Annotated in this window: 74 protein-coding genes and 8 pseudogenes (2 of these 82 only partly in view); 46 read left to right on the top strand and 36 right to left on the bottom strand. The window is 60.4% G+C overall.

Going from position 1 to position 115,343, the window contains the following annotated elements:
- Positions 1-888 carry the 5' portion of a LysR family transcriptional regulator gene (locus ACA048_RS09620; RefSeq protein WP_497628899.1) on the bottom strand. It extends 45 nt beyond the left edge of the window, so 888 of the gene's 933 nt are visible here — the first part of the coding sequence; its start codon is at positions 886-888; its stop codon lies off the left edge, out of view.
- 162 nt (positions 889-1,050) lie between these two features.
- On the opposite strand from ACA048_RS09620, the gene ACA048_RS09625 reads away from it, so the two are divergent.
- From ACA048_RS09625 to qhpG, 7 genes are all read left to right on the top strand, one after another.
- Positions 1,051-2,361, top strand: coding sequence for an MFS transporter (locus ACA048_RS09625; protein ID WP_497628900.1), 1,311 nt, complete (start codon positions 1,051-1,053; stop codon positions 2,359-2,361).
- A gap of 23 nt (positions 2,362-2,384) precedes the next feature.
- Positions 2,385-3,614: a Zn-dependent hydrolase gene (locus ACA048_RS09630; RefSeq protein ID WP_497628901.1), complete on the top strand. Its 1,230-nt coding sequence runs from the start codon at positions 2,385-2,387 to the stop codon at positions 3,612-3,614.
- Positions 3,615-3,765: 151 nt separating this feature from the next.
- Complete coding sequence (locus tag ACA048_RS09635; protein ID WP_497628902.1) at positions 3,766-4,791, top strand: histone deacetylase family protein; 1,026 nt, start codon at positions 3,766-3,768, stop codon at positions 4,789-4,791.
- 249 nt (positions 4,792-5,040) lie between these two features.
- Positions 5,041-6,945: a sigma-54-dependent Fis family transcriptional regulator gene (locus ACA048_RS09640; RefSeq protein ID WP_497628903.1), complete on the top strand. Its 1,905-nt coding sequence runs from the start codon at positions 5,041-5,043 to the stop codon at positions 6,943-6,945.
- Positions 6,945-8,663, top strand: a complete 1,719-nt coding sequence (locus ACA048_RS09645; protein WP_497628904.1) for an ABC transporter ATP-binding protein — start codon at positions 6,945-6,947, stop codon at positions 8,661-8,663. Before ACA048_RS09640 ends, ACA048_RS09645 begins: the two co-directional genes overlap by 1 nt.
- On the top strand, positions 8,653-9,330 hold the full coding sequence (qhpE, locus tag ACA048_RS09650; protein ID WP_497628905.1) for a subtilisin-like serine protease QhpE: 678 nt from the start codon (positions 8,653-8,655) through the stop codon (positions 9,328-9,330). Before ACA048_RS09645 ends, qhpE begins: the two co-directional genes overlap by 11 nt.
- Positions 9,327-10,616 (top strand): flavin-dependent monooxygenase QhpG, encoded by a 1,290-nt coding sequence (gene qhpG, locus ACA048_RS09655; protein WP_497628906.1) that lies wholly within the window; start codon positions 9,327-9,329, stop codon positions 10,614-10,616. The genes qhpE and qhpG overlap by 4 nt, the downstream gene beginning before the upstream one ends.
- Before the next feature lie 117 nt (positions 10,617-10,733).
- Here the strand turns inward: qhpG and ACA048_RS09660 are convergent, their stop codons facing one another.
- A complete protein-coding gene (locus tag ACA048_RS09660; RefSeq protein WP_497628907.1) occupies positions 10,734-12,224 on the bottom strand; it encodes an aldehyde dehydrogenase family protein in 1,491 nt (496 codons plus the stop codon).
- Between the two features lie 274 nt (positions 12,225-12,498).
- Between ACA048_RS09660 and ACA048_RS09665 the strand changes: the two genes are divergently transcribed.
- Complete coding sequence (locus tag ACA048_RS09665; protein ID WP_497628908.1) at positions 12,499-12,753, top strand: DUF1652 domain-containing protein; 255 nt, start codon at positions 12,499-12,501, stop codon at positions 12,751-12,753.
- Between the two features lie 50 nt (positions 12,754-12,803).
- Here ACA048_RS09665 and ACA048_RS09670 read toward each other — a convergent pair whose 3' ends face one another.
- Complete coding sequence (locus tag ACA048_RS09670; protein ID WP_497628909.1) at positions 12,804-13,160, bottom strand: hypothetical protein; 357 nt, start codon at positions 13,158-13,160, stop codon at positions 12,804-12,806.
- Between the two features lie 343 nt (positions 13,161-13,503).
- Here ACA048_RS09670 and peaA point away from each other — a divergent pair, with 343 nt between their 5' ends.
- The 4 genes from peaA to peaD all read left to right on the top strand — a co-directional run bounded on the left by peaA (position 13,504) and on the right by peaD (position 18,091).
- On the top strand, positions 13,504-15,084 hold the full coding sequence (peaA, locus tag ACA048_RS09675; protein WP_497628910.1) for a quinohemoprotein amine dehydrogenase subunit alpha: 1,581 nt from the start codon (positions 13,504-13,506) through the stop codon (positions 15,082-15,084).
- Between the two features lie 95 nt (positions 15,085-15,179).
- Entirely contained in the window at positions 15,180-16,610 is a 1,431-nt protein-coding gene (gene peaB / locus ACA048_RS09680; protein ID WP_497628911.1) for a quinohemoprotein amine dehydrogenase maturation protein, read from the top strand.
- Between the two features lies 1 nt (position 16,611).
- Complete coding sequence (qhpC, locus tag ACA048_RS09685) at positions 16,612-16,935, top strand: quinohemoprotein amine dehydrogenase subunit gamma (protein WP_008145336.1); 324 nt, start codon at positions 16,612-16,614, stop codon at positions 16,933-16,935.
- 37 nt (positions 16,936-16,972) lie between these two features.
- Positions 16,973-18,091 (top strand): quinohemoprotein amine dehydrogenase subunit beta, encoded by a 1,119-nt coding sequence (peaD, locus tag ACA048_RS09690; RefSeq protein WP_497628912.1) that lies wholly within the window; start codon positions 16,973-16,975, stop codon positions 18,089-18,091.
- Positions 18,092-18,224: 133 nt separating this feature from the next.
- Here the strand turns inward: peaD and ACA048_RS09695 are convergent, their stop codons facing one another.
- Positions 18,225-18,626 carry a lysozyme inhibitor LprI family protein gene (locus ACA048_RS09695; RefSeq protein WP_497628913.1) on the bottom strand — a complete coding sequence of 134 codons (402 nt, stop codon included), beginning with the start codon at positions 18,624-18,626 and terminating at the stop codon, positions 18,225-18,227.
- Between the two features lie 233 nt (positions 18,627-18,859).
- Here ACA048_RS09695 and ACA048_RS09700 point away from each other — a divergent pair, with 233 nt between their 5' ends.
- The gene (locus ACA048_RS09700; protein WP_497628914.1) at positions 18,860-19,348 is read left to right on the top strand and encodes an SRPBCC family protein; all 489 of its coding nucleotides are present in this window, start codon (positions 18,860-18,862) and stop codon (positions 19,346-19,348) included.
- A 289-nt stretch (positions 19,349-19,637) separates the two neighbouring features.
- Here the strand turns inward: ACA048_RS09700 and inhA are convergent, their stop codons facing one another.
- Positions 19,638-20,315, bottom strand: coding sequence for an isonitrile hydratase (gene inhA, locus ACA048_RS09705; protein WP_497628915.1), 678 nt, complete (start codon positions 20,313-20,315; stop codon positions 19,638-19,640).
- A gap of 90 nt (positions 20,316-20,405) precedes the next feature.
- Here inhA and ACA048_RS09710 point away from each other — a divergent pair, with 90 nt between their 5' ends.
- Positions 20,406-21,389 (top strand): GlxA family transcriptional regulator, encoded by a 984-nt coding sequence (locus tag ACA048_RS09710; protein WP_497628916.1) that lies wholly within the window; start codon positions 20,406-20,408, stop codon positions 21,387-21,389.
- On the opposite strand, the pseudogene ACA048_RS09715 reads toward ACA048_RS09710, so the two are convergent.
- Positions 21,358-21,450: pseudogene (locus ACA048_RS09715) on the bottom strand (alpha/beta hydrolase); the annotation flags it as partial. The gene ACA048_RS09710 and the pseudogene ACA048_RS09715 overlap by 32 nt on opposite strands.
- 382 nt (positions 21,451-21,832) lie before the next feature.
- On the opposite strand from ACA048_RS09715, the gene ACA048_RS09720 reads away from it, so the two are divergent.
- The gene (locus tag ACA048_RS09720; protein ID WP_497628917.1) at positions 21,833-22,294 is read left to right on the top strand and encodes a cupin domain-containing protein; all 462 of its coding nucleotides are present in this window, start codon (positions 21,833-21,835) and stop codon (positions 22,292-22,294) included.
- 307 nt (positions 22,295-22,601) lie between these two features.
- On the opposite strand, the gene ACA048_RS09725 is transcribed toward ACA048_RS09720, so the two are convergent.
- The 5 genes and pseudogenes from ACA048_RS09725 to idi all read right to left on the bottom strand — a co-directional run bounded on the left by ACA048_RS09725 (position 22,602) and on the right by idi (position 26,980).
- Complete coding sequence (locus tag ACA048_RS09725) at positions 22,602-22,991, bottom strand: hypothetical protein (RefSeq protein ID WP_497628918.1); 390 nt, start codon at positions 22,989-22,991, stop codon at positions 22,602-22,604.
- A 335-nt stretch (positions 22,992-23,326) separates the two neighbouring features.
- Positions 23,327-25,153: a glycoside hydrolase family 15 protein gene (locus tag ACA048_RS09730; protein WP_497628919.1), complete on the bottom strand. Its 1,827-nt coding sequence runs from the start codon at positions 25,151-25,153 to the stop codon at positions 23,327-23,329.
- Positions 25,146-25,268, bottom strand: a pseudogene (locus ACA048_RS09735) (sugar dehydrogenase); the annotation flags it as partial. The gene ACA048_RS09730 and the pseudogene ACA048_RS09735, both read right to left, overlap by 8 nt.
- 196 nt (positions 25,269-25,464) lie before the next feature.
- A complete protein-coding gene (locus tag ACA048_RS09740; protein WP_497628920.1) occupies positions 25,465-26,403 on the bottom strand; it encodes a polyprenyl synthetase family protein in 939 nt (312 codons plus the stop codon).
- On the bottom strand, positions 26,396-26,980 hold the full coding sequence (gene idi / locus ACA048_RS09745; RefSeq protein ID WP_497628921.1) for an isopentenyl-diphosphate Delta-isomerase: 585 nt from the start codon (positions 26,978-26,980) through the stop codon (positions 26,396-26,398). The genes ACA048_RS09740 and idi overlap by 8 nt, the downstream gene beginning before the upstream one ends.
- Positions 26,981-27,293: 313 nt before the next feature.
- On the opposite strand from idi, the gene ACA048_RS09750 reads away from it, so the two are divergent.
- The 7 genes and pseudogenes from ACA048_RS09750 (at position 27,294) to ACA048_RS09780 (ending at position 53,357) form a co-directional block, all read left to right on the top strand.
- A complete protein-coding gene (locus tag ACA048_RS09750; protein WP_497628922.1) occupies positions 27,294-28,466 on the top strand; it encodes an MFS transporter in 1,173 nt (390 codons plus the stop codon).
- An 86-nt stretch (positions 28,467-28,552) separates the two neighbouring features.
- Positions 28,553-29,287 carry a thioesterase II family protein gene (locus ACA048_RS09755; RefSeq protein ID WP_497628923.1) on the top strand — a complete coding sequence of 245 codons (735 nt, stop codon included), beginning with the start codon at positions 28,553-28,555 and terminating at the stop codon, positions 29,285-29,287.
- A 426-nt stretch (positions 29,288-29,713) separates the two neighbouring features.
- Positions 29,714-38,566 (top strand): annotated as a pseudogene (locus tag ACA048_RS09760) (amino acid adenylation domain-containing protein); the annotation flags it as partial.
- Between the two features lie 186 nt (positions 38,567-38,752).
- Positions 38,753-40,114: pseudogene (locus ACA048_RS09765) on the top strand (amino acid adenylation domain-containing protein); the annotation flags it as partial.
- A gap of 180 nt (positions 40,115-40,294) precedes the next feature.
- Positions 40,295-40,507 (top strand): annotated as a pseudogene (locus ACA048_RS09770) (phosphopantetheine-binding protein); the annotation flags it as partial.
- Entirely contained in the window at positions 40,507-52,272 is an 11,766-nt protein-coding gene (locus ACA048_RS09775; protein ID WP_497628924.1) for a non-ribosomal peptide synthase/polyketide synthase, read from the top strand. The pseudogene ACA048_RS09770 and the gene ACA048_RS09775, both read left to right, overlap by 1 nt.
- Before the next feature lie 128 nt (positions 52,273-52,400).
- Positions 52,401-53,357, top strand: a complete 957-nt coding sequence (locus ACA048_RS09780) for an alpha/beta hydrolase (RefSeq protein WP_497628925.1) — start codon at positions 52,401-52,403, stop codon at positions 53,355-53,357.
- Positions 53,358-53,606: 249 nt separating this feature from the next.
- On the opposite strand, the gene ACA048_RS09785 is transcribed toward ACA048_RS09780, so the two are convergent.
- From ACA048_RS09785 to pvdM, 5 genes are all read right to left on the bottom strand, one after another.
- The gene (locus tag ACA048_RS09785) at positions 53,607-56,084 is read right to left on the bottom strand and encodes a TonB-dependent siderophore receptor (RefSeq protein ID WP_497628926.1); all 2,478 of its coding nucleotides are present in this window, start codon (positions 56,082-56,084) and stop codon (positions 53,607-53,609) included.
- A 220-nt stretch (positions 56,085-56,304) separates the two neighbouring features.
- Positions 56,305-57,954 (bottom strand): cyclic peptide export ABC transporter, encoded by a 1,650-nt coding sequence (locus tag ACA048_RS09790; RefSeq protein ID WP_497628927.1) that lies wholly within the window; start codon positions 57,952-57,954, stop codon positions 56,305-56,307.
- Positions 57,955-58,143: 189 nt separating this feature from the next.
- Positions 58,144-59,010, bottom strand: coding sequence for a dihydropyoverdine dehydrogenase (gene pvdO / locus ACA048_RS09795; RefSeq protein ID WP_497628928.1), 867 nt, complete (start codon positions 59,008-59,010; stop codon positions 58,144-58,146).
- A 148-nt stretch (positions 59,011-59,158) separates the two neighbouring features.
- Positions 59,159-60,439 (bottom strand): pyoverdine-tailoring periplasmic protein PvdN, encoded by a 1,281-nt coding sequence (gene pvdN, locus ACA048_RS09800; RefSeq protein ID WP_497628929.1) that lies wholly within the window; start codon positions 60,437-60,439, stop codon positions 59,159-59,161.
- A 28-nt stretch (positions 60,440-60,467) separates the two neighbouring features.
- Positions 60,468-61,817, bottom strand: a complete 1,350-nt coding sequence (gene pvdM, locus ACA048_RS09805; protein ID WP_497628930.1) for a pyoverdine-tailoring dipeptidase-like protein PvdM — start codon at positions 61,815-61,817, stop codon at positions 60,468-60,470.
- Positions 61,818-62,057: 240 nt separating this feature from the next.
- Here pvdM and pvdP point away from each other — a divergent pair, with 240 nt between their 5' ends.
- Positions 62,058-63,686 carry a pyoverdine maturation tyrosinase PvdP gene (pvdP, locus tag ACA048_RS09810; RefSeq protein ID WP_497628931.1) on the top strand — a complete coding sequence of 543 codons (1,629 nt, stop codon included), beginning with the start codon at positions 62,058-62,060 and terminating at the stop codon, positions 63,684-63,686.
- A gap of 146 nt (positions 63,687-63,832) precedes the next feature.
- On the opposite strand, the gene ACA048_RS09815 is transcribed toward pvdP, so the two are convergent.
- Genes ACA048_RS09815 through ACA048_RS09825 form a run of 3 tightly spaced genes read right to left on the bottom strand, consistent with a single transcriptional unit; the run spans position 63,833 to position 68,381 of the window.
- The gene (locus ACA048_RS09815) at positions 63,833-65,227 is read right to left on the bottom strand and encodes an efflux transporter outer membrane subunit (RefSeq protein WP_497628932.1); all 1,395 of its coding nucleotides are present in this window, start codon (positions 65,225-65,227) and stop codon (positions 63,833-63,835) included.
- A 7-nt stretch (positions 65,228-65,234) separates the two neighbouring features.
- A complete protein-coding gene (locus ACA048_RS09820) occupies positions 65,235-67,208 on the bottom strand; it encodes a MacB family efflux pump subunit (protein ID WP_497628933.1) in 1,974 nt (657 codons plus the stop codon).
- Entirely contained in the window at positions 67,209-68,381 is a 1,173-nt protein-coding gene (locus tag ACA048_RS09825; RefSeq protein ID WP_497628934.1) for an efflux RND transporter periplasmic adaptor subunit, read from the bottom strand. It lies immediately after the preceding gene.
- Positions 68,382-68,701: 320 nt separating this feature from the next.
- Between ACA048_RS09825 and ACA048_RS09830 the strand changes: the two genes are divergently transcribed.
- The 8 genes from ACA048_RS09830 to ACA048_RS09865 all read left to right on the top strand — a co-directional run bounded on the left by ACA048_RS09830 (position 68,702) and on the right by ACA048_RS09865 (position 80,212).
- On the top strand, positions 68,702-69,184 hold the full coding sequence (locus ACA048_RS09830) for a sigma-70 family RNA polymerase sigma factor (protein ID WP_497628935.1): 483 nt from the start codon (positions 68,702-68,704) through the stop codon (positions 69,182-69,184).
- A gap of 132 nt (positions 69,185-69,316) precedes the next feature.
- Entirely contained in the window at positions 69,317-70,654 is a 1,338-nt protein-coding gene (locus ACA048_RS09835; RefSeq protein ID WP_497628936.1) for a lysine N(6)-hydroxylase/L-ornithine N(5)-oxygenase family protein, read from the top strand.
- A gap of 422 nt (positions 70,655-71,076) precedes the next feature.
- Positions 71,077-73,779: a magnesium-translocating P-type ATPase gene (mgtA, locus tag ACA048_RS09840; RefSeq protein ID WP_497628937.1), complete on the top strand. Its 2,703-nt coding sequence runs from the start codon at positions 71,077-71,079 to the stop codon at positions 73,777-73,779.
- Positions 73,780-73,985: 206 nt separating this feature from the next.
- Positions 73,986-74,375, top strand: a complete 390-nt coding sequence (locus ACA048_RS09845; RefSeq protein WP_497628938.1) for a response regulator — start codon at positions 73,986-73,988, stop codon at positions 74,373-74,375.
- 95 nt (positions 74,376-74,470) lie between these two features.
- On the top strand, positions 74,471-75,676 hold the full coding sequence (locus ACA048_RS09850; protein ID WP_497628939.1) for an EAL domain-containing response regulator: 1,206 nt from the start codon (positions 74,471-74,473) through the stop codon (positions 75,674-75,676).
- A 110-nt stretch (positions 75,677-75,786) separates the two neighbouring features.
- Positions 75,787-76,164, top strand: a complete 378-nt coding sequence (locus ACA048_RS09855) for a chemotaxis protein CheY (RefSeq protein ID WP_497628940.1) — start codon at positions 75,787-75,789, stop codon at positions 76,162-76,164.
- A gap of 196 nt (positions 76,165-76,360) precedes the next feature.
- Positions 76,361-76,981: a response regulator gene (locus ACA048_RS09860; RefSeq protein ID WP_497628941.1), complete on the top strand. Its 621-nt coding sequence runs from the start codon at positions 76,361-76,363 to the stop codon at positions 76,979-76,981.
- A gap of 36 nt (positions 76,982-77,017) precedes the next feature.
- Positions 77,018-80,212: a transporter substrate-binding domain-containing protein gene (locus ACA048_RS09865; RefSeq protein ID WP_497629835.1), complete on the top strand. Its 3,195-nt coding sequence runs from the start codon at positions 77,018-77,020 to the stop codon at positions 80,210-80,212.
- A gap of 3 nt (positions 80,213-80,215) precedes the next feature.
- On the opposite strand, the gene dkgB is transcribed toward ACA048_RS09865, so the two are convergent.
- Both dkgB and ACA048_RS09875 read right to left on the bottom strand, forming a co-directional pair.
- A complete protein-coding gene (gene dkgB, locus ACA048_RS09870) occupies positions 80,216-81,019 on the bottom strand; it encodes a 2,5-didehydrogluconate reductase DkgB (RefSeq protein ID WP_497628942.1) in 804 nt (267 codons plus the stop codon).
- Positions 81,020-81,276: 257 nt separating this feature from the next.
- Complete coding sequence (locus ACA048_RS09875) at positions 81,277-81,816, bottom strand: PaaI family thioesterase (protein WP_497628943.1); 540 nt, start codon at positions 81,814-81,816, stop codon at positions 81,277-81,279.
- Between the two features lie 235 nt (positions 81,817-82,051).
- On the opposite strand from ACA048_RS09875, the gene ACA048_RS09880 reads away from it, so the two are divergent.
- The 3 genes from ACA048_RS09880 (at position 82,052) to ACA048_RS09890 (ending at position 85,168) form a co-directional block, all read left to right on the top strand.
- A complete protein-coding gene (locus ACA048_RS09880) occupies positions 82,052-82,918 on the top strand; it encodes a pirin family protein (protein ID WP_497628944.1) in 867 nt (288 codons plus the stop codon).
- Between the two features lie 104 nt (positions 82,919-83,022).
- Positions 83,023-84,471, top strand: coding sequence for a mechanosensitive ion channel domain-containing protein (locus ACA048_RS09885; RefSeq protein WP_497628945.1), 1,449 nt, complete (start codon positions 83,023-83,025; stop codon positions 84,469-84,471).
- 256 nt (positions 84,472-84,727) lie between these two features.
- Positions 84,728-85,168: a carboxymuconolactone decarboxylase family protein gene (locus ACA048_RS09890; protein WP_497628946.1), complete on the top strand. Its 441-nt coding sequence runs from the start codon at positions 84,728-84,730 to the stop codon at positions 85,166-85,168.
- Here ACA048_RS09890 and ACA048_RS09895 read toward each other — a convergent pair whose 3' ends face one another.
- The 3 genes from ACA048_RS09895 to ACA048_RS09905 all read right to left on the bottom strand — a co-directional run bounded on the left by ACA048_RS09895 (position 85,169) and on the right by ACA048_RS09905 (position 88,740).
- Positions 85,169-86,761, bottom strand: coding sequence for a DHA2 family efflux MFS transporter permease subunit (locus ACA048_RS09895; protein ID WP_497628947.1), 1,593 nt, complete (start codon positions 86,759-86,761; stop codon positions 85,169-85,171).
- Positions 86,758-87,879 (bottom strand): HlyD family secretion protein, encoded by a 1,122-nt coding sequence (locus ACA048_RS09900; RefSeq protein ID WP_497628948.1) that lies wholly within the window; start codon positions 87,877-87,879, stop codon positions 86,758-86,760. The genes ACA048_RS09895 and ACA048_RS09900 overlap by 4 nt, the downstream gene beginning before the upstream one ends.
- A 96-nt stretch (positions 87,880-87,975) precedes the next feature.
- On the bottom strand, positions 87,976-88,740 hold the full coding sequence (locus ACA048_RS09905; RefSeq protein WP_497628949.1) for an AraC family transcriptional regulator: 765 nt from the start codon (positions 88,738-88,740) through the stop codon (positions 87,976-87,978).
- A gap of 100 nt (positions 88,741-88,840) precedes the next feature.
- Here ACA048_RS09905 and ACA048_RS09910 point away from each other — a divergent pair, with 100 nt between their 5' ends.
- Positions 88,841-89,983 carry an MFS transporter gene (locus ACA048_RS09910; RefSeq protein WP_497628950.1) on the top strand — a complete coding sequence of 381 codons (1,143 nt, stop codon included), beginning with the start codon at positions 88,841-88,843 and terminating at the stop codon, positions 89,981-89,983.
- An 80-nt stretch (positions 89,984-90,063) separates the two neighbouring features.
- On the opposite strand, the gene ACA048_RS09915 is transcribed toward ACA048_RS09910, so the two are convergent.
- Both ACA048_RS09915 and ACA048_RS09920 read right to left on the bottom strand, forming a co-directional pair.
- Entirely contained in the window at positions 90,064-91,245 is a 1,182-nt protein-coding gene (locus ACA048_RS09915; RefSeq protein ID WP_497628951.1) for an acetyl-CoA C-acyltransferase family protein, read from the bottom strand.
- Positions 91,245-92,024, bottom strand: a complete 780-nt coding sequence (locus tag ACA048_RS09920) for an enoyl-CoA hydratase (protein ID WP_497628952.1) — start codon at positions 92,022-92,024, stop codon at positions 91,245-91,247. The genes ACA048_RS09915 and ACA048_RS09920 overlap by 1 nt, the downstream gene beginning before the upstream one ends.
- Before the next feature lie 229 nt (positions 92,025-92,253).
- Here ACA048_RS09920 and ACA048_RS09925 point away from each other — a divergent pair, with 229 nt between their 5' ends.
- The 3 genes from ACA048_RS09925 to ACA048_RS09935 are packed head-to-tail and all read left to right on the top strand — an operon-like array spanning position 92,254 to position 95,693.
- Positions 92,254-93,360: a polyamine ABC transporter substrate-binding protein gene (locus ACA048_RS09925; RefSeq protein WP_497628953.1), complete on the top strand. Its 1,107-nt coding sequence runs from the start codon at positions 92,254-92,256 to the stop codon at positions 93,358-93,360.
- Positions 93,361-93,390: 30 nt separating this feature from the next.
- Entirely contained in the window at positions 93,391-94,809 is a 1,419-nt protein-coding gene (locus ACA048_RS09930) for an aminotransferase (protein ID WP_497628954.1), read from the top strand.
- Positions 94,806-95,693, top strand: a complete 888-nt coding sequence (locus ACA048_RS09935; protein WP_497628955.1) for a helix-turn-helix transcriptional regulator — start codon at positions 94,806-94,808, stop codon at positions 95,691-95,693. Before ACA048_RS09930 ends, ACA048_RS09935 begins: the two co-directional genes overlap by 4 nt.
- 128 nt (positions 95,694-95,821) lie before the next feature.
- On the opposite strand, the pseudogene ACA048_RS09940 reads toward ACA048_RS09935, so the two are convergent.
- Positions 95,822-97,592: pseudogene (locus ACA048_RS09940) on the bottom strand (copper amine oxidase).
- Positions 97,593-97,826: 234 nt separating this feature from the next.
- Between ACA048_RS09940 and ACA048_RS09945 the strand changes: the two are divergent.
- Positions 97,827-98,840: a GlxA family transcriptional regulator gene (locus ACA048_RS09945; RefSeq protein WP_497628956.1), complete on the top strand. Its 1,014-nt coding sequence runs from the start codon at positions 97,827-97,829 to the stop codon at positions 98,838-98,840.
- Between the two features lie 45 nt (positions 98,841-98,885).
- Here ACA048_RS09945 and ACA048_RS09950 read toward each other — a convergent pair whose 3' ends face one another.
- The 3 genes and pseudogenes from ACA048_RS09950 to ACA048_RS09960 form a co-directional block, all read right to left on the bottom strand.
- Positions 98,886-100,556: an MFS transporter gene (locus ACA048_RS09950; protein ID WP_497628957.1), complete on the bottom strand. Its 1,671-nt coding sequence runs from the start codon at positions 100,554-100,556 to the stop codon at positions 98,886-98,888.
- Positions 100,557-100,840: 284 nt separating this feature from the next.
- Entirely contained in the window at positions 100,841-101,422 is a 582-nt protein-coding gene (locus tag ACA048_RS09955) for a hypothetical protein (protein WP_497628958.1), read from the bottom strand.
- Between the two features lie 176 nt (positions 101,423-101,598).
- A pseudogene (locus ACA048_RS09960) lies at positions 101,599-102,078 on the bottom strand (cytochrome C).
- Between ACA048_RS09960 and ACA048_RS09965 the strand changes: the two are divergent.
- From ACA048_RS09965 to ACA048_RS09980, 4 genes and pseudogenes are all read left to right on the top strand, one after another.
- A pseudogene (locus tag ACA048_RS09965) lies at positions 102,041-102,335 on the top strand (aldehyde dehydrogenase family protein); the annotation flags it as partial. The pseudogenes ACA048_RS09960 and ACA048_RS09965 overlap by 38 nt on opposite strands.
- A gap of 137 nt (positions 102,336-102,472) precedes the next feature.
- Positions 102,473-102,973 (top strand): sigma-70 family RNA polymerase sigma factor, encoded by a 501-nt coding sequence (locus tag ACA048_RS09970; RefSeq protein ID WP_497628959.1) that lies wholly within the window; start codon positions 102,473-102,475, stop codon positions 102,971-102,973.
- A 40-nt stretch (positions 102,974-103,013) separates the two neighbouring features.
- The gene (locus ACA048_RS09975; protein WP_497628960.1) at positions 103,014-103,988 is read left to right on the top strand and encodes a FecR family protein; all 975 of its coding nucleotides are present in this window, start codon (positions 103,014-103,016) and stop codon (positions 103,986-103,988) included.
- A 154-nt stretch (positions 103,989-104,142) separates the two neighbouring features.
- Positions 104,143-106,509, top strand: a complete 2,367-nt coding sequence (locus tag ACA048_RS09980; RefSeq protein ID WP_497629836.1) for a TonB-dependent siderophore receptor — start codon at positions 104,143-104,145, stop codon at positions 106,507-106,509.
- Positions 106,510-106,625: 116 nt separating this feature from the next.
- On the opposite strand, the gene ACA048_RS09985 is transcribed toward ACA048_RS09980, so the two are convergent.
- Both ACA048_RS09985 and ACA048_RS09990 read right to left on the bottom strand, forming a co-directional pair.
- A complete protein-coding gene (locus ACA048_RS09985) occupies positions 106,626-107,777 on the bottom strand; it encodes an MFS transporter (RefSeq protein ID WP_497628961.1) in 1,152 nt (383 codons plus the stop codon).
- Between the two features lie 109 nt (positions 107,778-107,886).
- Positions 107,887-109,473: a glucan 1,4-alpha-maltotetraohydrolase domain-containing protein gene (locus tag ACA048_RS09990; protein ID WP_497628962.1), complete on the bottom strand. Its 1,587-nt coding sequence runs from the start codon at positions 109,471-109,473 to the stop codon at positions 107,887-107,889.
- A gap of 194 nt (positions 109,474-109,667) precedes the next feature.
- Between ACA048_RS09990 and ACA048_RS09995 the strand changes: the two genes are divergently transcribed.
- Positions 109,668-110,660: a diaminopimelate epimerase gene (locus ACA048_RS09995; protein WP_497628963.1), complete on the top strand. Its 993-nt coding sequence runs from the start codon at positions 109,668-109,670 to the stop codon at positions 110,658-110,660.
- Positions 110,661-110,718: 58 nt separating this feature from the next.
- Here the strand turns inward: ACA048_RS09995 and codA are convergent, their stop codons facing one another.
- From codA to ACA048_RS10015, 4 genes are all read right to left on the bottom strand, one after another.
- Entirely contained in the window at positions 110,719-111,963 is a 1,245-nt protein-coding gene (gene codA / locus ACA048_RS10000; protein ID WP_497628964.1) for a cytosine deaminase, read from the bottom strand.
- Between the two features lie 133 nt (positions 111,964-112,096).
- Positions 112,097-112,921 carry an alpha/beta fold hydrolase gene (locus tag ACA048_RS10005; protein ID WP_497628965.1) on the bottom strand — a complete coding sequence of 275 codons (825 nt, stop codon included), beginning with the start codon at positions 112,919-112,921 and terminating at the stop codon, positions 112,097-112,099.
- 198 nt (positions 112,922-113,119) lie between these two features.
- Complete coding sequence (gene queD, locus ACA048_RS10010) at positions 113,120-113,476, bottom strand: 6-carboxytetrahydropterin synthase QueD (protein ID WP_081744008.1); 357 nt, start codon at positions 113,474-113,476, stop codon at positions 113,120-113,122.
- 84 nt (positions 113,477-113,560) lie between these two features.
- Positions 113,561-114,640, bottom strand: coding sequence for a patatin-like phospholipase domain-containing protein (locus tag ACA048_RS10015; protein ID WP_497628966.1), 1,080 nt, complete (start codon positions 114,638-114,640; stop codon positions 113,561-113,563).
- Positions 114,641-114,880: 240 nt separating this feature from the next.
- On the opposite strand from ACA048_RS10015, the gene ACA048_RS10020 reads away from it, so the two are divergent.
- On the top strand, positions 114,881-115,189 hold the full coding sequence (locus tag ACA048_RS10020) for a PepSY domain-containing protein (protein ID WP_497628967.1): 309 nt from the start codon (positions 114,881-114,883) through the stop codon (positions 115,187-115,189).
- Positions 115,189-115,343, top strand: the 5' portion of a protein-coding gene (locus ACA048_RS10025; protein ID WP_497628968.1) for a PepSY domain-containing protein. 151 nt of this gene lie beyond the right edge of the window; the window shows 155 of its 306 coding nt (coding positions 1-155); the start codon lies at positions 115,189-115,191; the stop codon falls past the right edge of the window. The genes ACA048_RS10020 and ACA048_RS10025 overlap by 1 nt, the downstream gene beginning before the upstream one ends.

A 115,343-nucleotide genomic window follows, 5' to 3' on the forward strand; every position in this document is an offset into this window, starting at 1 on the left:
GGCCCGACTCATGCGCTGCTCGCGGTTCCACAGCAAATGAATGTCCACATCGGCAATCCCTTCGTGGGGCGGCAGGCGCCAGAGCAGTCCGGCGTCGACGTCCGCCACCACCACGTGCTCGGGCAAACAACCGATACCGAACCCGGCGATCACCAGTCGCCGGACTTCCTCCAGGCTCGCTGACGAGGCGACGATCCGTCCGCTGAAGCCTTTCTGATCACGAAAAATCGTCAGCGGCGAGAGCATGCCGCCAATCTGGTCGCTGGTGAAACTGACGAAATTCTCTCGCTGCAAATCCCCTTCGGCGACGTTCTGTTGGCCGAACATTGCATGATGCTTGCCGCAGAAAAACGCATAACGCTGACGCAGGAACAGCCGTTGTTCCAAGCGCGGTTGCGGGCGGCGATTGAGGCTCAGGCCGAGTGTCGCGGTTTTTTCCTGAAGGGCGCTGACGATGTCGGAACTGCGCATCACGTCGACTTCCAGATCCACGCGCGGATGCTGGCGGTGGAAGTCTGCGAGGAAGTCGTCGAAGCGCTCCGAAAAGATCCGGCTGATGATCAACAGCCGAACCTTGCCGATCACTTCGTCGGCCGGCTGCTCCAGCACGCTGCTGACTTGGGACATCTGCCCGTAGATTTCCCCGGCCAGTACGAAGATCTGTTCACCGACTTCGGTCAGAGCAAACCGTGGCCCGCGACGGGCGATCAGTTGTCGGCCCAGTTGCTCCTCCAGGCGCTTCAGCGCCTGGCTCACCGCCGGTTGCGTCAGGTGCAGGCGGGCGGCGGCACGACTGATGCTCAGCTCCTGGCCGATCACCCGAAAGGTACGCAGCAGGTTCCAGTCCAGGCGGTCATTGAGCAAGCGTTGCAAATCGCGTTCTGCCATGGCGGCTCTCGATTATAAGCTGGTGTAATAGTCCGCATAATAAATAGAAAATTGACTAATCATAGCCCCGGGACGATAAATCATCTCCAGACAGGCGCCGTCAGAGCGCCTTGATTTTGCTGTTTCACTCCTGCCAAAAAAATAACCAAAGGAGACCGACCCATGAAGCCCCAAGCTTCTCCTCAGCCGCGCCGTGCGGCCGCCGCAGCCTTCATCGGCACCATGATCGAGTGGTACGACTTTTACATCTACGCGACCGCGGCCGCGTTGGTATTCGGCGCGCTGTTTTTCCCCTCCGACGACAAACTGTTCAGCACCATGGCTGCGTTCGGCACCTTCGCCGTGGGCTTTTTTGCGCGGCCGTTGGGCGGGATTATTTTCGGCCATATCGGCGATCGCATTGGCCGCAAAAAGTCGCTGATCATCACATTGCTGATGATGGGCGTGGTCACGGTCTGCATCGGCTTGCTGCCGACCTACGCACAAATCGGTGCAGCGGCGCCGGTACTGCTGATTTTGCTGCGCATCGTCCAGGGCATCGCCGTCGGTGGCGAGTGGGGCGGGGCGGTGTTGATGGCCGGCGAGCATGCACCGAAAGGTCGACGCAATTTCTTCGCATCCTTTGCCCAACTCGGCAGCCCGGCCGGTTTGATTCTGTCTCTGCTGGCATTCAGCGCAGTCACCCGTTTGCCGGAAGAAGACCTGATGAGCTGGGGCTGGCGTCTGCCGTTCCTCGCCAGCTCGCTGTTGTTGCTGGTGGGCCTGGCGATTCGCTTGGGCGTGAATGAATCGCCGGAGTTCCTCGCCAGCCGCGAACTGGCCCGCAAAAGCACACGTAAAGAGCAGGCTCCGGTCATGGAAGTCCTGCGCACCGCATGGCGCCCGCTGCTGCTGTGCATCGGCGCCAATACCCTCGGGATCGCCGGGGTGTATTTCACCAATACCTTCATGATTGCCTACACCACCCAGCAACTTGAACTGCCGCGCTCGCTGATTCTTGAGTGCCTGTTCGTGGTGGCGATCATTCAGTTCTGCATTCAACCCTTGGCGGCGTGGGTTGCCGAGAAAATGGGCGCAACGCGATTCCTGTGCCTGGTGTCGTTGTTGGCCATGGCGTCTCCATACCCGATGTTCGTGCTGGTCAGCTCGGCACAGGCGCCGCTGATCATCCTCGGTATCGCCCTGGCGGTGGTGTGCATGGCGTCGTTCTACGCGGTGATCGCCGGTTACGTCAGCGGCATGTTCGAGACCCGCGTGCGCTACACCGCGATTTCGCTGGCCTATCAGATTTGCGGTGCGCTGGCCGGTGGCTTGACGCCGCTGATCGGCACGTTGCTGGCGCACAAGTTCGCCGGTCAATGGTGGCCGATGGCGGTGTTCTACAGCCTGATTGCCGCGACTTCATTGATCTGTGTCCTGTCCCTTGCCCGGCGTCATGCCAGCGCTGAACGCGTCGAAATGGCCAACGCTTAATCGAAGTTTCCAGGAGTGATTTTATGTTGAAGATTAATGGCGAACGCCTCTGGGCGAGCCTGATGGCCATGGCCGAAATCGGCGCCACCGCCCGGGGCGGCAGTTGCCGCCTGGCCCTGAGCGAGGAAGACAAGGCCGGTCGCGAACTGTTTTCCCACTGGTGCCGCGAAGCCGGCATGACCCTGAGCGTGGATGCCATCGGCAACCTGTTTGCCCGCCGTGCCGGCACCGACCCCGAAGCCGCGCCAGTGATGATGGGCAGCCACCTCGACACTCAGCCTGAAGGCGGGCGTTTCGACGGCGTTTACGGCGTACTTGCCGGTCTGGAAGTGGTGCGCTGCCTGAATGACCTCGGCATCCAGACCCGCAAGCCGCTGGAAGTGGCGGTGTGGACCAACGAAGAGGGCGCTCGCTTCACCCCGGCGATGTTCGGCTCGGCGGTGTTTACCGGGATCATGGAGTTGGATGCCGCGTTGGCAGTGCGTGACATTGACGGCATCAGCGTTGCCGAGGCGCTGCAGCGCACCGGTTACGCCGGCGAGCGTCCACTGGGCGGAGCGGTGGACGCGTACTTTGAAGCGCACATCGAACAAGGTCCGATCCTTGAGGACAACGCCAAAACCATCGGCGTGGTCAGCGGTGGCCAGGCGATTCGCTGGCTGGACGTGCGAGTCGAAGGCATGGCGGCCCACGCCGGCACCACGCCGATGCCGCTGCGCAAGGACGCCCTGTACGGCGTGGCGCGAATGATTCAGGCGATCGAAGGCCTGGCCAGCGATTTCGCCCCCGAAGGTCTGACCACCGTCGGCGAGTTGAGCATCAACAAATCCTCACGCAACACGATTCCGGGGCTGGTGAATTTTACCGTGGACCTGCGTCATCACCGCGACGAAGCCATCGATGCGATGGAGCAGCAGGTGCGTGCGCGACTTCAGGCCATTGCCGATGATCGCGGTTTGAATCTGACGATCACCCCGCATTGGATCAGCCCGGCGACGCCGTTCAACGTCGAATGCGTGGCGGCGGTGCAGCAGGCGGTGGACGCGCTCGGCTACGCTCAGCAATCGATTGTCAGCGGTGCCGGTCACGACGCAATTCACCTGGCGCGGTTCTGTCCGACGGCGATGGTGTTTATCCCGTGCGTCGGCGGCTTGAGCCATAACGAAGCGGAAGATGTGCTGCCCGAAGACGTGCGTCAGGGCACCGATGTGCTGCTCAACGCCGTGCTGTCCCGCGCAGTAAGCGCTGAGTAAACACGACCGATGTAGGAGCAAGCTTGCTCGCGAATGCGGTGTGTCATTCAACAATAATGTCGACTGACACGCCCTCTTCGCGAGCAAGCTTGCTCCTACAGTTGAACGCACCCGGATTCAAGATCTACGTTAACTGACAGGTATCAACCCCATGCGCAGTTTTTTCCACCCCGAACAATTGCTTCACCATCCACGCAGCTACTATTCCCGTGGGCAAATGCGTACGCCGCAGGAAGTGCCGGAGCGCGCTCAGCGACTGGTGCAGGCGTCGCACTCGCTGGGCTTTAAAGTCGAGCAACCGGTCGATGCCGGGCTCGATCCGCTGCTGGCAGTCCACGGCGCGCCGTACCTGGCGTTCTTGCAGGAGGCCCATCAGCGCTGGAAGGAAATCCCCGAGGATTGGGGCGATGAGGTGATGTCGAACATCTTCGTGCGCGAGCCCAACGCCCTGCGCGGGGTTCTCGCCCAGGCCGCACGCTATCTGGCCGATGGTAGTTGCCCGGTGGGGGAACAGACCTGGCGTTCGGCCTATTGGTCGGCGCAGAGCGCGATTGCGGGCGCCCAGGCGTTGCTCGATGGCGAGCCGGCCGCTTACGCCGTGTGTCGTCCACCGGGTCACCACGCTCGGGCCGAAGCGGCGGGTGGTTTCTGTTATGTGAACAATGCAGCGGTGGCGGCGCAGGTGTTACGCAGCGGGTTTGAGCGAGTCGCGGTGCTCGATACCGACATGCACCATGGGCAGGGGATTCAGGAGATTTTCTACGAGCGTGATGACGTGCTCTACGTCTCGGTGCATGGCGACCCGACCAATTTCTATCCGGGGGTTGCAGGCTTTGGTGATGAGCGCGGTGTCGGGGCAGGAGAAGGTTTCAACCTGAACTTGCCGATGGCCCATGGTGCGAGCGAGGCAGACTTCCTCGATCAACTGGATATCGCGTTGACCGCGGTGAAGGATTTCGGTGCCCAAGTGCTGGTGCTGTCCCTCGGGTTCGATATTTTCGAACTGGACCCACAGAGCAAAGTGGCGGTGACCCGTGAAGGGTTTGCGACGCTGGGGGCGCGGATTCGCAGCCTTGGCCTGCCGTGCCTGATTGTGCAGGAGGGTGGGTATCACCTGGAGAGCCTGGAGGATAATGCCCGGGCGTTTTTTGTGAGCCCCGAGGTGTGGCAACTCTGAGAGCACGGGTGTCTGGTAGATCGCTATCGCGGGCAAGCCATGCTCCTTACAAGGGCCGAGGTTGAATGCCAATCCAGGTTCGGCTCGATCCCTGTAGGAGCAAGGCTTGCCCGCGATGAACGATAACGCGGTGCAACGGATGAAACACAAGCGCCGTAAGGCACTTGCCATCGCCCTGACGTTAACGTAAACATTGCGGCAAGGCGCTGAGCTTAAAACAGCGCAAGGCGGACCGATTCGGAGCGCTTGATGACGCCAATAAAAACAACACCACCCAAACGTCACCACGAAGCCCGGCTGGCCCGGGAAAAACTCCATCTGGAGGGCGAAGTCCCCGATGGCATATTGCGTGCGGAAATCGATGCGTCGTGGCGGCGCAGCCTCAGTCATGGCGTGCATTTCAACGGCAAACACGAACTCGCACTGGAATCGAGCGCCAGCCTCGACGTGCTGCTGGCCAGCAACCGACTGCTGATCGACGCGGCATTGCCGGCGATTGATTACCTGGCCGAACGTCAGGGCAAGGAAGGGCTGATTATCCTCGCCAACTCCGACGCCACCATTCTCGCCGTCGAAGGACGCGCCGATCGCCTCAAAGGCAGCGGCCTGCAAGACATCACCTTGGGCGCCTGCTGGAGCGAAGCCGCTCGCGGCACCAACGCGCTGGGCACTGCACTGGTTGAAGCCCGGCCTACGATGATCGATTGCGGCGAGCATTACCTCGATCGCCTGACCGATTTCTCCTGCACCTCGGTGCCGATCCATTGTCCGCAAGGCGGCATGCTCGGCGTGCTCGACCTGACCCGCGAAGGCCCGCTTGGTCGCGCTCACGACAGCACCGCGTTGCTGGCCATGGCCGTCAGCCAGATTGAAAGCCGCGTCTTCAACGCCAGTTATCCCGACGAAATCGTCCTGGCCTTCCACAGCCGTCGTCAATACCTCGAATCCCCCTGGCAAGGTTTGCTGGCGGTGAGCCTTGGCGGTCAGATCCTCGCGGTCAGCGCCCAGGCCTGTCAGTTGCTCCACGCCGAACGCTCGGCGCTGGTCGGTCGGCGTTGTGAAGAGTTTCTCGGGGTCGATGGGCTCCAGCTTTTATCGCGGTTGCATCAGGGCGGCGTCGGCAGCCTGCAAACCGCCAAAGGCGAATTCTTCTACAAAACCTTGCGCGCGCCGCAACGCTCGATCGGCATCAGCAGCCCACCGCGCAGCACCGCCAAAACCGTCAAGCCCCAGCCGGACCTTGAGTCCCTGGCCGGGAGTAACGTGCGTTATGCCCGAGCCTTGCGCATGGCCCGGCAAGGCCTGGCCAATGAATTGCCGGTGTTGCTGCTCGGTGAAACCGGCACCGGTAAAGAAGTCATCGCCCGCGCTTTGCACATGGCTGGAACCCGTTGCGACAAACCCTTCATCGCGGTGAACTGCGCGGCGATTCCCGAAGGCCTGATCGAGTCGGAACTGTTCGGCTACCGAGAAGGTGCCTTCACCGGCTCCCGCCGTGGCGGCATGATCGGTCGCCTGCAACAGGCCCACGGTGGCACCTTGTTTCTCGATGAAATCGGCGACATGCCGTTGGCCCTGCAAGCGCGTTTACTGCGGGTACTGCAAGACCGCAAAGTCGCACCGCTGGGGGCAGGCGAAGAGCAAGACATCGACGTCGCGTTGATCTGCGCCACGCACCGCGACCTCAAGCGTCTGGTGGAAGAGAAACACTTCCGTGAAGACCTGTTCTACCGAGTCAACGGCATCAGCGTGATGCTTCCGGCCCTGCGCGAGCGCGAAGATTTCAGTGCGCTGGTCGGGCGATTGCTGGCCAGGCTTGATGCCCCGACTGTCGTTCTGCATGACGATTTGAGCCGCTTGCTCGGGGGGTATCACTGGCCCGGCAACATCCGCCAACTGGAAATGGTATTGCGCACCGCGCTGGCCATGCGCGAACCGGGGGAGACTGTCCTCACCCACGATCACTTGCCCGACAGCATGCTCGACGAATTGTCCGCGACCGAACGGCCTCAAGCCGGCAGCATCCGTGAAAATGAACTGGAGTTGATTCGTCAGTCGCTGGACACTCACCAGGGCAATGTTTCGGCCGCCGCCGAGGCGTTGGGCATCAGTCGCGCGACCTTGTATCGCAAGCTCAAACAGTTGCGTTCGTGATGCAGCGCCTGATCGTTCGGCTGATCGACAGCCAGAATCCAGAGGCCTTGCAAGCGGCATTGCGCTGGCTCTACAGCTTCGTGCGGCCACATCGTTTGGCCATCGTCGGGCTGCTCGGTTTATCGGTGTGCGCCTCACTGCTGGTGTTGGTGCAACCGTGGCTGACCAAGCTCCTGATCGACGATGGCCTGCTGGCGCGCAATTTTCCGATGCTGGTGTTGATTGCCGGGTTGATGATCGTTGCCGGGCTGCTCGGCACGGCGCTGTCGGGCATCAATCGCTACCTGCACACGCGATTGTCCGGGCGGATTCTGTTTGCCCTGCGCGATGATCTCTATCGCCATTTGCAGACGCTTTCACCGAGTTTTTACGGTCAGCGGCGGATCGGTGACTTGATGTCGCGCCTGGATGGCGACGTCGCGGAGATCCAGCGTTTCGCCGTGGACTCGCTGTTCTCGGCGGTGTCGAGCGTGATTGGCCTGGTCTGCGCGGTGGCGATGTTGCTGACCCTGTCGTGGAAGCTCTCGTTGTTGGCACTGGTGCTGATTCCCCTCGACGTGCTCTGGCTGCGCTGGATGCGGCGCAAGGTCGAGCGGGATGTGCGGCAATTGCGCGAGCGCTCGGCGGATATGTCCTCGTTCATGGTCGAGACGCTGCCGGTGATGAAGTTCATCCAGTCCGCCGGCCAGCAACAGCGTGAAGCACGACGGCTGGAGACGCTGGGCCACGGCTACATGAGCCAATTGCTGCGTCTGCAAGTCACTGAGTTTTTTACCCAGGCCGTACCGGGCACATTGACGTCGTTATCCCGTGCCTGTGCGTTTTTGATTGGCGGTTATTGGGTGGTGCAGGGCACTTGGCAACTCGGCGCGCTGATCGCATTCTCCACGTATTTGGGCATGGCCGTCGGACCGGTTCAGAGCCTGCTCGGGCTCTACGTCGCCATTCAACGGATGACTGTCAGCCTCGGGCGCGTGATGGAATTGCGCGGCGAAGAGCCGACCGTTTTGACGCCGGTCCAACCGCAGCCGATGCCTGCCTGCGGTGACCTGCGATTCGACGATGTGCACTTCAGCCATCCCGGCCGCCCGACGACCTTGCGCGGTATCGAAGCGCGCATTCCTTATGGCTTGAAAGTCGCCCTCAGCGGCGGCTCCGGGGTTGGCAAATCAACCCTCATCGATCTGCTGCAACGTCACCACGATCCACAATCGGGTCGGGTGTTGCTGGGTGAGGTCGACCTTCGGGAGCTGGACCTGTTCCAGTTGCGTCGGCGGATTGCCGTGGTCAGTCAGGACATCGTTTTGTTTCGCGGCAGCCTCGCCGACAACCTGGCCTACGCCGTGCCGGACGCCAGTCGCGAGGCGATTGCCGAAGTCGCGCGGCTGGCGCAACTCGACAGCTTGATTGAGTCGTTGCCCGAAGGCCTCGACAGTCCGTTGGGCGAGCGTGGTCAGCAACTGTCCGGTGGTCAGAAACAGCGCATCGCCATTGCCCGGGCGCTGTTGCAGGACCCGCTGATTCTGGTACTCGACGAAGCCACCTCGGCGGTGGATGAAGCCACCGAACGCGAAGTGATCGAAGCCATCGACCGACTGTTTGCCGCACGTACACGAATCTTGATCAGCCACCGCCCCTCAACCCTGGCCGATGCCGATCTGCGTTTTGAATTGCTCGACGGCGTGCTCACGTCAAAAACGGTGCTGCATGAAGCCTGAATTGCGAATCGGCGTCGTCGACAGCGGCCATTCGGCGGCGCAACGGGTGCAGGTCGTCGCTGGGCGGAGGTTTTCGTTGCTGGAGGACGGGTTGGCCGAAAGCGACTTGCGCGATGATCCGCTGGGCCACGGAATCGCAGTGATCGAGGCCATCGGGCGGCGGGCACCTTCAGCGGTGTTTTGCGTGGGGCAGGTGTTTGACCAGCGCGGCGTCACCAGCGCCTTGCAGATCGCCAGCGCCATCGACTGGCTGGTGGCACAGGACGTCCGGTTGATCAATTTGAGCCTCGGTTTACGGCAGGATCGCAGCCTGTTGCGCGAAGCCTGTGCAGCGGCAGTAGCGCGAGGGGTTCTACTCTGCGCATCGAGCCCGGCACAAGGCGAGGGCGTGTTTCCGGCGAATTATCCGCAGGTGCTGCGCGTCACCGGCGATGCGCGCTGCGCCGAACAGGAATGGTCGTGGCTCAACAGCGCGCAAGCGGATTTTGCCGCGTGTGTGCATGGGACCTATCCAGGGCAGTCCGGCGCCAGTCTGGGGTGTGCGGCGTTGAGCGGGCACATCGCCGCTTTTCTGGTCGCGCACCCAGGGGCGAGCAACGAACAGGTGGTCGAGTGGCTGCGCGAGCACGCGTGTTATCGCGGCCCTGAACGGCGCATCGGGCCATGATTGTGATTCTCGGCGCCGGGCCAGCGGGAGCTGCGGTGGCCCTGGGGTTGCGGCGGCTCGGTTATCCCGTGACGCTGGTCAGCGAGTGGCGCCGGTTTGCGGCGCTGGAAGGTGTTTCGGTGCGTGTGCTGGAGGCTTTGCGTGGCGCGGGTCTGCATCAGGCGCTGGCGGAGGCGGCGTTGCCTTCCCAGCGACAAGTGTCGTGGAACGGTCAGCAGCATGCGCAGAACATTGAATTTTTGTTGGACCGTCCAGGCTTCGACCGAGGCCTGCGCGAAGACCTGCGCCTGGCTGGCGTTGAGGTGATCGAAGGTCGAGTGCTGACTGTCCAGGCGGACGCGTCGGGGCATCGAATTGAGATCGAAGGGCGCGAAACGCTGGTCGCGGACTTTCTGGTGGAGGCCCGAGGGCGTCAGGCGCCGGCGCTCGGTAAAGGCCTGAGAGGACCGGAGACGGTCAGCCTGCTCAATCGCTGGCAGGCCATGCCGGGCAGCACCGCCAGCGCGGTTGAAAGCCTTGAGGATGGCTGGGCGTGGATGGCGCGACGGGCTGACGGCCAGTGTTATTGGCAGTGGACGGTGGACGTGACTAGCGCCGGGTTGCCCGGTAAGGCGCAATTGCTCGACTATTGTCGTCAACGGCGCCAGGGCTCGGCGTTGGCTCAGGCTTTTTTCGGTGCTACACCTGAAATCGACCTGCAACTGCATGCCCGCAGCAGCACCGCGATTCTGTGCCCGCAGGTGTGCGGTCATCACTGGATTCGGGTTGGGGATGCGGCGATGGCGGTGGATCCGCTGTCGGGTAACGGGATTTTCCAGTCACTGTCTTCGGCGCTACAGGCGCCTGCAGTGATCAACACGCTGTTGCGAAAACCCGAGCGAACGACCCTGGCCCAGCGCTTTCATCAGCAACGGGTTGAGCAGCTGTTTTTGCGGTTTGCGCGGATCGGTCGCGATTTTTACGCCGATGAACGGCGTTGGCTGGATCAGCCCTTCTGGCAGACGCGGCGGTGCTGGCCGGATGCTGAGGTCGCCCATGCCGAAGCGGATTTTGCAGCGCTGAGGATTGAGCGTGCACCGGTTTTGAAAGAGGGGTTTGTTGATGAGGCCGAAGTAGTGATCACGACCGATCAGCCGTTGGGGATCTGGCATGTGCAAGGGGTCGAGGTAGCGCCGTTGGTGCGGCGGTTGTGCAGCGAGCCTGCTGAGCAGGTGTTGGCCGGGTTGACGATGGAGCAAGGGCAGGTGGTTTGGGGGTGGTTGCTGGCCCAGGGTTTTAAACCTTGAGATTTGTAGGGGCCTCTCGGGCGCCATCGCGGGCAAGCCCGGCTCCCACAGGGGATTTGTGATCGACACAGAACCAATGTGGGAGCGGCGCGATGGCGCCCGAAAGGGCGCCGCAAATCACAGCTTGATCAATACTGACTTCAATTCGGTGTAATGCTCAATCGCCGCATACCCCATTTCCCGCCCGACCCCCGACATCTTGTACCCGCCAAACGGCAGCGCCGGGTCCAGGGCGCTGTGGCAATTGACCCACACCGAACCTGACTTGATCCGCGGAATCATCCGGTGCACCGCCGCCAGATCATTCGACCAGATGCTCGCGCCCAAACCGTAAGGGCTGTCATTGGCCATGCGCAACGCATCGGCTTCGTCATCGAACGGAATCGCCACCAGCACCGGGCCGAAAATCTCTTCCTGCACCAGCGAATGCTTCTGATCGACGTCGACGATCACCGTCGGTTTGACGAAAAACCCCGGTCCGAATTGCTCGCCACCGCAGGCGATGGTCGCGCCACTTTCCCGGCCTTTTTCGATGTACCCGAACACGCGCTCCTGCTGGCGTGCGGAGATCAATGGCCCCATCTCGACGCTAGGGTCCAGGCCGTTGCCTAGCTTCATGGCGTTGGCGATGCCCGCAATATCCGCCACCACATTGTCGAAATGTTTGCGTTGCACATACAGCCGCGAGCCTGCGCAGCAGACCTGACCCTGATTGAAGAAAATCGCGCTGGCGGCACCGGCTGCGGCGCCTTTCAAATCGGCGTCGGCCATGACGATGGTCGGTGATTTTCCACCCAGCTCCAGGGTTACGCGGGTCATGGAATCCATGGCGATCTTGCCGATTTGCTTGCCCACGGCGGTAGAGCCGGTGAAGGTCAGCTTGTCCACCAGCGGGTTGTGCGTCAGGGCAGAACCTGCGGTGATGCCAGTGCCGGTAACCACGTTGAACACGCCCTCGGGGTAGCCGGCTTCCAGTACCAGTTCGGCGAGTTTCAGCGCAGTCAGCGGGGTTTCATCCGCCGGTTTGAGCACCACGGTGCAACCGGTGGCGAGGGCCGGGCCGAGTTTCCAGCAGGCCAGCAGCAGCGGGAAGTTCCAGGCGACGATGGCGCCGACCACGCCCACTGCTTCGCGACGGATGAAACTGTGGAATTGATCGTTGGGCATCAACGGCAACGACACCTCAACGCTGGAGCCTTCGATCTTGGTCGCCCAACCGGCCATGTAACGCAGGAAGTCGATGGCCAGTTGCACGTCCATGACCTGGGCGACGGCCGCGCTTTTGCCGTTGTTCAGGCATTCCAGTTGCGCCAGCAGTTCGGCGTCGCGTTGCATCAGGTCGGCGAGTTTCCACAGCAGGTTCTGACGTTCACGCGGGCGGGTGCGGGTCCAGGCCGAGTCATCGAAGGCCTGACGCGCGGCCAGCACGGCACGGTCGACATCGTCGGGCGTAGCCCGTGGCACCACACACAATACTGCGCCGCTGGCCGGGTTGTGCAGGGGCATGGTCTGGCCGTCGGCGGCCTCTACCCAGTCGCCGCCGATCAGCATGCGCGGGGCACGCTGGATGAACGCGGAGGTGGCGGGAAGCAAATCAGGGAGTGACATGGCGAAGCCTCTTATTGTTCGTGAGAACAGAGCTTTCGCAATGGCTGTGCCAAGTCGCCTCAAGGTCTGGTGGGCCTTAAGTAAGTCGGGGTTCGCCGGGTGCAAAAGGAGGGCGGCGGGGAGTTTTTTTTCGCAAATTGCGACAGCCGCTGAGACGACGAGCAACCCGGTTGCGACATTGAACCCCTCTGAGTTGAGGGCTAGAATTTTTTGGCTCGGTGGGTGAAATGATGGAGCATTGCCCGGCCACACATCTCGCGCAAGGGAGGTTGTGATGAACCTTTCAACCCTGGAGATTCAAAGCATCATTGAGCAGAGTTTTCTGCCCTCGGTATGCACCTGCAGCATGGCCCCGGATCAGTCAATGACGATTCGGGTCTGCGATTGCATGACCGGCAAAGTGGACCTGGTGGCGAGCCACGTTCCTGTCTGGGAATTGGACACGGCCCATGCAATTGCGACGCTGGTGGCGCAGATGCAGCAAGAGATCAACGCACACAAACGCGTCCATCCAACGTTTTTAAGTTGAGCCCGCATCAGCCGCACCACCCGTGTGTGGTGCGGCCCTTGCTGAGGTAATCATGAGGGGATTATTCGGGAAATTTCCTCGAACGTGCTGCTATCGACGGCCGCCAGTAACGTCCTGTCATCCTTGAGCGTGGCCAGAAAGGTCACTTGCGTCTCTTTGCCGGCCAACATGAACCCGGCAATCGCGCCGATGGGGCCCAGCAGCATGGCGCCCGCCACGCCGAACCCGATGGCATCCTTGCAATTGGTGATCGACTCCTCGTTGGCGACTTCTACGCGCTTGAACGATGAGAGCGGGAGGGTGAGGCCTGGCCATGGGTGAAGCGACGTCCTGAGGGTAAAAACGCCGTCCCTGTACTCCCCATCACCCTGCAGAAAGTCCCCCGCCAAAACAGTGATGCTTGCCATTTTTTATCCCCTTGCTGGCAATCGGTGAACAACCATTTCGCGCTCGCATCCCCATGGCGTCAATCGTCGGGCGATGAGCTGTTTCGGCCGGGCATCTAAGCTTGTCTCAGACTGCAACAACTGTCGCGATATAAGACGCAGGCGATCTCGTCGAAAGCGGTTTTAGCGCTGTTATTTTCACGCAAGTGATTGATAAATAAGGATATAGGCAAGCTGGCACGCTCCGTGTATTGCTTATCGCAGACGTTTCTCTTGCCTCCGTCAGCGGTTCGCCGCCGGCGGCAGAAACCATAAAAACGATAAGCCACAACAATAAGAACGCACCGTGCGAGGTTCGACGTTGATGAAGAGAAAATTCCGATCAGGCCTGAGCGCCAGCCTGCTGGCCGTGGCCGCCTGTGTGGCGCTGCATTCGCCTTATAGCCTGGCAGCCCGCGACGCCCAGACCATCCTCAAGGAAACGTGTCAGGGTTGTCACACCCCCGAAGCCGATAACGCCCTTAGTCGCATCAGCCACCAGCGCAAGACCCCGGAAGGCTGGCTGATGAGCATCGCTCGGATGCAAACCATGCATGGTTTGCAGATCAGCGATGACGACCGTCGCACCCTGGTCAAGTACCTGGCGGACACCCAGGGCCTGGCGCCGAGCGAGACCGATGGCGTGCGGTATGCGCTGGAACGCCGGCTCAATACTGGCGAGAAGTTCGACGACCAGACCAGCCAGATGTGTGGCCGCTGCCACTCCGGTGCGCGGGTCGCTCTGCAACGGCGTCCGGCCCAGGAATGGGAGCGTTTGGTGAATTTCCACCTCGGCCAATGGCCGTCCCTCGAATACCAGGCACTGGCCCGGGACCGCGACTGGTTCGACATCGCTCGCAAAGAGATGGTGCCGCTGCTGGCCAAGCGTTATCCGCTGGACAACCCGGCCTGGAAAAAATGGCAAAGCGTCGCGCCGAAATCCGCCGCGCTGGTGGGCGACTGGAGCTTCAGCGGCCACTTGCCGGGCAAGGGCGAACTGGCCGGCGTGATGACCGTCAGCGCGGACGGCAGCGACACCTTCAAGGTCGCCGTCAAAGGTCAGTACGCTGACGGCACCCCGTTCAACGGCGATGGCAGTGCAATTCTGTACACCGGCTACGAATGGCGCGGCAACGTGACCATTGATGGCGTGACCATGCGTCAGGTGTTCGCCGTTCAAGGCAATGCGATGCAGGGCAGGATGTTCGAGGCCGAGCATGATGAGCGCGGACTGGACTTCGTTGCCGCCAAGCAGGGTTCCAACCGTCTGCTGGCGGTGCAGCCGGGTTATCTGAAGGCCGGTAGCGAAACGGAAGTCACCCTGGTCGGCAGCGGCCTCACTGGCAAACCGGACTTCGGCAAAGGTGTGGCAGTGGTCGAAATCGTCGAGCAAAGCCCTGAGCGGATCAAGGTCAAACTCAAGGCCGCCGCCAATGCCCAACCGGGCGTGCGTGCGGTCACCGTGGGCACGCTGAAAGGCCCGAGCCTGTCGGTCTACAGCACCATCGCCGAAGTCAAAGTGGTGCCGCAGTTTTCGGTAGCGCGGATCGGCGAGGGCGGTGGTTCGACGCCGAAAGTCCAGGGTCGTTTCGATGCTGAAGCCTGGGGCAAGGGCGCTGATGGCAAGCCGTACCGCATCGGCGTGTTCCCGGCGCAGTGGAAGGTCGAGGCCTTCGATGACCGCGCCAAGGAAGACGAAGACGTGAAGTTCGCCGGCACCATGCAGGCCGACAGCGGCGTATTCACGCCGGGCGATGCCGGGCCGAACCCGCAACGCAAAATGTCCACCAACAATGCCGGCAACCTCAAGGTGATCGCCGCCGTCGACGACGCAGGGAAATCCCTGACCGGCGAAGGCCACATGATCGTCACCGTGCAACGCTGGAACAATCCACCCATTCCATGATGTTGAAAACGTGAGCTGGCTGACGTTAACGGTTTCAGACACTTTTTCGGAATGACCGCAGGCCCCGTCAGACGGGGTTTGCACAGGAGGTTGCAATGGGCGCTATTTTGAATCTGGTCGAACGGAACCTGCACGAAGTGCACGTCGACGCCGACCGCATGCTGTTTCACATCCCTAGCAGTTCGCTGTTCGCCAGTGATGAGCTGACGGGCACGATCATCGATACCTTGCGCGGTCCTGGCTGTTCGTCGGACGACTTGATCCAGCGCCTGGCGGCGCGGTTCAACGGTGAAGAAATCACCGAGACCCTGCGCGAATTGATCTCGCTGGAACTGGTCAGCGACGGTTCGCCGCTAACCCCGGACATCGGCACCAAACGGGTCGAACGCACCGCGATCAATACCGTGGTGCTCAACGTCAACACCGGCTGCAATCTGAGCTGCACCTACTGCTACAAGGAAGACCTCGACAAGCCGTCGGCCGGCAAGAAAATGGACGTCGAAACGGCGGTCGCGTCGGTGGAAATGCTGCTGCGCGAATCCCCGGATGAAGAGCGTTTTACGGTGGTGTTTTTTGGTGGAGAGCCGCTGAGCAACCGCAAGCTGATCGAATACATGGTCGACTACTGTGAACAGCGGTTTGCCGAGGCCGGCAAGTTCGTCGAGTTCGTCATGACCACCAACGCCACGCTGCTCACTGAAGAAACCGTGGACTACCTCAACGCCCACCGCTTTGGGCTTTCGGTGAGTATTGACGGGCCGAAAACCGTGCACGACCGCAACCGCATCACCGTGGGCGGGCAGGGCACCTATGACGTGGTGCGGCGCAAGGCCGAGATGCTCCTGTCGCGCTACAACAGCCGTCCAGTCGGCGCGCGGGTGACGTTGACCACTGGCGTCACCGACGTCGAAACCATCTGGGATCATCTGTTCAACGAGCTGGGTTTTGCCGAAGTCGGATTTGCCCCGGTGACCTCCGGTGACATCAGCAGCTTCAACCTGAGCAGCGACGAACTGGTCGAAGTCTTCGCCAACATGAAGAAGCTCGGTCGGCGTTATCTGGAAGCAGCACTGGAACACCGCAACATCGGTTTTTCCAACCTGCACCAGTTGATTACCGACATTCACGAAGGCCACAAAAAGGCGCTGCCGTGCGGCGCGGGCCTGAAGATGCTGGCGGTGGATCACAAGGGCGAACTGAACCTGTGCCACCGCTTTACCGGTTCGAGTTTGCCGACCTTCGGCAACGTGCACAGCGGCGTCAAACAGGTGGAGTTGAACGACTTCCTGTCCCAGCGCCTCGACCGCAGCAACACCGGTTGCGAAGACTGCCAGATCCGCAACCTGTGCTCCGGCGGCTGCTACCACGAGAGCTACGCCCGGTACGGCGACCCGACCCACCCGACCTATCACTACTGCGAGCTGATGCGTGACTGGGTCGACTTCGGCATCGAGGTCTACACCCGGATCATGGCCCATAACCCTGCGTTTATCAGCAGCTACATCACTCCGCGCAAGGCTCACTGATATGAAACATCTCAAGGCAATCAATAATAAAGCGCTGAAACTGGACGAGGCCGCGGCCGAAAACCGTATCGAAGAAGTGGTGGCGATGAGCTCTGTTGCGGGCTGCGCCTCGACCACCGACCCGGGTTGGGAAATCGATGCGTTTGGTGGGGTGTCGTCGTTGTGCCAGCCGATGGAAGCCGACCTGTATGGCTGCTCTGATCCGTGCTGGTGGCCGGCCCAGGTGCCCGACATGATGAGCACCTACCCGGACTGGAACAAGGATGCCCAGGCGTCCAACGAAAACTGGCGCAACCTCGGAACTGTCTTTCCAAAAGACAAGTAGCCCGTAGAAAAAAGTGGAACAGAAAAAGGATTCCAGCATGCCTAGTATCAATGCCTGCGGCTTGGCCGCGTTCGCCGTCCTGAGCGCCTGTTCGCTCAACGTTCTGGCCGAAGAAAATACAGCACTGCAAGTCGGTCACGAGTACATGGTGACCACCAATTACCCGAACAACCTGCACGTGATCGACCTGGGCACCGACACGCTGTACAAGACCTGCAAGATGCCCGACGCCTTCGGTCCCGGCACCGTGCAACTGTCGCCGGATCGCAAGACCGCCTACGTGTTGAACAACCACTACGCCGATGTCTATGGCGTCGAGCTGGACAACTGCAAACAGGTGTTCCACGCCAGCATTACCCAGAAACCGGGGGAAAAAGCGAAGTCGATGTTCGCCTTCACCCTCAGCCACGACGGCAAGGAGCTGTTCACCATCGCCAACCCGACGCTGATGCTCAACGACCGCTACGAAGTGCAGCAACCGCGGCTTGATGTCTATGCCACCGACGCCGGCATGGACGCCAAACCGGTGCGCAGCTTCCCGGCGCCTCGGCAGTTGACCATCATGCAAAGTGGCGATGACGGCACGCTGTACGTGGCCGGGGCAGATGTCTACAAGGTCAATGTGAACACCGGCAAGTTTGACGTGCTGATCCCCAGCCGCCACTGGAAACGTCCGAACTACAGCGCGCCGGACGTGCTCTACGTGTGGAGCCAGCAGACCTATCGCCATGACTTCTCGCTGCTCTACACCGCGGCGAAATTCAAGGACAAGAAGCAGGACCCCGCCACCGCCGAGTACCTTTACGGGCTGTTCAGCATCGACCTGAAAACCGGCAAGACCGAAACCACCGACTTCGGCCCTCTGACGGAAATCTACTTCAGCGGCATGCGCTCGCCGAAGGATCCGAACCTGATGTTCGGGGTGCTGAACCGGTTGGCCAAGTACGACATCAAAGAAAAGAAAATGCTCCAGGCGGCGACGCTGGATCATTCCTATTACTGCATTTCCTTCAACAAGGACGGCAGCAAGATTTATCTGGCCGGGACGTTTAACGACGTCGCAATTTTTGATGCCGACAGCCTGAAGCAGATTGGCAGCGTCAAGTTGCCGGGTGGGGATATGGCGATAACGACGGCGCAGGTGTTTGTCCGGTAATCGCTTTTGCCTGATCTGACGCCATCGTGAGCAGGCTCGCTCCCACACTGGAACTGTGAACGCAGGACCAATGTGGGAGTGAGCCGGCTCCGGGCGGCGTTCCGACGATGAGGCCCTCAAGATCACAAAATCATCAAACCCCAGGCACCGGACAACCCACATCCCCCTCCTGGCACTTCAGATAATTCTTGAACGTCTGAACCCGCGCCTTGGTCAGGTCCGTGGTGCAATTGCTGTAGACCAACGGATACAAACTGCCCCCATCCACCCCCGACGCTGAAAACGTGCACTCGGCATCCCGGAATGCGACCCACGCCCGCTGCGCCCCCACCAACAATTTCTTGCGGTCGGGCTCGCCTTTCAGGCGCGTGGTGATTTGCAGATACAACGCATTCAATTCCTTATCGGCCGCCGCATGCTGTTGCGCCGCGCACTGGTTCATCGTGGCTTGGTCGCTGGCGTTTTCGCAGTCCGCGGCGACAGCCATTGAGGTAAACATCACAGGCGCCAGCGCCAGGAAAAAGCGTGAGTACATGGAGGAAACTCGCTGTGACGAGGGGAATTGGGGAGCAGTGTAGCCAATTGCCGACTGAGGATGACCTGCCTGTGGAGCGCTGCCAGCCAACTGTCTCGTCCGCAAACCCGAACTTATGCGCGCAAATGCGGCCGAATATTGCGGGCATGGTTGATCGTGACAAGCGATTGGTACATTTTTAGGGTTGGTCTTGTGGTTGTTACTGACCTACTGTTCAGTACAGGAGGTGTCTTATGAACCCAGCATCAGATCGCATCGAAAGGAAAATCCTGCTCAAGGCGAAGCGTTCGCACGTCTGGCGCGTGCTGGCCAATGCCGAAGCGTTCGGGCAGTGGTTTGGGGTAGCGCTTGAAGGTAAGCGTTTCGTCGCCGGCGAGTGGACCCAGGGGCAGATAACCTATCCGGGGTATGAGCACTTGCTGTGGAATGTTCTAGTGGAACGGGTCGAGCCGGAGCGACTGTTTTCGTTTCGCTGGCACCCTTACGCCATCCACCCGGAAGTCGACTACTCCCAGGAACCGACCACGCTGGTGAAATTCGAGCTCGAAGACATGGATAACGGCACGCTGCTCAAGGTGTCCGAATCCGGTTTCGATCACGTTCCGCAGGCGCGTCGCGAAAAAGCGTTTCGCATGGACAGCCGTGGTTGGGAAGAGCAGATGAATAACATTGAACAGTTTCTGGTTGAAAGCGCCAAAGCCCACGAGCGTGAGGGTGGTTGAGGCTACAGGTCGCTAAACTCGTGGCCTGCAGGCTGGACACCTGAGGCGTCTAAGGGTTTTCGGAAGGGCGGCTATAGCGAATGTCTTACACGCGGTGGTAGCTATGTCGTCTGTTGCAGATTGGATCCGACACGTAATCTAGCCCCATCAACTGAAGCACAGGAAGCGCTTCAGGATCACGGATGATCGACCATCAGCAAGGATTGGCTACCGACAGGGAGTCGACAATGGTCTTGGGAAAAACCCGCTTCGGCGGGTTTTTTTTGCCTGTCGAAAAGTCTGGCGGTGCTTAAAGTCTGGCCGCCGCCCGTTCGGTGATTTGCGTCCGTTGCTCAAGCGAGGCGGCTGCACGGCGATGCGCTTGGGCCAGAACACTTTGCGGGGCTGTTTCAGGGCTGCCCGACTGAAACGGCGGTGCCGGGGCATATTCCAGCTGCAACTGCACCAGTTGCGCCGTGTCTTTGTCGAACAGTTCAGCCGCCAGGGTCAGGGCAAAATCAATCCCTGCGGTAATCCCGCCACCGGTCAGCAGATTGCCATCGCGCACTACTCGGTCTTTCACCGGGATCGCGCCCAGCGGCTTGAGCAATTCGTGATAGGCCCAATGGGTCGTTGCCCGTTTGCCCTTGAGCAACCCCGCGGCGCCGAGCACCAGCGCACCGGTGCACACCGAGGTGACATACCGCGCGTTGGCGGCTTGAGCCTTGATAAAGGCTAGCGTTTGTTCATCCTCCATCAACGGCCCGACGCCACCGCCGCCGGGAACGCAGATCACGTCCAGCGCCGGGCAGTCGTCGAACGTCATGGTCGGTTTCAGCATTAGCCCGGTGCTCGCGGTGACGGGCACCAGGTCTTTCCAGATCAAGTGCACCTTCACGTCCGGCAGTGAGGCCAAAACATCGTAAGGGCCTGTCAGGTCGAGTTGCTGAACCTGAGGAAACAACAGAAAACCGATCTGCAACGTCATGGCTTATTTCTCCTGAAGTGGGTGGACGTCTTCACTGTAGGCTCGTAGGATTTGGCGTATCCGCCAATCACCCCACGAATTACGCCAATCATGCCGAAAACCATTCACGTACTCGCGTTTGCCAATGTGCAACTGCTCGACATCACCGGGCCCTTGCAAGTGTTCGCCTCGGCCAACGATATTGCCCGCCAGAAAGGGCTGTTGCCGCCTTATGCACCGTCGGTGATTGCCAGCGCTGGCGGGGCGGTGATGTCGTCGGCGGGCCTGGCGCTGTTGGCTGAAGCGTTGCCCGAGGACGGCAGTGACACGCTGGTCATTGCCGGTGGCTGGGGCGTTTATGCGGCCGCAGAAGATCAAGCGTTGGTAGCATGGGTGCGTGAACATGCAGCGGCTTGCCGGCGTGTCTCGTCGGTATGTACCGGGGCGTTTTTGCTGGCGGCCAGTGGCTGGCTCGATGGCCGGCGGGTGGTCACGCACTGGACGCGTTGCGAGCAGTTGGCGCAGAAGCATCCTCTGTTGCAGGTCGAGCCCAATCCAATCTTCATCAACGACGGCCCGGTCTGGACCTCGGCCGGGGTTACGGCTGGCATCGACCTCGCCTTGGCCATGGTCGAAGAGGACCTTGGCCGCAACATGGCCCTGGAAGTCGCCCAACAATTGGTGGTATTCCTCAAGCGTCCGGGCGGCCAGTCTCAGTTCAGCGTGACTTTGTCGTTGCAGAAAGAAGGCGACCGTTTCGACGAACTTCATGCCTGGATCAGTGAGAATCTGACCAAAGACCTCGGCATCCCCACCCTGGCCTTGCAGGCGGGCATGAGCGAGCGCAGCTTCGTGCGCCACTACCGCGCCGATACCGGGCAAACCCCGGCGCGGGCCATTGAGTTGATCCGCGTGGAAACGGCGCGACGCTTGCTTAGCGATACCGGCGTGCCGATTAAAAGGGTGGCGGTGCAATGCGGGTTTGGCAGTGAAGAGACGCTGCGGCGCAGTTTTCTTCGGGCTATGGGGGTAACGCCGCAGGCTTATCGCGAGCGGTTTTCTGTCAGTGTTGCAGTAGATCCAGTAGCGTTTTGAGGGTCATCTCGGGGGCTTCCCCGGGAATGTTATGACCGATGCCTGCCTGCACGCGCCGCTTCTAAGGGCCAATGAAATGCGCGATGCCATTATCAAGATGTATTGCACTACACCTGGGGCGTTTTTTGAAAGCTACGGTCTTTCAGTGTGTGTAAATATATGTTTCGTGAAAAAAGACTATTTACAGCATGAATGAATATTGTTTTCGCAAGTTTATCGGGACTTCCTTGACGAATACTTTTACTACCTTAGCCTTTGTCAGTCACGGTGACCTCGCAATTGGGAATGCTGATCGTCCGTCGAAACATCCGCACACTTATTCAGCTTGCCGGCTCCCGTTCGTCCGGTATTGTCAGACATTGAAAGAGTCAAAAAAATTACTGATATTGCTCACCACTAAACTGCCCCACAGCTGCCTTATTGTCCAACTAAGGAAACATTTGATGTCCAGCCATCCGCCTGTCAAAACACGCTTTGCAACTGTTCTCATGGCTTCGTTATCCTTGCTTGCTGGCGCCATGCATGCCCCGATGGCTGTGGCGGCGGAGCCTCAAGTCGAGGTAACGCAGTTACTGAAAACAACGCAGTCGTGGGACGGCGTTCAATATCGCAAGTATCCAGAAGGCCAGCCGGAAGTATCGGTCCTGCGCTATAAAATCCCGGCACATAGCTCGCTACCGTGGCACACCCATCCGGTAGTCAATGTCGCCTATGTTCTTTCCGGTCACCTGACGGTCATCCGCAAGGATAACGGAAAGACAATGGACATTGGTCCGGGAGACGTATTGCCTGAGATAGTCGGCGCCTTTCATCGCGGCGAGAGTGGTGATGAACCGGTTGAACTGATTGTGTTCTATGCAGGAACCCCGACCGTTGCATTAACGGTCAAGTCCGAGCCTGACTAATCGCAACTTGTACATGTTGTAACATGAAGTTATTTTTCGAAGCATTAATGCAGTCCGTGTTATTGGGGATCACCCACTTGTAACAAGTTTTTCGACTGGTGCCGTGAGCCGCACAGACGTGTATGAAATGGAGTCGACCGGACAGACCGTCGGCAATGAACTTACTTTCAGGCCCATAGGTTTCAGCTCTCGCCATGGCACGGTCTGCTCATCGGAATCGACCCGTGCCCATAAAAGCTGTTACCTATGTGCTTGAACTGCTTTGCTACTTGAATTCCTGATGTAAATCGACCATGAGTGCTTCTCCTTACGCTTCCACTTCCGCCAACTGATTAAAGTACTTCGACCGATCCGGCGTAAACGTCACCACCATGCCGGTTCGGGAACAGGCCAACGCCCGCTCTGCACCTAAATCAACATCCAGATCCTCCCCGCGCAAGCCTTGCCACTGCGCCAGGTATTTGAGCGATCCGTACTTTTCGAGTTTTTTCAGGCTGCGACTGACACCACCCTTCCAGCCCAGCACCGGCAGTTCCCCGGCAAGGCTGCGTTGGGCGAGTTCGGGAAAGCGGGTGGCGCGTTGGCGGCCGATTTCCCAGCATTTGATCAAGCCTTTGTCCGGGCCTTCCCATAATTGCTCGCGGTTCAGACCTGACCGGAAGGGGGAGTCGATGCTGCGGTGGATGCGCTGGTTCATTCTGGTTCCTTGAATTCGGGTTTTATTGGACAGCTCCGCTGTACCCGTTGAGGTTGGATGTTAGGGGGGGATGTAACGACTGGCAACAAGGTATTTCCGGGTGTAGGAATCTGCCGTGCTGGGGTGGTGCGAGGAGGGGTGTTTGGCTTTTGTAGGTTTCAGGGCAGTAGCGTCCGCCAAGTCTCGCCAGAGCGGGGCTGATATGTTTCGGCGGGGTGTTTAAGTGCTTCGCGGGCAAACCTCGATCCTATAAACGGCAGCGCAAAACGGGAAATTTCCGACAGGCTCTGTCGACGCGTGGTGTTGTGGCTGATGGCCTCTTCGCGGCCACGGTCTCACGGCTGCCAGACACTCTTCTCCCCACTCAATTTCCGATCCAGAAAACACGCCGCGCTGATCAACGCCAGATGCGTCAGCGCTTGCGGCGTGTTCCCAAGATGCCGCGCATGACTGTCCAGCTCTTCGGCATACAAGCCCAGCGGGTTGGCATACCTCAGCAACTGTTCAAACTCCAGATGAGCCTTTTCCACCTGACCGGCCCGGGCCAGGCATTCGACGTACCAGAACGAACACGCGGCGAAGGCGCCTTCGGTGCCGACGAGGCCGTCGATACGGGTGTCGTCGTTGCGATAGCGGTAAACCATGCCGTCGCGCACCAGGGTTTTTTCGATGGCTTGGAGGGTGGTGAGCCAGCGCGGGTCCTTGGCGCTGACGAAGCGCACCAGCGGCATCAGCAACATCGAGCCGTCGAGGGCGGTGCCGCCGATGTGCTGGACGAAATGGCCGCGTTCTTCGTTCCAGAAGTTGTCCCAAATGTCGGCGTAGATGGCCTGGCGCATCTGGTCCCAGCGGGCGAACGGGGCGGGGAGTGAACGTTTGGAGGCGAGGCGAATGGCGCGGTCCAGGGCGACCCAGCACATCAGCCGCGAATGCAGGAAGTGGTGCTGCTCGCCGCGCATTTCCCAGATGCCCACGTCTTTCTGCTGCCAGGTTTCGCACACTTGATCGACCACTTCCACGGTGTGTTTCCAGCCTTCATGGGAGATGGCGTCGCCATACTTGTTGACCAGGTAGATCGCATCCATCAGCTCACCGAAGATGTCGAGCTGGACCTGATCGTATGCACCGTTGCCGATGCGCACCGGTGTGGCGCCGCCATGGCCGGACAGATGGGACAGTTCGGTTTCCGGCAGTTCCTGGCGACCGTCGATGGCGTAGAGAATGTTGAGTTTCATCGACTTGCCATGGCAGTCGCTGACCCGACCGCGCAGCCAGCGCATATAGTCGTTGGCTTCCTGGACGAACCCAAGGCGCATGAATGCATAGACGGTAAACGAGGCATCGCGGATCCACGTGTAGCGATAATCCCAATTGCGTTCGCCGCCGGGTGTTTCCGGCAGGCCGAACGTGGCGGCGGCGAGAATGGCGCCGTGTTTGCGTGAGGTCAGCAGCTTCAGGGCAAGGGCCGAGCGGTTGACCATTTCCCGCCAGCGACCGCGATAGTTGGACTGCCCGATCCAGTCGCGCCAGAACTTTAAGGTGCGCTCCAGGCAAATGGCGGCGGCCCCCTCCTTGAAGCGCGGGTCGTCGAGGCCACCGAGCAGGAATTGTGCGCTCTGATCCTGTTTGAGGGTGAATTCGGCGATTGCAGCATTGCCATCAACCCGCAAAACCTGATCCGACGACAGGCGCATGGGCAAGTGATCGGCGGCTACGAACGTCACGTCTTTTTTATCCATCTGCGCGCGAGTCTTGGCGCGAGCGTAGTCATGACGCACGGCGCAGTGCATGTGAAACGTCGCTTCACCGCTGACCACACGAACCCTTCGCATCAATAGCGGCAGATCGTCTTCACTGTCGCCGATGGGCAATAGATCGGTGACCTCGACCACCGCGCGCTCACTGAGCCAGCGGGTTTGCAGCACGTTGGTGTCGGGCAGGTAAATCTGCTCACGGCGGGCGGCGGGCAAGTCCGGGGAGAGTTGGAAGATGCCAGCCTCGGGCGTATCCAGCAGCGAACAGAAAATTGAAGGGCTGTCGAATTCCGGCCAGCAGAAAAAATCCACGCTGCCCTTGTCATTGACCAGTGCCGCGCTACGCATGTCGCCGATGATGCCGTGGGCGTCGATGGCGCTTTGTCGTTCGGGATGAAGATCAGCCATTGCCGCGAAACTCCGGATAGAGGCTCATGCCGCCGTTGAACTGGGTGGTGCCGACGATGTAATGGGGAGCGTCGCAAGCGCGAAACACTACCGCGTTGGTAATGTCTTCGACGTCCTTGGTCGATGGAGATCGGCATGAACACTAGCGCCTTGAAGTGAGGGCCTGATCAAATGACTAGTGGGTGCAGGTGGGAGTTCAGAGCAGAGCATGAAAGATCTTGACCTTAAGCTGTTTGCCAGTCGCGTGTACCGCCTCAACTCGTGCTCTGTGGCTTCGAAGGTGTGAACGCGCATAGCGAGCAACAATCTGTTCAGCGAAGCCGTTTGATGATCAGATCGGCCAGTCCATGAAGACGGTCGGTTCTGCCTGCCAGGGTTTTCAGTGCGTCGTGAGCTTGCTCACCCAGTTGATGCGCAAGCGCTGTCGAACGCTTCAATCCGAGCATCGCGACGTAAGTCGGCTTATGACATGCGGCATCCTTGCCAGCGGTTTTCCCCAGGGTTGCTGTGTCCGAGGTTGCATCGAGAATGTCGTCGACAATTTGAAACGCCAGGCCGATGGCGGCTGAATAGCGATCCAGGCTGTCGAGATTAAGCGGCGTATTTTCCGCACACAACGCGCCCATGCGCACGCTGGCCTGGATCAGGGCTCCGGTCTTCATCTGGTGCATCTGTTCGAGCTGCGCCACGTCAATGTCGATGTCGATGCTGGAGATGTCGATCATTTGGCCGCCGGCGATGCCACTGGAGCTACACGCCGTGGCCGCCTCGCTGATCAATCGAGCGATTGTGTTCACCGGTATCGGTGCCAGGCTCAACGTCAAAAATGCTTGGGCCAGTAATGCGTCGCCCGCCAGAATCGCAGTGGCTTCGTCGTACTGCACATGTACCGTGGCAACGCCGCGCCTTAGCGAGTCGTTGTCCATGGCGGGGAGATCGTCGTGTATGAGTGAACTGACGTGAATTAACTCCAGTGCGGCGGCCACCACATCCAATGCAGCAAGGGATGCCGCAGCGGCTTCACCGGCGGCATGGCACAGCAGTGGACGCAAGCGTTTTCCATTACCCAGCACAGCGTACCTCATCGCTTGATGAAGGCGCGCCGGCTGCTTGTCGCTGGCAGGCAGCGCGTGTTCCAGTGCTGACTGGGTGCGCTGCACAATCTCCTGCTTCCAGGCTTCGAACGTAAACAAAACCGGGGACGGTTTTGTTTTCGACGTCGTTGAGTTCATCCGCGAGCGGTCATTCATGATCAAGTCTCGTTTTCGATATGCCCACTGCTTGCCGGCTGGTTAGCGCTTGTTCTTTCCAGGCGCTTAGCCCAGCAGGTCCACAGGTATCGAGCAACCGGCGGAACCAGATAGTGAAGGTCTCGGGTGCGGCGCCAATGCGTGCGGGAAGCTCGGGCAATGGTTGCCATTGCCAGTCATTGGCTTCTTCGGGGTTGGCGACGGGGTCGCAATCGCTGACGCCGACGTATATGTGGCCGTATTCGTACTCGATGAGCTGGTTCGAAACCGGTTCACGGTAGAGAAGGGTGAAGACTTTACGCAACTGACAGGTGATGCCCATTTCTTCGAACAAGCGGCGTTTCGCTGCGGCAGCGGTCCGTTCTCCCGGGCGGGGATGACCGCAGCAGGTATTGCTCCATAAACCTTGGGAATGATATTTGCCGAGAGCACGCTGTTGCAGCAGCAAGCGCCCGTCGCGATCAAAAATGAAGATTGAGAAGGCGCGGTGCAAGAGGCCCTGTTGATGGGCCTGTAATTTCTCAGCGGTGCCTTTTTTTCGACCGTGTCGGTCGACCAGAATCAGTAACTCGTCCATAGCCAGACTCCATTGTGTCTTCGCTACCGGACCTTTACTTATGACCAGACTACGTAGGGAAATTCAGACGTGTGCATGTATGAATTGAAATCTAGTCAAGGCATTTGCACCCTGCCAAATTTCTATTAGACCGATTTCATTGTCTCGTTAAAGTGTCAGAGGGTGTGCCGACCTAAGTGTTTTGTACAAGGTGATCGTAGGTTCTCACCCATTACCGTTGGGTGTAGTGACGTTCACATTCAACCAACAAATCCGGACTTTTCCCTGGGGCAGTCTTATGGCAACTTGCACGCCCTGGCTGAGACTCGACCCCATGGCAAACCCCTACCGCGACCTGTTCAAAGCCCCCGGCAGCCGAGCCTTCGTGCTGGCCGGCATGATCGCGCGCATGCCGATTTCCATGACCGGCATCGGCCTGATCACCATGCTCTCGCAATTGCAGGGGGGCTTTGGACTGGCCGGTGCAGTGGCAGCGACCTTTGCCTTGGCCACGGCATTTTGCGCGCCACAGGTCTCGCGGCTGGTGGACCGTTTTGGACAGCGCCGGATCTTGCCCGTGTCAGCACTGATCGGTGGCGGGGCGTTGTTGATGGTGTTGCTCTGCACCCGCTTGCAGGCGCCGAACTGGATGCTGTTTGTGTTCGCCGCGCTGGCCGGTTGCATGCCGAGTATGTCGGCGATGGTCCGGGCACGCTGGACCGAGGTCTATCGCGGCAAATCCGAACTGCAAACTGCCTACGCGCTGGAGTCGGTGCTGGACGAGGTGTGCTTTATCGTCGGGCCGCCGTTGTCGGTGGGCTTGTGCGTGGTGGCGTTCCCCGAGGCCGGGCCGCTCGCGGCGTTGTTGATGCTGGCGATCGGTGTGACAGCGTTCGTCCTGCAACGCGACACCGAGCCAGCGATTCATCCGCATGAAGAACATCATCAAGGCTCGATCATTCGTTCCAGCGAGATTCAGCTGCTGATGCTGTTGATGGTCGCCATGGGTACCATCGTTGGTGTAGTCGATGTGGTCAGTGTGGCGTTTGCCCAGCAGCAGGGCCAACCGGCGGCGGCGAGTATTGTGCTGTCGGTGTATGCGATTGGTTCATGCATGGCCGGGCTGGCGTTCGGGGCATTGCGTTCGAAATTGCCGTTACCGCGATTGTTCTTATACGGCGGGGTGGCGACGGCGGTGACGACGCTGCCGTTGCTGCTGGCGAACAATATTCTCGGGTTGTCGTTGGCGGTGTTCGTTGCCGGGCTGTTTTTTGCGCCGACCTTGATTGTCGCCATGGCCCTGGTGGAGCGCATCGTGCCACCGGCCAAGCTGACCGAAGGCCTGACCTGGCTGGTCACCGGGTTGAGCATCGGCGTGGCGATTGGCGCGGCCGGTTCGGGGTGGTTGGTGGATGGGTTCGGGGCTCGTAGCGGGTTTTGGCTGGCGATTGCGGCAGGCGTGGTCGTCTTCACTTCCGCCGTCCAAAGCTTCCGCCATTTGAAATAAAGAACCCCTGTAGGAGGGATGTGTACGACTAATTCTCCGCGGCGCTCATCCGTTCTCTTGGTAGACAACTTTTCGAGGTAAGCCCGGTGACCCAGCTGACATTGCTGTGCCTGCCCTATTCAGGCGCAAGTGCCATGGTTTACAGCCGCTGGCGGCGCAAACTGCCGGAGTGGCTCACGCTGCAACCGGTGGAACTGCCCGGCCGTGGCGCGCGGTTTGGCGAGCCGTTGCACACCGACATGCGGCGTTTGGCGCTGCAACTCGCGCAGGAGCAAATCGCCACGCTCAAGACGCCGTACGCGTTGTTCGGCCATAGCCTGGGCGCATTGCTCGCCTGTGAAATGGCCCATGCGCTGCGTTCGCTGGGTTGCCCGGAGCCGGTGGCACTGTTTGCCTCTGGCACTGCCGCGCCGACGATGCGCGCTGATTATGATCGCGGTTTCGCCCAGCCGAAAACCGATGCCGAATTGATCGAGCAATTGCGCACGCTCAACGGCACCAGCGAAGAGGTGTTGGCCAACGAAGAGCTGATGAGCCTGACGCTGCCGGTTTTGCGCGCGGACTTTATGCTGTGCGGGCGCTTCGAACCGCTCCAGCGTCCCTTGCTCAAATGCCCGGTGCATGTACTTGGCGGCAAAGCTGATCGCGCCACCACCGAGCAATTGATCGGCTGGAGCAAGGAAACCCGTGGCAGTTTTTCCTTGGACATGCTCAGTGGTGGTCACTTCTTCATCCATGAGTTCGAGGCCAAGGTGTTGCGGGTGATCAAGGATCAGCTGGACGTTCATCATCGGCGGCATGTCATGGCAGTCAGTGCCTGACGCCGTCCCCCCCCCTTGTAGGAGCCGAGCTTGCTCGCGATGGCGGACTAATATTCAACATCGATGTCGACAGATACACGGCTATCGCGAGCAAGCTCGGCTCCTGCAGGGTTCACTTTATATCCCGTAATCTCTCCGCGTTTTACCTCCTTTCTGATACTTATTCTCATTCATTAATTTTTCCGGTGTGCATTCGTTTTATAGGGACCGACGTGCCTTTGTGCTTCCCGCCACTGATCCGGATGCTTAGAAATGAATGCTGAAGACTCCTTGAAACTTGCTCGCCGGTTTATCGGGTTGCCCCTGGAAAAGCGTCAGATGTTCCTTGCGGCCTTGCACAAGGAAGGCGTTGATTTCGCCCGGTTTCCCATTCCGGTTGGCGTCGAGGTCGAGGATCGCCAGATGTTGTCGTACGCCCAGCAACGCATGTGGTTTCTCTGGCAACTGGACCCGCACAGCGGCGCGTACAACCTGCCGGGCGCGGTGCGCCTGACCGGGCATTTGAACCTGCTCGCACTGGAACAGGCTTTCACCAGCCTCGTTGAACGTCACGAAACCCTGCGCACGGTGTTCCAGCGCCAGGCCGACGACAGCTTGCTGCAAGTACCGGCCCGTGCGCCGCTGATGATAGATCCTGTAGATTTCAGTGCATTAGCGGCGCCAGAGCGCGAACTCGCCGTTGCGCAAGCAGCCGAGCAGCAATCCGTGCAGCCGTTCGATCTTGCAGTCGGCCCTTTGCTGCGCGTGACATTGCTCAAACTCGCCGATCAGGAACACGTGCTGCTGCTGACTCTGCACCACATCGTGTCTGACGGCTGGTCGATGAACGTGCTGATCGACGAGTTCATCCGCTGCTACGACGCGTTCGACGCGGGCGCACAACCGCAACTAACTCCATTGCCGATTCAATACAGTGACTACGCCTTGTGGCAGCGGCGCTGGCTGGAAGCGGGTGAGCAGGCGCGCCAACTCGACTACTGGCAAGCGCAACTGGGCAACGAGCACCCAGTGCTGGAACTGCCCACCGACCACCCGCGCCCGGCAATGCCGAGTTATCGCGGCACTCGCTACGAATTCGCCGTCGACGCACAACTGGCCGAGCAACTGCGTGCTACGGCGCAAAAGCACACCATCACCCTGTTCATGCTGCTCCTCGGTGCCTTCAACGCACTGCTGCATCGTTACACCGGGCAGACCGACATTTGCGTCGGTGTGCCGATTGCCAACCGCAATCGGGCAGAGATCGAAGGCCTGATCGGTTTCTTCGTCAACACCCAGGTACTGCGCACGCAACTCGACGGCCAGACCCGCGTCGACGACTTGCTGCGCGCCATCAAGGAAACCGCCCTCGGCGCCCAGGCCCACCAGGATTTACCGTTCGAGCGTCTGGTCGAGGCGCTGAAACTGGAACGCAGCCTCAGCCACACGCCACTGTTCCAGGTGATGTACAACCACCAGCCGCAGGTCGCGGACATTACCACGGTCAGCACTGCGTCCGGTCTGGCGCTGGGCGTGATCGAGTGGGAAGGGCGCACCACCCAGTTCGACCTGACCCTCGACACCTACGAAAAGGGCGGCAAGCTGCACGCTGCGCTGACGTACGCCAGCGACCTGTTCGACGCAGACACCATCGCACGCATGGCGCAGCACTGGACGCATCTGCTGCAAGGCATGGTCAGCGACCCGACGCAGCGAATCAGTGAGTTGCCGCTGCTGGAAAACGCGGAATACCAGCGCATCGTGCACGACTGGAATCGCGCCGACGCAAGGTTCCCGCAGGCCCTGTGCATTCATGAACTGATCAGTCAGCAAGTCGCAGCCAATCCGAAGGCATTGGCAGTGACCTTCGGCATCAAGCAGCTGACTTACGCCGAACTCGACATCCAGGCCAATCGCCTGGCGCACAAACTGATCGAACTGGGCGTCGGCCCGGAAGTTCGCGTCGGTGTGGCGATGCCGCGCTCGGAAATGTTGCTGGTGGCCTTGCTGGCGGTCCTTAAGGCCGGCGGCGCTTACGTACCGCTGGACCCGGATTACCCGACCGAGCGTGTTGCCTACATGCTCGAAGACAGCCGCGCCTTGGTGTTGCTGACCGAACAATCGGTCGCCGCGACACTGAATGTCACCGCCGATACGCAACTGTTGCTGCTGGACGACAAGTCGTGGGCCGAATGCCCGGCAAACGCCCCGCAAGCTCGCGTCACGCCGGACAACCTCGCTTACGTGATCTACACCTCCGGCTCCACCGGCAAACCCAAAGGCGTGGCCATTGCCCATCGCAACGTGCGGGCGCTGATCGACTGGTCGACATCGGTCTACAGCCGCGAAGACATCCAAGGCGTGCTGGCCTCGACCTCCGTGTGCTTCGACCTGTCGGTGTGGGAACTGTTTGTGACCCTGGCCAACGGCGGCTCCGTGATCATCGCCCGCAATGCCCTGGAATTGCCGCAGCTGCCAGCGCGGGATCAGGTGCGCTTGATCAACACTGTGCCGTCGGCGATCAATGCGTTGCAGCGCGACGGGCAGATCCCGCCGAGTGTGCGCATCATCAACCTCGCTGGCGAGCCGCTGAAGCAGCGTCTGGTGGAGGCGCTGTATCAGCAGCCGACGGTCGAACACGTCTACGACCTGTACGGCCCGTCGGAAGACACCACGTATTCGACCTGGACCCGTCGCGAGGCCGGCGGCTGCGCCAACATTGGTCGCCCGCTCAAACACACCGCCAGCTATTTGCTGGATGCCGAACTGCAACCGGTGCCGCAAGGCGTCTGTGCCGAGCTATACCTGGGCGGCGCGGGCATCACCCGTGGTTACCTGGCACGGCCGGGCATGACCGCTGAAAAGTATGTGCCCAACCCGTTCGCCAGCAACGGTGAACGCCTGTACCGCACCGGCGATCTGACCCGCTATCAGGCCGATGGCACGCTGCAATACGTCGGGCGCATCGACCATCAGGTCAAGGTCCGTGGCTTTCGCATCGAACTGGGTGAGATCGAAGCGCGACTGTTGCAGCAGGACGCCGTGCGCGAAGTGGCGGTGCTGGCGCAGGAGAGTGTCAACGGTCAACAACTGGTGGCTTACGTCGTGCCGAATGATCCAGCGTTGCTGGGCGATGCCGACGCGCAAACGACCCTGCGTGAAACCTTGAAAGCCGCACTGCGTCAGCATCTGCCGGACTACATGGTCCCGGCGTTTCTGTTGTTCCTCGGTCACCTGCCGCTGACCCCCAACGGTAAACTCGACCGCAAAGCCTTGCCGGCGGTTGATGGTTCGCAGCAACAACGCAAACACGTCGAACCGCGCAGCGCTTTGGAAAAATCCCTGGCCGCGATCTGGCAGGACGTGCTGGCCATCGATAACGTCGGCCTGGAAGATAACTTTTTCGAACTGGGCGGCGATTCTATCGTGTCCCTGCAAGTGGTCAGCCGCGCGCGTCAGGCCGGGATCGTGTTGAGCCCCAAAGACCTGTTCCAGCACCAGACCCTCCGCAGCCTCGCCCAAGCGGCCCGCAGTGGCGAACAGGTGCTGATCGATCAAGGCCCGGCGCAGGGCGAGGTGGCGCTGGCGCCGGTGCAACAGTGGTTCTTCGAACAGGCAATCCCCGAGCGCCAGCACTGGAACCAGTCCCTGCTGCTGGTGCCGCGCGAGGTGTTGAACGCCGAGGCGCTGGACCGCGCCATTGAACAATTGCTGTCTCACCACGACAGCTTGCGCCTGCGTTATGAACAGACCGTCGAAGGCTGGCAGCAAATCTACGCCGCACCCACCACGGAGTCGGTGTTGTGGCAGCGTCAGGCGCAGTCGCTCGAAGAACTCAAGGTCCTGTGCGATGAAGCCCAACGCAGTCTTGATCTGCACAATGGCCCGCTGATGCGCGCTCTGCTGGTGGTGATGGCCGACGGTACGCAACGCTTGCTGCTGGTGATTCATCACTTGGTGGTAGACGGCGTTTCCTGGCGCGTGGTGCTGGAAGATCTTCAACGGTTCTACAGCGGCGGCAACGTGTCGTTGATCAAAACCAGTAGCTATCAGCGCTGGGTAGCCCGTCTGCAAGCGCACGTTCCAGCCTTTGAAAACAGCCTCGGTTATTGGCTGGCCGAACTCAATAACGCACAGAATAATCTGCCCTGCGACCGCCCCAATGGCGCGCTGGAAAACCGTTTCGAACACAAAGTCGAGCTTAAACTCGACGCCGAACACACCCGCAAACTGCTGCAACACGCCCCGGCGGCGTATCGGACCCAGGTCAACGACCTGCTGCTGACCGCACTGACACGAGCGGTTTGCCGGTGGAGCGGGCAGGGCAGCGCGCTGATCCAGCTCGAAGGCCATGGCCGCGAAGACCTGTTCGACGACATCGACCTGACCCGCACCGTGGGCTGGTTCACCAGCCTGTTTCCGGTCAATCTGGTACCGTCGAGCGATCTCGGCGCATCGGTCAAAAGCATCAAGGAACAACTGCGCGGCGTGCCGGACAAGGGCCTTGGTTACGGCGCACTGCGTTACCTCGGTACACCGGAAATTCGCGCAAAACTCGCCGCGCTGTCTCAGCCGCGCATCACCTTCAACTATCTGGGGCAGTTTGACCGTCAGTTCGACGATGCCGCGATGTTCGTGCCCTCTACCGAAGGTAACGGTCTGGCCCAGGATCCTTCGGCGCCGTTGGGCAATTGGCTGACGGTTGAAGGTCAGGTCTACGGCGGCGAGTTGTCGTTGAGCTGGGGGTTCAGCCGCGAGATGTTCGACACCGCGACCATCCAGCGTCTGGCAGACGATTACGCGCTGGAACTCAAGGCGCTGATCGATCACTGCTGCACCGTTGAATTGCCCCAAGCCACGCCGTCGGACTTCCCGCTGGCGCGCGTCAGTCAGGTACAACTCGACGCATTGCCGATCGCGAACTTTGAAGACCTGTATCCGCTGTCGCCGATGCAACAGGGCATGCTGTTCCACACGCTCTACGAACCGGAAGTCGGCGCCTACATCAGCCAGTTGCGCCTGGACATTCAAGGCCTCGATCCGCAGCGCTTTGCGCAAGCCTGGCAGACCGCACTGGAACGCCACGACATCCTGCGCAGCAGCTTCCACTGGCAAGGCCTCGGCACCGCGCATCAGGCGATTGTCCTCGAAGTCGCGTTGCCGCTTGAAGTGCTGGACGCGAGCGACACCGACGCACTGGCCGATGCCGAACGTGCCCAAGGTTTCGAATTGGGCAGCGCGCCGCTGTTCCGCTTGAAGCTGGTCCGCACCGACGCCAACGATTGGCACCTGATCTACACCAGCCACCACATTTTGATGGACGGTTGGAGCAACGCGCAGTTGCTGGCCGAAGTGATCCAGCATTACGCCACCGGGCAATCGCTGCCGGCACCGACCGGGCAATACCGCGATTATTTGGGTTGGTTGCAGCAGCAATCGGCTGTCGCTGGCGAGCAGTTCTGGAAAGCCGCGTTGGCGCCGCTGGAGGTGCCGACATTGCTCGCCGAAGCCTTGCGCCCGCCAGTGGGCGCGGAGGGCATCGAAGAGTATCGAGTCGCCCTCGACAGCTGCGCAACTCAGCGTCTGGCCGATTTTGCCCGACAACAGAAAGTCACCCTCAACACCGTTCTGCAAGCGGCGTGGAGTCTGTTGCTGCATCGCTACACCGGCCAGGACTGCGTGGTCTTCGGGGCAACCGTCGCGGGTCGTTCGGCGCCGCTGCCGGGGATCGAAGAACAACTTGGGCTGTTCATCAACACGCTGCCGCTGGTGTGCGCGATGAATCCTGAGCAAACCGTCAGCCAATGGCTGAGCGAGCTGCAAGGGCTGAACCTGGCCATGCGCGAGTTCGAGCATGTGCCGCTTTACGACATTCAGGGCTGGGCGGGGCAGCAGGGTTCGGCGCTGTTCGACAGCCTGCTGGTGTTCGAAAACTTCCCGGTGGCCGAAGCGCTGAAACAGGGCGCCCCGGCCGGGCTGTCGTTCGGCAACCTGCACAACCATGAACGCACGCATTATCCGCTAACCTTGAGCATCGAACTGGGTGAAGGCTTGAACCTGGAGTTCAGCTACGACGCGGCGCGGTTCAGTGCGGCGCAGGTCGCTGAGTTGTCGGCCAACCTGCAGCATGTGCTGAAGCAGTTGATGGCGCTGCCGGACGCGGCATTGGGCGCGCTGGAACTGCTCGATATCGATGGCACAAAAGCGGTGCTCGCGATCAGCCAACCGGCCCCGGTTCAGTTATCCACAACCTTATTGGTCCACGAACAAATCGCCGCTCAGGCTGCCGTCACCCCGCAAGCGCTGGCGTTGCAGATCGACGGTCAGTCCCTCAGCTACGCGCAGTTGAACACCCAGGCCAACCGCTTGGCCCATCGACTGATGGAAAACGGTGCCGGCCCCGGCAAGCGTGTCGGGCTGGCGCTGCACCGTGGTCCGCAATTGATCGTCAGCCTGCTGGCGGTGCTGAAAACTGGCGCGGCGTACGTGCCGCTGGACCCGAACTACCCGGCAGAACGTCTGGCCTACATGATCGACGACAGCCGCCTCGACGTGCTGCAGTGCGAATCCGGTCTGCTGGAGGATGTGCAAGGCGTGCTTCGTCTCAGCCTCGACGACAACGCCGGTTATCCCGACAGCAATCCGACAAATCACGCGGTCGCCGAAGACCTGGCCTACGTCATCTACACCTCCGGCTCCACCGGCCAACCCAAAGGCGTGGCCATCGCCCATGCCGCGTTACGCGAGTTCTGCCAATCCGCCGCCGACTATTCAATGCTATCGACGGCAGACCGCGTGTTGCAGTTCGCGACCTTCAGTTTCGATGGCTTCGTCGAACAGTGCTTCCCGGCGTTGTGCGTCGGCGCGGCGCTGATCATGCGCGGTGAAGCGTTGTGGGATGCCGGGCGGCTGGCCGCTGAAATCGTCCAGCAAGGCGTCACCGTGGCGGACTTGCCGGCGGCATATTGGTATTTGCTGGCCCGCGAATGCGCGAGCGGCGGGGTGCGCAGTCTCGGTGATTTGCGTCAGGTTCACGTCGGCGGCGAAGCGATGTCGGTGGAAGGTTTGCGTTTGTGGCATCAGGCCGGTTTGAGCCACGTGCGACTGCTCAACACCTACGGCCCGACCGAAGCGACCGTGGTGTCCAGCGTGCATGAATGCCGTCTCGACGATGTCAGCGACGCGTTTGGCATCCCGATTGGCCGTGCCATCGCCGGTCGTGCGTTGTATGTGCTGGACGCATCTAGTCAGTTGCTGCCCAGCGGTGGCGTCGGCGAATTGTGTATAGGCGCACCAGCCTGCCTCGCGCAAAGCTACTTTGATCGCCCGGCGCTGACCGCCGAACGTTTCCTGCCGGACCCGTTTGCCCGTGAGCCGGGCGCGCGGCTGTACCGTAGCGGCGATCTGGCGCGTTACAACGCTGACGGCCGTCTGGAATACGTCGGTCGTATCGACCACCAAGTGAAAATCCGCGGTTTTCGCATTGAAATGGGCGAGATTGAAGCCTGCCTGCAAGCCTGTGAGGACGTGCGTGATGCTGCGGTCATCGCTCAGGACGGCACGCAACTGGTGGCGTATGTCGTGGCCAGCGATGCGGTGGTTTCTGAAACTCAATACCTGGAAGGACTCAAAGCTGTTCTGCGTCAGTCGCTGCCGGAATACATGGTGCCAAGCCACCTGATCCTGCTGGCCAGATTGCCGCTCAACAACAACGGCAAACTGGATCGCAGGGCTTTGCCGCGTGCTGAAGCCAGCGATGCTCAACGTGACTTCGTAGCTCCGGTCGAAGGGCTGGAAGCGAAACTGGCGCTGATCTGGGCAGAGGTGCTGCAAGTCGAGCGCGTGGGCCGCGACGACAACTTCTTCGAACGGGGCGGTCACTCGCTGCTGGTGCTTCAGGTGATCTCCCGCGTGCGTCAGCAGTTGCAGCTCGAACTGTCGGTAAGCAGCCTGTTCTCGGCCGTGAATCTGGCGGAATTTTCCGAGCGTGCAGCACTGGCGAACGCCAGTGGCCAACCGATCCTGCAACCTGCACCCGTAGATCAACCGCCGATGCTGTCATACGCCCAACAGCGCCAATGGATTCTCTGGCAACTCGACCCGCAAAGCCCGGCCTACAACATTCCCGCTGCGCTGCGTCTCAAGGGCTCCCTTAACCTTAATGCCCTGCACAAAGCCTTCGCTCAGTTGCAGGCCCGTCACCAAACCCTGCGCACCACCTTCGAACAGGATGGTCAGCAGGCCCATCCGGTGCTGCACGACACTCTGGCACTGCAATTGGAACACCGCACACTCGATCAATCGTCGGTCGACATTGCCGTGGCCGAAGAAATCGCCCGACCGTTCGATCTGCGCAACGGTCCGCTGTGGCGCGTGTTGCTGTTGCAAGTGAACACTGACGAGCACGTGCTGGTGCTGACCGTTCACCACATCGCCGCCGATGGTTGGTCAATGCAGGTCATGGTCGATGAGTTCAGCGCGTTGTATCAGGCGGCAGTCGAAGGTCGCGTTGCCGGTTTGGCTAGCCTGCCGGTGCACTACAGCGACTACGCCCATTGGCAGCGCGACTGGCTGGAGGCCGGCGAAGGCGCACGTCAACTGGCGTGGTGGAGCGAGCAATTGAAGGGCAACCAAACGCCGCTGGAGCTGCCAAGTGAACTGACCCGCCCGGCCCGCCGCAGCGAGCGCGGCGCCAGCCTGATGCTGAACGTTGATCGCGAACTGCTCGCCGGTTTGCGTCAACGTGCCCAAGAGCAACAGGTGACCTTGTTCATGCTGTTGCTGGCGAGCTTCCAGACCTTGCTGCATCGCCAGAGCGGGCAATCGAGCATCAGCGTCGGCGTACCGAGTGCGGGACGTTCGCGCCTGGAAACCGAAGGCCTGATCGGCTTCTTCATCAATACTCAGGTATTGCGTGCCGAGATCGACGGACAGCAGCCATTCAGTGTGTTGCTGCAACAGGTCAAGCAGGTCGCATTGGATGCACAGGCCAATCAGGACGTGCCGTTCGAGCAGCTGGTCGACGCCTTGCAACCCGACCGCAGCCTCAATCACAGCCCGTTGTTCCAGGTGCTCTACAACCATCAGCAACAAATGGGCGCGGGCGTCGAGCGCAGCGTGGCTGACTTGCAGGTTGAGCGTCTGCACTGGCAGCAGCAGACCACCCAGTTTGATTTGGTACTCGACACCCAAGAGCTGGGCGAAGCGCTCGATGCCAGTTTGACTTACGCCACGGATGTGTACGACGAAGCTTCCATGCAGCGCCTCGCCGAGCAGTGGCTGAACCTGCTGCGAGCGGTGGTCGATGATCCACAGCAACGCGTTGCCGAACAGCCCTTGCTTCACGCGCCGCAATCCGACGCGTTGATCCAGCACTGGACCCCGGCATTCGAGGTGCAACCACCGTCGCCAACCTTGCACCGGTTATTCGAGGCTCAAGCTGCGCAACGGCCGAACGCAATCGCGCTGGTCCACGAAGGCGAGCAACTGAGCTACGCCGCGCTCAACGCCCAGGCCAATCGACTGGCGCGCAAACTGCGAGAGCAGGGAGCCGGCCCGGAGGTGCGCGTCGGCATCGCCACTGAGCGGGCGATGCCGCTGGTGGTCGGGTTACTGGCGATTCTCAAGGCCGGCGGCGCTTATGTGCCGCTCGATCCGCAATACCCGGCTGAGCGGCTGAGCTACATGATCGAAGACAGCGGCATCACGTTGCTGCTGACTCAACAGCACTTGATCGACGGTTTACCGGCCCGCGATGGCGTACAGATGCTGAGCCTGGAATCGCTTCAACTGGACGCTTTCAGCGATGAGAACCTGCCGACGCTGGCCACTCCAGACAACCTCGCCTATGTGATTTACACCTCCGGCTCTACCGGTCGGCCAAAAGGCGCGTTGCTCAGTCATGCCAACGTCGGGCGTCTGCTGACGGCCACCGCCAGCGAGTTCAACTTCGGCCCTGACGATGTCTGGACGCTGTTCCATTCCTATGCGTTCGACTTCTCGGTGTGGGAGCTGTTTGGTTCGCTGTGCACCGGCGGACGTCTGGTGATCGTGCCGCATGACATCAGTCGCGAACCGCAAGCGTTTCACCGCTTGCTCTGCGATGAAGGCGTGACGGTGTTGAACCAGACCCCGAGCGCGTTCCGCCAGTTGTTGCCGGTGGCTTGCGCCAGCGAACGAAGCATGGCGCTGCGTCAGGTGATTTTCGGCGGTGAAGCCCTCGAAGTCGCCAGCCTGCATCCTTGGTTCGAACGCTTCGGCGACCGGCAACCCACGTTGGTCAACATGTACGGCATCACCGAAACCACGGTGCACGTGACCTATCGCGTGATTCGTCTGGCCGACCTCGACGCCAAGGTCCAGAGCCCGATTGGCCTGCCGATCCGCGACCTGCGCTGGTACTTGCTCGACAGCCAGCTACAGCCGGTGCCGGTGGGCGTGGCGGGTGAGCTGTACATCGCTGGCGCCGGCCTGGCGCGCGGTTATCACGGGCGTTTCGGCCTGACCGCCGAGCGCTTTGTTCCGAGCCCGTTCGACGCCTCGCAGCGTCTCTATCGCAGTGGCGACCTGGCGCGTCAGCGTGGCGACGGCAGCATCGATTACCTCGGGCGGATAGATCAGCAAGTGAAAATTCGCGGTTTCCGCATCGAACTCGGCGAAATCGAAGCTGCACTGCTGGCCCAACCGGGCGTGCGCCAAGCGGTGTTGAACGTGCACAACGGCGACGGCGGACCGCAGTTGTGCGCCTACGTCGTGGCCGAGCAAACCCCACACCACCCGATGGCCTGGCGCGACAACCTGCGTGCCGCGCTCAAGGTTGATCTACCGGATTACATGGTGCCGAGCCATTGGTTGCTGCTCGATGCCTTGCCATTGACCGGCAACGGCAAGCTCGACCGCAAGGCCTTGCCAGCGCCGGATGCCGAGGACTGGCAGCGTCCATTCGAAGCCCCCGAAGGCGATCTCGAACAGCAACTGTCGGCGATCTGGGCCGAGGTGCTGGGCGTGGCGCAGATCGGCCGGCGCGACAACTTCTTTGAATTGGGCGGGCATTCGTTGCTCGCCGCCCAGGCCAGTGCCCGCGTGGAACTGGAACTGGGCATCGAGCTGCCGCTGCGTGCACTGTTCGAATCCACCGACCTGCAGGCTTATGCCGCCATGGCCGGGCAACACGCTCCGGCTGACAACGATGCACGTCTTGATGCGCTTGAGTCGCTTCTCGACGAGATGGAGATCAACTGATGGAACACACCACCGCCCAGCGTATCGCCAGCCGTTTCGCCGGCCTGCCCGCCGACAAGCGCCGCGAGTTTCTGACACGCATGCAAGAGCAGGGCGTGAGCTTCGGCCAACTGCCGATTCCGCCGGCTGCCGAGACGCAATCGAGCTTCGAACTGTCGTATGCGCAGCAGCGCCAATGGGTCCTCTGGCAGCTTGATCCGCAAAGCTCTGCGTACAACATTCCGGCGGCGTTGCGCTTGCACGGGCCGTTGAATGTCGCGGCGTTGCAGCAGAGTTTTGACGTGTTACTGGAGCGGCATCAGAGTCTGCGCAGCCGGTTTGTCGAGGATGACGGTCAAGTCGTTCAGACGTTGGCCGAGTTCACCTCGCTGCCGATTGAGAAAATCGATATGCGCGGCGAACCACAGGAAAATCGCCTCGATCTAGCGATCAAAAGCGTCGAACAGGACATAGCCCGCCCGTTCGATTTGCAACATGGCCCACTGCTGCGGGTCAGCCTGTTGCAACTGGACGCCGAAGATCATGTGCTGTTGCTGACGCTGCACCACATCGTCACCGATGGCTGGTCGATGGGCGTGTTGGTGGAGGAATTCTCCCGCCTCTACGCCGCGCATTGCCAAGGGCAGAACGCAGTGCTGGAACTGCTGCCGATTCAGTATTCCGACTACGCCCTGTGGCAACGCCGCTGGATGGAAGCGGGGGAGCTGGAGCGTCAGCTCAATTGGTGGCGCAACACGCTGGGCAGCGAACAACCGCTGCTGGAATTGCCGACCGACCGTCCACGCCCGGCGCAACCGAGCCAGCGGGGTGCACGTTTGGATTTCGCCCTCGATGCAAACTTGGCCAGCGGGTTAATGAACCTGGCCAAACAGCGTGGCGTCACGCCGTTCATGCTGTTGCTGGCCAGCTTCCAGGCGTTGCTCTATCGCTATAGCGGCCAGTCCGACGTGCGCGTTGGTGTGCCGATTGCCAACCGTAACCGCGCGCAAACCCGTGGCCTGATCGGCTTCTTCGTCAACACCCAAGTGATGCGTGCCGAACTCGACGGACGCCTGCCATTCAGCCAATTGCTCGACCAGACCCGCACCGCGTCGCTGGACGCACAGGATTACCAGGACTTGCCGTTCGAACGGCTGGTGCAGGCGCTTCAAGGTGAGCGCAGCCTGAGCCACAGCCCGCTGTTCCAGGTGATGTTCAACCATCAGCAAGCCAAACCGGCAGCGGTCAGCGGCTTGCTCGCCGGGCTGCGTGTCGAAGCGCTGAACGCCACGGCGCCCACCACGCAATTCGACCTGCAACTGGACACGCAGGAAGAGGGCGACCGGTTGTTCGCCAGCCTGACCTATGCCACGGATCTGTTCGACGCCGAACGCATCGAGGATTTGGCCCGTCATTGGCGCAACCTGTTGGCCGGCGTGCTGGCGAACCCGCAATGCCCACTCGCCGAGTTGCCGCTGCTGGACGCCGACGAGCATCTGCGCATCCTCGATGACCTCAACGCCACCGCTCAGGATTATCCCGGTGAAGTCTGCGTGCAGCGGCATTTCGAAGAACGTGTGGCTGAAAACGGTGCGGCGACGGCGCTGGTGTTCCAGAACCAGTGCCTGAGTTACGCCGAGCTGAACCTGCGCGCCAACCGACTGGCCCATCATTTACGCGCTCAGGGTGTCGGCCCGGAAGTAATCGTCGGGATTGCCTGCGACCGTTCGTTTGAAATGGTCGTCGGCCTGCTGGCGATTCTCAAGGCCGGTGGCGCTTATGTGCCGCTGGACCCGGAATACCCGCTGGATCGCCTGAGCTACATGATCGAGGACAGTGGCATTTCGCTGTTGCTGACCCAGGAGCATCTGCTGACGCAATTGCCGACGCCCGACAACGTATGGACCTTGTGCCTGCAAACAGGCGCTGATTGGTTGAGCGACTTGCCGGCCACTGACTTGCCCAACCTCACCGTCGCAGAAAACCTCGCCTACGTGATTTACACCTCCGGCTCCACCGGCAAACCCAAAGGCGCAGGCAACCGCCACGTGGCGCTGCACAACCGTCTGGAGTGGATGCAGCAGGCCTACAACTTGCAGCCCACAGACCGCGTGCTGCAAAAGACGCCGTTCAGTTTCGACGTGTCGGTGTGGGAGTTTTTCTGGCCGCTGATGAAGGGCGCAACGCTGGTGATCGCCGCACCGGGCGAACATCGCGATCCACAACGCCTCGCTGCATTGATCGTCGAACAGGCAATCACCACGCTGCACTTTGTGCCGTCGATGCTCTCGGCGTTCATCGCTGCCGATGAGTCGTTGGCCTGTACCTCGCTGACACGCATCATTTGCAGCGGTGAAGCGCTACCGATGGAGCTGCAACGCAAGACCCTGCGCAGCCTGCCGCAAGCCCATCTCTACAACCTCTATGGCCCGACCGAAGCGGCCATCGACGTGACCCACTGGACCTGCGTGGAAGAAGGCCGTGACAGCGTGCCGATTGGTCGCCCGATTGCCAACCTGCGCACCTGTATCCTCGACAGCGAACTGCAACCGTTGCCGCAGGGTGCGGTGGGCGAGTTGTACCTCGGTGGTGTCGGTCTGGCGCGTGGGTATCACCGTCGCGGCGCGCTGACCGCCGAGCGTTTCGTGGTCGATCCGTTCGGCAGCGGCGAGCGCCTGTACCGCACCGGCGACCTGGCGCGTTATCGCGCTGACGGCGCCATCGACTACTGCGGGCGTATCGATCATCAAGTGAAAATTCGCGGTTTGCGCATCGAATTGGGCGAAATCGAAGCGCGCCTGCAAGAGCATGTCGATGTGCAGGAAGCCGTGGTGCTGGCCCTCGCCGGTCCGAGCGGCAAGCAATTGGTTGCGTACCTCGTGCCGCAGGATCGCGCACTGCTGGACGTCGACGCCGAGCAACAAGGCGCGTGGCGCGAAACCCTGAAAAGCCATCTGCTCGCCAGCCTGCCGGATTACATGGTCCCGGCGCAGACCGTGCTGATCGAGCAAATGCCGCTCAGCCCCAACGGCAAACTCGAGCGCAAACGTCTGCCGGCGCCAACCGCGCAAGTCGGCCAACGCACCTTCGAAGCGCCGCGTAGCGAACACGAACAGGTTCTGGCAAAGATCTGGCAAGAGGTGTTGGGCATCGAGCAGGTCGGGCGTCAGGACAACTTCTTCGAACTGGGCGGCGACTCGATCATCTCGATTCAAGTGGTCAGCCGCGCGCGCCGCGCCGGTCTGAGCCTGCAACCCCGTGATCTGTTCCAGCAGCAGACCTTGCAAGCGCTGGCCGCTGTGGTCAAAGAACAAGCCGCACCGCTGGCGCAACAAGGGCCGGTGGACGGGGGGCAGACACTTACGCCGATCCAACGCTGGTTCTTTGATGAGCCAATTGCGCAACGCGCGCACTGGAACCAGGCGGTGTTGCTGACGCCGCGCGAAACCCTCGAACTGCCGCGCCTGCAAGCCGCGCTGCAACGCCTGCTCAAGCAGCACGATGCGCTGCGGTTGCGCTTCAGTCAGGTCGACGGTCAATGGTCGGCGCGGTATGTCGGGGCCGACAGCGCTGATGTCATCGACATGCTCTGGACCGCCCGCGTGGCCAACGAGGCATCGCTGGAGTCGGTGTGCGACGAAGCGCAACGCAGCCTCAGTCTGCAAGACGGTCCGTTGCTGCGCGTGGCGTTGATCGCGCAGGCCGATGGCTCCCAGCGTTTGCTCTTGGTGATCCACCACTTGGCGGTGGACGGTGTGTCCTGGCGCGTGTTGCTGGAAGATTTGCAGGCGGCCTGCCTTGGGCAAGAACTGCCACCGAAGACCAGCGCTTTCCAGGCGTGGGCCGAAAAACTCGACGCCTATGCACACTCCGAAGCCGCAGCCAACGAACTGAGTTGGTGGCAGGCGCAGCTCAGCGCGGCGAGTGATTCGCTGCCAGCCGCCAATGCCCACGCCAGCCAGGCCGGGCATTTGCGCCAAGGCGTCAGCATCGGTCTGGATCGCGAACAAACCCGGAAGCTGCTGCAACAGGCGCCAGCGATTTACCGCACACAGGTCAACGATCTGCTGCTGACCGCACTGGCCCGCACCCTCAGCCGCTGGACCGGCGACAATTCGGCGTTGATTCAACTCGAAGGTCACGGCCGCGAAGAACTGTTTGACGACATCGACCTGACTCGCACCGTTGGCTGGTTCTCCAGCTTGTTCCCGGTGCGCCTGACGCCGACCGCCGACTTGGCGGGTTCGATCAAGGCGATCAAGCAGCAGCTGCGCGAGATCCCCGGTAAAGGCATGGGTTACGGCCTGTTGCGCTACATGGGCGATGTTTCGACCCAAGCGGCATTGGCTGCGCTGCCGCAAGCGCGGGTCACCTTCAACTACCTCGGCCAGTTCGACCAGAGCTTTGCCGAAGACGCGCTGTTCACCCCGGCTCGCGAATCCAGCGGTGCCGCGCAATCGGCGGATGCGCCGTTGCCAAACTGGCTGTCGGTGGACGGTCAGGTGTATGGCGGTGAGCTGAAACTCGACTGGACCTTCAGCCGCGAATGCTTCGATCAGGGTGAAATCGAAGCGCTGGCTGCAGATTTTCGTAATGAATTGCTGGCGCTGATCGCCCATTGCCTGAGCGATGGCGCGGGTGGCGTGACCCCGGCGGACTTCCCGTTGGCGCGGCTGACTCAGGCACAACTCGATGGCCTGCCGGTGCCGCCGGCGCAGATCGAGGACCTGTATCCGCTGTCGCCAATGCAGGCCGGTCTGTTGTTCCACAGCCTGTATGAATCGGAGTCCGGCGCCTATGTGAACCAGCTCAGCGTCGAAGCTCGTGGCCTCGATGCCGAACGACTGGGCCGTGCGTGGCAAGCGGTGCTCGACACCCATCCGATCCTGCGCAGCAGTTTCCACTTCCCCGACGGTTTTGAAGCGCCGGTGCAGTTGGTCCATCGTCATCTGCAATTGCCGATGACCTGCCTCGACTGGCGTGGCAGTGGCGATCAGGCCGAAGCGTTGATTCAATTGATTGACGAGGAACGCCTGCAACTGGACCCGACCCGGGCGCCGTTGATGCGCTTGACCCTGGTGCGACTCGACGACGAGCGTCAGCAACTGATCTACACCCATCATCACTTGCTGCTGGATGGTTGGAGCAACTCGCTGCTGCTGAGCGAAGTCTTGCAGCGTTATGCCGGGCAAGAAGTGCAGGCGCCCAACGGACGTTTTGCCGACTACATCGGCTGGCTGCAACGGCAGGATGCGCAGGCGGATGAACTGTTCTGGCGCGAGCAACTGGCGAGCCTCGACAATCCGACGCTGTTGGCGCAGAGCCTGGCCCATGGCAACAGTAAAAATCCGTCGACAGCCGCGTTCGCCGATCATCGCCAGACCTTCGATGTCGCCACCAGCCAACGCTTCAGCGAGTTCACCCGTCAGCAGAAAGTCACGCTCAACACCTTGGTGCAAGGCGCGTGGGCGCTGCTGTTGCAACGCTACAGCGGCCAGCGCAGCGTGGCGTTCGGCGCAACCGTGGCGGGGCGGCCGGTGGACTTGCCGGGGGCTGAAAGCCAGCTCGGGCTGTTCATCAACACCTTACCGGTGATCAGCACGCCGGATGCGGTTGAAAGTGTCGGCCAGTGGTTGAGCCGTTTGCAGGCGCACAACCTCGAATTGCGTGAACATGAATTCACCGCGTTGGGTGACATTCAGCGCTGGGCCGGGCGTGCCGGCGAGCCGTTGTTCGACAGTCTGCTGGTGTTCGAAAACTTCCCGGTGGCCGAAGCGTTGCAACAGGGCGCACCGGCCGGGTTGAGTTTCTCGATTGCGCAGAACCATGAACGCACCAACTTCCCGCTGACCCTGGCGGCCACCGCCGAAAGGCAGTTGAGCCTGAACTGGAGCTACCAGTGCAGCCACTTCAGCAGCGAAGCGATTGCGCGCATGAGCGAACATTTAGCCGCGCTGCTGACGGCGATGGTCGCCGCGCCTCAGGCAGCATTGAGTGAACTGGAGTTGCTGACCGCGCCCGAACGCGCGCAACAATTGATTGAGTGGAACCCCGCGTTCACCGCAACGGAAAACCCGCTGTGCGTGCATCAATTGATCGAGGCCCAGGCGGTTATTCGTCCGGACGCCACGGCGTTGATCTTCAACGACCTCGAATTGAGCTTCGACCAGCTCAACCGTCGCGCCAACCAATTGGCCCATCGTTTGCGTGCACTGGGCATTGGCCCGGAAGTGCGGGTCGGCCTGGCGATGCAGCGTTCGCCGGAAATGATCATCGGCCTGCTGGCGATCCTCAAGGCCGGTGGCGCTTACGTGCCACTGGACCCGGCGTACCCGGCCGAACGCTTGCGCTATCTGATGGACGACAGCGGCCTTTCGCTGTTGATCAGCCAATCGTGGCTGCGGGAAAAACTGCCGTTGCCCGAAGGCCTGCCGGTGCTGGAAATCGACCGGGAGCCGCTGGAGTCGATGGCTGAAACCAACCCGGTCAACCTGACCTGCGGCGAAAACCTCGCCTACCTGATTTACACCTCGGGCTCCACCGGGCGGCCGAAAGGTGTCAGCGTCGCTCACGGTCCACTGGCCATGCATTGCCTGGCGATTGGCGAGTTGTACGGCATGAACCCGGACGACCGCGAGCTGCAATTCGCCTCGATCAGTTTCGATGGCGCTCACGAGCGGTGGCTGACGCCGCTGGTGTTCGGTTCGGCGGTGATGCCGCGTGATGACGAGTTGTGGAGTGTTGAGCGCACGTGCGCCGAGATTGAAAAGCACGGCATCACTATCGCCTGCTTCACCCCAAGTTACCTGTTGCAGATGGCCGACTTCATGGGTGAAGCAGGGCGCGATCTGCCGATCCGTTCCTACACCCCGTGCGGTGAAGGCATGGCCAAACATGCGTTCGACGAAGTCCAGCAGGTGCTGCAACCCAAGCGCCTGATCAACGGCTACGGCCCAACCGAAACAGTGATCACGCCGCTGATCTGGCTGGCCTACCCGGATACCGAATTCGATTCGGCATTCATGCCGATTGGCCGGCCGGTGGGCAATCGCAGCGCCTATATTCTGGACGGCGGCTTGCAGCCGTTGCCGGTCGGTGTGGCGGGTGAGTTATACCTGGGCGGCGAGGGCGTCGCTCGCGGTTACCATCAACGTCCGGACCTGACCGCTGAGCGTTTCGTGCCGGATCCGTTCGTACCGGGCGCACGCTTGTATCGCAGCGGTGACCTCGCACGGTTCCGCGCCGATGGCGTTGTTGAATACCTGGGTCGGATCGACCAGCAAGTGAAGGTTCGCGGGTTCCGTATCGAGCTTGGCGAAGTCGAAGCCTGCCTGCTCGAACACGAGGGCGTGCGTGAAGCGTTCGTGATCGACCGCGAAGGCCCGGTCAGCCGCCAATTGGTCGGTTATGTGGTGCCGCGCGATCCGCTCGCCGATGAGCAGAATTTGCGTGAAGCGCTGACGGCTCACCTGCGCAGCCGTTTGCCAGCGCACATGCTGCCGGCGCATTTGATGTGTCTGGCGGCGTTGCCGCTGACGCCGAACGGCAAGCTTGATCGCCAAGGACTGCCGGTGCCTGAGGCCATTCGGCAGCACCACGATCACGCGGCCGCCGCGTCGCCGGCCGAAGCGTTACTGGTAGAAATCTGGCAGGAACTGCTGGGGCTGGAGTCGGTGGGCGTCACCGAGAACTTCTTCGAACTGGGCGGTGATTCGATCATCTCGCTGCAAGCGGTGAGCCGTGCCGGGCAGCGCGGATTGGTGTTCAGTCCCAAGCAACTGTTCGAACAACAGACGATTCGTGCCTTGGCCGCGGTGGCCAGCAGCCGTGAAGCGGCGTTGGTTGAAGTGCCGAAAGTCGATGCTTTCTCGCTGGTGCCGCACATCGATATTGCCGCCCGCGAGGGGCTGCAAGATCTGTATCCGCTGTCCCCCATGCAGCAAGGCATGTTGTTCCATTGCCTCGATTCACCGGAGCTGAACCCTTACGTCAACCAGTTGAGCGTGGCGGTGGACGGTTTGCAGGTGCCGCGTTTCCGCGCGGCCTGGCAGACCTTGGTCGAGCGTCACGAAGTGCTGCGCGCGGCGTTCCGCTGGCGCGATGGCTTGGCCGATCCGCTGCAAGCGGTGTTCGCCGACGTCGAGTTGCCCATCGAAGAGCTCGACTGGCGTGAGCGCAGCGATACCGGACAGGCGTTGAAGGAACTGGCCGCCGCAGAACAGGCCAAGGGTTTCGACCTGAGCTGCCCGCCGCTGATGCGTTTCATCCTGGTTCGCCTCGGCGATGACCGTTACCAGATGATCTGGATCTACCATCACCTGTTGCTGGACGGCTGGAGCGCCTCGCGGTTGTTGGGCGACATGCTGCGCCTGTATCACAACGACACTTTGCCGACCCTGGCCGGTCGCTACGCCGACTACATCGCCTGGTTGCAACGTCAGGACGGTGCGCAGGCCGAAGGGTTCTGGCGCGAGCGGCTCGCGTCGCTCGAAGCGCCGACCATTCTGGCCAAGGCCTCGGGTGCCGCTGGTGAAGGTCACGGCGTGATGTACAGCAACCTCGACGCCGAAGCGACGCGCAAACTGCACACCTTCGCCAAGCGTCAACGCGTGACCCTCAACACGCTGGTGCAAGCTGCCTGGCTGCTGTTGTTGCAACGCCACAGCGGCCAGCGCAGCGTCGCGTTCGGCGCCACGGTGGCGGGACGTCCGACCGGGCTGGCCGGGGCGCAGGACATGCTCGGTCTGTTTATCAATACCTTGCCGGTGATCCAGACCCTTGACCCGCAACAGCCGTTGGACGAGTGGTTGCGCGATTTGCAGGATTACAACCTGCTGGTCCGCGACTACGAGCACACGCCGTTGTCGGACATTCAGCGCTGGGCCGGGCAGGGTGGCCAGGGCTTGTTCGACAGCATCATCGTGTTCGAAAACCATCCGGTGGACCGTGCGTTGCGAGGGGGCGAGGAAGGTGAGCTGCGTTTCGCCGAAGTCGGCAGTGGCGGGGTGACCAACTTTCCGATGGACTTGATGGTCAGCGCCAACGAAGAAGGTCTGGAAGTCGAGTATCTGTTTCTGCGGGACCGTTTTAGTGAGGTGGAAGTAGAGCGGATTCGTGCGCAGCTCGAAGGTTTGTTGCGTGCATTGCCCGAAGACGCCACACGGCTGCTCGGCAATATTGGTTTGCCTGAATCACGTATCAGTCTGCCGCAAACGTCGGCTGACAGTGCCGATTTGCTGCACACGTTTAATCAGCATGTGCGCTCGCAGCCGCAGAAAATCGCCTTGATCTGTGATGATCGGCAAGTCAGTTACGCTGAACTTGAGGCACAGGCCAATGGGCTGGCGCTGCAATTGATCGGTCGCGGTATTGGACCGGAGAGTTTGGTGGCGGTGGCGTTGCCGCGCTCCGAACGCACGATTGTCGCGTTTCTCGCGGTGCTCAAGGCCGGTGCGGCTTACTTGCCTTTGGACTTGGCGTATCCGGTCGAGCGACTGGCCTATATGTTGAGCGATTCGGCCGCCAGCCTGTTGCTCTGCGAAAGTGATCTCGGCGAACGGTTGACCGTGGCCGACAATCTGCCGCGTGTGTTGCTCGATCAACTGAGCGATGCCGACAACGTTGAATGCCCGGTTTCCAACCCGTTGCCGGGGCATCTGGCGTACCTGATCTACACCTCCGGCTCCACCGGCCAACCGAAAGGCGTGGCGGTGGAGCGTGGACCGATTGCCCGGCATTGCCGAGGGATCATCGAACTTTATGAACTGGCCCCACGCAGCCGTGAGCTGCATTTCATGTCGTTCGCGTTCGACGGCGCACAGGAGCGCTGGCTGAGCGTGCTGTTGGCCGGCGGCAGTCTGGTGATTCGCGATGACAGTTTGTGGACCCCGGAACAGACCCTGGAAGTGCTGCATCGTCATGCCGTCACCGTCGCCTGCTTCCCGCCGGCGTACTTGCAACAGATGGCCGAAGTCGCCGAGCGTCTGGGCAATCCACCGGCGGTCGAGGTTTATTGCTTTGGCGGCGACGCGGTGCCGGACGCCAGTTTCGAGCAGGTCAAGCACGCCTTGCGTCCGCAGCGTCTGGTCAATGGCTATGGCCCGACCGAAACCGTGGTCACGCCGCTGCTGTGGCGTGCCGAGGTCAGCGAAAACTGTGATGCGGCTTATGCGCCGATTGGTCGAGGTGTCGCCGGGCGCGGTTTGTATGTGCTCGATGCCGACCTCAATCCGTTGCCGGTGGGTGTCAGCGGCGAGTTGTATCTGGGCGGTGAATGTTTGGCGCGCGGATACCACCAACGTCCGGGCATGAGCGCCGAGCGTTTCATCCCTGACCCGTTCGACGCCGGTGGCCGCATGTACCGCACCGGCGACCTGGTACGTCAGCGCGAGTGTGGGTTGATCGATTACCTGGGACGGCTGGATCAGCAAGTGAAGATCCGTGGTTTCCGTATCGAACTGGGCGAGATCGAAGCGCGCCTGCGTGAGTGCGCGGGTGTGCAGGATGCCGCTGTGGTGGTCCATGACACACCGACCGGCAAGCAATTGGTCGGTTATGTGGTAGCGGCCGGCGCAGTCGGGCTGGATCGTCGCTTGAAGTCTGAACTGCAAGCGCAACTGCCGGATTACATGGTGCCGGCGCGGATTATGGTGCTGGAGCGTTTTCCGCTGTCGGCCAACGGCAAGCTCGACCGTCGTGCATTGCCGGAGCCTGAATGGGCACTCGGCGGTTACCGGGCGCCGCGTAACGCACTGGAAACGGTGCTCACCGTGATCTGGCAAGAAGTGCTGGGCGTGCCGCAAGTGGGCATCGACGATAACTTCTTCGAACTGGGCGGCGACTCGTTGCAGGTGCTGAAAGTCATCTCGCGGGTACGCAGCCAGCCGCAACCGGGTTTTGAATTGAAGCTGCGGGATTTGATGCAGAAACCCTGCATTGCAGAACTCAGCGGTTATCAGGCGGCCGAGCCAGTCACAACGGCACCTGACCCGTTGCTGGCACTGAACGCGCGTATCCCCAATGTGCCGGCGCTGTTCTGCCTGCACGCCGGTTTCGGCACGGTGTTCGACTACGAACCGCTGGCGCGGCGTCTGGAAGGCCGGCGCACAGTATACGGCGTGCAGTGTCGCATGCTGCTTGATCCGCAGTGGCAGGACGAATCGTTGCTGGCCATGGCGCAAGCCTATGCGCAACGGATTCGCCATCAGCAGGCCAAGGGGCCGTATTACTTGCTGGGCTGGTCGTTGGGCGGAGCGTTGACGCAATTGGTCGCTCAGGAGCTGGAATCCCAGGGTGAAACGGTCGCGTTTGCCGGGCTGGTCGACAGTTACGTGGCGGGCACCGCAGAAACGGGGGACTGGCGCGAAGATTTGGGCGACTTCCTGAGGTTTGTGCTCGGGTTGCCGGCCGATGAGGCTCAGGCGTTGATTGCCCTGAAAGCGGCTGACTTGAACGAGCGCGAGGGTTCTTGCGCAGTGATCGAGGCGGCCATGTACGGCTCCAACGGGCATGCTGCGCTGGGCGCGGGTGAGCTTACACAGATCTTCGCCACCGGTTCACGCCTCAAGCAACTGGCACTGGCCCATCGACAATTACCGGCGATTCAGGCCATGGCGTATCGCTGGTGGGTGGCCGGGCGTGACGATGAACGCCGGGTGTTTGAGGCCCAGGTCGGCCGCCTCGGCGTAGATCGTTTGTTGGCGGGCGGGCACTACGAATTGCTGCGCGGTGACGAGTTGCTGGATGAGTTAGAAGACCTGCTGGAACGCCGCATGGCCATTGCGTGAACGCTTTTGTAGGAGCCAGGCTTGCCTGCGATGGCGATCTCACTGTCGCTATCGCGGGCAAGCCATGCTCCTACAGGTCTGGTTTTCCTTGTTCGATTATTGATCTCTTTGTGTGAAGGACTCATCCCATGGCCGTATTGCCAGAACTTGAAGCATTTCTCGAACTCGCCGAGTTCGGCCGGATGACCGGTAAAAGTCGCGCGATGCATGAACAGTCGCCGCAGCAGGCGCGGATCGATTTTGAAGCGTCCTCCGGGTTTCTCGATGTACCGCTGGGTAGCGTTTCCTGCGAGAACTTTACGATTACTGCGCGCGATGGTCATAGCCTGTCGGCGCGGCTGTATCGCGACGGGCAAGCGGTCGAGGGATTGCAGCCAGTGGTGTTGTATTTCCATGGCGGCGGTTATGTGGTCGGCAGCCTCGATTCCCATGATGCGCTGTGCCGGCGACTGGTGGCGCAGGGTGGTTTCGTGCTGTTGACGGTGGATTATCGTTTGGCGCCAGAGTGGCGGTTCCCGACACCGGTGCAGGATGCCTGCGATGCCGCCAACTGGCTGGCAAGTGAAGGCGTTGCGCGGGGGCTGGACGCGAATCGGGTGGCGCTGGTCGGTGACAGCGTGGGCGCGACCCTGGCCACGGTGTTGTCGATCATGGCGGTGCGTGAGCCCGAGGAACTGGCATTGAAACCCAAGGCGCAAGTGCTGCTGTACCCGGTGACGGATGCGACGACGAAACGCGCCTCGCATCGGGATTTCGCCGAGGGGTATTTGCTGGAAACGCCAACGCTGGACTGGTTCTACGCGCATTACGGGCGCGCCCCGCAGGACCTCGCGGACTGGCGCTGCTCGCCGTTGCTGGCAGCAGATCTGTCAGGTTTGGCACCGGCGTTGGTGTACCTGGCCGGGCATGATCCGTTGCATGACGAAGGGTTGGCGTATGCCGATCGGCTGCGTGCAGCGGGGAATGAGCTGACGTTGCTGGAACAACCGGGCATGACCCATGACTTTATGCGTATGGCGGGGTTGTTGGGGGAGGTTGCGGGGATTCACACGGAAGTGGTGGGGTGGGTGCGTTCTCGGGTTTAAGTTGAACTGAAAAAAACCGCCATTCCTGGATCAGGGTGGCGGTTTTTTTGTGCCAGGTATTGGGACTTTCTGGTGCGGCCACTATTGCCATCGCGAGCAGGCTCGCTCCTTCAGGGGTTTTGTGAACGCCGAAATCCAATGTGGGAGCGAGCCTGCTCGCGATAGCGGACTCACATTCAACACAAAAATCCCAGCCAAAAAAATGCCCGCATCTTACGACGCGGGCATTTTTCATTTCAGCTCAGAGAATCAGAAATCGTACTTCGCCATGATCTGCAGATTACGCGGCTCGCCATAGAAGGTGGTGCCGAAGTTGCCAAGGCCCGACATGTACTTCTTGTCGAAGACGTTGTTGGCATTGGCGGTGAAGCTCAGGTGCTCGTCGTACTGAAAGCGCGTCATCAGGTCCACGAGGGTGTAGCCGCCTTGCTTGAGCAGGGTGTTGCCACCTTCGCCGTTACCCACGTTCGGGCTGAAGCTCTGGCCGTAAAACGCGCTCTGCCAGCTGACGCCACCACCGATGGTGAACTGGTCCAGCGCGCCGGGCAGACGGTAGGTGGTGAACGTACGTACCACGTGTTCCGGTTTGCTGGAGGCCAGCGGGAAACCGTAAATACGTTGTTCATCCTTGTCGCGGGTCCGGGCGTAGGTGTAGCCGGCCGATACGTTCCAGTCCTTCGCCAGTTCGCCGGCCAGTTCCAGTTCCACACCCTTGGTGGTGGCGCCGGAGATGGCTTCATAAACGTCCCGGCCAGTGTTGACGTCGGTGGTGACGTACTGGGCAACGTTGTCCTGGTCAATCTGGAACAGGGCAAAGCTGGCGTTCAGTTTGCCTTCGAAATAAGCCGCCTTGATGCCGGTTTCGTAGCTGTCGCCTTCAACCGGGTCGAGGGTCTTACCAGTGATGTCCTGGTAAATTTGCGGCTGGTAGATCTTGGTGTAGCTGGCATAGACCGAGTAAATATCGTTCAGGTCATACACCACCCCGGCGTACGGCGTGACGACACCATGTTCCTTATAGCTGGCGTGGGTGTCGGTCAGGTTTGCACCCGGATAGTAGGTGTAGTCTTCGTTGTACTTGAAGGTGCTCAGGCGGCCGCCGAGGATGAGCGACAAGTCGTCGGTCGGACGCAGGCGCGTGGCCATGTAAATCCCGTTCTGGCTCTGGGTACGTTCGTATTTGCCGTTTTTCGGGAATTCCTGTTTTGGCAGGTTACCGTTCCAGTCAAAGATGCTGCCCGGCACCAGTTCGAAAGCGCTGGAGTCGTAGGTCGCACCCGTCTGACGCGAGTGGGCAGCCATGAAGCCGGCCACCAGTTCATGCTCGCGCCCGCCCAGGGAAAACGGCCCTGAGATGTTTACGTCCCCGGAGTTCTGTACGCGATGACCTTCCCAGCGACCCCAGTACAGGAAATTGCCCTCACCGGTAACAGGGTCAGCGGAGCCACCGCTGGCCGAGGCGAGTTGGGTATCGTGATCAGTGGTCTTCTGGTCGAAGCTGGCCTTGAATTTCCAGTCATTGGCCAGCGCTTGTTCCAGCGACGCGAAATAGGTGACGCTGTCGAAATCACGACGGCTCCAGTCGGCACCCGGGTTGAAACTGCGCGAGAAGTCGGTACGGCTGCCATCGGTGAAGTACGGTGCGTTACCGGTCCAGGAGCTGCCACGCGGGGTGACGCTGGACTTGTCGACGCCGAACGTCAGCAAGGTGTCGTCCGTCAGATCGGCTTGGAGGATGCCGTAGTAGATGTCTTTTTTCTGGCTGTAATGGTCCATGTACGAATCTTTGTCCTGGTAGGCGCCGACAAAGCGCCCCCGCACATTTCCAGAGTCGGTCAGTGAACCAGAGATGTCGCCTTCGGTGCGGTAGTTGTCCCAGGAGCCGGCAGTGGCGCTGACCGAGGCCTTGAAGTCCTTGGTCGGCTTCTTGCGGATCAGGTTGACCGTGGCGGACGGATCGCCTGCGCCCGTCATCAGGCCGGTAGCGCCCTTGACGACTTCGATGTGGTCGAGGCTGGCTGCGTCGTCGCCGTTGTTCGGGTTTTCACCGTAAACGCCGTCGTAGGGAATGTTGACGCCGTCGTACTGAAAGTTGGTGATGGCAAAACCACGGGCGGAAAACTCGGTGCGGTCACTGTCGTACTTCTGCGTTGTGACACCCGGCGTGTTGCGCAACGCGTCGGCAACGCTTTGTACACCACGGTCGTCCATCATTTGACGTGTGACCACGGTCACCGTTTGCGGCGTTTCGCGAATGGTCAGCGGCAGCCCGATGGCGGTGGTGGTGGCGCCGGTGGTGTAGGAACCGGTGTCTTCCGTGGTCAGGCCCAAGGCTTGCCCGGAAATGGTGGTCGCGCCCAGTTGCAGGCCCGAACCGCCGCCAGACACCAGGGTCACGGTGTTGCCATTGATCTGGAACGAAATGCCAGTGCCTTGCAACAGCGCCTTCAGGGCGTCGCTCGGTTCCAGTGAGCCGGATACCGCGCGCGACTTGATGCCCGCCACCTGATCCGGGCTGTAAAGGATTTGCAGGTTGGTCTGCATGCCCAGTTCGGTCAGCGCGTTGGAAAGCGGCTGGACGGCAACATTCACTTTCACAGGTGCAGCATTGGCCATCGAGCTCCCCAGCAAGGTGGCGGTCAGCATTACGCTGGTGAACAGGGTGCGATGCAAAGACGGGCGCTGTACGGCCAACGCGAGAGGTGTGCGGCGTGGTAGAAGTCGCATTACTTACCTGAGCTCCTGAAAAATGTTGTGCGGAGTTGTTGTTAATAAGAATGATTATTAAGACGGGGCGTGGAGGCAAAACCGGAAAGAAACCTGGGAAATAAATTTCAAAAGAGTGGAACAGGTGGGAACGGCCGTTCTTGTAGGAGCACGGATTGCCGGCGATGGCGTCCTCAGAATTGCCATCGCCGGCAAGCCGTGCTCCTACAGAGGTGTTTATTCAGGCAGGGGTCAGTTCGGTGACTACCCGGCCGCTTTCCATGCGCACCAGTTGATCGGCGACATCGAAATAGCGGTCATCATGGGAAATCACGATGATGGTCTTGCCCAGGCGTTTGAGGTCCGGCAGCAGCTCGGTGTAGAAAATCCGGCGGAAGGTCGGGTCTTGATCGGCGGCCCATTCATCGAACACCAGCACCGGACGCTCCTCCAGCCACGCGTTGACCAGCGCCAGGCGCTTGCGCTGGCCGGTGGACAGGGCGGTGGTGGTGAAACTGCCGTCCTTGACGCTGACCTTGTGCGCGATCTCCAGCCGTTGCAGGTATTTGTTCGCGTCTTCGGGGATGTGCGTGTCGCCCTGAACCACGTCATCGAACAGGTAGTAGTCGGCGAATATCGTGGTGAACAACTGGCGATAGTCATCTCGATTGTGTGCGTCGATGGTCTCGCCATTGACGCGGATTTCGCCCTGCTGCGGCGTGTACAAACCCAGCAGCAACTTGATCAGCGTGGTCTTGCCGCAACCGTTCTCGCCGACGATAAAGGTGATGTCGCCTTGCTTGATCGTCAGGTTCACCGGCCCGAGCTGGAACGGCGCCGCACCTACGGCGGGAGGGAAAGCGAAACGCACATCGGCCAGTTTCAGCTCGTGCACCGCTTGTTTGACCGGGCCCTGATCGCTCAGCAGCAGATGCGGTTCGGGGGTGGAAAACTGCTCGGACAACTCGGCAATGCGGCGGAATGCAATCTGCGCGCGGCTGACGATGGGCAGGGTGCTGATCAAGTGTTCCAGCGGGCCTTTCATGTACAGCAGCACCAGCACAAAGCCGCTCATCACGGTTTTATCGGCACTCGGCCAGAAGGTCTGCAGGGCCAGCGCCAGGCCGATCACCACGAAGAACAACATCGAGCCAAAGGTTTTGGCGATCACGAAGGTGTTGATCGAACGCACCTGAGTGTTGCAGATGAATTCGGCGGTGGCCTTGATGCCCGAGACAAACATGCGCTGGCGACGCGGGCGATGAATGCGCAGTTCCTTGGCACCTTCGGCAATCGCGTTGTAGTGTTTTTGCAGTTCGTCTTCGGCCTCGCGAGCGGCCATGAAACCCTGCACGCCTTTGCTCTGGGCGTAGGCCTGAATCGCCGTGCCAATCAGAATCGCCGCCACCATGATCATGAACATTGGCCACGACAGAATGGCCAGATAGCCCATGCAACCCAAGGTCACGGTTACGGAAATCGCCAGCGGGGCAAAGGCGAAGGCGAAGTCGCTGATGGTATCAACGTCGTGGGTCAACACCGGAATCAGCCGATGGCTGCGGTAGCGCTCGATCTGTTCGATGGGCGCCGACAGGACTTTTTCGCCCAGCTGTTTACGCAGCTGGGCAATGATGTGCTGGCCGACGTAGTTGGTGCCAATGTCCGAGCAGATCGAACTCAGCAGCGCCAGCAAGCACAAGCCGGCGAACAGCGCGACGACGCCTTGGGTCAGGCCGGTGTCCGAATGCAGGGCGTTGTTGATGGTTGCCAGCAAGACCGTGACGCTCAGGCCGCCGACCATGCCCAGGAAAATGGACGCGGCGACGATCAGCCGAAAGGGTTTCAACAGGGCGAACAATTCGCCGAGGGCGCCACGGGTTGGCTGGGGCATGGGAGACAGTTCCTTGGGTCGTAAGGCAGATACCCAGTAGAACGTCTGATCGAAGGCTTAATTTAGCCGGGTGCCGACTGGCGGCGACCACACACACAACCCTGTAGGAGCCGAGCTTGCTCGCGATGGCTACCTTCCAGTCGATAGAAGTGTTGACTGTTAGTCCGCTATCGCGAGCAAGCTCCGCTCCTACAGGTCACGCACAACGCGCAAACCTATCCAGTCGCCGCGCTCTTGCGGGTACTGGCTATTGCGGTTGCCGGAGCGCGAAAACACCGGGGCTTCACCCCAATCGTTACCGCGAATGCGCACGGCTTCACAGTTGGGTTCCAACCACGCGCTGCCATCGGTGGGGGCACCGATGTAGTTCGGGTGTTCGCAGTCTGCGACCCATTCGTAAACGTTGCCATGCATGTCGTACATACCGAACGCATTGGGCGGGTAGCTGCCCACCGGCGAGCTGTAGCTGTAACCGTCCGCCGGGCCATAGGTGTTGGCGTGCCTGGCAATGCTGTAAGCCTTGCCTTCATCGAACGGGAAGGGGAACGGGCCTTTTGTTCCACCGCGCGCGGCGTACTCGCGCTGGGCTTCGCTGACCATGTGGTAGGTCTGCCCGGTTTTTTTCGACAGCCACGCGACGTAATTTTTGACGTCATCGAAGTTCATGCACACCGCTGGCTGGCGCGGCGTCTGCGGATAACGCGGCTTGCTGGCGATGCATTCGCGGCCCGGCCGGGTATCGCCGTTGGCAATGATCACGCCGCTCTCGCGCACGTAGCTGTCCCACTCGCCGGCGGTGATCTGGAAGCGGCTCATGGCGAACGGCTTGGCGAAGGTCACGTCGTGCATCGGACCTTCGTCGGGCTCGCGGCCGACTTCATCGTCCGGTGTGCCCATGGCGAAAGTGCCGGCGGGCAGCACCACCATTTCCGGGCAGTCGCGGCAGTCTTTGAATACTTTGCCGGGTTGCGGCGCGGTGGCGGCCTGGGCGGCTCCGACCATGAGCGCGGTCAGGGCCAGGGCCTTGAGCGGTAGGGTCAATTGATCTCGGTTCATGAGTGATCTCGATATAAAAAACGGGTGTTACGCCTGGTCCAATGTAGGAGTGAGCCTGCTCGCGATAGCGGTGAGTCAGTCACCATCAATGTTGAATGTGCTTGCCTCATCGCGAGCAGGCTCACTCCTACAGGGGGGCGTCATGGCGTCATGCGGTCTTGTTCAGGAGGGTCATGAAACGGTCAATATGGTCTTCAGTGTTGAGCAAGCCAGGCGCAATACGAATCACCGGGCCGACATCGCGCTCCACCGCGTCGCAGACCACGCGGTTTTCCATCAATTGGGCAGCGACTTTTTCGCACTCGCGGTCCTTGATCCGGAAGAAGGTGAAGCCGGCGGACAGGTCCGGGCTCTTTGGCGTGACCAGTTCGATCTGCGGATGCTCCAGCAGGCGGCTTTTCGCATAGGTATTGAGCGCATGAATGCGTGCCTGCACCTCGGCCTTGCCCAGTTCCATGTGCAGCTTGAACGCCTCGTCCAGCGCCCAGCGATGTTCGAAACTGTGATAACCGCCGGGGGTCATGATGGTTGAGAAGGTGGTGGCTTCGGAGAACGTCGGAATCGTCGGCGTGACGTCCTTGAGTTCGGCGGATCGGGCGCAAATGATGCCGGTGCCGCGCGGGCCGAACATCCATTTGTGGGTGCCGGCGATGAAGAAATCGCAGTGCATGTCGGGAAAATCGAGGTCCTCGACGCCAAAACCGTGCACGCCATCGACCACATACAAAATTCGGTCTTTTGCCTCGCGATTGCAGTTCTGTTCTTCCACCAGTTTGCCGATCTCGCCAATCGGCAGTTTCACGCCGCTGCCGGATTGCACCCAGGTCATGCCCAGCACGCGGGTTTGCGGGCGGATGCCTTTGCTGATCGAACCGAGCACTTCATCAACGGAAATGTCGCGGCTGTTCTCGAACAGCTTGAGCTTGCGCACCTTGACCCCGTCCTTTTGCTGGCGGTAATCGAGGGCGTAGTTCGTGGCGTAGTGTTCATGCTCGGTGGTGAGGATTTCCTGATCCGGGCGCACATGAATGCCGCCGTAGATCAGCGACAGACCCTCGGTGGTGCTGCCGGTGAGGGCGATTTGTTCAGGTTTGGCCTTGAGGTAACGCCCGGCCCAGACACGTACTTCCTGCTCACGTTTTTCCGTTTCGCCCAAGTCCCAGTCCATCGCCCGACCGGGGTTGCGGTCGAGGTTGACGCGGTGCCGTTCGATGGCCTCGCGCACCGGTCGTGGGTGTGAAGTCACCAGAAAGTTGGCGAAGTGCAAATAGTCCGGATCCTGATCGAACAGTTGGCGCAGTTGCGCCCACTTGTCCTTGGGCAGCGGCTGCGCAGTGGCAGCCCGTGCCGGCAACATCACAGCGCTGCCTAGGGGCAGGCCGGCCGCGAGAATCCCGGCCTGCTTGAGGAATGAACGACGGTTGGTCATCAACAAGGTTCGCTTTTGCAAAGGGGATTCAGTTTTTCGCCACAGGCCGGGAGGACTTCTGCACCTGGTCCCAGACCCGCAGGAAATTGCCGCCCCACAGCTTGGCGATATCGGCCTCGCTGTAGCCGCGACTGATCAGCTCGGCCGTGACGTTGCGGGCTTCGCTGACATCCTTCCAGCCCTCGAGGCCGCCGCCGTCGTTGAAATCGGAGCTGATGCCGACGTGATCGATGCCGATTTTCTTCACGGCGTAATCAATCGCGTCGCCGTAGTCCTTGAGCGTGGCTTTCGGTTCTTCATCGACAATCGCGTAGAGCTGGCTGGCGTACTCGCCGAAGCGTTGCTCGGACCAGACGGTGATCACCGGGTCGCCGGGCATCAGCGCCATTTCCAGGCCTTGCAACGGTTGCAGGTCGAAGCGGGCGCGCAGGGCGTTGAGTTTGTCCTGGGTGGTTTGGCTCAAGGGGCGGATGTAGGTCGGGAAGCCGACAATTTGCACCACGCCGCCGCTGTTTTTGATCAGCTGCATTTCCTGGTCGCTGAGGTTTCGCGGGATGTCCACCAGCGCACGTGGCGCCGAGTGCGAGGCGACCATCGGCGTGCGGCTCAGTTGCGCGACTTGCTCCAGGGCCCTGGTCGACATCTGCGAGACATCAATGATCACGCCGAGGTCATTCAGGCGATGCACCGCCTGTTTGCCAATGTCCGACAAACCGCCGAGGGCATCGCGCGAATCATTGAAGAACGGCAGCGGCCGCGATGAGTCAGCCCAGGCGTTGTTGCCCACGTAGCTGAAGCCGAACATGCGCATGCCGCGAGCGGCCCATGTGTCCAGCGCGTTCAGGTCGTTGCCCAGCGGGTAGGCGTTGAGCATGCTCATGAACACTGCGAACTTGCCTTCGCCGTGTAAACGGCGGAAATCGTCCGGGGTGTAGGCGATGGCGACTTGATTGGGAAAGTCGCGGACCATGGCGCTGATGATTTTGTAGCGGGTTTCCTGTTCGAACCGGGCTTCGTCGACAAAGCCTTCGGTAGGGCGGTGCGGGGCGTTGGCGCCGTTCCAGATTTCCGGCCAGCCGAAGATGGTCAGGGCGGCGCCGGACAGGCGTCCGCGCCCGGTCTTGACCAGGTCGAACTGGCCGCTGCCGTCCTTGTCGGCTTCATTGCCGGCGGTGCCGAAGTCCAGCGGCACAGTGACGTGGCTGTCGAAGGAGAGGATGCGCGTTTGCAGCTCATCGGCCTGTTGCATCACCTTGACCGGGTAACCGGGGTTGTCCTTGAACCCGTAATCCCAGACCGCATAGCCGGCACCTGCGCTGATCGCCAGCGCGAGTGACAGGCCGAGGTAAAGCGCCTTTTTCGAACGTGGGTTTGTCATGTTCATCTCAGTCGGGTTCGTTGCCCCGGTGCGGGCGTGGGGGCTTTGCTATCTGGGAGGAACGAGTCATTGAGGTAGAAATTTAGTGGGGCTGATGGCCTCTTCGCGGGCAAGCCCGCTCCTACAGGGGAACGCGGTGCAATGTAGGCGCTGGCTTGCCAGCGAAGCGTTTAAATTTTCGGAGGGGACGAACGTTCTAGCTTGGATAAAGCCTGCTTCATGGCTGACACAGGTAGGGCAATGACGATTTCTCGACGAGGGTTCATGGCAGGCCTGGCGCTGACCGGCGTTGCGGTGCCTGCGGCTTTTTATGGGCATCGTGAACGGACGAAAGCGGATCCGACGATTACCCCCGGTGAAGCTTCTTTTGATGTGGCGGATGTCACCGGACAACGTTTGGCGGACACGCTGCGCGGCATCTGGCAGATTCGTTTTGAAGGACGTGACGCCGGGATTGAAGGTTTGCCTCGCGAAGGTCTGGAGGTGTTTCTTGACGTTGGCCACAAAGGGCGCGGCCTGATCGGGTTCCTCGACACGGCCGAGCGATTGCGTTCCAGCGAAACACCGCGCTACCGGGTGCTTGGCGACCTGGCCGATGCCAAGGCGGCGCAATTGAGCTGGCGGTTGGTCAGTGCCAATGCGGCGCAGGGCACCCCCGATTACGAATTCAGCATGGCGCTGGACGAAGTCTGGGCCGGCTTCGGCAATGCCGGCAGCGGCACGCTCAGTGGTCGGGTGTTGAACCTCGATCGCCCGCTGATGATGACCGCGCAGGACAATCGCTTCATCGCCGTCAAACGGGTTTTCCCCGAAGCCCGCGAGCGCACCGGGCTCAATGCACCGCTGCTGGCCTGGCTGATTTCCCCCGAGCACCGGCTGTTTCACCAGCTCTGGCATGCCTCACGGGACAAATGGCACACCTTGGCCGAAGACAAACGCAATGCCTTGCGCGGCCTCGGCTGGCAGCCTGGCCCGCGCGACAAGGAGCGCGATGCCCGTGGTGCGCGCAAGGATCGAAACGGCTCGGGCGTGGACTTTTTTTTCATGCATCGGCACATGCTTGGCACGGCGCGGTCGATGCAGGACTTGCCGTCATGGCCACACTTCCCGTTGCCGCAACCGGAACTGGCCCGTGATCGAATCGGCTTCGCCCAATACTGCGACAACCACGACGGCACCGCGCTGCCGCCGACCTGGCTGGCCGACGACGATGCCGAATACTCGCAATGGGTCAGCGACATCAAAACCACCGAGACGTATCACAGTAATTTTCAGGTCTGGGAATCGCGCTACCGCGACCCGCGTTATCTGTCGAAGCTGACCTTGGGCCAGTTCGGCTCAGAGGTTGAGTTGGGTTTGCACGACTGGTTGCACATGCGCTGGGCCTCGGTGCCACGCGATCCCTCCAACGGTCAGCCGGTGCCGTTTGCCCGGGATCCGGCGGACTTCTCCGCACGCTGGTTTGCGCCGGAAAACGACTTCCTCGGCGATCCGTTTTCGTCCCATGTGAACCCGGTATTCTGGTATTTCCATGGCTGGGTCGATGATCGACTGGAAGACTGGTTTCGCGCGCATGAACGCTTTCATCCGGGGGAGGTGAGTCGGCTGGAGGTTAACGGCGTGCCATGGTTTGCGCCGGGGCGTTGGGTGGAGGTCGCTGATCCGTGGTTGGGGCCGAGCACCCATGGTTGCAGCACAACGCCGGGGTTGCAGGCGGGCAAGTCGGTGGAGATGGACCCCGAAACCATGAAGCTGGCTCTGCGGATAACGTTTGGTGAGGATGAGAAGAAATTGGTGGACTTGTTCCGCAAGGTGCCGCAGCGGCCTTGGTATGCGCGGCATTTGAAGGCTAAGCCGATTACCAGTTAAACCGCGTTATCGTTCAATCGTCGGAACGCCGCCCGGGGCAAGCCCGGCTCCCATAGGGTTTTATGTCGTACCGAAATCATGCGGCACACCTAAAACCCTGTGGGAGCCGGGCTTGCCCGCGATGGCGGACTCATTGGCGACACAAATCACAAAACCTGCCACCCCCCACCCAACGCCTTGTACAGCGCAATACTCGCCTGCAACCGCGACAACCGCAGCTGCACATTCAGATCCTGCGCTGCATACAAGGTGCGTTGCGTCTCCAGCACCGTCAGCAAATCCTCGGCCCCGGCCTGGTAGCGGCTCTGAGCGATATCGAATGCGGTTTGAGCCTGCTTCAGCTCTTCACCTTGCCACTGTCGCTGTTCATCCAGCCCACGAATGCTGTTCAGCGCTTTTTCGACGTCGGCAAAACCGTTGATGATCGCACTGCGATACGTCTCCAGCAGCTCTTCCTGGCGGGCCGTGGCCTTGTCGCGCTCGGCGCCGAGGCGACCATTGTTGAAGATCGGTGTGACCAGGCCTGCGGTCAGGTTGTAAAACGGGTTGCGCAACATATCGGCGGCGCGGTCAGCCCCCGAGCCGATTTCAGCGCTCAAGGTCACGGTCGGCAGCATCGCGGCGCGGGCCACGGTGACATTCGCCTGTGCCGCCGCCAGTTGCGCTTCGGCACGGGCAATGTCCGGACGGCGTCTGATCAGTTCACTGGGCACGCCAGCGTCGATGGTCGGCCATGACAGTTGATCGAAATGTTCCAGGCTCAACGGCAATTGCTGCACCGGGCGGCCGAGCAGGGCCGCCAGGCTGATCGAAGCGTCCTGAGCCTGTTGCTGCACCAGCGGCAATTGCCGTTGTTGCGCCGCGACCAGGCTTTTTTGCTGCGCCAGTTCAAGCGCAGTCGCCGAGCCTGAATCAAACCGCGTCTGCACCCGTTTCAAAACACTCTGCGCGTTCGCCAGGTTCAGTTCGGCGATGCGGCTCTGTTCGCGCAGCGACAGGGTTTGTGCATAGCCGCTGGCAACGCTGCTGAGTAGCGTCAATTCCACCGTGGCTTGATCGAATTGGCTGGCCTGCAACGCAAACTGTGCGCTGTCGCGGGAGGCGCGCTGGCCGCCCCAGAAATCGATTTCGTAGCTGGCGCTGAGGTTGGCGTTGAAGTAATCCACGGCGCTGTTATCGCTGTCGGCATCGAGTTGGCTATAGCCATTGCCACGCAGCAGTTTTTGCCGGTTGGTATTCAACCCCGCTGTGACCTCCGGCAGCTGCGAACCACCGGCCACCACCGTTTCCGCCTGCGCCTGACGTACCCTGGCGATGGCGGCGGCCAGATCGAAACTGCCGACACGCGCCTGTTCGATCAGTTGTTCCAGCTGGGGACTACCGAACTGCGTCCACCATTGCTGGTTGCTGCGGGTGGTGCCTTGATTGTGCGGTGATTGCCAGTCGGCTGGCGGCTGGAGGCCGCCGTCCGGGCGCTGGGCGGGGCTGGCGCAAGCACCGAGCAACAGGCAGAGAGTCAACAGACTGAGTGACGGCTTCATGGAAAGATCATTCACTGGTAAGGGCCGTGACCGGGTCGAGTCGGGCAGCTTTGCGGGCCGGCATGAAGCCGAAGACAACACCGGTGACCAGCGCGCAGCCGAAGGCGCCGAGTACCGCTATCAAAGAAAACGCGACGGCAACTTCGCTGAGAATCAACACACCACCGACGATCAGTGCCAAGGCAATCCCGGCCAGGCCGCCGACCACCGAGAGCATCACCGCCTCGGTGAGAAACTGCCGCAGGATGTCGCGCTGCCGAGCCCCGGTGGCCATGCGAATACCGATCTCGCGGGTGCGTTCGCGCACGGTCATCAGCATGATGTTCATCACGCCGATACCGCCCACCAGCAACGAAATCGCGGCAATCGAGCCGAGCATGAGCGACAGGGTGTTTTGCGTGCGCGCTTCGGCCTGGATCATTGCGGCGTTGTTGGTCAGCTCGAAATCCTTCTTGCCGTTGTGCAGGCGCAGCATCAGTTGCTCTATGGCTTTTTCGGTCTCTTTGACCTTGCGCGCATCGGCGGCGGCGATGGCTACGTATTCGGGATTATGGGTACCGAACAACCGGACGCTGGCGGCGGAGTAGGGGATGGCAATGCGGTCGTCGCTGTCCGAGTCGCCGGAGCTGGCGCCTTTTTCCGCGAGGACGCCGACCACCTGAAACGGCACGTTTTCGATCAGGATGTATTGGCCAATCGGGTTGGCGACATCCTTGAGCAATTTGGTCCGCACCTTGTGGCCGATCACCGCGACCGCTGCGGCGTTTCGCTCATCGGCCTCGGTGAAGTAGCTGCCTTCGACCACCGGCCAGTTGAAAATCGCCGGGAAGTTGGTGTCGTTGCCACCGACGTAACTCAAGTGGTCGAGGTTGCCGAAGCGCACCCCGGCTTCCTGGCCGTTGACCGGCATGATCCGCATCACTTGCGGCAAACTGGCCACCGCCGCGACGTCATCGAGGGTGACGATGCCCGGTGCGGTACGCGGGTTCGGCGCCAAGCCGCTGAGGTAAATGATGTTCGAACCGAAGGCGCCCATCTGCGCCATGACCTGGCGCTTGCTGCCTTCGCCGACGGCGAGCATCACCACCACCGACGCCACGCCGATGATGATCCCGAGTAGCGTCAGCGCCGTGCGGAAGCGGTTGATCCACATCACCCGCCAGGCTGCCTGCACTGCGTCTATCAGTTCGCCTTTCCACGCACCGGTGGCCTCGGCGCCTTCGCTCAGGCGCTTGCGCAGGTCGACGGCTTGCAGCGCGCCGGGGTTGGCTGAAGCCTGGACGTCGGGATTGTCACGGGCGCTGTCGCTGATGATCAGGCCGTCGCGAATTTCGATGATGCGTTTCGCCCGGGCCGCGACTTCACGGTCGTGGGTGATCAGGATCACCACATGACCCTGGCTCGCCAGTTCATCGAGCAGCGTCATGACCTCGGCACCGCTGTGGCTGTCGAGGGCGCCCGTGGGTTCGTCGGCGAGAATGATGTGGCCGCCATTCATCAAGGCGCGGGCGATGGACACCCGTTGTTGCTGGCCACCGGAGAGTTGATGCGGACGGTTGCCGGTGCGCGAGGCCAGGCCCAGGCGGTCGAGCAGGGCGGCGGCGCGGGCATGGCGTTCAGCGGCCGGGGTGCCTGCATAGATGGCCGGCATCTCGACGTTTTCCTGAGCCGAGCCGGACGGAATCAGGTGATACCCCTGAAACACAAAACCAAAGGCTTCGCGGCGCAGCCAGGCCAGTTCATCACTGTCGAGCCCGGCGACGTTTTGCCCGGCGAAGCGGTATTCACCCGACGTCGGACGGTCGAGGCAGCCGAGGATGTTCATCAGCGTCGACTTGCCGGACCCGGAGGCGCCGACAATCGCCACGAACTCCCCGGCATGGATCGACAGGTCGATGCCGCGCAGCACATGTACTTCGGGTGAATCGCCGCCACCGTAGGCTTTACGGATGTCTTGCAGGTCGATCAGAGGCGTCTGCATTCAACCGCCGCTCCCTTCGGCCGGGCCGATCAGCAGGTGATCGCCTTCGCGCAAGCCTTCGAGGATCTGCACCCGCAGGCGATCACTGATTCCGGTGCGCACCTGGCGTTGCTCGATGTTGCCGTTTTCGGCCACGACGTGCGCGGTCTGGTTGCCCGGTTCAGCGCCACCTTGCAACGCCGCAATGGGCGCGGTGAGGACATCTTTGGCCTGGTCGGACACGAAAAACACCTGCGTCGTCATTTCTGCCATCAGCGCGTTGTCGGCGTTATCGACGTCGAGCAACACGGTGTACAGCACCACGCGCGCGCTGCCGCTTTTGCTCGAACTGGCGGGGCTGCCACCACCCTGACTGGTCTGGTCCAGCGGTTTGGGTGGTACGGGCAGGATCTGCCGCACGGTGCTGCTCCAACGACGATTGCCACCGCTTAAGGTGGTGAACCAGGCATTCATGCCGGGTTTGACGTGGCCGATGTCGGCTTCCGAGACTTCGGCCCAAACGGTCATGGGCGACAGTTTGGCGATACGCAAAATCAGTGGTGTCTGCTGCTGGGCATTGAGGGTCTGGCCTTCGCGGGCGTCGAGGGCGACCACGGTGCCAGACATCGGTGCGTAAATGCGGGTGTAGCCCAGTTCGGCCTGATCGCTGCGCAGGCTGGCTTCGGCCTGACGGATCTGTGCCTGGAACATGTCGATGCGGGCTTGGGTGGCACGTAATTCGGCCTGAGCGGTTTGCACGTCTTCTTCACGGGTGGCACCGCCGGCCTTGAGGTTTTGTTGGCGCTGGAATTTCTGCCGGGCGAGTTCGTGCAGAGCCCGTTGCTCCTGGAGCTGCGCCTTGAGGTTTTCGATCGAGAAACGCCCGGCGTCGAGTTTGGCCTGTTGTGTGGACGGGTCGATTTCCACCAGCAGCTGTCCTTCCTTGACTACGTCGCCGACCTCCACATGGATCTTGTGGATCTGACCGGAGGCCTGTGCGCCGACGTCGACATAACGCCGGGGTTGCAGCGTGCCCAACGCCGTGACGCTGCTTTCAATATCGCCACGGCTGACGGGCACGGTGGCGAATTTATCGCGGCCGGGCGGGATGACCTGCCAGGCGGCGATGGCGATAACGGGGATCAGGCTAAGTGCTACAAGCAGGGCGCGTCGGGTGTGTCGGGGACGTTTCATGCAGGGTTCCGGCCAATGGATATCGGCCCGTCGTTCAACCTGCGCGCAGACAACGGCGACAGCCGAACGCTGTCGGGGAGTCGACAGAGACGGGGAGCTGTCCTGTAAACGAGGAATGGGGTGGGGAATTTAGGTGTGGACACATAGGGTTACACCTGTAGATCAAGACTATTTATCGGGCAAGACAAAGCAATACTTTAAATCTACATGAGAATTACTATAAATTACGCATCTCGAACTGCCACTATCGTGCCACTGCCTATTTCGGCAGTCGACGAGGGGGCTCAAGGACAGAAACCGCATCCGTGCGGCCGGGAGTCATGTTGGAAAACTACTATCGCGAGCTGGTGTGTTTCCTGAACGCCAAGCTAGGCAACCGCCAGGTGGCCGAAGATGTGGTGCATGACGCGTATGTGCGGGTCCTGGAGCGTTCCAGCGACACGCCCATCGAACAGCCCCGGGCGTTTCTTTATCGCACTGCACTCAATCTGGTGATCGACGATCATCGACGCAATGCCTTGCGTCAGGTCGAGTCGCTGGAAGTGCTCGACACCGAAGAACGCTACTTCACGCCATCCCCGCACAACTGCCTCGATCACGGCCAGCGCCTGCAAATGCTCCAGCGTGCCTTGGCGGAATTGTCACCGCTGTGTCGCGACAGTTTTCTGCTGCGCAAGATCGAGGGGCTGTCCCACCCGGAGATCGCCGAACGCTTGGGCATTTCGCGGGCCCTGGTGGAAAAGCACATCGTCAATGCGATGAAGCATTGCCGGGTACGGATGCGCCAGTGGGACGCCCATTGATCCTTTCCCTTTAAATTTTATTTCACTGTCCTCGTTCCTACTCAACAGACGACCTGCTGACCCGCCCAAGGCCGGTCAGGTCACTTAGGCTTACTCCCCGCTGCACGGGGGTTCATCCAGAGGACACTGGAAATGACACAGGCAATTGCATCGCCCATCGTTCACGACCTGATCGGCGTCGGTTTCGGCCCTTCGAACCTGGCGCTGGCCATCGCTCTGCAAGAACGCGGGCCGAGCCAGGGCGAGCTGGATGTTCTGTTTCTCGACAAGCAGGCGGACTACCGCTGGCACGGCAACACCCTGGTGACCCAGAGCGAATTGCAGATCTCATTCCTCAAGGACCTGGTGACACTGCGCAATCCGACCAGCCCGTATTCCTTCGTCAACTACCTCAAGCATCACGGTCGTCTGGTGGATTTCATCAACCTCGGCACCTTCTATCCGTGCCGCATGGAGTACAACGACTACCTGCGCTGGGTCGCCGCGCAGTTTGAAACGCAGAGCCGTTATGGCGAAGAAGTACTGGCCATCGAGCCGGTGCTGCACAGCCAGCAAGTCGAAGCGTTGCGGGTGATTTCGCGCGATGCCCATGGTCAGCAACACGTGCGGACCACCCGTTCAGTGGTGGTCAGTGCCGGCGGTACGCCGCGTATTCCGCAGGCGTTCAAGTCGCTCAAGGATGACAGCCGCGTGTTCCACCACTCGCAGTATCTGGCGCAAATGGCCAGGCAACCGTGCGTGAACAATCAGCCGATGAGTATCGCCATCATCGGCGGCGGGCAGAGCGCAGCGGAAGCCTTCATCGACTTGAACGACAGCTTCCCGTCGGTCCAAGTCGACATGATCCTGCGCGGTTCGGCGCTGAAACCGGCGGACGACAGCCCGTTCGTCAACGAAGTGTTCTCGCCGGAGTTCACTGATCTGGTGTTCCAGCAGGCGAGCAGCGAGCGCGAACGCCTGGTCAACGAGTACCACAACACCAACTATTCGGTGGTGGACATCGACCTGATCGAACGCATCTACGGCATCTTCTATCGCCAGAAAGTCTCGGGAATCGCGCGCCATGCGTTCCGCACCCTGACCACCATCGAAAAAGCCACGACCACTGAAAACGGCATCGAACTGGCGGTGCGCAACAATGCCACCGGCGAAGTCACGGTTCGTCATTACGACGCCGTGGTACTGGCCACCGGTTACGAGCGGCAGATGCATCGCAAACTGCTGGCGTCGCTGGAGCAATACCTGGGTGATTTCGAGGTGGATCGCAATTACAAACTGATCACTGATGAGCGCTGCAAGGCCGGCATCTATATGCAGGGTTTCTGCCAGGCTAGCCACGGGTTGAGTGACACGCTGTTGTCGATCCTGCCGATTCGGGCGGATGAGATTGCGGGTTCTTTGTATGAGCATGGCAAGGCACGTGGGCATGGCCGTTCAGTGATGGATTTGTTGCTAGCCACCGCCAGCTGATTCTCACTCCGATCGTTCCCACGCGGAGCGTGGGAACGATCTGCGCAGCAATCCTGAACCCTTCCTGAAGAACCCCGCGATTCCCCCACCACACGCCGTTCCTTCGTTTACTCTGCATAAATCGGGGCGTAAGCTTCGCGCGTTTTCATCAATAGCGGAGACCCACAGTGGGTACTTGTTCGAGTGACAGTAGTCGGCCGGTTTCAGTAACCGGCACCTTCTCGGCAAGATAACGCGCAGCTTTTTTGTGCCGTTGTCTCGCCGTACAGCGAGCAGCGGCCTCCCGGTCGAGCCAGTCCTGGCCCGATTCCCGATGTCCTCTCATCGACACACTCTCGTGTGATGGCGGCTGCCTTGTCGTCACCGCAGCGACTCGACACGCCTGCTCGAAGGTTTCCCGGCTGACCCTGGGGGGCAACGCCATGAACCTGACCCTGCTCAAGGAATTCTTTGCCGGATTCTTGCGCACCCGCCACTTCGCCCGGCACTTCCGCCGCCTGGCGTTGCTGGAAACCTTCACCGACACCACGGTCAGCCGTGAAGTGCCGCCGACGCTCGCGCAAACCCTGGTGGGCGCCGCCAACAGCGACACCGGTCAATTGCTGGAAAAACTCGGCACTCACACCGATGGTCTGAGTGAAGAGGAAGCCGACACCCTGCGCGAGCGTTTCGGCCTCAACGAGGTCGAGCATGAACAGCCTCTGCCCTGGTGGACCCACCTGTGGCACTGCTACAAAAACCCGTTCAACCTGTTGCTGACGTTGCTCGCGGTCATCTCCTGGCTGACCGAGGACATGAAAGCCGCCATCGTGATTTTCTCCATGGTGGTGCTCTCGACATTGCTGCGGTTCTGGCAGGAAACCAAATCCAACCAGGCCGCCGATGCGCTGAAAGCGATGGTGAGCAACACCGCGACGGTCCTGCGCCGCGACGCACTGCGCATCGAGTTGCCGATCAAACAGTTGGTGCCGGGCGATCTGATCGTGCTCTCGGCCGGCGACATGATTCCCGCCGATTGCCGGGTGCTCAGCGCCAAGGATTTGTTCGTCAGTCAGGCGGCGATGACCGGCGAATCGATGCCGGTGGAAAAGTTTCCGCGTCAGCAAGACAACGACACCAGCAATCCGCTTGACCTCGACAACATCCTGTTCATGGGCACCAACGTGGTCTCCGGCACGGCGATGGCGGTGATTCTCACCACAGGCAACGACACTTATTTCGGTGCCCTGGCACAACGGGTCGGTGCCACTGATCGTGCGCCGACGTCGTTCCAGACTGGCGTCAACAAAGTCAGCTGGCTGCTGATCCGCTTCATGTTCGTGATGGCGCCACTGGTGCTGTTCATCAACGGTTTCACCAAGGGCGACTGGACCCAGGCGCTGCTGTTCGCGCTGTCGATTGCCGTGGGCCTGACCCCGGAAATGCTGCCGATGATCGTCACCTCGACCCTGGCCAAGGGTGCGGTGTTCCTGTCGCGTAAAAAAGTTATCGTCAAACGCCTGGATGCGATCCAGAACTTTGGCGCCATGGACGTGCTGTGCACCGACAAGACTGGCACGCTGACCCAGGACAAAATCTTCCTCGCCCGTAACGTCGACGTTTGGGGCAACGACTCCGACGACGTGCTGGAAATGGCCTACCTCAACAGCTACTACCAGACCGGCCTGAAAAACCTGCTGGACGTGGCGGTGCTGGAACACGTGGAAATCCACCGTGAACTCAAGGTCGGCACAGCGTTTCGCAAGATCGACGAAATCCCGTTCGACTTCACTCGCCGGCGGATGTCGGTGGTGGTCGCGGAGCGCGGTCATTCGCACCTGCTGATCTGCAAGGGCGCGGTGGAGGAAGTGCTGGCGGTCTGCACGCGGGTGCGTCATGGCGTTGTTGATGAAGCGTTGAGCGATGAACTGTTGGCACGGATTCGTCAGGTGACCGCATCGTTCAACGCCGAAGGACTTCGTGTCGTCGCCGTCGCCGCACGACCAATGATTGAGGGGCGCGACACTTACAGCCTGGCGGATGAACAGGCACTGACGCTGATCGGCTATGTGGCGTTGCTCGATCCACCCAAGGAAAGCACCGCGCCGGCCCTTAAAGCGTTGGCGGCTCACGGCGTGGCGGTGAAAGTGCTGACCGGTGACAACGAACGGGTGACGGCGAAAATCTGTCGCGAAGTCGGTCTGGAGCAGCAGGGCCTGCTGATGGGTAACGACATCGAGCGCATGAGCGACGCCCAATTGGCGGTAGCGGTGGAGACCACCAACGTCTTCGCCAAACTCACACCGTCGCACAAGGAACGCATCGTGCGCTTGCTCAAGGGCAACGGCCACGTGGTCGGGTTCATGGGCGACGGCATCAACGACGCGCCAGCGCTGCGCACCGCCGACATCGGTATTTCGGTGGACAGCGCCGTCGACATCGCCAAGGAAGCGGCCGACATAATCTTGCTCGAAAAAAGCCTGATGGTGCTGGAGGAGGGCGTGCTGGAGGGGCGCCGCACCTTCGCCAACATGCTCAAGTACATCAAGATGACCGCCAGTTCGAACTTCGGCAACGTGTTCTCGGTGCTGGTGGCCAGCGCGTTCATCCCGTTCCTGCCGATGCTGCCGATGCACCTGCTGGTGCAAAACCTGCTCTATGACATTTCGCAGATCGCCATCCCGTTCGATAACGTCGATGAAGAAATGCTCAAGCAACCGCAGCGCTGGCAACCGGCGGATGTCGGGCGCTTCATGCTGTTTTTCGGGCCGATCAGCTCGATCTTCGACATCACTACCTTTGCGCTGATGTGGTACGTGTTCAACGCCAACACCCCGGATCACCAGACCTTGTTCCAGTCCGGCTGGTTCGTGGTCGGGCTGCTGACCCAGACCCTGATCGTACACATGATCCGCACCCCGAAAATCCCGTTCCTGCAAAGCCGCGCGGCGATGCCGTTGATGGTCATGACCGGGATCATCATGGCCGTGGGCATTTTTCTGCCGATGGGGCCGCTGGCACACTACTTCAAGCTGCAGGCGCTGCCATCGTTGTACTTCGTGTTTCTGCCGGTGATTCTGCTGGCGTACATGGCACTGACGCAGGCGGTGAAGGGGTTCTACATCCGCCGTTTTGGCTGGCAGTAAATCGTCCGGTTGCAATTTCCTCTCTGTGGTGAGGGAACTTGCAACAAAAAACGCCGCGTCAGGTCATCCCGAAGCGGCGTTCTTGTAAGAACTTGAAATCAATTCGCTCACTTTCAGACGTTTCATGTGGGGGCTCAGGATGTTTTGATGAGCGTGACGTTTACTTGAGCCAACAGCTCTTACCTTAGTCGCGACCGTTGAATCCCATGTCCTATAAATGCTGGCGAATCCTTATCGCCGAAGAACAGTACATTCTTTGCAGAAACATCGAGAAGTCCCTTAACGAACTAGGCTATCGCGCCTTCACGCTGGCGACCTCGCTCCGGGAACTGTTGGCGTTGACTCACTGCTCCTCGGAGCCGCCCGAACACTTTGATCTGATGATCATCAACGGTGAGCTATTGGCGACATCGGGTATCGATCCGGTGAAGTTTTTTCAAAGCAACTCTCAGATTCGTCACGGCGTGATTCACGATTCGCGACGCGGTCAGCCGAAGGCAGAGACAATTTACGCCAACCATCGACGCCAACTGAGCCTGATCCGCACGCTGGATCGACAAACCCTTGGCAGGCTGCTGGAGCCGCTCGATGTTTAGGAAATTTCCGCCAAAATTTGCGACGTTTCCTAACGAGGCGGGCGCCCGATTGGAGGACACTCATCCCCCCTCCTGCCATCGCCGAGTCGATCACCATGCCCATCCTGCCGCTCCGCGTTTTAGTGCTTGAAGATCACGCCTTCCAGCGTTCAGTCGCGGTCAAGATGCTGCAAGCTCTGGGCTGTGGCGAGGTCTTTGAGGCCCGCGACGGAGCCCAGGCGCTGGTGGTGCTGCAAGCGGTCGGCTCGGTTGATGTTGCCCTGTGCGATTTGCAGATGGAGGGCATGGACGGACTGGAGTTTTTGCAGCGCGTAGGTGCGACAGGGCAGGTCAAGGCGATCATCATCAGCAGTTTGCTGTCCGCGGACCTGCGCCGGGCGGTGCATCAAATGGTTGCCCTGCTCGGGCTTGAGTTATTGGGTGACGTGGGCAAGCCGTTGCATATGAAGGGTTTGGCCGATCTGCTGAAAAAGCCCCTCGACCGGCTGGCCACCCCGCAGTGCCCAACGGCCACCGTCACCCTTGCCAGCGAAGAGGCGGTACGTGGTGCACTGGCCGAACAGCAATTGCGGGCCTGGTATCAACCCAAATTCAACTTGCACACCGCAGAAGTCTGTGGCGTCGAAGTGCTGTGTCGCTGGATGCACCCGACGCAGGGTGTGATCTCTCCCGCGCTATTCATCGCGGTGCTGGAGCGCTGCGGGTTACTCGACGAATTACTGTTTTCTCAGCTCGATCAGGCGTTAGACGTACGGCGCCGCGCTGCAGCACAAGGTTTTGCCCTGAATATGGCGTTCAACCTGCAAGCGGTGCAATTGGCCAGCGGCGAACTGACGTCCACCATCAAAGCCATTCTGGCTCGCCACAACACCTGTGGCTCGAGCCTGACGTTTGAATTGACCGAAAGCGGCCTGCTGGAGGCCCCGGCGACCAGCCTGAAAAGCCTCGTGCGCTTGCGGATGATGGGGTGCCGGTTGTCGATCGATGACTTTGGTACAGGGTTTTCCTCGCTGCAACGCTTGTGTCAGCTGCCGTTTAACGAGATCAAGCTCGATGGCGGGTTCGTCCGCACACTGGAACATGAGCCGCGATGTCGGGCGGTGATCAGCAGCACCTTGGCGCTGGGTAAATCTTTGGGCATGTCGGTGGTGATCGAGGGCATCGAAACCGACGCGCAACGCCAGCAATTGCTGGCTCTTGGGTGCACTCTGGGACAGGGCTACTGGTATGCGAGACCGATGAGTGGCGAGGATTTTTTGCGCTGGCTGCAACCGCGCGACGAATCACAGATCAGGTCTTGAGCCCTCGTTGAAATCAGAAAGGGATACCGAATTTTAGGAAAGGTCCTACATAAACCGGTATCGGGCTTCCGTAGTCTTGCGCCCCACCTTGATACCCAGCGGACCTCACTTTGACGAACAAAGCATTTCGAATCCTGATTGCAGACGAGCGACACTTTCACCGGATGAAGGTCGAGCGTCTTTTCAATCATTTGGGTTACTACCGGGTGGCACCGGTTCAAAACCTTGAGGAACTATTGACCCTGGTCGAGTACGGTTGCGAACCGTTTGACCTGGTGGTCATCAATGCCTCTCTAGCCGCTGGATCACTGGACCTGCGCGGGTTCTTCCTCGACAACCGCCAGGTTCGTCATACCTTGATTTTCAACGACCAGCCTGAGCAATCGGCGCCGATGCCTTTGCGCGTAAAACGGACGATTCATGTGAGTCCTGTGGCGCTTCCTGATCTGTTGTGCATCCAGCGCCTGATGTCCAGCGTCGATCCGTAAGCGACATCTCCTGACGGTGCGATCCCCTTAAATGATGGGTTGAAACAAGGCGACCGTTTGTCGGAACTGTGATTTTTGACAGGTAGATTTAACCAACCGGCCATGTAAGAGTTTTCGCGCCGCTGCTGCGCCTATTCCGGTCTTATCCGGCGCGCATTTCTGGCCTCATTGTCGATTTTTTGCACAGGGAGTTGCCATGACGTCAGTGCTGATTGTGGAAGATCATCCGGTGGTTCGCGCCGCAGTCAAACTGGTCCTTGAGCGGGAAGGTTTCAAACGGATTCATGAAGCCTCCTGCGTCGGTGAGGCGTCGGTGATACTCCGTGAACACAATGTTGATCTGGTGATTCTGGATCTTGTGATGCCCGGTGGTAATGGGCTGGATGTACTGGAGCGAATCAGAACCAGCAACTTGTCGTGCGTGGTATTGGTGTTCACGTCCCTTGACCCGCTGTTTTTTCAAGAGCGCTGCATGCGCTCCGGTGCTTTGGCGTATGTCGCCAAAACCAACGATCTGAGTCAATTACACAAGGCCATACACGCACTGATGGCCGGATACACCTATTTCGCGCAACTGCCCAGCCTATCAATGGACGCGTTGCAGCAAAGCGAAAAACAAATGATCGACAAACTCTCCAACCGCGAGCTGACCATCCTCCAGTACCTGGCCCGGGGTACCTCAAACAAGGCTATCGCCGAGGCAATGCACTTGAGCCACAAGACAGTCAGCACCTACAAGACTCGTTTGATCGAAAAACTCGGGGTGCAGTCGGCCGTGCATCTGCGCGATTTTGCCATCCGCAATCACTTGATCTGAGGGCACCTGAACGTGCGAATCCTGTGGTGCGCCTTGATGCTATGCCTGGTGCCGCCGATGCTGTCCGCCCAGGATGACGAGCCGAAGTCCTTGCAGCTGTTGGGGCGTTCGACAGTGGAGGGTTACGAGGTCCAATTGGATGAAAAGGACCGGCAGTGGCTGCGCAGCAAGCGTGTCCTGCGCCTCGGGGTGAGCGGGCCGGACTACCCACCCTTCGAAGTCACGCGCAATCACGATGAGCTGGAAGGCATCACCGCCGATTACGCCCAACTGATTGCGCAACTGTTGAACATCCCGATTGAAGTTCGGCGTTATGGCACGCGGGAGGCGGCCATGGAGGCCTTGAAGTACGACGCGCTTGATCTGCTCGGAACTTCGAACAACTTCGAAGCGGCCGACCCCGAGTTAATCCTGTCCAGCCCCTATGCTGAAGATCAGCCGATGCTGGCCACGCGACTGGACGAGCGCATGCCCGAGGAGCTGGCGGGTAAACGCATCGCCATGGTTGATGACTATCTGCCGACGCAGACGGTCCAGGCGTTTTATCCCGAGTCGGGCCTGCACCTTTATCCCTCCGCGCTCGATGCGCTTGGGGCGGTGGCGTATGGGCAAGATGACGTGTACCTCGGGGACCTCATCAGCGCCAATTACCTGATCAACAATAACTACCTCAATAACGTTCAGTTGATGGGACCGTCCGGTCTTGATGCCAACCCGTTCGGCTTTGCCCTGGACCGGGACAACGTGGCGCTGAAGGCCATTATCAATAAGGCGCTGGCGGCGATCCCGATGAGTGAGCGCGCGGCCATCGGCCAGCGCTGGAGCGCTGGCAGGGTGAACCGGCTGGGTCAGTCGCGTATCACTTTGAGTGCCAGCGAACAGCATTGGCTGGACCGTCATCCACAGGTTAATGTCGGGGTGGTCGAGAACTTTGCGCCTCTTTCGTTTTTCAATGCCGAGGGACAATTCAGCGGGTTGACCGCGCAATTGTTGACGCTGATCAGCCAGCGCAGCGGCCTGAACTTCAACGTGCTGCGGGGGCAGTCCATCGACCAACAGATTCAGCGACTCAAGGCGGGTGAAATCGACGTTATCCCCGCCATTTTCCCGACCACCGAAGGTGTCGCAGATCTTCACTTCACCAGCCCCTATGTGACCAATCCATACACGCTGGTCAGTGCACTCACGCCCGATAGCCCCAAGACGCTGGACGACCTGGTGGGTAAACGGCTGGCGATTTATCGCAGCCACCCGACGCGCGCGTTCATTCAGGCGCGGGTACCGAGCGTGCGGATGGTGAATGTTGAAAACCCGGCACAAGGTCTGGAGTTGGTTGTGAACGGACAGGCCGACGCGGCCGTCAGCTCATTGTTCATGACCCGTTACCTGATTGCCCGGTATTACCAGGGACGATTACGGATCAGCAGCACAGTCGGCGATGAACCGGCGCGCATCGCCATGGCAACGGAGCACGGCGCTCTGGAGTTGCAATCGATTTTGAACAAGGCGTTGCTGAGTATCTCGCCCGAAGAAATGGACGCTCTGGTCGCCCGATGGAGCAATGATGTGGTGGTGGATGACAGCTATTGGTTGCGTCATCGGCCAGCCATCCTGCAGGCGTTTGCCGCCGCCGCTGCGTTGCTCTTGCTGGCACTAGGCTGGATCGCCTGGCAGCGCCGACAGATCCGCCAACGTCAACAGTGGTTACAGCAATTGCAGGACGCCAAGGACGCTGCCGACGACGCCAATCGCGCGAAAACCACGTTTCTGGCGACCATGAGCCACGAAATCCGTACGCCGATGAATGCCCTGATCGGTATGCTCGAATTGGCCGAAATGCGCGCCAAAGAGGGCGTCGCCGATCGTTGCGCCTTAGAGGTAGCGTCCACTGCCGCGCAGCAGTTACTGGCATTGATCGGCGATATCCTGGACATTGCCCGCATCGAATCCGGCCATTTGTCCCTGACGCCCGAGCGTGTCAATTTGCATGCGCTGGTGGCATCGGTGTGCCGGGTGTTCGAAGGCCTGGCTCGGGAGAAAGACCTGGCATGGCGAGTTGACCTGGACGAGCGCAGTAATTGTGACGTGTTGATCGACCCAACGCGTTCCAAGCAGGTGCTGTCCAATCTTTTGAGCAATGCGATCAAGTTTACCCATGCCGGTGAGGTGAGCCTGACACTGCGGGTGGTGCCGGGGATTTCAGGTCATCTGGCGGTGAACGTACATATCGAAGACAGTGGTATTGGCATTAGCGCGGTTGATCAGCAACGCTTGTTCAGCCCGTTCGTCCAGGCGGGCAACAGCCAACAGTCAGGCCGCAAGGGTTCCGGTCTGGGGTTGGTGATCAGTCGCACCCTGTGCGAAATGATGGGGGGGCGGCTGGTGCTCGGCAGCGTCCTTGGGCGGGGCACTCAGGCCGACATCAGTCTGTCGCTGGTGGCGTTGAAAGCATTGCCCCCCTGTGATGCGGTGGACAGTGGATTAGCGCTATCCACCCGACCGCTGACGATTTTGGTGGTCGATGACTATCCGGCTAATCGCTTGTTGCTGAACCGTCAGCTTAGCTATCTGGGGCACCGTGTCATGGTGGCCGAAGATGGCGAGCAAGGGCTTGAACAGTGGCGCGCACATGAGATTGATGTGGTCATCAGCGACTGCAACATGCCCGGTCTCAGCGGTTATGAGTTAGCCGGTGCGATTCGTGATGAAGAGCGCGCTTTTGGACTGCCGCCCACACAGATACTGGGCTTTACGGCCAATGCGCAGCCTGAGGAAAAGATTCGATGCCTGGAAGCGGGCATGGACGACTGCTTGTTCAAACCTATCCTGCTGGCGGATTTGAGCGCTTGGCTGGCGTCGCGATTTGGCAGTGAGCCGCCGATGCCGGTCGACGCGAAAGCAAGCCTCGAGATGGACTTGACCGGTCTGGAGCTCTACGTCGGCGACGACCGGACGTTGATCAACCAGTTGCTGCGTGAGTTGGCCACCTCAAACCGCGAAGACCGCAATCATCTGTTGCAAGCCCACGCCGGCGATAATCGTTCGCGCCTGCAGGAACTGGCGCACCGCGTCAAGGGCAGTGCGCGCATGGTCCGCGCAGAACGTTTGATCGAATGTTGCGAGCATCTGGAACGAGCCTGCGCCGAGGGCCGCGCGGCGATGATCGACGAAGCCGTCGATCAGTTGCAGCACGCCATGACCCGACTGGATCAATGCCTCACTCGAGGCTGATGCTCAATCCCACTGCGGAGCAATGCCTTTAGGGCTGGTCAACCGCTGGCCGCGATCAAGGCTGGCGATCAACGCCATATCGGCTTCGCTCAAGCTCAGCGTGCAGGCATTCAGGTTGCTTTGCAGGTTGGCGCGTTTGGTGGAGGAGGGGATCACCGCGTAACCCGACTGCATGGCCCACGCCAGCGTGACTTGCGCCGGGGTAGCCTGAAGGCGCTCGGCGATCTGCTGGATGATTGGGTCTTTGAGCACCTCGCCATAGGCCAGGGTCATGTACGACGTGATCTGGATGCCCTGGGTCTGAGCGAATTCGACAACTTTGCGATTTTGCAGATACGGATGCAGTTCGATCTGGTTGGTGGCGATGTGTTCGGCACCGACGGTGGCGATCGCCTGTTTCATCAGGTCGACAGTGAAGTTGGAGACGCCGATCTGCCGGGACAGGCCCAGTTGTTTGGCTTCGAGCAGTGCGCCCATGAATTCTTCGACCGGCACCTGGTCTTCCGGGGAGGGCCAGTGGATCAGCGTCAGGTCCAGGTAGTCGGTTTGCAGTTTGCGCAGGCTCTCTTTGAGGCTGTCGATCAAGCGGTCCCTGGCGAAGTTGGCGACCCAGATTTTGCTGGTGATGAACAGTTCGTCGCGGGCGATTCCACTCGCGGCAATGGCGTGGCCGACCTCGGCTTCGTTTTCGTAGATCTGTGCGGTGTCGATCACCCGGTAGCCCAGTTCAAGGCCAGTGCTCACCGAATCGATGACCACCTGACCTTGCAGGCGAAACGTACCGAGACCGAACGGGGGAATAGACATCAATGACTCCAGGGTTGCAGTGGGAATGGCAGGAGTATCCCCGGCGCGATCCTTGGGAAAAACCGCTGGATGGGCAAAGCACTGTTTACCGCAAGTCATGAATCAATGCATTACTTGAACGTTGGGTGTCTGGTCTGGCGCCTTCGCGAGCAAGCCCGCTCCCACATTAGATCGAAGGTGTTCACATGTTTTGTGTTCAAAGGAGATCTAGTGTGGGAGCGGGCTTGCTCGCGAAGGACTCGACTCGGTCTAAGGCTTTAACCCCGAGCCTCAAGAATCATGCAAGTGGTCGACCCCGTCGCATACAGCCGCCCATCCACATCATAAACTCTCCCCTCGGCCAGCGCCGTCGAACGCCCCAAATGTACGATCTTGCCTTCGGCGCGCACCGGCCCGCTGGCACCCGTCAGCGCACGCACATAGCTGATGCGCAAATCCAGCGTCGTATACCCCTGGCCCTTCTTCAACTGCGTATGAATCGCACAACCCATGCACGAATCCAGCAATGTCGCCGCATACCCGCCATGCACGCTGCCCAGCGGGTTGTAATGCCGTGCGTCCGGAGTGCCCTGAAAGATAAACAGCCCCGCCGACCACTCGATGGGGATGAAATCCATCAGCGCGCCAATCGGCGGCGAGGGCAGGTCACCGTTGCCAATGCCTTCGAAGAACTCTGCAGGCGATAGCGCAATGACCTCGGACAGGGGCAGGCTGCCGGGACCGGCAAGGCGGGCGCGCAGGGCCTGTTCCTGGGCGATCCATTGAGCGAGCGTGGCTTCGCGGGTGGGGCTTTGCATGATCATGTCCTCGGACGGAACGGATATTATGGTTGTAATCCTGATCGATATTATGTCCGAAATAAAAACTCCGCCAGCCCCGCGTGTCGCGTCACTCAAGCGATGCCAGTGGGGTTGAACGCCACCGCCATCGTTCTCCAGGTAGAACGCTAAAACTGATTTTTGCCATCTAGTGCCTCGGTGGGTACGGTTTTAAGCTCAGTTCATGGCTACATTCACCTCATCAGGAGACACCATGAAGAACATCATCGGTATCTACACCAGTCCACGCACTCATTGGGTCGGCGACGGTTTTCCGGTTCGTACGCTGTTTTCCTACGACAACCTGGGCAAGCACATCAGCCCGTTCCTGCTGCTGGATCATGCCGCCCCTGCCGAGTTCACCCCGACTACCGAACGACGTGGCGTGGGTCAGCATCCGCACCGTGGTTTCGAAACCGTGACTATCGTTTACAAGGGCGAACTGGAACACCGCGATTCCACCGGCAGCGGCGGCACGATTGGCCCTGGCGATGTGCAGTGGATGACCGCTGCTTCGGGGATCCTGCATGAGGAGTTTCACTCCGAAGGTTTCGCCAAGTCCGGCGGCACCCTGGAAATGGTGCAGTTGTGGGTCAACCTGCCGGCCAAGGACAAAATGGCCGATGCCGGTTACCAGACGATTCTCGATGGTGACATCCCGAACATCGCGCTCAAGGACCAGGCCGGCAGCCTGCGCTTGATCGCCGGTGAGTTCGACGGACACACCGGGCCGGCACGCACCTTCACTCCGATTGACGTCTGGGACCTGCGTCTCAAGGGCGGAAAATTGCTGACTCTGGACTTGCACGAAGGTCGCAACACGGCGTTGGTGGTGTTGCGCGGCACGGTTCAGGTCAATGGCCTGGAGTCGGTGCGCGAAGGTCAGTTGGCCCTGTTCGATCGCACGGGCGATCAGTTGAGCCTTGAAGCCAGCCAGGACGCGGTGGTGCTGTTGCTCAGCGGCGAGCCGATCGACGAGCCGATTGTCGGTCACGGCCCGTTCGTGATGAACACCGAACAAGAGATTCACCAGGCGTTCGTCGACTTCCAGTCCGGTCGTTTTGGCCGGATGCACGGTTAACCCGATTGGGTGTAATACCTCATTAAATGTTTTGCATCAAACCCTCCTACACTGTGCCCAATGTGTGAGATCTTCGCGCCATTGGCCTTCGTTGGAGTTGTTCGATGCTGTCTTTTTTCACCGATCATCCGTTGGTCTGCGCCCTGGTCCTGATCGTGGTCGATCTTGGGCTGTGGCGTTTGATCAGCGCCAGTGCCAACGGCAGTAACTGGAAGCTGCTCGTCAGGCTGGTGATTTTCTCGTTGTTCAGCGTCCTGCTGTTCAACGAAGGCTTGAACCCGCTGGAGGTCGCCCCGTGGGCCGACAACGTACCGCTGCACCTGGCGGCCACCGGTTTGCAGATTGGCTGGTGGCTGTTTGGCGCGCGGACCCTGACGGTGCTGATCGGCGCGGTGATGATGCAGCGGGTGGGGCACACCGGGCGTTTGCTTCAGGATTTGCTCGGCGCGGTGATCTTCCTGATCGCGATCATCGCGGCGCTGGCGTACGTGCTCGATCTACCGGTCAAAGGCGTGTTGGCCACGTCCGGCGCCTTGGCGATCATCGTCGGCCTGGCCTTGCAAAGCACCCTCAGCGACGTGTTCTCCGGGATCGTTCTCAACACCACCAAACCCTATCAGCTGGATGACTGGATCTCCATCGACGGCACCGAAGGCCGGGTCACCGACATCGATTGGCGCGCTACGCGCATGCAAACCGCGCAAGGCAGCATGGCGGTAATCCCCAACTCCCTGGCGGCCAAGGCCAAGATCATCAACTTCAGCCGGCCGAGTGACATTTTTGGTGTGTCGATCAGCCTGCAACTGAGCCCGCACGCACGCCCGCAAACGGTGATCGACGCGCTGGAGCGGGCGATGCAGGGTTGTCGCCATTTGTTGCCAAAGCCGGCGCCATGCGTCGCCCTCAAGGGTTCCAGTGCCGCGGGCGTGGAATATGAAATCAGTGGTTTCGTGGTCTCGATGGATCAGAAACGCATGGTGCGCAATCTGCTGTTCGATCTGTCGTATAGGCATTTGCAGGCGGCGGGTGTCAGCCTGTTGTCGACCGTCGAGTCGAATGTGCCGGCCGGCTTGTCACGGCCAAGGGCCTTGCTGGAAAGCTCGGCGATTTTCTCGACCCTGCGTCAGGATGAGAAAGAGACCTTCAGCCAGCACATGACCCTGCAAAGCTTCCGTGCCGGGGACATGATCCTGCCGGCGGGGGAGGTCAGCGATCATTTGTTCATCATTGAATCCGGAGTGGTCACGGTGGAGTTGAGCCGTGCCGGGGCCAAGTTCGAATCGGGACGCATGGGGCCGGGCGAGGTGATCGGTGAGGGCGGGATCTTGCAGGATACCGCGATGCCGGCCGACTTCATCGCCAAGACCGCTTGCAGCTTGTACCGGATCGAGAAGGACTACCTCAAACCGTGTCTGGATGCGCGGCATGACATTGGCGAATCGATGAAGGCGCTGCTGGATTTCCGCTTGAACAAGGCGCAGACGTTGACGCAGGAAGTGCCGAAAGTGGTGGAGAGGAAGGGCTTTTTGCAGTGGTTGCGTAACAGGGCTTAGTGGACGGCGGTGGATGGCCGTTGCGCGGATCGCGAGCAGGCTCACTCCCACAGTTGATCGAGTTTCTTCAGAAAGAATACGGTCAACTGTAGGCGTGAGCCCTGCTCCGGGCGGCGTTCCGACGATGGTAATTTCTGTCCCGGCTAATTTCTCATTGGTCTCCAATGGCCTCCTCGACTTCTGGAATATTGGCTATTTGTCAGAAGGGCAGGCCGGATTAACGTGACTCCACCCTCACTTGCTATCGGAGTCCACCATGAAACCTCGTATCGATTTCTACACCGCTTCCCCCGATGCGCTCAAAGCCATGATCGCCCTGGAAACCGCTGTTTCGAAGTTGCCGCTGGAAAAGAACCTGATCGAACTGGTCAAGCTGCGCACTTCGCAAATCAACGGCTGCGCCTTCTGCCTCGACATGCACAGCGCCGATGCCCGCAAGGGTGGTGAAGACGAGCGCCGTCTGTCTACGCTGTCGGCCTGGCGTGAAACGCCGTTCTTCACCCCGCGTGAACGCGCGGCACTGGCCTGGACTGAATCCTTGACGCTGGTGAGCCAGACCCATGCGGCGGATGAGGACTACGAGCTGGCAACCTCCGAGTTCAGCCCGAAAGAAATGGTCGATCTGACCGTGGCCATTACCACCATCAACGCCTGGAATCGTCTGGCGATTGGTTTTCGCAAAATGCCTCAAGCCTGATCAGTGAGCATCCGCTGACGGCGCGGCTGGTGGTTGCACCTTGCGCATCAGGGGCACCATCGCCGTGGCGATGATGAAGCAGACCATGATCATCAAAAACGCGTCGCCATAGGTTTGTGTCTGGGCTTCGCGATAGGTCAACAGCCATAGCTGATGCAGGCTGGCGGTGACGCCAGTGTCACCGCCCTGGCCGAGGGCGGCGAAGTTGTTGCCGACCTGCGACAGCCACTGATTCAGTGCTTCATTGGTGCTGTTGAGGTGTTCCGCCAGCCGGGTGAAATGCAGGTTGGTGCGGTCGTTGAGGATGGTCGCGCAGGCGGCGATGCCGATGGCGCCCCCAAGGTTACGCATCAGATTGAACAACCCCGACGCATGTTTGAGCCGTGCCGGCGCCAGTCCGCCCAAGGTCAACGTCACCGCTGGCGGCACCGCCAGTTGCTGGGCTATCCCGCGCAATGCTTGCGGCAACATCAATTCTCTAGCCCCCCAGTCATGGGTGATCGGGCTGAAATCCCACATTGACAACGCGAACAGGCCCAGGCCGGCCATCATGATCCAGCGCAGATCGACGCGATTGGCCAGAAAGGCGTACAGCGGAATCGCCATGATCTGGAACACCCCGGTGGAAAAAACCGCCAGTCCAATGTCCAGCGCGCTGTAGCCCCGCACCCGGCCGAGAAACAGCGGCGTCAGGTAAATGGTGGCGAACAGGCCGATGCCGGTGACGAACGAGAAGAAACAGCCGAGGGCAAAGTTGCGGTCTTTCAGGGCGCGCAAATCGACGATCGGATTGGCGACGTGCAAGGTCCGGCCGATGAACGCCAGCCCGGCGAGGCCGCTGATCCAGGCGGTGGTGAGAATGGTGCTGTCGCTGAACCAGTTCCAGCGTGGGCCTTCTTCGAGGGTGTATTCCAGGCAGCCGAGAAACAGCGCCATAAACGCCATGCTCAGGTAGTCGGCGCCCTTGAGCAGCGACAGCTCCGGCTGGTCGATTTTCACCAGCATCGGCACGGCCACGGCGACGAAAATCCCCGGCACCAGGTTGATGTAGAACAGCCAGTGCCAGGACGAAATGTCGGTGATCCAGCCGCCGATTACCGGCCCCAGCGTCGGTGCAAGCGAAGCCACCGCGCCAATGGTTGCGGCGGCAATCACCCGTTGTTTACCGGTGAAGAAAAAGAACGCCGTGGTGAACACCAGCGGGATCATCGAGCCGCCGAGAAAGCCTTGCAGCGCGCGGAAGGCGATCATGCTCTGGATGTTCCAGGCCACGCCGCAGAGCAGGCTGGCGAGGGTGAAGCCGACCGCTGAAGCGCAGAACAACCAGCGAGTCGAAAACACCCGCGACAGCCAGCCCGACAGTGGAATCACGATGATCTCGGCGATCAGGTAACTGGTCTGTACCCACGCCGTTTCGTCGGTCCCGGCCGAGAGCCCGCCACCGATGTCACGCAACGAGGCCGAAACGATCTGAATATCCAGCAGCGCAATGAACATGCCGATACACATGCTGGCGAAGGCGAACACCTTGGTCGCCGTCGCCATGTCGGCGGGGTTGAACGGTTGCGCAGGGACGGCGAGGGCGCGGCTCATGGTGCGCTGGCCACGGCAGAGGATTCAGCGCTTTTGCGGGTGTCGACTTCAGCCGTCACCGACAGGCCTGGACGCAGGTGGCCGAGCACGCCGTCGGCCGGATCGAGGATGACGCGTACCGGCACCCGCTGGACGATCTTGGTGAAGTTGCCCGTGGCGTTTTCTGGTGGCAACACGCTGAACTGCGAGCCGCTGGCCGGCGCGAGGCTGCCCAGATGGCCATGGAATTCCTGCCCTGACAGCACGTCCGCATGGATGACCACGCGTTGCCCCGGAATCATCCGCGCCAGTTGATCTTCCTTGAAGTTGGCATCCACCCACAAACCACTGGACGGCACCACCGACAGCAACTGCGAACCCGCCTGCGCATACGCGCCAACCCGCGCCCGGCGATTACCGATCACGCCATCCACCGGCGCCTTCAGCTCGGTGTAACCCACATTCAATTGCGCCAGATCCCGTTCGGCTCGAGCCTGCATCAGCGCGGCACGGGCTTGCTGTTTCTGGGTGTCGATCACGTTCAACTGACGTTGCGCCGCCAATAGTTCGGCCTGGGCCCGCGAACTGTGCGCCTGAGCGGTCTTGAACGTGGCATCGGCCCGTTGTGCGCTTTCCACCGAGACGGCGTTGCTGTTCACCAGTTTCTTGTAGCGGGCATTGTCATCCCGCGAGCGGGCGGTTTCCGCGCCAGCGGCATCGATCCCGGCACGCGCCTGGCCAATCACCGCGTACTGCAATTGTTCAGTAGCGTCGAGATTGGCCAGCAAGGCTTCTTCGGCAGCGACCGCGCCTTCGGCCTTGGCGAGATTGGCGCGGTAGTCGCGGGAGTCGAGGCGAATCAACACATCGCCTGCCTTCACTTTCTGGTTATCGGTGACCAACACTTCTTCGATATACCCGGCGACTTTCGGGCCGATCACTGTGACGTCGCCGCCGATGTAGGCATCGTCGGTTTCTTCGATGAAACGACCGGCTGTCCACCAGTGAGTCGCGTACAGGCCGGCAAATACCAGAGCAGCGATAGCCGCTGTCAGCAGGATCAACCGTTTGAGCAGGGGAGACTTGGGTGTGCTCACCGGGACAGCAAGGTCGGATTCGAGGCTGGGCATGCTGGTCATGGGGTTTACCTGTAGGAAACTGGTGTTTATTACGCAGGTAATATGACGTATGTAATATTTGGTGGCAATTGATTTTTGCTGCCGGTCGTCAGGTGGTTATCTGAGCCAATGGCCGGGGGTAACACCGGTCATTTCTTTGAAGAACGCAATGAATGCGCTGTCGCTGGCGAAACCTGATTCGAAAGCGCTGTAGCTGATGCTGCGCCCGGTCGACAGCAGTTCGAAAGCGCGCATCAATCGCCACTGCTGGCGCCATTGCTGATAACTCATGCCTGTTTCGCGCTGGAAGATTCGCCCGATGGTTCGGCCGCTGGCGCCAATCTGTTTTTCCAGCACGTGAAGTTCCGGTGGCAGTTGCTCAGGCGCAGCCAGCAACGGCGCCAGTCGCTTGTCCCACGGCAGGGGCAAGAGCATCGGTTGTTTCACGGCGTCGCGAATTTCGCTCAGGCACAGCCCTAGCAGATGAACGAACTTGCCCTGCTGCCAATCGGTGTCGAAATCGGCGAGGGCGATGGGTTCCAGCACCGCCCGCAGCAAGGGGCTGACTTCAATCACACAGACCTGTGGCGGCAGCTCGGCGCACAACGCTTGCGTCAGATAAATGGAGCGGTAATCGACGCTCTGCTGCATGACGGCGCGGTGTTCTACGCCCGGCGGAATCCATGCGGCACGCGACGGTGGCAACAGGCACAACTGCTGCGCGAGGGTGATGCGCGTGCAGCCCTGACGGGTGAATAGCAACTGCCCGCGCTCGTGCCGATGTAACCCGGAATCATGATCGCCCAATGTTGAAGCGATGCCGATGACTGATGCGGGATAGGGGTCGGGATCGAATTGCGTATGGGCATCAAGCCAGGCCATGGATTGTCCGATTTCAACGATAAGTTGGCAGGGTCTGGATAATACGCCAGCTACGGTTCTTTAAGCTGCTCGCCAGTTTTTCCTGAAAAGAGCAGTGGTGATGAATTCAAAAAGCTTATTGGGATTGGCGATCGCGTTGCTGATGTTCCCGCAGATTGCCCAAACCCTCTACAGCCCGGCGTTGGCGGACATCGGTCAGGCCTTTGCGGTCGGCCCGCAGCGAGCGGCACAAATCCTGTCGGTGTATTTCCTGGCGTTCGCCGTTGGCGTGGTGGTGTGGGGCCGGATGTGTGACCGGATTGGTCGGCGCCCCTCGATGCTCGCCGGGCTGGCGTTGTACGCGATTGCATCGGTGCTGGCGCTGAATGCGCGAACGTTCGATCTGCTGTTGCTGGCCCAGGCACTGGCCGCGTTCGGTGCGGCAGTAGGCTCGGTGGTGACGCAAACCCTGTTGCGCGACCGCTTCAAGGGGACAGAACTTACGCAAGTGTTTTCCGTGATGGGTATCGCGTTGGCGGCCAGTCCGGCAATCGGGCTATTCACCGGGGCGAGTCTGGTGCAAGCGCTCGGCTACCAAGGTGTAGTGGGGTGCCTGCTGCTGTTGTCCTCGGGACTATGGTTGTGGTGCCTGCGAACCTTGCCGGAAACCCGCCCGCAGAATGTAACGACCCCCGCTCTGTTCGAGACGCTGTGGCGGATGCTGCAAGATCGCGATATCTGGCGTTCGACGCTGTTGGTGGCGGTGTTCAATATCGCCTTGTTCAGCTACTACAGCCTGGGCCCGTTTGTGTTTCAGCGACTGGGTTTGAGTGCGCAATGGTTTGGCTACAGCGGCGTGATCCTCGCCCTGGGGTCCGGCCTCGGCGCGTGGCTCAACAAACGGCTGCTGCATCGAGGTGTGAGTGCTCCGCAATTGGTGAAGATTGCAGGTGCATTGACATTGGTGGGTGCCAGTGGCGTATGGCTGCTAGAGGACAGTGCTCTGTTTGTGCTGGCGATGCTGGTGGTGGTGCTGGCGTTTGGCATGGCGATCCCGAATATCCTCGGTTCGGCGCTGGTAAATTACGGCGATCGACTGGGTACCGCCGGCGCTCTGTTCGGGTTGTTGTATTACCTCTTGATAGGCGGTGGTCTGATGCTGGCGGCGTGGGGCCAGGCGTTGGGCGAGACCTTGATGCTCTGCGGCGTGGCGGCATTGCTGCTGACGTTATTTCCCAGAAGCGCGACAGGCCGTGAGTATTGACCACCCAGGTGGCAGCACCGCGTAAAAACGGCATCAAGCGGCTGCGATGCCCGGCGTTGCACCGGGCATCGCGTTAACACTTAAGCGCGTTCGAAAATCGCTGCAATACCCTGACCACCACCGATGCACATGGTCACCAGCGCATAACGGCCGTTGGTGCGATGCAGTTCGTGGATGGCTTTGGTGGCGATGATCGCGCCCGTAGCGCCGACCGGGTGACCGAGGGAAATGCCCGAACCGTTCGGGTTGACCTTGGCCGGGTCGAGGTCCAGTTCCTGGCTGACGGCACAGGCCTGGGCGGCGAAGGCGATGTTGGCTTCGATCACGTCCATATCCGCGACGGTCAGGCCGGCACGCTTGAGCGCCAAACGCGTGGCAGGCACCGGGCCGAGCCCCATCAGCTCAGGCTCTACGCCTGCGTGGGCGTAGCTGACCAGACGGGCCATCGGGCGCAGTTTGTTGGCTTGCACGGCGGCACCGGTGGCCATGACCAGCGCAGCGGCGCCGTCGTTCAGGCCGGATGCGTTACCCGCGGTCACCGAACCGTCCTTCTTGAACGCCGGCTTCATCGCAGCCAGTTGTTCCAGGGACGTGGCGCGCGGATGCTCGTCGACGCTGAACAGCTTGGTGCCCTTGCGATCCTGGATTTCCACGGTAGCGATTTGTTCGCTGAAGTAGCCATTAGCGATGGCGAATGCCGCGCGCTTCTGGTCTTCCAGGGCCAGGGCGTCTTGCATTTCACGGGTAATGCCGTTGCGTGCGGCGACGTTCTCGGCGGTGATGCCCATGTGGATGCCATGGAACGGGTCATGCAAGATGCCCAGCATGTAGTCGATGGCCTGGACGTTGCCCATGCGCGCACCCCAACGGGCGGCCGGCAACAGGTACGGCCCACGGCTCATGGATTCGGCACCGGCACCGATGGCGACGTCGGCATCGCCCAGCATCAGGGTTTGCGCGGCACTGATGATCGCTTGCAGGCCGGAACCGCAGAGGCGGTTGACGTTGTAGGCGGGTGTCTCTTTCGGGATGCCGGCGTTCATCGCGGCGACCCGGGAGATGTACGCATCGCGGGTATCGGTAGGGATCACGCTGCCCATCACCAGATGGCCAACTTGTGCCGGGTCTACGCCGGAGCGTTGCAGGGCTGCCTTGACGGCCGTGGTCGCCAGGTCGGCCAGCGGAACGTCTTTAAGCGAACCACCAAAGGTGCCAATGGCGGTACGTGCGGCGCTGACAACAAAAATATCCGGGGTGTTCATTACGGCTTTCCTCTTGGTGAATGCTTTTCTGTACTGCGATTGAGTAGGGCGGACAACGCTGTTTGTGCTTCAGGTGTCTTGAGGCGCTCGATGAACAACAGGTTTTCCTGACGAATAGTGGCTTTTAACTCCGGCAACGATGCCTGTTTGAGCAACTGCCGGGTCTGGCGCACCGAATCCTGCGGCAACGCCAACAGTCGTCGGGCCAGGTGCTGTGAGGCGTCGAGGCATTGTTGCCCGTCGTCGAACAGTTCGTTGGCCAGTCCGCATGCGACCGCCGCGGCGCCGTCGAGGCTGTCCCCCCACAGCAGGAGGCGGGCGGCGCGGGCGTGACCGATCAGGCGCGGCAACAACAGGCTGGCGCCGAATTCAGGGCACAGGCCCAGGTTGACGAACGGCACGCGCAGCTTGGCGTTTCGCGTCACCAGCACCTGATCACAATGCAGCAGCAGCGTGGTGCCGATGCCGATGGCTGCTCCGCACACGGCGGCGATCAACGGTGTTTGCAGGTGGATGACGACGTTCATCAGGCGAAACGCAGGGCTGTCCAGATGAGTCGGCGGATGCTCGAGAAAATCTGCCAGATCATTGCCGCTGGTGAAACAAGTGGTGCCGCCCGTGAGCACGATCACGCCGATACCGTCGTCTTCGTCTGCGGCCAGCAGCCGATCAGCCAACTGCGTATACAGGCTGTTATTCAGTGCGTTGAGCTTGTCGGGGCGGTCAAGCGTGAGCGTCAAAACGCCTTCGTTTCGATCTTGTTTGATCAGCTCGCTCATGGAATGCCCCGCCTGTTTTGTCCGGCAGCCACTCTAAGCGCCCGGCTGGCTTGGGAGCTATGACAAAACGAGTCAACGAAACTGCTGCTTTTTGCCATGTTTTCGCTGCAGCGCTTGCCGCCAAACGGTTCACACACCCATTCGGGGTATGGTGCCATTGGCCCAATCGCTCAATAGTGGGGCCAACCGGTCATCCAGAACCGACTTCGCTTGATAAGGTGAATTTGCTATGCGCAAGGCCCTCCTGGTGATTTCCAGTCTGTTGCTTGTTCCGCTGACACTCAATGTACAAGCCGCCACCGACGTGAACGAAAGTAATACGCTCAGGTTGTATAACTGGGCGGATTATATCGGCGAAAAAACCCTTGCCGACTTTGAGAAATCCTCCGGGATCAAGGTGATTTACGACACCTTTGATGCTTATGAAACCGTTCAGGCGAAGTTGCTGACCGGGCACTCCGGTTACGACCTGGTGGTGTTGAATGCCTCCCTTGCGCCACCTTTGATCAAGGCCAAAGTGTTCCAGCCGCTGGACAAGAAGTTGCTGCCGGGCTGGACCAACCTTGATCCGAAAGTCTTGCAGGACTTGCAGGGCTTTGATGCCGGCACCGTGTATTCCGCGCCTTACACCTGGGGCAGCAACGGCATCACCTACAACGTCGACAAGATCAAGGAGCGCATGCCGGACGCGCCGATTGGTTCACTGGCGATGATTTTCGACCCGAAAATTGTCTCGCGTTTCGCCGATTGCGGCGTAACCCTGGTCGATGCGCCCACCGAAGTCATTCCACTGGCCTTGAAGTACCTGGGACGAGACCCGCGAAGCGCCGCGCCGGAAGACTTGAAAGCCGCGCAGGAGCTGCTGTTATCCGTCCGACCGTACATCAAGAAATTCGACTCGGTGAACTACCTGACCAGCCTGCCCAACGGCGATGTATGCATGGCCATGACCTGGTCCGGCGACTACGCCACCGCCATGGCCCGCGCCGAAGAAGCCAAATTGAAGATCAAACTGGCCTACTTCATTCCCAAGGAAGGTTCGCTGATCTGGTTCGACAACATGTACATCCCCGCCGACGCGCCGCACGTAGCCAATGCACACAAGTTCCTTGAGTACCTGATGCAGCCACAAGTGATGGCGGACGTGACCGATTACATCCATTACGCCAACAGCAACGCGGCGGCCACGCCGTTGCTCAATGCCGCTGTGCGCAGCAATCCGGCGATCTACCCCGATGAAGAAACCCGCCAGCGCCTGTTTCCGCAAAAGACTCAGGACGCCAAGGAAATGCGTGCCATCACCCGCGTCTGGAGCACGGTGAAGAGCGGGATCTGATCGTTTAACCCTTCGGTTTGAGGTTTTTGTATGGCTACTCCAACGTTGAAAGTACTGCCGGCGATTGATGACGCCCGTTTGATCAAGGCCGACAAGGCCCACTACATGCACGGCTATCACATGTTCGACGAGCACGCCGAGCAGGGGGCGCTGAACATTGTGGCCGGTGACGGCGCTTACATTTACGACGCGCAGGGCAACCGTTTTCTCGATGCGGTCGGCGGCATGTGGTGCACCAACATCGGCTTGGGCCGCGAGGAAATGGCGCTGGCGATTGCCGATCAGGTGCGTCAATTGGCGTATTCGAATCCGTTTTCCGACATGTCCAACAACGTCGCCATCCAGTTGTGCGAAAAGCTCGCCAGCCTGGCCCCCGGCGATCTCGATCACGTGTTCCTCACCACTGGCGGCTCCACCGCCGTGGACACCGCGTATCGGCTGATCCAGTACTACCAGAACTGCCGTGGCAAACCGGACAAGAAGCACGTCATCGCCCGGTTTAACGCCTATCACGGTTCAACGACGCTGACGATGTCGATCGGCAACAAGGCCGCCGACCGCGTGCCGGAATTTGATTACGCCAACGACAGGATTCACCACGTCTCCAACCCCAACCCGTATCGGGCACCGGACGGTATGGACGAGGCACAGTTTCTTGAGTTTCTGGTCCAGGAGTTCGAAGACAAGATCCTGGCCATCGGTGCGGACAAGGTCGCGGGGTTCTTTGCCGAGCCGATCATGGGCTCTGGCGGGGTGATTATTCCGCCCAAGGGTTACCTGAAACGCATGTGGGAAGTCTGCCAGCGCTACGACATTCTGTTTGTCGCCGATGAAGTCGTGACCTCGTTCGGGCGCCTGGGCAAGTTCTTCGCCTCCTACGACCTGTTCGAGGTGCAGCCCGACATCATCACCACAGCCAAAGGACTGACTTCCGCTTATTTGCCGTTGGGCGCGTGCATCTTTTCCGACCGTATCTGGAAAGTCATCGCCGAGCCCGGCAAGGGCCGCTGCTTTACCCACGGTTTCACTTACAGCGGCCACCCGGTGTGCTGCACGGCGGCGCTGAAAAACATCGAAATCATCGAGCGCGAACACCTGCTGGAGCATGTCGACGTGGTCGGCGCTTATCTGGAAGAGCGGCTGGCGACACTCAGCGATTTGCCTCTGGTGGGCGATGTGCGCTGCCAGAAGTTCATGGCCTGCGTGGAGTTCGTGGCCGACAAGCGCACCAAGGCGTTGTTCGCCGATGAGGTCAACATTGGCGAGATGATTCACTCCCGGGCTCAAGCCCGAGGCTTGCTGGTGCGGCCGATCATGCACCTCAATGTGATGTCGCCACCGCTGATTCTGACCTGCACTCAGGTCGATGAAATCGTCGAGATTCTTCGGGTGTGCATTCTGGAAGTGGCGGCCGAGCTTGAAAAAAGCGGCCAGTACTTCGGGCTATGAGTTCGGTCAATCGGCGGTTACCCGGCGTCGGTTCTCCCGCTAGACTGCGGGGCATGAGCAAACCCAACGACGATACGCTGATCGCATTGCCCTTCGGGGCCTTGCATAAATGGCATGGCGACATGCGCGAAGCATTCGCCCATGCCGACGCGCCTGATGCGCTGCAATACCTGGCGTCGGCGTTCGGGCATCTGGTGTCCATCGAGTCGGTGATGATCAGCCTCGAACATAAGGACCGTGCGCCGCAGTTGCTGTACCAGCGCGGCATCCCGGAGCAGTATCGGGACTCGATCATCGACCGCTATTTTTCCGGTGGCTACTTGCTTGACCCGTTTTGCCTGGCGGTGGAACAGGGGCTGGCCGAAGGGTTTTATCACCTGGAGGAAATCGCCCCGGACAACTTCTTCGACAGCGAGTACTACAAGACTTACTACTTGAAGGCCGGGTGTTCGGAGGACAGTTTTTACCTGATCGATACCGGCCATGACAGCCAGGTCTCGGTCAGTCTGTTTCAGGGGTTTGGCGGGGAAAGCCTGCGGGCGGAACAGTTGAACCTGTTACGGGCGGTGGAGCCCTTGGTTCGGGAGTTCATCAGCGAGTTTGGCCGTCGCGGCCTGGTACATAGCGCAGTCATTGAAAGTGACGATCTGAAGCAACGCGTGCAGTCCGCCTTCGAACACTTTGGCTGCGACGTGCTGACCGAGCGCGAGCGGGAAGTGGCGCACATGGTGCTCAGGGGGCATTCGGTGAAGTCCACGGCCAGCCAGATGAACATCTCGCCGGAGACGGTGCGCATGCACCGCAAGAACCTGTATTTGAAATTGGAAGTCGGGTCGCAGTCGGAACTGTTCGCGCTGTTTATCGAATGGCTGCGCCAGCACTGACCCAAATCTAAAACCCACCCAAAATCCCCTGTAGGAGCGAGCCTGCTCGCGATAGCATCACCTCGGTCTTCCAGTTGCACCGAGTTGTTTGCATCGCGAGCAGGCTCACTCCTACAGAGGTTGTGTGTTTATTTAGGGACGCTGAAGTTCAACGTCGGCGACTCACCAAAGAAGCTCCACGGCTTCAACAGCACATGCACCCATTCAGTCGGCATGATCGGCCATTCCTCGGCTCGTGCGATGTGCGTGGTGCCGGTGGTCAGCCAGACCACGTCGTCGGCGTTTTCGTTGGACTGGTTACCTGCGGTGAACTGCCCAAGCCCCGAGTCTTTGTCCGAACGGTTCGGGTATTTGCCTTCCGGGTACTTTTCCTCCGGGTTATAGCGCGTCACCCACAGTTGCTTGTCCATGAAGCTGAGGCGGTGATAGAGCCATTCATCCTTGCCGAAGTTCGCGCCCTTGGCCACCGGATGCGTGCCGCCGGCATACGGAATCAGCTGATAGGAAACCGGGTTGCCGACTTTGTTTTCCTTGCTGAAGTTGGTCATCAGGCGAACGGTCGAGGGGTCGAATTTCTGTGCTCCCTGCTGCTCGGTGCTGACCACGTTGTGCTCGGTCTGCATCGTGCTGGTGCGCGGGCCGCCACGGTCGTTTGGCAGCACCACCGGGTTCACTTCAACCAACGAGTTGGTTTCACCGTCCACGTCCATGTCCAGGCGGAAGTTGTAGATGTGCTGGTGCGTGGTGCCGACGGTGCTGATCCACCGCACCACGAGCTCAGCCGCTCGGTGCTGAGGTTGGGCTGGCCCATTTCCTGGTGTTTGTATTCCGGGCCGGCGTAGCGTTCGAACACCGCCATGGCACGAGGAATCGAAGTCGGCGCGCCGGTGTAGTCGGCAATCGTGGCGTCGAGCAGCACGGCGTTTTCCGGGGCGTCTTTGCCGCGGGCAATCGGCGAGGTCAAGGTGCCCATGCCGTAGTCGCCGGAATCCAGGTAGGCCTTGAAGTACCAGCCGACGTCGGGGTCGCCGTAAGGCACGATCATCCCGCACAGCGAGCCTTCGTACATGATTTTGCGTTTCTTGCCCTTGTCGTCATACGTGACGGAGGACAGGATCGGGCCGACCCCCGAATCGAGGCGAACGTGGAAGTCCCAGTTCTGCCAGTAAATGCTGTTGCCGGTGATGGTGTAGTTTTTCCCCTCCGGTTCAACGATTTCCAGCGGCTTGACCTGCACGGCCGTGCGCACCTTCCACCGGTTTCCATGACTTGAGCGTCTTGGTGTCGAGGTCGACCAGGGCTTCGATCTCGTGCTTGCCATCCAGCACAACGATGTTGGCCTGGCGCGGCTGGGTGACGTTCTGACCGGTCAAGGCGAAATTCCAGACCTGATCCTTGGGCGGCGCATTGACCGAGACTTCGGTAAATCGAAAACCGGGTTGGTAGTGTTCAGACTGTTTGACGACATCCACAGCCGCCTTGATTTCGTCCGCGCTCAGCGGGTTGAGCGGGTTAGGGCGGGTTTCGACGACAAAGGTTTTGTCCAGGCCGGACTGGAACACCTGATTGATGAAGTCCTTCGGCATGTAAGCGGTTTTGTGTTTGAACACCACCGGGACGGCCAGCTTCAGGGGCTTGCCATTGAGCATGGCGACTTTGCTGTCCGGTTTGACCTTGAGGTAAACCCCGTCCTTGGCAATGACGAACAGGTTGGCGTAACTGTCCCCTTTGACCGTGGCCCCGAATTTCTCAAGGGTCGACTGCAGAGGCACCATTTCGGCGGCCCCGCCATGGGCCTGCGCGGTGGATCCAGCCCGGCAAACCGAAAGTGCCCAGGGTGATGGCCAGCGCGAGTCGGGCGAGAGGTTTTCTTTTTAACGAGGCAATGGACGTGAACATTTCTGAGTTCCTTGGGAAACCGGTGACAGCACACCACACTTTGCTACAGCCAACGAATGGCTTCTTGTGAAATTCTGCCAGATTCCTGTTGCTGCGTGCCTAAATGGGTTTGTGCCCAAGGTTAATCCACAATAAACAACGTGGCGTCGGCCGGCTTTCAGCTCGCCTGATCTGTCGCATAATGAATCCGCTGGTTTTGACTTTTGTAGTTAACGTAATCGAGTGGGTTGGACATTGATCGAACGACGGCAATTCAGCGGTGGCATGAAGGGTAAAAACCTCCGCTACTTAAAGGAGTCTGCAGACAAGCCAGCGCCAATCACGCGCACAGGCTTTTTGCTGCTCGAACACTTCTCGCTGCCTGCGTTCACGCAAGCACTGGACACAATTGTCACCGCGAATCTGCTGCGTCCCGGCCTGTTCGCCTCCCGAACGTTTGGCTTGAACGACGGGGAGGTCGTCAGTGACCTGGGCCTGGTGATCCGGCCGGACGCACACTTCGATGCGACGGCGATTCAGCAATTGGACCTGTTGGTCGTGTGTGGCGGCTACCGCACAGAACTGAAGGCCGCCGATCAGTTCATCCACCTGTTGAAGGCGGCGGCAGAGCGGGGCGTCGTTCTGGGCGGGCTGTGGAATGGCGCCTGGTTCCTCGGCAGCGCTGGCTTGCTCGATGGCTATCGATGCGCCATTCACCCGGAGCATAGGCCCGCACTGGCGGAGATTTCCAAAGCGGCGCATGTCACGAGCGAGCCCTATGTGATTGACCGCGCCCGGCTCACCGCGTCCAGTCCTGCGGGGGCCTTCCACATGGCACTGGACTGGATCAAAGGGCTGCACGATAAAGCCCTCGTCGAGGGAATCGAGGACATTCTGGCGTTTGAAGAGTCTCGCTACCGGCGCATCAAACCGGCGGAAAATATCTGCGTGAGTGCGCCGTTGCGCGAGGTGGTCAAGCTGATGCACGCCAACCTCGAAGAACCGCTGGAGCTGGAGCAGCTGGCGGTTTACGCCGGCCGTTCACGTCGGCAGCTCGAACGCCTGTTCAAGGAACAACTGGGCACCACGCCGCAACGCTATTACCTGGAACTGCGGATCACCGAGGCGCGTCGACTCCTGCAGCACACCGAGCTGTCTCAAGTGGACGTGCTGGTGGCCTGCGGTTTTGTTTCGCCGAGCCATTTCAGCAAATGCTATAGCTCTTATTTCGGCTACCGGCCGTCCAAGGAAACCCGGCTCGTCAAATAAAACAGGCACGCCCTCTCCCACGGCAGGAGAGGGCGGCTGCCCGCCTCAGGTGATCTCGCGATCCTTGGTTTCCGGCAGGAAGAACGTGCCCAGGATCGCCGTCATTACCGCGATCACGATCGGGTACCACAGCCCGTAGTAAATATCCCCCGTGGCCGCGACCATGGCGAAGGCCACCGTCGGCAGAAACCCGCCGAACCAGCCATTGCCGATGTGATACGGCAGCGACATCGAGGTGTAGCGGATGCGCGCCGGAAACAGTTCGACCAGCCACGCGGCGATAGGCCCGTAGACCATGGTCACGTAGATCACGAGGATGGTCAGCAGTAGCAACACCATCGGGTAGTTGGTCTTCGCCGGGTCGGCCTTCTCGGGGTAGCCGGCCTCCTTGAGGGCGGTGCCGAGGGTGGCGATGAAGGCGTCGTTGCGGGTCTTGAACTCCGCGGCCGGCAGGGGGGTACCCTCGAAGCTCTGGACCACCTTGTCACCGATGCGAACCTGCGCGACGGTGCCCGGTTCCGCCTTTTCGTTTTTGTAGGGGATCGCTTTCTTCGCCAGCACGCTCTTGGCGAGGTCGCAGGAGCTGGTGAATCTGGCCTTGCCCACCGGGTCGAACTGGAACGAGCACTGGCCCGGATCTGCGATCACCGTGACCGGGTTCTGCTCCTGTGCCACGAACACGTCGGGGTTACCGTACTGGGTCAACGCATGGAAGATCGGGAAGTAGGTCAGCGCTGCGAGGATGCAGCCGACCATGATGATGCCCTTGCGGCCGATGCGGTCGGACAGGCTGCCGAATATGACGAAGAACGGCGTGCCGATCAGCAGCGAACCGGCAATCAACAAATTGGCGGTTTGCGGGTCGATCTTGAGCATTTGCAGGAGGAAAAACAGCGCATAAAACTGCCCGGTGTACCAGACCACGGCCTGACCGGCCGTACCGCCGAGCAAAGCCATGATCACGATTTTCAGGTTGTCCCACCGGGCGAAGGATTCGGTCAGGGGCGCTTTGGAAGCCTTGCCCTCGGCCTTCATCTTCTTGAATACCGGCGATTCGCTGAGTTGCAGGCGGATGTACACCGAGACGATCAGCAGCAGGATCGACAACAGGAACGGAATCCGCCAGCCCCAGGCCTCGAACGCTTCGGTGCCGAGCAAGGTGCGGCAGGCGAGGATCACCAGCAATGACAGAAACAGACCGAGGGTCGCGGTGGTCTGGATCCACGACGTGAAGTAACCCCGCCGGCCGGGTGGTGCATGTTCGGCCACGTACGTCGCCGCGCCGCCGTATTCACCACCCAGGGCCAGGCCTTGCAGCAGGCGCAGGCTGATCAGGATGACCGGCGCTGCCACGCCGATGGTGGCGTAGCCCGGTAGAAAACCGACGATGGCGGTGGAGATACCCATGATGACGATGGTGATGAGGAAGGTGTGCTTGCGCCCGATCATGTCACCCAACCGGCCAAACACGATGGCGCCGAAAGGCCGTACGGCGAAGCCTGCGGCGAAGGCAAGCAGGGCGAAGATGAACGCCGTGGTCTCGTTGACGCCCGCGAAGAAATGCTTGGCGATGATGGCGGCGAGGGAGCCGTAAAGGTAGAAGTCATACCATTCGAATACGGTGCCCAGGGACGAGGCGAAAATGACCTTGCGCTCTTCCTTGGTTATCCCGTGTCTGGGCGTGCTGCCCGTGGTTGTACTGTCGATTACGGCCATGAGTGTTCTCCGTATTGCTCTTGTTATAGGCCGGAGTACCTCGCATCAGTTGCCGCACCCAGGCCATGGGGCTGACGTCATCGGATTGCAAATTGCACGTAGTAGGGACGCAGCTGACGGCTTCGCAGGCATGCCGGGATAGTTGAAGCATAATCACCTTCGCGCAGATATCCACTCGCCATCACACTTCAATCTCAAGTCGATGAAACGCAGCGGGAGGCCGTCAAGCAAGTGCCCCGCAGAAAACCGAAAACGTTCGGATTTTGCGTGTTCAGTGGCGAGTCTTAAAAAACGCAGACGCTGGCATAAACCATCATCATCACAGCAGCGACACCAAACGCGCCCAACGCCTTTGCCATGGCATGGTGTTCAGGCACATGCTCGGTCATTGGTTGCCATGGAGGTATCGAAGACTCTGAACGTTTGCTTTCGTGTTGGCGGAAGACCTTGTAGGTGTATCGCAAGCCAATCAGCAGAAACAGCGCGACCAGACCGAGTACGGCCATGCAAGTAATGGCGGGTTTAGCCTCGGCCCGGGTTTCGTGTTCGCAGGCCGCGCTATTGAGTTCCAGAACGCTGATTTGTCCATAGCCCATCTGGGGCTGATGGGTAACAGTGCGGATCGCTGCCTGTTGTTGCAGGTCCAGCACTTGATACTTCCAGAGCGTTGTCGAGCCTTCCCGGCAGTAGGTGAATGTGACGGGGTCCGGGGCATCAACAATGCAACCGTCGTTGATGTTGAGTTTTTTCAGCGTTTGATCCGCTGACCTTGTGAAATCCAGGTCGAAGACCGGAATAATCCCGGTGGCTGAAGCTGACATCGAAAACAGCACGCTGCCCGCGACGATGATTATCGAAGCTTTCAAGGTTATTTTTCCTTGTTTTTCATCAGCGTATAGAAACGCACGCGGAGCGTGGCTCCCCCTGTTTTGATGAGTCTAGAAGACTGGAAGGCGCCTGAAGCCTCTCAGAAAAAATAGCGTAGATAATGGCGGAAATGACACTCGTTTACAGTCAGGTACCCTCGTGTCGCCTGGCCGAATCAGTCACTCATCCCGTCTTCAATCGCGATTCCTTGTGCGCGCATTGCCTTGATCAACGCTGCCCGAGTCCCCGGCAAATTGAGCATAGCCACGTGACGCAATTCAGCCACCTCTTCAGCGCTGTAAGGCTGGTAATCGGCAGGCATGCTTTTACCTGCCAGGCCGCCGTCGCGCATCAACCAGTTAAGCAGGTCAGCCAACTGCGCGTTGTTCAGCGCCGATTGCGACATGCCGGGTACACGCACCAGAAATTCGCGGCCGCCGGGGACCTTGAGGAAGTTGCCGACAAACCCTGTGAGCCGAGGCGTGTCATTGGCTGCCGAGCCCATGCCGTTGCCCAAATGGCAACCGGCGCATTGCAGCTGGTAGTTCACGCCAACGCTGTAACCGGCCTGGGCGATGGGTTTTTGCATTTATTCATTGCCCGGCGCATTCCGCTGCGCCGCTGCGGTCTGCGCCATGCCAATCGGTGCCGGCATGAACTGCAATGACGCGATCAACCCGCTGGTATCGCGCAAGCAACGAACTGGCTCGCCGCGAAGGCGCGCGTGTGGTGTCGGGCGGTGAGTTGGTGGAAGGCGAGGGCTTCTACGTGCAGCCGACCATTCTGGCCCACGTACTGCTCGACCCGGCGATGCCGTTTGGGGGCGTCAAGCAATAGGGCATGGGGCGCGAGTTTGGTCGTGCGGTGTTCGAGGCCTATACCGAGCTGAAATCGGTGTGCATCGCGCACTGATTCGATGAATTAAGACGGCCCCTGCAATGGGGGCCGTTGGCTTGACTGACAAATGGAGACACGGGCGACGTGGAATCCATTGCCTCCAGTTAATAGGAAGCATTACTATTCGCGCCCCATCTCCACAGCACACCGCAATGACCCCCAAGCTGCCCCGCAGACATGGCTTTTTCAAATATTACGAAGAGTTGGTTGGCACCTGGACCCGTCGCCTGAGAAATCGTCAGCAGGCTGAGGACCTGGCCCACGACACCTTCGTGCGGGTGCTTGAGTCCAATTCGGTGGTGGTGGAACAACCTCGGGCGTATTTGCACCAGACCGCGCGCAACATCGCGGTAGACGGTTATCGGCGTGAGGATCGGCGGGGCGCCATGGAGTCGCAGGCGATTGATCTCAGTGCGTCGTCGTCCGGCGACCCGGAGCAGTACATGCAGGCGATCCAGTTGGCTGATTCCATCGAACGGGCGCTCACCGAGTTGCCGGTCAATTGCCGCAAGGTGTTTGTGTGGCAAAAGATCGAAGGCCTGACCCAGGCTGAAATCGCCGAACGCCTGGGTCTGTCCAAGAACATGGTGGAAAAGTATATGATCCGCACCTTGCGGCATCTGCGTGACCGCGTCGACGGATCGCAACCATGAGCGGCCGCGCCTTCTCACCCCCAGCCAAGCAGGAACTTCCATGATGGATACTCGTGATTGTGCGTGCGGGCAAACAACGGTTCGCGACGATGCGGCGCGGTGGTTTGTGCGTTTGCAGGAACCGGCCGTGGACGTTGTGGAGTACCGGCGCTTCGAGGCCTGGCTGAACGAACATCCTCAACATCAAGACGAATTCGAAATGCTTCAGGGCTTGTGGATGGCGGCTGACCTGGTGCCGGCCGCGCGTCTGCAAGCCTTGTGTGAAATCGCGCCGACTCGCCGTGCACGTCAGCCGTGGGCGCGGTATGCGGTGGCGGCCAGTGTGGTGGCCGTGGCGCTGGGCGTGGGATGGTTCAGCGGGTTGCATCAACCGTCGCCTTTTACCGCTGAATATTCCACGGCGTTGGGTGAGCGTCGCCATGTGGTATTGCCGGACGGTTCGTTAATTGACATGAACAGCCGTAGCCGTATTCAGGTGCGCTTTGAAAAAGACCGGCGTGGCATCGAGCTGACTGAGGGCGAAGCGATGTTCAGCGTCGAGCACGACACCAGCCGACCGTTTGTGGTCGAAGCGGGCAACGGCCAGGTGACGGTCACCGGCACGCGCTTCGATGTGCGCCGCGATCCGTCGCAAACCCGGGTGGCGGTGGAGCAGGGCACGGTCAAGGTTCAGGGGCAGGGCGCCAGTGTCATCAACCTTACTGCCGGCCTCGGCACTCGCATCGATGCCCAAGGGGGGGTCGCGGCGGCTTATGCGGTCAACCCGGCCGAGCTGACCGCGTGGCGCAGCGGCAAACTGGTGTTCAACAACGCCAGCCTCAGCGAGGTGGCTGCTGAAGTGTCGCGTTATCGCGAGAAACCGCTCACCGTCGGCAACGACAAAGTCGGCAATCTGCGCCTGACCAGCGTGTTCAATTCCGACAACACTGACGCACTGCTCAAGGCCTTGCCGAGCATCCTGCCAGTGGCCGTGCGCACCCTCGATGACGGCAGTCAGGAAATAATTTCAAAATAAATTCAGGTTTTTTTCGAGTCCATCGTCTTCTTGTCCAACTGCAACTGGTTTGCATTAACAAACGCATGCGCTTGCGATCCACAGGACACTGTTCGACGTGAAATACACCTCTGCCAACCACAAACAATCCCATTGGTTGCCGCTGGCGCTCGCCATGACGGTCAGCGCCGTGCTGCCCCAGGCGTTCGCCGCCGGTGGCATCCATATTCCGGCGCAGCCGTTGGGCCAGGCACTCAGCCAGTTGGGCCAGCAGACTTCGTTGCAGGTTTTTTTCAATCCTGAACTGGTCGCCGGCAAACAAGCCCCGGCCGTCGACGGCGACATCTCGCCGGAACAGGCCTTGCGCCAATTGCTGCAAGGCAGCGGTCTGCAATACCAGATCGATCAAGGCTCGGTCACGTTGACGCCCACGCCGACGTCCGCTTCGAACGGGCCGCTGGAGCTGGACGTGACCGATATCAAAGTGGTCGGCGACTGGCTCGGCGATGCCGACGTGGCCTTGGTGCAGAACCATCCCGGCGCGCGTACGGTGGTTCGCCGCGAAGCGATGGTCGAGCAGGGCGCGATGAACGTTGGCGAGGTGCTCAAGCGCGTCCCCGGCGTGCAAGTGCAGGACGCCAACGGCACCGGTGGCAGCGATATTTCCCTGAACGTCGGGGTGCGCGGCCTGACCTCGCGCCTGTCGCCACGCTCTACCGTATTGATCGACGGCGTGCCCGCCGCGTTTGCGCCGTATGGTCAACCGCAGCTGTCGATGGCGCCGATTTCCTCGGGCAACCTCGACAGCATCGATGTGGTGCGTGGCGCCGGCTCCGTGCGTTACGGGCCACAAAACGTCGGTGGCGTAATCAACTTCGTGACGCGTGCGATCCCGCAAGAAGCCACCGGTGAAATTGGCACCACCCTGGAAACTTCGCAGTACGGTGGCTGGAAACACCTCGACACCGCCTTCCTCGGCGGTACCGCGGATAACGGCATCGGCATGGCACTGTTGTATTCCGGGGTGAACGGCAACGGTTACCGCGAAAGCAACAACGGCAACGACATCTCCGATGTGCTCCTCAAGACCCAGTGGGCTCCGACCGATGTCGACTATTTCAGCCTCAACTTTCACTACTACGACGCCAACGCCGACATGCCCGGTGGCCTGACGCAACAGCAATACGACGCCGACCCGTTCCAGTCCGTGCGCGACTACGACAACTTCAGCGGCCGCCGCAAGGACGTGTCATTCCGGTGGGCACGGCAGATCGACGACCGTACCCAGGCCGAAGTGCTGACGTACTACACCGACAGTTTTCGTGGCAGCAACATCGCCGCCCGCGACCAGAAAACCCTGAGTTCTTACCCGCGCACTTACTACACCTTTGGCATCGAACCACGTGTGTCCCATGTGTTTGAGGCGGGCCCGACCACTCAGGAAGTCAGTGTCGGTTATCGCTACCTCAAAGAAGCCATGCATGAAGAGACGAGCCGTGTCGCTCTGGTGAACAATCAGCCGGTGCTGACCCCTACCTCTGACGGCCACGTGTTCCAGGACCGTACCGGCGGTACCGAAGCCAACTCGGTGTACCTCGACAACAAAGTCGACGTCGGCAACTGGACCGTGACCCCGGGCATCCGCTTTGAACACATCAGCACAGACTGGCATGACCGCCCGGTGCTCGACACTGCCGGCAAGCGCGTGCCGGAGAAGAACCGCAGCATCGAAAGCAACGAACCGCTGCCGGCCCTGAGCGTGATGTATCACCTGTCCGAAGAGTGGAAGCTGTTCGCCAACTACGAAACCTCGTTCGGCAGTCTGCAATATTTCCAGCTCGGCCAGGGCGGTATAGGTGACAGCACCGCCAATGGCCTGGAGCCGGAAAAAGCCAAGACTTACGAGGTCGGCACGCGCTACAACGATGAAGTGTGGGGCGGGGAAGTGACGCTGTTCTACATCGACTTCGATGACGAATTGCAATACATCAGCAACGACGTGGGCTGGACCAACCTTGGCGCGACCAAGCACCAAGGGCTGGAAGCGTCGGTGCATTACGACCTGTCCGCGCTCAACCCGATGCTCGACGGCCTGACTGCCTACTCCGGTTTCACCTATACCCGTGCGACTTATGAAGGCGAGATACCAGGCTTCAAGGGCCGTGATTTGCCGTTTTATTCGCGTCAGGTGGCCACCGCCGGGCTGCGTTACGACATCAATCGCTGGACCTATAACCTCGATGCGTATGCCCAGTCCAAACAGCGTTCGCCGGGCACGGGTGTGAATGCTGATGGCAGCTTTAACGGCAATTACATTACCGAAGGATCAGCGGACGGCCAGTTTGGCGACATCCCGGGTTACATGACCTGGAATGTGCGCGGTGGGTATGACTTCGGTTCGCAGTTGTCGAACCTGAAGCTCGGCGCGGGGGTTAAAAACGTCTTCGACAAGCAGTACTTCACTCGCTCCAGCGACAACAACTCGGGGATGTATGTGGGGGCGCCGCGTACGTTCTTTGTGCAGGCCAGTGTGGGGTTCTGATAGACCGAGGTGACCCCATCGCCAGCAGGCTGGCTCCCACATTGATCTGCGTCGTACACAGAGTTTGTGTTCACTGACGATCCCCTGTGGGAGCCAGCCTGCTGGCGATAGCTTTATCAGCCTTTCAACACCTTGCCGCCTATGGCCACCGCCACCAGCAGCAACGCCATCAACCCAAACGCAAAACTCAAACTGCTGCCATGGGCGACAAACCCGATCACCGCCGGGCCGGCGAGGATGCCGGCGTAGCCCAGCGTGGTAATGGCCGGCACGGCAATGTGCTCGGGCATGACCGTCTGTTTGCCGACGGCGGTGTACAGCACCGGCACGATGTTCGAACAGCCCGCGCCCAGCAACGCATAACCCACCAGTGCCGCCTCCCAGGCCGGCGCGAACGTGGCCAGCGCCAAGCCCGCTGCGGCCGTCAGCCCACCGAACACAATCACCCGCGTAGCACCCAAACGCCGGACAATCCGGTCACCGGTCAAGCGCCCGGCCGTCATGGTCAGTGCAAAAGCCGCATAGCCCAGCCCCGCATACGCCGTGTCGATCCCGCGCTCTTGCGCCAGGAACACCGCGCTCCAGTCGAGCGCTGCGCCTTCGGCCAGGAACACGATGAAGCACATCCCGCCAATAAACAGCACGATGCCATGGGGCACAGCAAACACCGGCCCAGTGCTTTCGCTGCCGTAGGGCAACAGGTGCGGCGCAGCTTTCAGCAAGGCCAGCACCAGCACCGCAATCACCACCAACATCGCGCCCAGCGGTGACATTCCAAGGCCGAGCAGGCCGCTGACGCCCGCCGCACCGACGATCCCGCCCAGGCTGAACATCCCGTGAAAGCCGGACATCATGTTCTTGCCGCTGGCCCGTTCGACGATCACCGCTTGCAGGTTTACCGTCGAATCCACCGTGCCCAGCCCGGCGCCGAACATGAACAGCGTGGCGATCAACGCCGGCACGTTCGACACCGTCGCCAGCAACGGCAAGGCTGCGCAAATCAGCAACGTCCCGCCCGCCGTCACGCGCCGGCAACCAAAGCGCGCGGCCAGCATCCCGGCCAACGGCATCGCCAGAATCGACCCCACTCCGAGGCACAACAGCAATAAACCGAGCGTCCCTTCACCCAACCCGGCCCGCGCCTTGGCGTAAGGCACCAGCGGCGCCCAGCCAGCGATGCCGAGACCGGCAATGAAGAAGGCGACGCGGGTGGACATCTGCTCCAGTCGGCCGGGGATGACGGACGCAGAGGTATTGAGGGCAGTCATGAAAAATCCTTGGCGTTGCGGGTTGCTGACGATAGGCAGGGCAACATCCTTGCATATCAGACAGCGTCCCGCGACCTTGAGGGCTTCTCACGGTCATGAAGCTGAATGTCTAAAACGTCCCGCGCGTCTGGCTGACTGCGCCGCTGGTAAAGCTGATGTTGGGGCCCGGCTGCCAACGCACGGCGCCTGAAGCATCGTTGTTACGCACGATGCATTTCCACTGAATGTCTTGTTTCGCCGGCAAAGTGATTGCGCCGCGCCATTGGTGTTCCTGAGGCCCGTTGGTCAATGCCACCGCGTGGACAGGGTCCCAGGCGCCCAGTTCAAGTGACGATCCCACGGCATAAACGGTCTGGCCGGGATAGGTCGTGGCGTAGTCGCAAGCGAATTGGACGCTGACCGGCGGTTGTTCGAGAGTGGTGCGCCAGATGCGGATTTTACCGTTATCCCACGTCAATACCGGGTCAGTCAGATTCTGGGGCAACTTTTGCAGGTCCGAGTCCAGGGCAACCACCAGGCTATTACGGGCACCCGTCGTCGTCGCTACCAGACCGGAATACTGAGATTGAAAACGGATCGGCGAGTCAGCCCGGATGCCGGCCCCCTTGCGAAGCTTGATTAACTGGCGGATCAGCTCGCCGCGTTGCCAGTCGTACATGTCGGGCCAATACACGGCGGGTGTACCGGGGCTGCTGAGGATATAGGCGTAGGCCTGATTGCGCCGCTCCTCGGGCAACGCCCAGTGATGTTGGCCGCCATAGCGACCCGGCGAATAACCGGTGTCGTGGTTGTCGACGAAGGTGACGGCAATTTTGCGCCAGTTTGGATCGGGATTGCCGTTGAGCCCATGCCGCCATTCGGCGATTGAACCGTTCTGCATCTGCTCCTTCAGGGCGAAGTCGAAGATGGCGCAGTGGGACCGGTCGGACCAATCCTTGAGTGAGTCCTGCCAACCGGCCTTGCTGCGCCAGTCGCTGGCCGGGTATTCGCTGGGGCCTTTCCACAGTTCACCGACACAGAACCGCTGATCACCCAGCGCCGTCATCCAGCGCTCGACGGATTCCGCTGCATAGCCGCGAACAAAGTCGAACCGCAGGCCTTTGGCTCCGTACTGTTGGCGCAGATTGACGAGCTCGTTTTTGAAGGTCTCGGATACCGCAGGGTTGCCCGTGTTCAGGTCCGCGTTGCCGTCCATGAAGGCATCACCTTCATCGCACGTGGCGCAATCGTGGCGCCACTCGTTGCGGCCCCTGGGAAACAGGGACGCATTTACCCTGCTGTCATCCATGTGGTTGGGCACCACGTCATAGACCACTTGCACACCGGCAGTATTCAGCGCCGTGGCAGCGGTTTTGAGTTGTTCATCGCTGCCGTACTGGCTGTTCTTATCGAAGCTGCGCCAGAAATAACCTTCACCGCCCCCGGAGGTGCCTTTGATGGCATCCACCCAACTGGAATCATCTCGCCACGGCGGCGGCATCCAGATGGCGGTAAAACCGTCATGATCGATCTGCTCGGCCATGCGTGCCAGCAGCGCATACCATTTTTCGGGTTCATTGCGACTGGAGTTCCAGTGGAACCCCTGCAACAGGATTTCTTCCCCGGTGCCATTGCGAACCGGGGCTGTTGCGTCGGCCATTGCCGCACCGCTCAAGCCCAGGGCAATGAATAGCGAAAGCAGAAACGTCCTTTTCATGAGCCTGTCCCGAGTGCGAATGCAGAGCTTCACTCTGAGCCCGCTGCGAAGGCTTGTCTGCTGTCATAACTGACAGGTAGCTCCAAAAAATTCGCGCTAGAGAACTGGACGCTCATAACTGAACAGGCAGATGTGCTTTTTCTGACGGTGGCCTAAAGTACGGGCTCCTTTCCGGCTGACTTCAGGACCGATCCATGACGCCGTTCTACGATGCTCGAGGCAATATCTATGCAGTTGTGGCACCAGAGGCGGTGCGTGGCAGCGGTATCGATTTACCGCTGCTGGCCAGTCAGGCTGCGCATACCCGTGAAACGTGGGCGTTGGCGGCCATCGAGGCGTTTTGTGGTTGGGCTCCCGGCACTCAGCCGCCCGGCAGCAAGGACCATCGTAGCGACGGTTTGCTCGTCGGGCCGTTTCAATCGGCGCCGCCCTATGACCTGCTGATCGTCAATACCGACGGCACGTTAGCCGAACGCAGTGGCAATGGATTGACAATTTTTTCTCAGGCGCTGAGTGAGCACGGATGGATGCCGATGGAGGATGGGTGCCTGTTGCGGGTTCATCACGACAAGACGGACGCGGTTTCGCCGGGGGAGACGTCAGTCAAACCGGCCGAGGTCGATGGTGTGCAAGGATTCTGGCTGGATTTGGGGAAACCTTCGTTAGGGCCGCAAGCGGTGGGCGCGCAAGGGGTTGAAAGCGTGCTGTTGAATGGGCGAGAAGTCAGCCATGTGCGGCCATTGTCCGCGCTTGAACCGGCGTGGAACCGCAGCCAGTTTGTACGCATCGGCAATCCGCATTGCGTGACGCTGGTGACGAGCGCCGCTGCGTTGCCGAGCAATGAGCAAATGCGTGAATCACCGTTGGCTGAAGGGTTGATGCGGATTGCTTATGCCATGCCGACCGGGGCCGGTGAACCGTGTCCGGCAGGGGTGAATGTGCAGTGGGCGATGCTTGAATCTGTAGGCCAAGTCGTTGCGCGGGTGTTTGAGCGCGGGGAAGGGCCGACGGCGTCGTCGGGCACCAGCGCCAGTGCCGTGGCTTGCGCGGCGTGGCGGGTGGGTTGGGTCACGGCGGGTGAGGTGAAAGTGGTGATGCCGGGCGGCACGGCGCCGATTTTGCTGGAGGAAGTGGAGGGGGAATTGAGTCGGGTCAGGTTGTTTGGTACGGCTCGAATGATGGGTTGACTGTCAGACCGCCTTCGCGAGCAAGCTCGCGAAGGGGCCATCACATTCAACAAAGATGTCAGCTCAAACCACTGAACTCGACTACCGGCATCGTCCGCTTCATCAGCAACTGGCCCCCGCGAACTGAATACAGCGGCAAGCCCTGGCTGCGAATGACCTCGTAATCACTGTCCGCCGACAGCACCAGCAAGTTCGCAGGCCGTCCCGCTTCCAGGCCATAACGCTCGCCCAGGTTCATCGCCTTGGCGCTGTTGTCAGTCACCAGGTCGAGCGCGCTTTGCAGGTTGCGGTAACCGAGCATGTGGCAGATGTGCAAACCCGCTTCAAGCACCCGCAGGATGTTGCCGTTGCCCAGCGGATACCACGGGTCAACGATTGAGTCCTGACCGAAACACACGTTCATCCCCGCTTCGAGCAACTCGTTGACCCGGGTCACGCCACGGCGTTTCGGGAAAGTATCGAAGCGCCCTTGCAGGTGAATGCTTTCAGTGGGACAGGAGACAAAACTGATCCCCGAATGCCCAAGCAGGCGAAAGAGTTTGGCGCAGTAAGCGTTGTCGTAAGAGCCCATCGCCGTGGTGTGGCTGGCGGTGACCCGCGAACCCATGTCGCGGCTGCGCGCCTCTTCGGCCAGCACTTCGAGAAAGCGTGAATGCGGGTCGTCGGTTTCGTCGCAATGCACGTCTACCAGGCAGCTGGTGCGCTCGGCCAGGTCCATCAGGAACTTCACCGAACTGACACCCTGATCGCGGGTGTACTCGAAGTGCGGAATGCCGCCGACCACATCGGCGCCCATGCGGATCGCTTCTTCCATCAGCTCCCGGCCATTGCGGTAGGACTCGATGCCTTCCTGCGGGAACGCGACGATTTGCAGGTCGATCAGGTGACGGCTTTCCTCGCGCACCTCCAGCATCGCCTTGAGCGCGGTGAGCTGCGGGTCGGTGACGTCGACGTGGGTGCGCACATGCTGGATGCCGTGGGCGGCGAGGGTCTGGATGGTCTTCTTGGCGCGGGTCTTGGTGTCTTCCTCGGTGATCGTGACCTTGCGCTCGCCCCAGCACTCGATGCCTTCGAACAGCGTGCCGCTCATGTTCCAGCGCGGCTCGCCGGCGGTCAGGGTGGCGTCGAGGTGAATGTGCGGCTCGACAAAGGGCGGCACCACCAGGTTGCCGCCGGCGTCCAGATCGTCGGGGCCCAGGGTCGGGGCTTCGGTCTGCCGGGCGATGGTGCGGATCAGGCCGTTTTCCAGGTGCAACTCATGCAGGCCTTCTTGGTTGCGCAGGCGGGCGTTGATGATGTGCATCAGGCGAGTCCTTTGGTTTTTTAGCGGTGCGGTGCGCTTGGGTGATAACCCTACGTTAGCTCGGCAGTGGCAATCCTTGCCAGTGGCGAATGACGAAACACAGAATCCGGTAACCCCCTTTGTGGGAGTGGGTTCATGGGGTCAGGGGCAGGAACCGCAGCAACGCCGCGACGATGGCCTCCGGTGCATCTTCCTGAACCAGATGCCCGGCATTGGGAACCGGATGAAACTGCGACCCCGGTATCAGCTGATGCAGCGTCTGTGCGCGTTCGATGGGGATCCACTGATCGTCCTCGCCCCACAGAATCTGCACCGGGCACCGAATGGTCGGGTACAAACCTTCAGCCTCGCGGGTATAGCGCTCGTCCATCTGCGCAATCTGCCGGTAGAACGCCGCTTGCCCCGGCTCCCCCAGCCACGGCTGCACGTACGGTGCGAGTTCTTCATCGGGGATGTCGCGTTTGATCGCCCCGCGAATGTAGGCCGGCACGATGGCGCGCTGGATGTAATCCGGCACGCCACTGAACGCGGCTTCATGCTGGTGCACATGCTGCACGAACGGTGACCCCCAAGGCGTCAGCGCCACCGGGTCGATCAATGTCAGGCTGCGGTAATCCTTGCCGTTCAGCAGGTGAGTGCGCAGCGCGGTGGCGCCGCCGAAATCGTGGGCCACCACGTCGGGTCGCTCGATTGCCCAGTGATCGAGCAAATGCGCCAGCAACTCGTTCTGCACACCCAGCGAAACGTCGCCGTCGATTTTCTCCGATTGGCCATAGCCCAGCAGGTCGAAGTAATGCACCCGGTGTGTGGCAATGAAGTGCGGGGCGATTCGGTGCCACACATAAGAAGAGAAGGGCGTGCCATGCACGAACACCAGCGGCGGGCCGTCGCCGTGCACGGCGTAGTGAATGCGGTGCCCGTTGAAGCGGTATTGGCGGTCCAGCAGCCAGTCAGCCATTTGCGTGTCCTCTTGGCGGGGTGCGAGGCAAAAAGCATAGGCATAAAAAAGCCACCGCTGAGGGTGGCTTGATCATTCACTGACGAAACGCAGTCTTCATTGTAGGAGCTGGCTTGCCAGCGAAAGCGGTGTGTCAGTCGACATCATCGTTAGCTGACACGCCGCCTTCGCTGGCAAGCCAGCTCCTACAAGGGCCTGTTATTCGCCGTGATAGATGCAGCCGCTGGTGCACGTCTCGTGGATACGGATCGCGCTGAGTTCCGGCAGCAGGGGCTTCAGTTCATTCCAGATGAATTTGGCCAGCACTTCACTGGTCGGGTTTTCCAGGCCGGGAATGTCGTTCAGGTAGTTGTGGTCCAGACGCTCGTAGAGCGGCTTGAAGATCGCCTTGATTTCCGAGAAGTCGCGGATCCAGCCGGTGTGCGGATCGAGGTCGCCGCTCAAGTGGATCGCCACTTTGAACGAGTGACCGTGCAGGCGACCGCACTTGTGGCCTTCCGGTACGTGGGGCAGGCGGTGGGCGGATTCGAACGTAAACTCTTTGAAGATTTCCACAGTGATTTCAGCTCTGTCAGGTGGCGATCGCCGCGGCGATGTGGGCAGGCGGCGAGTTTAACAGAGCTGCGGGCGAAACACTGACTAAAGGGTCAGCAAGCCATCGCCGAGGCGACCATTGGCGGCCAGTTCGAGGAACTCGTCACCGAGGCGACGGCTTTCGTCCATGGCGGCGCGCCAGTACTTCTGCCGCGCCGGCGTGTCGCCCATGAAGCGTTTGAAATCGTTACGGTCCGGCAGTTTGCCGTAGGGCAGGCGCGCCAGATACTCCTTGGACGGCGCCAGCAGCAGAACATCCTGCAAGCGCGCGGTGCAGGCGCGGCGCCATGGCAGGGCCTTGTCGAACCAGCCAGGAATCACCCGGTCGGTGAAATGCGGATACAGCACGATGTCGTCGCCGCTGTAGGGCAGATCCAGGTGATAGTCGAGCAAACCGCCATCGCGGAACGTTCCCGCGCCCGCACCGGGCAAGTCGCGCACGCCTTCCATGACCATCGGGATCGAGCCCGAAGCCAGTAGCGCCTGGCGCAGGTTGCCGGTGTTCAGCGCGACGAAGCGCGAGGGGAAGTCGTTCAGCGCATTGACCGGCGGCGCCAGGCGCGGGTCGTGGATGATCAGCCGTTCGAAATGCCGCGACAGCCGCGCGCGCGCGCGCAGGTTGTCGGCGATCACTGACCCCAGCGCCAGCCCGAGGCGGCCGCGATGGTCGTGGGCCAACAGGCCGTGGCTTTTGACCACCATGATGTTCAGTCGGTAATTTGCGTTGCTCAAGATCGAGGCATCGCGGCCGTCCAGCAATTCATCGAGCATGCGCTGCGAGCTCTGGCTGATCTGCGCCATGGTCACGCCCTTGGCGAAGTTCTGCTCGGTGTACAAATGCCCGAGGCGCCGGATGCCTTCGGCGGCGTCCGGCAGGCAGGCACTGGCGAAGCGCCAGGACCCGACCGAGGCGCCAATCAGTGAACGCTCGCGCGGTGCGGCCGGCAGCCATTCGCCAAACAACGCCAGGTCCAGACCTTGAATCCCCAGCGCCTTCGGCCCGCCAGCGGCCCCGGGCAGCGTGCCGACGTCGGCGGCGCTCAAACCGTCTTTACGGATGCGCGCGAAGGCACGCGGGCCGGCCTTGAGGGTCAGGGAAGGGAACTTGATGTGGATAGCGGTCATACCGGTCTCAATTGTTGGCAAGCGCAAGATTATAAACATGCAACACGGTCATTGCAGGAGTGAGCCTGTGTGGCGAGGGGGCGTCCCGACAAGCCCCTCGCCACACAGGCTCACTCCCGCTGGGTTTTGTGCAGGTCTGCAATTTCGGGGTGTCGAGTTCCAATGATGGCAATTCAGTTTCAATTAAGTTCTGGTCGCTAAGGTGCCTCCCGTAAGCAACACAAAAAAACGGAGACACCCATGAACACCCTGACTGCCCTGTTCAGCGCCTCGATCATCGCCATGACCGTCAGCCTCGCCCACGCTCGCGACCTCGGTCCCGACGAAGCCCTGAGGCTGCGTGACGCTGGTACCATCGTGTCTTTCGAGAAGCTCAACGCCACGGCGCTGGTCAAACACCCCGGTACGACGGTGACCCAAACCGAACTGGAAGAAGAGTACGGCAAGTACATCTATCAGGTTGAGCTGCGCGACCCACAGGGCATCGAGTGGGACGTGGAATTAGACGCTGTCAGCAGCCAGGTTCTCAAGGATCATCAGGATACGTAATGAAGGTGCGTTCATTTTCATGCATGGCGCTGGTGCTTCTGGCGTTTTGCTCGGTGGTCCTGGCCCGCGACCTCAATCAGGACGAAGCCCTGCGCTTGCGCCAACAAGGGGTGATCCTTCCGCTGGAGCAATTGCTGCAACAGGCACTGGATCG

The sequence above is a fragment of the Pseudomonas sp. LBUM1659 genome (assembly GCF_059716045.1).

Excerpts from the sequence above, each read along its gene's own strand:
- ACA048_RS09905 (WP_497628949.1), bottom strand. The coding sequence starts at position 88,740 with ATGGCCTGGCTTGATGCCCATACGCAATTCGATCCCGACCCCTATCCC.
- ACA048_RS09695 (WP_497628913.1), bottom strand. The coding sequence starts at position 18,626 with ATGTACTCACGCTTTTTCCTGGCGCTGGCGCCTGTGATGTTTACCTCA.
- ACA048_RS09980 (WP_497629836.1), top strand. The coding sequence starts at position 104,143 with ATGACGGTCAGCGCCGTGCTGCCCCAGGCGTTCGCCGCCGGTGGCATC.
- ACA048_RS09640 (WP_497628903.1), top strand. The coding sequence starts at position 5,041 with ATGACGCCAATAAAAACAACACCACCCAAACGTCACCACGAAGCCCGG.
- qhpE (WP_497628905.1), top strand. The coding sequence starts at position 8,653 with ATGAAGCCTGAATTGCGAATCGGCGTCGTCGACAGCGGCCATTCGGCG.
- ACA048_RS09990 (WP_497628962.1), bottom strand. The coding sequence starts at position 109,473 with ATGAAAAGGACGTTTCTGCTTTCGCTATTCATTGCCCTGGGCTTGAGC.
- pvdO (WP_497628928.1), bottom strand. The coding sequence starts at position 59,010 with ATGAACCGAGATCAATTGACCCTACCGCTCAAGGCCCTGGCCCTGACC.
- ACA048_RS10005 (WP_497628965.1), bottom strand. The coding sequence starts at position 112,921 with ATGGCTGACTGGCTGCTGGACCGCCAATACCGCTTCAACGGGCACCGC.
- ACA048_RS09860 (WP_497628941.1), top strand. The coding sequence starts at position 76,361 with ATGACGTCAGTGCTGATTGTGGAAGATCATCCGGTGGTTCGCGCCGCA.
- ACA048_RS09725 (WP_497628918.1), bottom strand. The coding sequence starts at position 22,991 with ATGAACCAGCGCATCCACCGCAGCATCGACTCCCCCTTCCGGTCAGGT.
- ACA048_RS09665 (WP_497628908.1), top strand. The coding sequence starts at position 12,499 with ATGAACCTTTCAACCCTGGAGATTCAAAGCATCATTGAGCAGAGTTTT.
- ACA048_RS09880 (WP_497628944.1), top strand. The coding sequence starts at position 82,052 with ATGAAGAACATCATCGGTATCTACACCAGTCCACGCACTCATTGGGTC.
- peaB (WP_497628911.1), top strand. The coding sequence starts at position 15,180 with ATGGGCGCTATTTTGAATCTGGTCGAACGGAACCTGCACGAAGTGCAC.
- ACA048_RS09975 (WP_497628960.1), top strand. The coding sequence starts at position 103,014 with ATGATGGATACTCGTGATTGTGCGTGCGGGCAAACAACGGTTCGCGAC.
- ACA048_RS09845 (WP_497628938.1), top strand. The coding sequence starts at position 73,986 with ATGTCCTATAAATGCTGGCGAATCCTTATCGCCGAAGAACAGTACATT.
- ACA048_RS09785 (WP_497628926.1), bottom strand. The coding sequence starts at position 56,084 with ATGCGACTTCTACCACGCCGCACACCTCTCGCGTTGGCCGTACAGCGC.
- qhpG (WP_497628906.1), top strand. The coding sequence starts at position 9,327 with ATGATTGTGATTCTCGGCGCCGGGCCAGCGGGAGCTGCGGTGGCCCTG.
- inhA (WP_497628915.1), bottom strand. The coding sequence starts at position 20,315 with ATGACGTTGCAGATCGGTTTTCTGTTGTTTCCTCAGGTTCAGCAACTC.
- ACA048_RS09625 (WP_497628900.1), top strand. The coding sequence starts at position 1,051 with ATGAAGCCCCAAGCTTCTCCTCAGCCGCGCCGTGCGGCCGCCGCAGCC.
- ACA048_RS09710 (WP_497628916.1), top strand. The coding sequence starts at position 20,406 with ATGCCGAAAACCATTCACGTACTCGCGTTTGCCAATGTGCAACTGCTC.
- pvdM (WP_497628930.1), bottom strand. The coding sequence starts at position 61,817 with ATGACAAACCCACGTTCGAAAAAGGCGCTTTACCTCGGCCTGTCACTC.
- ACA048_RS09900 (WP_497628948.1), bottom strand. The coding sequence starts at position 87,879 with ATGACCAGCATGCCCAGCCTCGAATCCGACCTTGCTGTCCCGGTGAGC.
- ACA048_RS09645 (WP_497628904.1), top strand. The coding sequence starts at position 6,945 with ATGCAGCGCCTGATCGTTCGGCTGATCGACAGCCAGAATCCAGAGGCC.
- ACA048_RS09890 (WP_497628946.1), top strand. The coding sequence starts at position 84,728 with ATGAAACCTCGTATCGATTTCTACACCGCTTCCCCCGATGCGCTCAAA.
- ACA048_RS09815 (WP_497628932.1), bottom strand. The coding sequence starts at position 65,227 with ATGAAGCCGTCACTCAGTCTGTTGACTCTCTGCCTGTTGCTCGGTGCT.
- ACA048_RS09865 (WP_497629835.1), top strand. The coding sequence starts at position 77,018 with ATGCTATGCCTGGTGCCGCCGATGCTGTCCGCCCAGGATGACGAGCCG.
- ACA048_RS09910 (WP_497628950.1), top strand. The coding sequence starts at position 88,841 with ATGAATTCAAAAAGCTTATTGGGATTGGCGATCGCGTTGCTGATGTTC.
- ACA048_RS09920 (WP_497628952.1), bottom strand. The coding sequence starts at position 92,024 with ATGAGCGAGCTGATCAAACAAGATCGAAACGAAGGCGTTTTGACGCTC.
- ACA048_RS09670 (WP_497628909.1), bottom strand. The coding sequence starts at position 13,160 with ATGGCAAGCATCACTGTTTTGGCGGGGGACTTTCTGCAGGGTGATGGG.
- ACA048_RS09995 (WP_497628963.1), top strand. The coding sequence starts at position 109,668 with ATGACGCCGTTCTACGATGCTCGAGGCAATATCTATGCAGTTGTGGCA.
- ACA048_RS09660 (WP_497628907.1), bottom strand. The coding sequence starts at position 12,224 with ATGTCACTCCCTGATTTGCTTCCCGCCACCTCCGCGTTCATCCAGCGT.
- ACA048_RS09820 (WP_497628933.1), bottom strand. The coding sequence starts at position 67,208 with ATGCAGACGCCTCTGATCGACCTGCAAGACATCCGTAAAGCCTACGGT.
- ACA048_RS09740 (WP_497628920.1), bottom strand. The coding sequence starts at position 26,403 with ATGAATGACCGCTCGCGGATGAACTCAACGACGTCGAAAACAAAACCG.
- ACA048_RS09830 (WP_497628935.1), top strand. The coding sequence starts at position 68,702 with ATGTTGGAAAACTACTATCGCGAGCTGGTGTGTTTCCTGAACGCCAAG.
- ACA048_RS09780 (WP_497628925.1), top strand. The coding sequence starts at position 52,401 with ATGGCCGTATTGCCAGAACTTGAAGCATTTCTCGAACTCGCCGAGTTC.
- ACA048_RS09835 (WP_497628936.1), top strand. The coding sequence starts at position 69,317 with ATGACACAGGCAATTGCATCGCCCATCGTTCACGACCTGATCGGCGTC.
- ACA048_RS09875 (WP_497628943.1), bottom strand. The coding sequence starts at position 81,816 with ATGCAAAGCCCCACCCGCGAAGCCACGCTCGCTCAATGGATCGCCCAG.
- codA (WP_497628964.1), bottom strand. The coding sequence starts at position 111,963 with ATGCACATCATCAACGCCCGCCTGCGCAACCAAGAAGGCCTGCATGAG.
- ACA048_RS09730 (WP_497628919.1), bottom strand. The coding sequence starts at position 25,153 with ATGGCTGATCTTCATCCCGAACGACAAAGCGCCATCGACGCCCACGGC.
- ACA048_RS09750 (WP_497628922.1), top strand. The coding sequence starts at position 27,294 with ATGGCAAACCCCTACCGCGACCTGTTCAAAGCCCCCGGCAGCCGAGCC.
- ACA048_RS09930 (WP_497628954.1), top strand. The coding sequence starts at position 93,391 with ATGGCTACTCCAACGTTGAAAGTACTGCCGGCGATTGATGACGCCCGT.
- peaD (WP_497628912.1), top strand. The coding sequence starts at position 16,973 with ATGCCTAGTATCAATGCCTGCGGCTTGGCCGCGTTCGCCGTCCTGAGC.
- ACA048_RS09935 (WP_497628955.1), top strand. The coding sequence starts at position 94,806 with ATGAGTTCGGTCAATCGGCGGTTACCCGGCGTCGGTTCTCCCGCTAGA.
- ACA048_RS09850 (WP_497628939.1), top strand. The coding sequence starts at position 74,471 with ATGCCCATCCTGCCGCTCCGCGTTTTAGTGCTTGAAGATCACGCCTTC.
- ACA048_RS09985 (WP_497628961.1), bottom strand. The coding sequence starts at position 107,777 with ATGACTGCCCTCAATACCTCTGCGTCCGTCATCCCCGGCCGACTGGAG.
- ACA048_RS09630 (WP_497628901.1), top strand. The coding sequence starts at position 2,385 with ATGTTGAAGATTAATGGCGAACGCCTCTGGGCGAGCCTGATGGCCATG.
- pvdP (WP_497628931.1), top strand. The coding sequence starts at position 62,058 with ATGACGATTTCTCGACGAGGGTTCATGGCAGGCCTGGCGCTGACCGGC.
- ACA048_RS09700 (WP_497628914.1), top strand. The coding sequence starts at position 18,860 with ATGAACCCAGCATCAGATCGCATCGAAAGGAAAATCCTGCTCAAGGCG.
- idi (WP_497628921.1), bottom strand. The coding sequence starts at position 26,980 with ATGGACGAGTTACTGATTCTGGTCGACCGACACGGTCGAAAAAAAGGC.
- ACA048_RS09970 (WP_497628959.1), top strand. The coding sequence starts at position 102,473 with ATGACCCCCAAGCTGCCCCGCAGACATGGCTTTTTCAAATATTACGAA.
- ACA048_RS10015 (WP_497628966.1), bottom strand. The coding sequence starts at position 114,640 with ATGACCGCTATCCACATCAAGTTCCCTTCCCTGACCCTCAAGGCCGGC.
- ACA048_RS10020 (WP_497628967.1), top strand. The coding sequence starts at position 114,881 with ATGAACACCCTGACTGCCCTGTTCAGCGCCTCGATCATCGCCATGACC.
- ACA048_RS09825 (WP_497628934.1), bottom strand. The coding sequence starts at position 68,381 with ATGAAACGTCCCCGACACACCCGACGCGCCCTGCTTGTAGCACTTAGC.
- mgtA (WP_497628937.1), top strand. The coding sequence starts at position 71,077 with ATGAACCTGACCCTGCTCAAGGAATTCTTTGCCGGATTCTTGCGCACC.
- qhpC (WP_008145336.1), top strand. The coding sequence starts at position 16,612 with ATGAAACATCTCAAGGCAATCAATAATAAAGCGCTGAAACTGGACGAG.
- ACA048_RS09790 (WP_497628927.1), bottom strand. The coding sequence starts at position 57,954 with ATGCCCCAGCCAACCCGTGGCGCCCTCGGCGAATTGTTCGCCCTGTTG.
- ACA048_RS09885 (WP_497628945.1), top strand. The coding sequence starts at position 83,023 with ATGCTGTCTTTTTTCACCGATCATCCGTTGGTCTGCGCCCTGGTCCTG.
- ACA048_RS09635 (WP_497628902.1), top strand. The coding sequence starts at position 3,766 with ATGCGCAGTTTTTTCCACCCCGAACAATTGCTTCACCATCCACGCAGC.
- peaA (WP_497628910.1), top strand. The coding sequence starts at position 13,504 with ATGAAGAGAAAATTCCGATCAGGCCTGAGCGCCAGCCTGCTGGCCGTG.
- pvdN (WP_497628929.1), bottom strand. The coding sequence starts at position 60,439 with ATGACCAACCGTCGTTCATTCCTCAAGCAGGCCGGGATTCTCGCGGCC.
- ACA048_RS09925 (WP_497628953.1), top strand. The coding sequence starts at position 92,254 with ATGCGCAAGGCCCTCCTGGTGATTTCCAGTCTGTTGCTTGTTCCGCTG.
- ACA048_RS09915 (WP_497628951.1), bottom strand. The coding sequence starts at position 91,245 with ATGAACACCCCGGATATTTTTGTTGTCAGCGCCGCACGTACCGCCATT.
- ACA048_RS09775 (WP_497628924.1), top strand. The coding sequence starts at position 40,507 with ATGGAACACACCACCGCCCAGCGTATCGCCAGCCGTTTCGCCGGCCTG.
- dkgB (WP_497628942.1), bottom strand. The coding sequence starts at position 81,019 with ATGTCTATTCCCCCGTTCGGTCTCGGTACGTTTCGCCTGCAAGGTCAG.
- ACA048_RS09950 (WP_497628957.1), bottom strand. The coding sequence starts at position 100,556 with ATGGCCGTAATCGACAGTACAACCACGGGCAGCACGCCCAGACACGGG.
- ACA048_RS09895 (WP_497628947.1), bottom strand. The coding sequence starts at position 86,761 with ATGAGCCGCGCCCTCGCCGTCCCTGCGCAACCGTTCAACCCCGCCGAC.
- ACA048_RS09720 (WP_497628917.1), top strand. The coding sequence starts at position 21,833 with ATGTCCAGCCATCCGCCTGTCAAAACACGCTTTGCAACTGTTCTCATG.